Source organism: Streptomyces sp. NPDC020845, from assembly GCF_044334165.1.
Classification (GTDB): domain Bacteria; phylum Actinomycetota; class Actinomycetes; order Streptomycetales; family Streptomycetaceae; genus Streptomyces.
On the sequence record NZ_JBIRSJ010000013.1, the window covers coordinates 280,750 to 371,601 of the forward strand.

The 90,852-nt window shown below is 72.0% G+C and carries 76 protein-coding genes (1 of these 76 only partly in view); 53 read left to right on the top strand and 23 right to left on the bottom strand.

What is annotated here, in order from left to right:
* Positions 1–2,055 carry the 5' portion of a S8 family serine peptidase gene (locus ACH4U7_RS33755; RefSeq protein WP_398531567.1) on the bottom strand. The gene continues 1,620 nt to the left of window position 1, outside the view, so the window shows 2,055 of its 3,675 coding nt (coding positions 1–2,055); it begins with the start codon at positions 2,053–2,055; the stop codon falls past the left edge of the window.
* A 166-nt stretch (positions 2,056–2,221) separates the two neighbouring features.
* Positions 2,222–3,691 (bottom strand): aldehyde dehydrogenase family protein, encoded by a 1,470-nt coding sequence (locus ACH4U7_RS33760; RefSeq protein WP_398531568.1) that lies wholly within the window; start codon positions 3,689–3,691, stop codon positions 2,222–2,224.
* A gap of 208 nt (positions 3,692–3,899) precedes the next feature.
* On the opposite strand from ACH4U7_RS33760, the gene ACH4U7_RS33765 reads away from it, so the two are divergent.
* Positions 3,900–7,565: a hypothetical protein gene (locus ACH4U7_RS33765; protein WP_398531569.1), complete on the top strand. Its 3,666-nt coding sequence runs from the start codon at positions 3,900–3,902 to the stop codon at positions 7,563–7,565.
* Between the two features lie 19 nt (positions 7,566–7,584).
* On the opposite strand, the gene ACH4U7_RS33770 is transcribed toward ACH4U7_RS33765, so the two are convergent.
* Positions 7,585–10,113 (bottom strand): helix-turn-helix domain-containing protein, encoded by a 2,529-nt coding sequence (locus ACH4U7_RS33770; protein ID WP_398531570.1) that lies wholly within the window; start codon positions 10,111–10,113, stop codon positions 7,585–7,587.
* 280 nt (positions 10,114–10,393) lie between these two features.
* Between ACH4U7_RS33770 and ACH4U7_RS33775 the strand changes: the two genes are divergently transcribed.
* Together ACH4U7_RS33775 and ACH4U7_RS33780 are read left to right on the top strand one after the other, a co-directional pair.
* Positions 10,394–11,029 (top strand): hypothetical protein, encoded by a 636-nt coding sequence (locus tag ACH4U7_RS33775; protein WP_398531571.1) that lies wholly within the window; start codon positions 10,394–10,396, stop codon positions 11,027–11,029.
* A 271-nt stretch (positions 11,030–11,300) separates the two neighbouring features.
* Positions 11,301–11,981, top strand: a complete 681-nt coding sequence (locus tag ACH4U7_RS33780) for a GPP34 family phosphoprotein (RefSeq protein WP_398531572.1) — start codon at positions 11,301–11,303, stop codon at positions 11,979–11,981.
* A 169-nt stretch (positions 11,982–12,150) separates the two neighbouring features.
* Here the strand turns inward: ACH4U7_RS33780 and ACH4U7_RS33785 are convergent, their stop codons facing one another.
* On the bottom strand, positions 12,151–12,567 hold the full coding sequence (locus tag ACH4U7_RS33785) for an SsgA family sporulation/cell division regulator (protein ID WP_398531573.1): 417 nt from the start codon (positions 12,565–12,567) through the stop codon (positions 12,151–12,153).
* Between the two features lie 228 nt (positions 12,568–12,795).
* Here ACH4U7_RS33785 and ACH4U7_RS33790 point away from each other — a divergent pair, with 228 nt between their 5' ends.
* On the top strand, positions 12,796–14,259 hold the full coding sequence (locus ACH4U7_RS33790) for a zf-HC2 domain-containing protein (protein WP_398531574.1): 1,464 nt from the start codon (positions 12,796–12,798) through the stop codon (positions 14,257–14,259).
* On the opposite strand, the gene ACH4U7_RS33795 is transcribed toward ACH4U7_RS33790, so the two are convergent.
* Positions 14,256–14,669 (bottom strand): (4Fe-4S)-binding protein, encoded by a 414-nt coding sequence (locus ACH4U7_RS33795; RefSeq protein WP_398531575.1) that lies wholly within the window; start codon positions 14,667–14,669, stop codon positions 14,256–14,258. The genes ACH4U7_RS33790 and ACH4U7_RS33795 overlap by 4 nt on opposite strands.
* A 196-nt stretch (positions 14,670–14,865) precedes the next feature.
* Between ACH4U7_RS33795 and ACH4U7_RS33800 the strand changes: the two genes are divergently transcribed.
* Positions 14,866–16,005, top strand: a complete 1,140-nt coding sequence (locus ACH4U7_RS33800) for a WD40/YVTN/BNR-like repeat-containing protein (RefSeq protein ID WP_398531576.1) — start codon at positions 14,866–14,868, stop codon at positions 16,003–16,005.
* Between the two features lie 51 nt (positions 16,006–16,056).
* On the opposite strand, the gene ACH4U7_RS33805 is transcribed toward ACH4U7_RS33800, so the two are convergent.
* Entirely contained in the window at positions 16,057–16,356 is a 300-nt protein-coding gene (locus ACH4U7_RS33805; RefSeq protein WP_398531577.1) for a YciI family protein, read from the bottom strand.
* Between the two features lie 30 nt (positions 16,357–16,386).
* On the opposite strand from ACH4U7_RS33805, the gene ACH4U7_RS33810 reads away from it, so the two are divergent.
* On the top strand, positions 16,387–17,118 hold the full coding sequence (locus ACH4U7_RS33810; RefSeq protein ID WP_398531578.1) for an endonuclease V: 732 nt from the start codon (positions 16,387–16,389) through the stop codon (positions 17,116–17,118).
* 160 nt (positions 17,119–17,278) lie between these two features.
* Here the strand turns inward: ACH4U7_RS33810 and ACH4U7_RS33815 are convergent, their stop codons facing one another.
* Positions 17,279–17,773: a DUF1203 domain-containing protein gene (locus ACH4U7_RS33815; protein WP_398531579.1), complete on the bottom strand. Its 495-nt coding sequence runs from the start codon at positions 17,771–17,773 to the stop codon at positions 17,279–17,281.
* 186 nt (positions 17,774–17,959) lie between these two features.
* Here ACH4U7_RS33815 and ACH4U7_RS33820 point away from each other — a divergent pair, with 186 nt between their 5' ends.
* From ACH4U7_RS33820 to ACH4U7_RS33840, 5 genes are all read left to right on the top strand, one after another.
* Positions 17,960–18,898, top strand: coding sequence for a dihydrodipicolinate synthase family protein (locus ACH4U7_RS33820; RefSeq protein WP_398531580.1), 939 nt, complete (start codon positions 17,960–17,962; stop codon positions 18,896–18,898).
* Positions 18,899–18,948: 50 nt separating this feature from the next.
* The gene (locus ACH4U7_RS33825) at positions 18,949–20,346 is read left to right on the top strand and encodes a sialate:H+ symport family MFS transporter (RefSeq protein ID WP_398531642.1); all 1,398 of its coding nucleotides are present in this window, start codon (positions 18,949–18,951) and stop codon (positions 20,344–20,346) included.
* Positions 20,347–20,519: 173 nt separating this feature from the next.
* The gene (locus ACH4U7_RS33830; RefSeq protein WP_398531581.1) at positions 20,520–21,653 is read left to right on the top strand and encodes a CaiB/BaiF CoA transferase family protein; all 1,134 of its coding nucleotides are present in this window, start codon (positions 20,520–20,522) and stop codon (positions 21,651–21,653) included.
* A gap of 46 nt (positions 21,654–21,699) precedes the next feature.
* Positions 21,700–22,914 (top strand): acetyl-CoA C-acetyltransferase, encoded by a 1,215-nt coding sequence (locus ACH4U7_RS33835; RefSeq protein ID WP_398531582.1) that lies wholly within the window; start codon positions 21,700–21,702, stop codon positions 22,912–22,914.
* Positions 22,915–23,122: 208 nt separating this feature from the next.
* Positions 23,123–25,306, top strand: coding sequence for a 3-hydroxyacyl-CoA dehydrogenase NAD-binding domain-containing protein (locus ACH4U7_RS33840; RefSeq protein WP_398531583.1), 2,184 nt, complete (start codon positions 23,123–23,125; stop codon positions 25,304–25,306).
* On the opposite strand, the gene ACH4U7_RS33845 is transcribed toward ACH4U7_RS33840, so the two are convergent.
* The gene (locus ACH4U7_RS33845; protein WP_398531584.1) at positions 25,296–26,087 is read right to left on the bottom strand and encodes a MerR family transcriptional regulator; all 792 of its coding nucleotides are present in this window, start codon (positions 26,085–26,087) and stop codon (positions 25,296–25,298) included. The two genes, ACH4U7_RS33840 and ACH4U7_RS33845, sit on opposite strands and share 11 nt — an antisense overlap.
* A gap of 203 nt (positions 26,088–26,290) precedes the next feature.
* On the opposite strand from ACH4U7_RS33845, the gene ACH4U7_RS33850 reads away from it, so the two are divergent.
* Both ACH4U7_RS33850 and ACH4U7_RS33855 read left to right on the top strand, forming a co-directional pair.
* On the top strand, positions 26,291–30,139 hold the full coding sequence (locus ACH4U7_RS33850; RefSeq protein ID WP_398531585.1) for a glycoside hydrolase family 2 TIM barrel-domain containing protein: 3,849 nt from the start codon (positions 26,291–26,293) through the stop codon (positions 30,137–30,139).
* 21 nt (positions 30,140–30,160) lie between these two features.
* Positions 30,161–31,069 (top strand): oxygenase MpaB family protein, encoded by a 909-nt coding sequence (locus ACH4U7_RS33855; RefSeq protein ID WP_398531586.1) that lies wholly within the window; start codon positions 30,161–30,163, stop codon positions 31,067–31,069.
* 39 nt (positions 31,070–31,108) lie between these two features.
* Here the strand turns inward: ACH4U7_RS33855 and ACH4U7_RS33860 are convergent, their stop codons facing one another.
* Positions 31,109–32,620 carry a M1 family metallopeptidase gene (locus ACH4U7_RS33860; RefSeq protein WP_398531587.1) on the bottom strand — a complete coding sequence of 504 codons (1,512 nt, stop codon included), beginning with the start codon at positions 32,618–32,620 and terminating at the stop codon, positions 31,109–31,111.
* Positions 32,621–32,816: 196 nt separating this feature from the next.
* Between ACH4U7_RS33860 and ACH4U7_RS33865 the strand changes: the two genes are divergently transcribed.
* Together ACH4U7_RS33865 and ACH4U7_RS33870 are read left to right on the top strand one after the other, a co-directional pair.
* Complete coding sequence (locus ACH4U7_RS33865) at positions 32,817–34,799, top strand: Xaa-Pro dipeptidyl-peptidase (RefSeq protein ID WP_398531643.1); 1,983 nt, start codon at positions 32,817–32,819, stop codon at positions 34,797–34,799.
* Between the two features lie 36 nt (positions 34,800–34,835).
* Positions 34,836–36,158 (top strand): M14 family metallopeptidase, encoded by a 1,323-nt coding sequence (locus ACH4U7_RS33870; protein WP_398531588.1) that lies wholly within the window; start codon positions 34,836–34,838, stop codon positions 36,156–36,158.
* Here ACH4U7_RS33870 and ACH4U7_RS33875 read toward each other — a convergent pair.
* Positions 36,145–37,110 (bottom strand): FAD-dependent oxidoreductase, encoded by a 966-nt coding sequence (locus ACH4U7_RS33875; protein ID WP_398531589.1) that lies wholly within the window; start codon positions 37,108–37,110, stop codon positions 36,145–36,147. The two genes, ACH4U7_RS33870 and ACH4U7_RS33875, sit on opposite strands and share 14 nt — an antisense overlap.
* A gap of 82 nt (positions 37,111–37,192) precedes the next feature.
* Here ACH4U7_RS33875 and ACH4U7_RS33880 point away from each other — a divergent pair, with 82 nt between their 5' ends.
* Both ACH4U7_RS33880 and ACH4U7_RS33885 read left to right on the top strand, forming a co-directional pair.
* The gene (locus ACH4U7_RS33880; RefSeq protein WP_398531590.1) at positions 37,193–38,200 is read left to right on the top strand and encodes an oxidoreductase; all 1,008 of its coding nucleotides are present in this window, start codon (positions 37,193–37,195) and stop codon (positions 38,198–38,200) included.
* Positions 38,201–38,251: 51 nt separating this feature from the next.
* Positions 38,252–39,889: an ABC-F family ATP-binding cassette domain-containing protein gene (locus ACH4U7_RS33885; protein WP_398531591.1), complete on the top strand. Its 1,638-nt coding sequence runs from the start codon at positions 38,252–38,254 to the stop codon at positions 39,887–39,889.
* 74 nt (positions 39,890–39,963) lie between these two features.
* Here ACH4U7_RS33885 and ACH4U7_RS33890 read toward each other — a convergent pair whose 3' ends face one another.
* The 7 genes from ACH4U7_RS33890 to ACH4U7_RS33920 all read right to left on the bottom strand — a co-directional run bounded on the left by ACH4U7_RS33890 (position 39,964) and on the right by ACH4U7_RS33920 (position 46,781).
* Positions 39,964–42,348 carry a Tex family protein gene (locus tag ACH4U7_RS33890; RefSeq protein WP_398531592.1) on the bottom strand — a complete coding sequence of 795 codons (2,385 nt, stop codon included), beginning with the start codon at positions 42,346–42,348 and terminating at the stop codon, positions 39,964–39,966.
* Positions 42,349–42,617: 269 nt separating this feature from the next.
* Positions 42,618–43,481, bottom strand: coding sequence for a hypothetical protein (locus ACH4U7_RS33895; protein WP_398531593.1), 864 nt, complete (start codon positions 43,479–43,481; stop codon positions 42,618–42,620).
* Positions 43,482–43,578: 97 nt separating this feature from the next.
* On the bottom strand, positions 43,579–43,947 hold the full coding sequence (locus ACH4U7_RS33900) for a hypothetical protein (protein WP_398531594.1): 369 nt from the start codon (positions 43,945–43,947) through the stop codon (positions 43,579–43,581).
* A gap of 84 nt (positions 43,948–44,031) precedes the next feature.
* Positions 44,032–44,541 carry a roadblock/LC7 domain-containing protein gene (locus tag ACH4U7_RS33905; protein ID WP_398531595.1) on the bottom strand — a complete coding sequence of 170 codons (510 nt, stop codon included), beginning with the start codon at positions 44,539–44,541 and terminating at the stop codon, positions 44,032–44,034.
* 38 nt (positions 44,542–44,579) lie between these two features.
* Positions 44,580–45,317 carry a transcriptional regulator gene (locus tag ACH4U7_RS33910; RefSeq protein WP_398531644.1) on the bottom strand — a complete coding sequence of 246 codons (738 nt, stop codon included), beginning with the start codon at positions 45,315–45,317 and terminating at the stop codon, positions 44,580–44,582.
* An 80-nt stretch (positions 45,318–45,397) separates the two neighbouring features.
* On the bottom strand, positions 45,398–45,796 hold the full coding sequence (locus tag ACH4U7_RS33915) for a hypothetical protein (protein ID WP_398531596.1): 399 nt from the start codon (positions 45,794–45,796) through the stop codon (positions 45,398–45,400).
* Between the two features lie 172 nt (positions 45,797–45,968).
* Complete coding sequence (locus ACH4U7_RS33920; protein ID WP_398531597.1) at positions 45,969–46,781, bottom strand: enoyl-CoA hydratase/isomerase family protein; 813 nt, start codon at positions 46,779–46,781, stop codon at positions 45,969–45,971.
* Between the two features lie 210 nt (positions 46,782–46,991).
* Between ACH4U7_RS33920 and ACH4U7_RS33925 the strand changes: the two genes are divergently transcribed.
* Positions 46,992–47,507, top strand: a complete 516-nt coding sequence (locus ACH4U7_RS33925) for an ATP-binding protein (RefSeq protein WP_014175222.1) — start codon at positions 46,992–46,994, stop codon at positions 47,505–47,507.
* Here ACH4U7_RS33925 and idi read toward each other — a convergent pair.
* The 3 genes from idi to galE all read right to left on the bottom strand — a co-directional run bounded on the left by idi (position 47,482) and on the right by galE (position 50,326).
* Positions 47,482–48,102 carry an isopentenyl-diphosphate Delta-isomerase gene (idi, locus tag ACH4U7_RS33930; protein WP_398531598.1) on the bottom strand — a complete coding sequence of 207 codons (621 nt, stop codon included), beginning with the start codon at positions 48,100–48,102 and terminating at the stop codon, positions 47,482–47,484. The two genes, ACH4U7_RS33925 and idi, sit on opposite strands and share 26 nt — an antisense overlap.
* Positions 48,103–48,157: 55 nt before the next feature.
* Entirely contained in the window at positions 48,158–49,081 is a 924-nt protein-coding gene (locus ACH4U7_RS33935) for a cation diffusion facilitator family transporter (RefSeq protein ID WP_385618249.1), read from the bottom strand.
* Positions 49,082–49,339: 258 nt separating this feature from the next.
* The gene (gene galE / locus ACH4U7_RS33940) at positions 49,340–50,326 is read right to left on the bottom strand and encodes a UDP-glucose 4-epimerase GalE (protein ID WP_398531599.1); all 987 of its coding nucleotides are present in this window, start codon (positions 50,324–50,326) and stop codon (positions 49,340–49,342) included.
* Positions 50,327–50,599: 273 nt separating this feature from the next.
* Here galE and ACH4U7_RS33945 point away from each other — a divergent pair, with 273 nt between their 5' ends.
* From ACH4U7_RS33945 to ACH4U7_RS33975, 7 genes are all read left to right on the top strand, one after another.
* Positions 50,600–52,492, top strand: a complete 1,893-nt coding sequence (locus tag ACH4U7_RS33945; protein WP_398531645.1) for a DUF5941 domain-containing protein — start codon at positions 50,600–50,602, stop codon at positions 52,490–52,492.
* Entirely contained in the window at positions 52,489–53,226 is a 738-nt protein-coding gene (locus ACH4U7_RS33950) for a sugar phosphate nucleotidyltransferase (RefSeq protein ID WP_398531600.1), read from the top strand. The genes ACH4U7_RS33945 and ACH4U7_RS33950 overlap by 4 nt, the downstream gene beginning before the upstream one ends.
* Positions 53,214–54,287, top strand: a complete 1,074-nt coding sequence (locus ACH4U7_RS33955; protein ID WP_398531601.1) for an iron-containing alcohol dehydrogenase family protein — start codon at positions 53,214–53,216, stop codon at positions 54,285–54,287. Before ACH4U7_RS33950 ends, ACH4U7_RS33955 begins: the two co-directional genes overlap by 13 nt.
* Positions 54,253–55,044, top strand: coding sequence for a CDP-alcohol phosphatidyltransferase family protein (locus ACH4U7_RS33960; protein ID WP_398531602.1), 792 nt, complete (start codon positions 54,253–54,255; stop codon positions 55,042–55,044). Before ACH4U7_RS33955 ends, ACH4U7_RS33960 begins: the two co-directional genes overlap by 35 nt.
* Complete coding sequence (locus ACH4U7_RS33965) at positions 55,044–55,931, top strand: glycosyltransferase family 2 protein (protein ID WP_398531603.1); 888 nt, start codon at positions 55,044–55,046, stop codon at positions 55,929–55,931. Before ACH4U7_RS33960 ends, ACH4U7_RS33965 begins: the two co-directional genes overlap by 1 nt.
* An 83-nt stretch (positions 55,932–56,014) precedes the next feature.
* On the top strand, positions 56,015–56,947 hold the full coding sequence (locus ACH4U7_RS33970; protein ID WP_358639969.1) for an ABC transporter permease: 933 nt from the start codon (positions 56,015–56,017) through the stop codon (positions 56,945–56,947).
* Positions 56,940–57,764, top strand: a complete 825-nt coding sequence (locus ACH4U7_RS33975) for an ABC transporter ATP-binding protein (protein WP_358639971.1) — start codon at positions 56,940–56,942, stop codon at positions 57,762–57,764. Before ACH4U7_RS33970 ends, ACH4U7_RS33975 begins: the two co-directional genes overlap by 8 nt.
* Before the next feature lie 54 nt (positions 57,765–57,818).
* On the opposite strand, the gene ACH4U7_RS33980 is transcribed toward ACH4U7_RS33975, so the two are convergent.
* Entirely contained in the window at positions 57,819–58,499 is a 681-nt protein-coding gene (locus tag ACH4U7_RS33980) for a class I SAM-dependent methyltransferase (protein WP_398531604.1), read from the bottom strand.
* A 163-nt stretch (positions 58,500–58,662) separates the two neighbouring features.
* Between ACH4U7_RS33980 and ACH4U7_RS33985 the strand changes: the two genes are divergently transcribed.
* From ACH4U7_RS33985 to ACH4U7_RS34010, 6 genes are read left to right on the top strand one after another with little or no spacing between them, the layout of a single operon-like run.
* Positions 58,663–60,213, top strand: a complete 1,551-nt coding sequence (locus ACH4U7_RS33985; protein WP_398531605.1) for a phytoene desaturase family protein — start codon at positions 58,663–58,665, stop codon at positions 60,211–60,213.
* Positions 60,214–60,226: 13 nt separating this feature from the next.
* Positions 60,227–61,585, top strand: a complete 1,359-nt coding sequence (locus ACH4U7_RS33990) for a cytochrome P450 (protein WP_398531606.1) — start codon at positions 60,227–60,229, stop codon at positions 61,583–61,585.
* Positions 61,582–63,042, top strand: a complete 1,461-nt coding sequence (locus ACH4U7_RS33995; RefSeq protein WP_398531607.1) for a cytochrome P450 — start codon at positions 61,582–61,584, stop codon at positions 63,040–63,042. The genes ACH4U7_RS33990 and ACH4U7_RS33995 overlap by 4 nt, the downstream gene beginning before the upstream one ends.
* The gene (locus ACH4U7_RS34000) at positions 63,039–64,184 is read left to right on the top strand and encodes an ester cyclase (RefSeq protein ID WP_398531608.1); all 1,146 of its coding nucleotides are present in this window, start codon (positions 63,039–63,041) and stop codon (positions 64,182–64,184) included. Before ACH4U7_RS33995 ends, ACH4U7_RS34000 begins: the two co-directional genes overlap by 4 nt.
* On the top strand, positions 64,181–64,918 hold the full coding sequence (locus ACH4U7_RS34005; RefSeq protein WP_398531609.1) for a hypothetical protein: 738 nt from the start codon (positions 64,181–64,183) through the stop codon (positions 64,916–64,918). Before ACH4U7_RS34000 ends, ACH4U7_RS34005 begins: the two co-directional genes overlap by 4 nt.
* Before the next feature lie 11 nt (positions 64,919–64,929).
* On the top strand, positions 64,930–67,239 hold the full coding sequence (locus ACH4U7_RS34010) for an MMPL family transporter (protein ID WP_398531610.1): 2,310 nt from the start codon (positions 64,930–64,932) through the stop codon (positions 67,237–67,239).
* An 88-nt stretch (positions 67,240–67,327) separates the two neighbouring features.
* Here the strand turns inward: ACH4U7_RS34010 and ACH4U7_RS34015 are convergent, their stop codons facing one another.
* Positions 67,328–67,762 carry a DUF6463 family protein gene (locus ACH4U7_RS34015; RefSeq protein WP_398531611.1) on the bottom strand — a complete coding sequence of 145 codons (435 nt, stop codon included), beginning with the start codon at positions 67,760–67,762 and terminating at the stop codon, positions 67,328–67,330.
* Between the two features lie 80 nt (positions 67,763–67,842).
* On the opposite strand from ACH4U7_RS34015, the gene ACH4U7_RS34020 reads away from it, so the two are divergent.
* The 12 genes from ACH4U7_RS34020 to fabD all read left to right on the top strand — a co-directional run bounded on the left by ACH4U7_RS34020 (position 67,843) and on the right by fabD (position 79,135).
* Entirely contained in the window at positions 67,843–68,442 is a 600-nt protein-coding gene (locus tag ACH4U7_RS34020) for a TetR/AcrR family transcriptional regulator (protein WP_398531612.1), read from the top strand.
* Between the two features lie 186 nt (positions 68,443–68,628).
* On the top strand, positions 68,629–69,105 hold the full coding sequence (gene acpS / locus ACH4U7_RS34025) for a holo-ACP synthase (RefSeq protein WP_398531613.1): 477 nt from the start codon (positions 68,629–68,631) through the stop codon (positions 69,103–69,105).
* Positions 69,090–69,569 (top strand): hotdog domain-containing protein, encoded by a 480-nt coding sequence (locus ACH4U7_RS34030; RefSeq protein WP_398531614.1) that lies wholly within the window; start codon positions 69,090–69,092, stop codon positions 69,567–69,569. Before acpS ends, ACH4U7_RS34030 begins: the two co-directional genes overlap by 16 nt.
* Complete coding sequence (locus tag ACH4U7_RS34035; RefSeq protein WP_398531615.1) at positions 69,566–70,873, top strand: beta-ketoacyl-[acyl-carrier-protein] synthase family protein; 1,308 nt, start codon at positions 69,566–69,568, stop codon at positions 70,871–70,873. Before ACH4U7_RS34030 ends, ACH4U7_RS34035 begins: the two co-directional genes overlap by 4 nt.
* Complete coding sequence (locus tag ACH4U7_RS34040; protein ID WP_398531616.1) at positions 70,870–71,286, top strand: 3-hydroxyacyl-ACP dehydratase FabZ family protein; 417 nt, start codon at positions 70,870–70,872, stop codon at positions 71,284–71,286. The genes ACH4U7_RS34035 and ACH4U7_RS34040 overlap by 4 nt, the downstream gene beginning before the upstream one ends.
* The gene (locus ACH4U7_RS34045) at positions 71,283–72,569 is read left to right on the top strand and encodes a beta-ketoacyl-[acyl-carrier-protein] synthase family protein (RefSeq protein WP_398531617.1); all 1,287 of its coding nucleotides are present in this window, start codon (positions 71,283–71,285) and stop codon (positions 72,567–72,569) included. The genes ACH4U7_RS34040 and ACH4U7_RS34045 overlap by 4 nt, the downstream gene beginning before the upstream one ends.
* 71 nt (positions 72,570–72,640) lie before the next feature.
* On the top strand, positions 72,641–75,061 hold the full coding sequence (locus ACH4U7_RS34050; protein WP_398531618.1) for a beta-ketoacyl synthase N-terminal-like domain-containing protein: 2,421 nt from the start codon (positions 72,641–72,643) through the stop codon (positions 75,059–75,061).
* A complete protein-coding gene (locus ACH4U7_RS34055; protein ID WP_398531619.1) occupies positions 75,058–75,828 on the top strand; it encodes an SDR family NAD(P)-dependent oxidoreductase in 771 nt (256 codons plus the stop codon). The genes ACH4U7_RS34050 and ACH4U7_RS34055 overlap by 4 nt, the downstream gene beginning before the upstream one ends.
* A gap of 171 nt (positions 75,829–75,999) precedes the next feature.
* The gene (locus tag ACH4U7_RS34060) at positions 76,000–76,413 is read left to right on the top strand and encodes an acyl carrier protein (RefSeq protein WP_398531620.1); all 414 of its coding nucleotides are present in this window, start codon (positions 76,000–76,002) and stop codon (positions 76,411–76,413) included.
* 10 nt (positions 76,414–76,423) lie between these two features.
* Positions 76,424–77,503 carry a 3-oxoacyl-ACP synthase III family protein gene (locus ACH4U7_RS34065; protein WP_398531621.1) on the top strand — a complete coding sequence of 360 codons (1,080 nt, stop codon included), beginning with the start codon at positions 76,424–76,426 and terminating at the stop codon, positions 77,501–77,503.
* Positions 77,504–77,538: 35 nt separating this feature from the next.
* On the top strand, positions 77,539–78,072 hold the full coding sequence (locus ACH4U7_RS34070; RefSeq protein ID WP_398531622.1) for a flavin reductase family protein: 534 nt from the start codon (positions 77,539–77,541) through the stop codon (positions 78,070–78,072).
* Between the two features lie 88 nt (positions 78,073–78,160).
* Positions 78,161–79,135: an ACP S-malonyltransferase gene (fabD, locus tag ACH4U7_RS34075; RefSeq protein ID WP_398531623.1), complete on the top strand. Its 975-nt coding sequence runs from the start codon at positions 78,161–78,163 to the stop codon at positions 79,133–79,135.
* Positions 79,136–79,302: 167 nt separating this feature from the next.
* Here the strand turns inward: fabD and ACH4U7_RS34080 are convergent, their stop codons facing one another.
* Positions 79,303–80,028: an RNA polymerase sigma factor gene (locus ACH4U7_RS34080; protein ID WP_014175191.1), complete on the bottom strand. Its 726-nt coding sequence runs from the start codon at positions 80,026–80,028 to the stop codon at positions 79,303–79,305.
* Between the two features lie 381 nt (positions 80,029–80,409).
* On the opposite strand from ACH4U7_RS34080, the gene ACH4U7_RS34085 reads away from it, so the two are divergent.
* The 10 genes from ACH4U7_RS34085 to ACH4U7_RS34130 all read left to right on the top strand — a co-directional run.
* On the top strand, positions 80,410–80,763 hold the full coding sequence (locus ACH4U7_RS34085; RefSeq protein ID WP_398531624.1) for a Rieske (2Fe-2S) protein: 354 nt from the start codon (positions 80,410–80,412) through the stop codon (positions 80,761–80,763).
* A gap of 105 nt (positions 80,764–80,868) precedes the next feature.
* Entirely contained in the window at positions 80,869–81,621 is a 753-nt protein-coding gene (locus ACH4U7_RS34090) for a TetR/AcrR family transcriptional regulator (protein WP_089509144.1), read from the top strand.
* A 333-nt stretch (positions 81,622–81,954) separates the two neighbouring features.
* A complete protein-coding gene (gene hpnC, locus ACH4U7_RS34095; protein WP_398531646.1) occupies positions 81,955–82,989 on the top strand; it encodes a squalene synthase HpnC in 1,035 nt (344 codons plus the stop codon).
* Positions 82,986–83,948, top strand: a complete 963-nt coding sequence (gene hpnD, locus ACH4U7_RS34100) for a presqualene diphosphate synthase HpnD (RefSeq protein ID WP_398531625.1) — start codon at positions 82,986–82,988, stop codon at positions 83,946–83,948. The genes hpnC and hpnD overlap by 4 nt, the downstream gene beginning before the upstream one ends.
* A 221-nt stretch (positions 83,949–84,169) precedes the next feature.
* Complete coding sequence (gene hpnE, locus ACH4U7_RS34105) at positions 84,170–85,582, top strand: hydroxysqualene dehydroxylase HpnE (protein WP_398531626.1); 1,413 nt, start codon at positions 84,170–84,172, stop codon at positions 85,580–85,582.
* Positions 85,579–86,676, top strand: a complete 1,098-nt coding sequence (locus tag ACH4U7_RS34110; protein WP_398531627.1) for a polyprenyl synthetase family protein — start codon at positions 85,579–85,581, stop codon at positions 86,674–86,676. Before hpnE ends, ACH4U7_RS34110 begins: the two co-directional genes overlap by 4 nt.
* Positions 86,677–86,784: 108 nt before the next feature.
* Positions 86,785–88,728, top strand: a complete 1,944-nt coding sequence (gene shc, locus ACH4U7_RS34115; RefSeq protein WP_398531628.1) for a squalene--hopene cyclase — start codon at positions 86,785–86,787, stop codon at positions 88,726–88,728.
* Entirely contained in the window at positions 88,728–89,465 is a 738-nt protein-coding gene (locus ACH4U7_RS34120; protein WP_398531629.1) for a 1-hydroxy-2-methyl-2-butenyl 4-diphosphate reductase, read from the top strand. Before shc ends, ACH4U7_RS34120 begins: the two co-directional genes overlap by 1 nt.
* Positions 89,392–90,417 (top strand): adenosyl-hopene transferase HpnH, encoded by a 1,026-nt coding sequence (gene hpnH, locus ACH4U7_RS34125; protein WP_089509150.1) that lies wholly within the window; start codon positions 89,392–89,394, stop codon positions 90,415–90,417. The genes ACH4U7_RS34120 and hpnH overlap by 74 nt, the downstream gene beginning before the upstream one ends.
* A gap of 4 nt (positions 90,418–90,421) precedes the next feature.
* Positions 90,422–90,852 (top strand): flavodoxin-dependent (E)-4-hydroxy-3-methylbut-2-enyl-diphosphate synthase (locus tag ACH4U7_RS34130; protein ID WP_398531630.1); only part of this gene is annotated, 431 nt, incomplete at its 3' end.

Below are 90,852 nucleotides of genomic sequence, written 5' to 3' on the forward strand. Positions count from 1 at the left end.
TGGCTTGATCTCGACGGCCTTGCGCGCGTCGAGAGTGATCGAGGTGTCGCCGGTGACCTCGATCTGCGGGTCGCCGACGATGCTCGTCCCGACCTCGTGCCGACCGCTGTCGAGGATGGGGATCCAGGTGGCGAGGGAATAGGTGCCCTTCGCCACCCGGAAGGTCTCGGAGCCTCCCATGGCGCCGAACTGGTTGTACGTGTAGTCGGCGAGGTTCTGGAAGGTGAAGAGGGCCGACGGCGCCGGCTTGCCCTCGCGGTCCAGCAGTTCGACCTTCAGGTCGTACAGATCCGCCTCCCGCTCGTACCCGACGGCCGTGGTGGCCTTGACCGTGCCGTCCTCACTGGTCGCCGTGATGTATCCGGTGTGGCGGCCGACGTCGGCCTTCGCCGGGTCGACGGTCACCGGGACCTTCGCGGCGCCGTTCGCCGGCACCGTCACGCTGTCGGACTCCAGCGAGAGCGACCCGCCGTCCACCGAGGACGCCAGCTTCAAGGTCACCGGCTTCTCGGTGGCGTTGGTGTATGTGATCGTCTTGGTGTCCGGCGTGTCGTCCGCGTACCCGTACAGGCCGTAGCTGAGCGTCGGGGTCGCGAAGACGTTCTGAGTGACGGCGCGCGGCACGTCCACCCGGCCGTCGCCTTGCTGGAAGGGGCCATTGGCGGTGTTGGTCTTCGCGGTGCTGGCGAGGGACGCCTTGATCTGCTGGGCGGTCCAGTCGGGATGCGCCTGGGCGACGATCGCCGCCGCGCCCGCGACATGCGGCGTGGCCATGGAGGTGCCGCTGGCCGTGGTGTACAGGTCGTCGACCGGAGTGCCCATGTTCGTACCGGCCGCCCGGGCCGCCGTGATGGCGACCCCCGGCGCCGTGATCTCCGGCTTGACCGCGGAGTCCCCGATGCGCGGGCCGCGGCTGGAGAACGACGCCAGCTTGTCCTGCTTGTCGACGGCGCCGACGGTCAGGGCCGAGTCCGCGATGCCGGGCGTGCCCAAGGTCTGCTCGAACGGGCCGGCGTTGCCGGCCGCGATCACGAACAGCGCCCCGGACGACGCCGAGAGCTGGTCCACCGCCTCGCTCATCGGGTCCGAGGGGCCGCTCGCCGTGCCGCCGAGGGACATGGAGATCACCTTGGCGCCGGAGGCCGCGGCCCACTCCATGCCCTCGATGATCCACGACGAATAGCCCTCGCCCGCGTTGTTCAACACCTTGCCGACCAGCAGTTTCGCGCCGGGCGCCACACCCTTGCGCCGGCCGTCCGAGGCGGCGCCGCCGCCCGCGATCGTGGCGGCCACATGGGTGCCGTGCCCGAAGCCGTCCTGGACCGTCTCGTCCGGGACGAAGCTCTTGGAGTCGGCGACCGAGTCCTTGACGTCCGGGTGCGCCGCGTCCACGCCCGTGTCCAGCACGGCGACCTTGACGCCCTTGCCGTCGTACCCGGCCTTCCACATCTCGGGGGCGCCGATCTGCGGGACGCTGACGTCGAGGGAGGCCTTGACCTTTCGGTCCAGCCACAGCTTCGCCAGGCCCTTGGCATGGCTGATGTCGGCCCAGAACGCCGCGGCATCGGCCTTCTTCGCGCTGAACGCGGCCCCGCCGACGCTGGACAGGGTCAGCGTCTTCCGCGCGCCCTCGGGTGTCGGATGCGCGCCCTTGGCGCGATAGGTGGCGATGACCGGTAACGAGCCGGTCTTCTTGTCGTCGTAGCCGTCCTTGACGAGCTGGGTGATGTTGAACAGGTTCGCGTCGAGCCGGCCCGCGGACAGCAGCTTGAGCGCGTCGTCGGGGACGACGCTGATCTCCTTGCCCTGCTGACTGGCCACGAAGTCGACCGACTCGCGGCCCGGGGCGCGCTTCACGTCCACGGCGTACCGGCCGTCGTCGCCGGTGGTGACGGTGACCGTATCGCCGGTGATCAGGGTGACCGTGTGTTCCGTTCGAACCGATGGGCCCTTCGGGGCGGCCTGGGACGGCTGCCCGCTCGCCACAGGCGCGGCCAGGCCGCTGAGCAGCCCGGCCGCGCCGGTGACAGCCAAAAGGCGACGCAATCTTCGCATCGGCTGGCTTTCCTCCCTCATCGCATCATCCGACTCTCCTGTCGGAAGGTGCGATCAGAGTGGTGGCCGGGAGCGAACGTGCTCAAGGGAATCCTGTGGCCAGGCTGTGCCAACGCCCCTATCGGTCACGGGAGTCGTACCAGGGAGCTTGCGTACCAGGGGGCGGCTACTCGAACCAGCGCTGCGGGCTCGGCGCCGTGTTGCGCCAGATGTGCTTGGTCTCCTGGTATTCGGCCAGCCCCGCCCGGCCCAACTCCCGCCCCGTGCCGGACTGCTTCATTCCGCCCCACTCGGCCTGCGGCACGTAGGGGTGGAAGTCGTTGATCCACACCGTCCCGGCGCGCAGCCGCGAGGCCATCCGGTGTGCCCGGGCGGCGTCCTGTGTCCATACGGCCGCGGCCAGGCCGCAGACGGTGTCGTTGGCCAGGGCGAGCGCTTCGTCCTCGTCGCGGAACCGCTCGACCGTCAGCACCGGGCCGAACGACTCCTCCTGGACGACGGACATGTCCGGGGTGCAGTCGTCCAGCACGGTGGGCAGGTAGTAGTAGCCGTCCTCCAGCGTGGGGTCGGCCGGGGGCGTGCCGCCGCAGCGCAGCACCGCGCCCTCGTCCAGCCCGGCCGCCACATACATCGCGACCTTCTCGCGGTGGTCGGCGGAGATCAGCGGGCCTGCGCGGGCGCTCTCGTCGAAGGGGCCGCCGAGCCGGATTCTGCGGGCGCGGTGGACGACCTCGTCGACGAACGCGTCATGCAGCTTCTCCTGGACGAGGAGCCGGGCGCCGGCCGAGCAGACCTGTCCGGAGTGGAGAAAGATGGCGGTCAGGGCGTGGTCGACGGCGGCGTCGAACTCGGCGTCGGCGAACACCACATTGGGGTTCTTGCCGCCCAGCTCCAGGGCGAGCTTCTTGACCGTGGGCGCGGCGGCGGCCATGATCCATCGCCCGGTGGGCACGCTGCCGGTGAACGACACCATGTCCACCCGCTCGTCCGTGGTCAGCGGCGCGCCCACCGTCGACCCGGTGCCCAGGACGAGATTGGCGGTGCCCGCGGGCAGCCCGGCCTCCGCCAGCAGCCGCATCAGGCCGATCGCGGAGTGCGGGGTCAGTTCGCTGGGCTTGAGGACGAAGGTGTCGCCGGCGGCGAGCGCGGGGGCGACCTTCCAACTGGTCTGCAGCAGCGGGTAGTTCCACGGGGCGATCAGGACGCAGACGCCGACCGGCTCATGCACGACCCTGCTGTCGATCTCGGCGCGGCCCGCGTCGACGACCCGGTCCGCCCCGTCGGTCGAGGCCAGATCGCCGAACCAGCGGAAGCAGGCGGCGACATCGTCGAGGTCGTACTCGCTCTCGACCAGCCGCTTTCCGGTGTCCATCGACTCCGCGCGAGCCAGCTCGGCCTTGTCGCGGCGCAGCAGATCGGCGACGCGCAGCAGCAGCCTGCCCCGCTCCGCGGCGGGGAGGCGGGGCCACGGGCCGCGGTCGAACGCGTCCCGGGCGGCCTCGGCCGCGGCGGAGGCGTCCTTGGGTCCGGCGTCGTCGACCGTGCCGACCAGCGTGCCGTCCGCGGGGGAGTGGATCTCCCTCACTTGTCCGTCGAGAGCGGCGGTCCACTGGCCGCCGATGAACAGCTCCGGCATGGGGCGCCTCCGGGCTCGGAGGGACGGTGCGCATACCTGTGGCGGTGCGCATGAACCCGTATGTACCGAGCCTAAGCGGCGCCCCCCGGCCTCGCACGGCGTATGAGGGGCATCCGCCTGGGTCCGGCTGGTGTACGCGTACACCAAAGTGACGGGGGAGCCGGGGGTGACGTCCTCGGCCCGCCGCGCGGCATGCACAATCCCTGCCATGGTCCGTGATCCGCAAGCTCCGCAAGCCCCGCAAGCCCCGCGATCCCCGCAAGCCCCGCAGTCCCCGCACGCTCTCGCCGACGAACTGCTCGCCGCCCTCGATCCGCTGCCCTACCCGAGCCGGATGCGGGAGCTGGCCCTGCGAGCGCGGGCGGCGAGCGCGCACGGACAACTGGCGGGGCTGCTCGAAGAGCTGTCGGAGCGTGGCGGGTACGAGCGGGCGCTGGCCGTGACTGCCGCGGCGGTGGGTGGCCGGACCGGCTATCTGGAACGGCGGCTGGCCGATCCCGACCCCGTCGTACGCGGCCACGCCCTCAAGGCCGCGCGCCATGGACAGCTCACGGACGCCGCGCTGGAGGCCGCCTTCGAGGACGCCCCCGCCGCAATACGGCGCCAGCTGGCCCGTACCGTCGTCGCCGGGCGGCGCACCGCGCTCGCCGACCGCCTCGTCGAGCCCCTGCGGGAACGCTGGGGCGACGGCGAGGCGGCCCGGCTGCTGCCCGGCTGCGGGCCCGAGACCGTCGCCCGGCTGCTCCCGGACCTCTTCCACGCCGTCACCAGCTGGCGCGCCCTCGCCTCCCGCCACCCCGCCGCGGTCCTCGACGAGGCCGAGCGGCAGCTGGCCGCGCTCCCCGAGGCGCTGCGCCACCACTGGTGGTTCCGCCACGCACCCTGCGTCGCGCTCGCGGCGTCCGCCGAGCCGCAGCGGGTCCTCGGGCTGCTGGAGCAGCTCTGCCACAGCGTGCTGCCGCTTCCGGTGCGGCATCGGCTGGGCGCGCTGGCCGCCGCCGAGCCCGGCCGCACGATACGGCTCCTGCTGGCGCCCGAACACGCCGGAGTCCTGCGCGGCCGGGGCCTGGAGCGGGCCGTGCTGCGGCGACTGGTCCGCGCGGACCCGCCCGAACTGGTCGACCTGGCGCGGGCGCTGGGCCACGATGCCCAGGCCCTGTCCCGGCTGCTGGCCGCCCTGCCGCCCGCCCGCCGCCCCGACTTCTTCGACGCGGCCGTCGCCGAACGCGACCTGAGCCGCGCCGAAGTGGAGCCCGACCTGCTCGAGGTGCTGCCCCGGCCGCGCCGAGTGGCCGAGGCCCGCCGGATGGCGGCGCGGGCGCGTGAGCGGGGCGCGCACTGGGCCACCGTGCTGGAGTCGGTCGCGTATCTGCCGGTCGAGGAGGCACGCGATGAACTGCTGCGGGCCGCCCGCCGCTCCTCGGCCGACGACCGCGCGCTGGCCTTCCCGCTCCTCGTACGCAACACCGCCCGCTCCGGTGACCCGGACGCGGTCACCTCGCTGCTGGCCCTGCTGGAGCGGCTGCGCAACGAACAGGACCCGGTGCGGTCGGCCGCGCTGCGCGCACTGGCCGAGACGCACCCCTCCCTCTTCCTCGACGCGGCCGCCGAACACCTGGACCGGATCGCCACCGACGCCATCGAGGCACGCGACTCCTCGCCGGCGACCCGGCAGGCCCTGCGCCTCCTGGCCGTCGCCCTCCTGCGGGAGCACGCCGTCACCGGCCGACGCGAGCTGATCGGCTGGGCGCTGCGCACCGTCACCCGGCTCGCCGGGAACGTCGGCCGCACCGACCTGGGCCGGCTCGACCACACCCTGCGGCGCGGCCAGGAACAGGCGGTCTTCGAAGCGCTGCGGCCATGGCTGGAGGCGGGCGCCGACCGGGTCGACCACGAGCTGACCTTCGCCCTCACCCGCTCGCTCGGGCGCCGCGCACACGCCATGCCCGAGCTGCAGGAACTGCTGCGGCAGGCCATTCAGTTCGGCAGCAATACGACCGTCCGCACGGCCGTGGGGCTGTGGCTTGACGACCCCGCGCGGCGCGACGAGCGGGTCGCCGAACTGCTCGCCCTCGAGCCCTCGGCCGCCGTGCTGCCGCCCGTCCTCGCGGTGCTGACGCACCGCCGCACCGATCTGCTCGACGTCGTGCTGGACGACACCCCTCCCTACGGCCGCTTTCTGACGCCCGGCAGCCACTGGACGCCCCCGGTCGACCGCAGCACCGGCCGCTGGCTGCCCCGCCAGCGCGCCGCCGCGGCCCGGCTCCTCGCCCGCGCCGCCGCCGACGGCTCGCTGCGCACGGACCAGCGCACGGCGGCCATCGCCGCCGCCGCGCGCATCCCGGACTACGGCGCCGAGACCGCCCTGGCCTGGGCCGACTCCGACGACGTGGCCCTGGCGGAGGCCGCCCTCGCCGCCCTGGCCCGGACCGACCGCCCGGGGGACCACCTTCCCCTGCTGCTCACCTACGCGGGCGGTGACCGGGCCCGGGTGGCGGTCTACGCGGGCACGAGGGCGTCTCAGTACGTGGCGCCGGCGCGGCTGGAGGGGCTGCTGCGCGGGGTGCTCGCGCCGGGGGAGGCGGCGACGGGCGCCGCGGCCGCGGCCGTGGGCGTTGGGGTGGCTGTCGAGGTGGCACCCGGGGAGGCTGCTGGGGTGGCTGAGGTGGCTGCCGAGGTGGTGGAGCAGCCGGTCCCGCACCGTCCGGCGGATCCGCACGATCCGGCGGCGCAGGCTCGTCCAGCCGGTCCAGCCGGTCCAGCCGGTCCGGCTGCTCAGGCCGCTCCGGTGGCTCCAGCCGTGCCCGCGAAGGTCACCAGCCGGAAGGAGGCCGCGCGGCTGGCCGCCACCCGGCTGCCGACCGCCGATGCCGCCGCGCTGCTCGTCGACGTGTACGACGCGCCGGGCCAGCACCACGATGTGCGGGCCGCCTGTGTGGCCTTCGCGACCGGGCTGCTCGGCCACGAGTCCGCCTGGGAGCTGCTGTCGGCCGCCGCCCGTGGGCGGCGCGAACTGCGGTGGGTTGTGCTGCGCAACCGCCCGCTGGACCTGCCCGAACTCCACCGGGCCCGCTACGCCCGCCTCGTACAGGACGCATGCGACACCGACGACCCCGAGGTCGCCTGGGCGGGCCACGCCGCGCTCGCCACCTGGTCCCCCTGGGCGCCGGACGCGGCTGCGGTGCTGGTGGCCGCCGCCACTGACCTGGACGACCGGGCCTGCTGGCAGTCCGCCGCCGACGCGCTGATCGACCTGATGGCCGCCGTGCCCGGTGGCATGCCCGCGGACAACCCCCTGGCCTGGGTCCTCGCGGCCCTCGCCGCCGCCGACGCCCACCCGCACGTGCCCGACGCCGAACCGGACCGTGACCGCCCGGCCCGACGCCGCATCCGGCGCATCACCGACAGGCTGGCCCAGCACAGCCGGATGCGGCCGGGCACGATGCGGCCCGTGGCGACCGCGGCGGCCGAACTCCTCGCGGGCTACGAGACCTTCGTCACCGACGCCGCCCATGTGCTCGTCAACGCCGTCGACCTGGACGCCGAGCCCCGTGTCCTCACTGCCGCACTCGCCCGGCTGGCCCGTCTGCACGCCACCCGGCCCGCGCTCGCGGCCCATACCGCCGACGCCCTCAGCCAGAGGCTGCGCACCGCCTCGCGGCCCGGCCGGAGCGAGGCCCTGCTGCGGGCCGCGCGGGACCTCGGCGACGACGGCGCACTCGCCTCCGGGCTGTTCGCCGTCACCCTCACCGACGTGGGCGGCGCGCGTACGGAATGGGCGGAGCCCTGGCGGACCCGGCTGCGCGCGCTGCGCCGCCACCCGCACCCGGACGTCCGCGATGCCGCGCTGTTCCTGACGACCGCGCAGGAGTGAGCGCTCGTGAGCATGACGCCTAGTCATTCCGGCGCCAGACCTGTTCCTCGAACTGGTAGCCGTACTCCGGGCGCCCCTTGACACCGCTGGTGCGGAACGGCGCGCCGTGGTCGTCGATCCGTATCGTCCCCTCGCGGTCGCCACTGGTCCAGTCGAGCTCCAGATACCAGTTGCAGTCGCAGCCGGACGTACGGGCGTTGACCAACAGCACCTCTGGGTCCGTGTCGGACACGCGATACGGAAAGCGGACGGCGGGGATCGGCTCGCCGGCGTCATTGCCGTCCGTCGGGACGGCCAGGGGCCGGGCGGCGTCCAGGTTGACGGAGAAGGCGCGCGGGGTCAGGGAGCCGCCGCAGCCGTTGTCCATCGTGAAGGAGGACCAGGGCAGCGGGGCGCGCCTCCCCACCACCCGCACGTGCAGGGCCTGCAGCACGACGGCCGACTCCGAGCGGCCCTTCACCGTCATCTCGACGTTCGTCGTGCCGCCGTGCACCGCGCCATGCGCGGACGCCCAGGCCGCGGCGTCCTGCTCGACGGGCGGCGGGGCGACCTGGGACGGCGGACGGTTGATGAGATAGCGGTGACCGCAGCCGTTCTCCCAGACGTGGGAGCGAGTGCTGATGGTGAGCGGGGTGCCGCTGCCCGGCTTGTCGTCCCGGCCGCTGCCCGAGCCGCCGCCGCTGGATCCGCCCTGCCTGGGCGACGCGGAGGCGGACGCGCCGCCGCGCCGCTTGTCGCCCCGGGGTGAGGCCGACTCGTGCCCGTCCGCCGTGTCGTCCTTCTTGAGCTCGCCCCGCGCGGTGGGGCGGGTTGATGGTGCGGTGCCTGACGCGGGCGCGGAGGATGCGGGGGACGAGGGCGATGAGGGGGACGTGGCGGCCTCCTCCCGCTCGCCCCCGGTGGTCGGCCGAACCTCCACGGCCGTGAGAGCGAGAACGGCCGCCGCGGCCGCCCCGAGCACCAGCCCCCACGGTCGGCTCCGCCAGGCGCGAAGCCCGTCCGCCCGACTCCCCGCGCCGTCCACCGCCGGGACGGGTCGCAACGATCCGCGCCCCGCCGCGCCCCTCTTCCTTCTTCCTGCAGCCTCCGCCGCGCGCCCGCCCGGAACATCGGACGCCCGCCCGCCCCGCGCCACGTTGCTCCCTACCGCGCGCCGTTCGCCGCCGACCCGCGCCCGCTGCCGCTCGGCCGACGGACCATCACCCCCACGCGCCCCCAGTCCTGTGCCGGCCCCGCCCGCACGCGAGGCACCGCCCTGGCCGGCCACGCCAGCGCCGCCCGCGGACTCCCGCCCTGCCGTGCCTTCGGCGGTGGGGGCTGCCTTGGTGTGGCCTTGGGGCGTGTCGTCCCCGGGCGCGTCGGCCCCTGGGCCAGCGGGACGTGGAGTCTTTCCGCGCTTGTCGTGGCCGGATTCGGCCGAGCCCTCTACGGCGAAGGCCGCCGTGGCCCGGCTTGCGGAAGTGTCGCTCCCCGTGGTGGCGTCCTTCGCCGTGCCCCCCGCCTCGCTCGCGCGGGCCCGTGACGGATCGGCCGCCGTGGCGTGGGCTTCCGCTGTTCTTGCCGACGACGCGTCAACCGCGGTGTCACGCCCGACCCTCGGACCCGGCTCACCCGACACGGCGGCTTCGGCGGTCAACGGGCCCCCGATGCCGGTCGCGTCATCGGCACCGCAATCCGCCGTCCGCCCAGCACCCGACTCCGCGGGGCCCGGGCCTCCCTCGTCAGCGATCGACCGATCGCCGTTGCCGGGCGCGGCAGCGGGGGAGCCCACGGGGGTGAAGGGGGTGCGGGGTTGGCCGATGTCCGGATCGGAGGAGCCGGGCGCCTGCGCCGCCGACAGCGCGGGCGCGCGGTGGTCCGGCTGGGCCGGGGACGAAGTGTTTCGTGTTCCCGTGGGGCTCGGCGAGCTGTCCGCCGGGCCGTCAGCCGCGCGCGGTCGCTTCGCTCCGCGCGGCTCGCTGTGGGTGCCGGCCGTCGGCCGCTGCTCCTCATCGCCGCCTACGGCAGCCGCCTGACCCGCCGCGTCGTGGCGGTCGGCGGTGATCCCTGCCACGTCCTGCTCTCTGTCGCTCTGCCCCGCCGGGTCGGGGGTGCGGGCGGGCTGTGGCGGGTGACGGTGCGGTTCGGCGTCCCGCCCTGCCTTGTGGGCGTCGGCGGTTCGCCCTTCGGTCTCGGGGGCTCCAACGGCATCGGGCGCCCCGACGGCCTGCGTCGCCGAGCCGCGCCTGGTGGTGGCGCGCCCTGATACGCCGTCCGGCGCGGTCGCCGGCACGCTGCCGCCCCGGCCGGAGGCCGCTCGTCTTGCCGCGTCCGCCAGGATCCACCGGCGGTGTAAGGCGATCAGCTCCTCCGGTGCGGCTCCGCACAGCCGCGCGAAGCGCTCCACCGGCGCGTACTCCGCCGGCACCGCGTCACCGTTGCAGTAGCGGTGCAGCGTCGACGTGCTGACGTGCAGTCGCGCCGCCAGCGCGCCGTAGCTTTGGCCCGATCGGTCCTTCAGCCTGCGCAGACTCTCCGCGAACTCGGTGATCTCTTCCCCGTTGCTCACCTGAACCACCCCCCACGATTCCATACACCGCCACCCGCGCTCAGGTTCCACCGTCCCGCGACCGCGTTCCAGGCTGTTGTTATTCCCCCAAGTCAGAGTACGTGTAGGCATTCCAGCGTCCCGGATGCCACGCCACCCGTAGCGGCGGCGGCACGGCGACGCCCACGCTGGGAACCGGCCGCCGCGACCGCCGTGGCGTATCACAGACTCGGACCGCAATGCCCCGGTCCGCGCAGATCCGGTCCGTACAGACGCGGGCCGAAGAGACGGGAAACACCTCATGCACAGGCACAAGCACAAGCGCTCCCTCCGCGCCGGCCTCGGCGCCCTCGGCGCCCTCACCGCGGCCGCCGTGGCCGTTGTCGGGACCGGAACGGCCCAGGCGAGCGTTCAGGCGGTTCCGGCCCATCTGGTGCCCAAGGAACTGCCGCCGCACCCGAAGTCGGACTGGTACGCGAGCGACGTCACCGAGGGTCTGCCGGAGAACGGTCCGTTCTGCGTCGAGCACACGCTGCCCTCGGCGGGCGCCACCCACCGGACGTTCTGGACCGAGTACGACACGAGCGCGAGCCAGGTCGTCGTCAGGACCGGGACCGTTGACGCCGCCCGCAAGCTCGCCGCGGCCGCCGAGAAGAAGATCCAGAACTGCGCCTCCGACTGGGTGCGGGACCACCCGGAGGGCACCGCCTCCTGGCGGGACTACGGAGCGGTCCGGGCGGAGGACGGGGCCCACGTCTACGGCGTCCACACCTCGTACCCGGACTCCGAGCCGGGCATCCACCTCTTCGGGGTGGGCCGCGACGGACGGACCGTGACCATCGTCCAGTGGGGCGAGATGGGCGGCTACGACCAGGCCCCGGTGGCCGACTTCGAGCGGACCACGACGACCGCGGTCGTCAAGCTCTACCAGGAGTAGCGCTCAGAGGGAGCAGCCACCGGAAGCGTTGTTCGCCCGGAGGCACCGCGTATCAAGGGGACCGTGTCCGGCCGTGTCGGCTACGCGTGCGCAAGGGGGGTGCGCGTCGTCGTCACGCCGACGAGTGTGGTGACAGCAGTCACCACATCGGTTCTCGGGAGGCGGGCGCCTCCGGGCGAGCGGCGTGAGTGGGGCCGTCGTGAAGTGACGCCTCGGGGGTACTGAGGAGATCGTGGTCAATGAGGCAGATCGCAGATCCCTGGAGGTCCCCGTGCCCAACAGCTCCCTCTCACTCGCCGCCAAGCTCTATCTGCTGGCCTGGGATCCCCGGACCGGACGGCCCGCCGATCCCGATCATCTGCCGTATCTGGTGCGGGCCGGGGCCCTCACCGAGCTCGCGCAGCGCGGGATGGTGGCCGACGAGGACGGCGTCGCGCGGCCGGTCGCCGACGCCAGGACCGGGGATCCGGCACTCGACTCGCTGCTCGAACTTATCTTCGAATCCCGGCCGCACACCTGGCAGGCCTGGGTGAGGCACCACGCGCGGCTGACCGAGCGCGCGGTGCGCGACCAGCTCGTGGCGGCCGGCTATGTGCGGGCCAAGGGCAGGCGGGCGCTGGGGCTGCTGCCCGTCAAGGAGTACGAGCTGGAGCGGCCGGATGTGGTGGCGGGGATGCGGGAGGACGTCGTGCGGCTGCTGCGCGGCGGGCAGAGCGTGTCGGAGGTGTCCGTCGGGGATGCGGCGCTCGTCGCCCTCGCCGCGGCGGGCGAGCTGCGGACCGTCGTGACGGCAGCGGACGCCAGGGCGCACAAGGCCCGGATCGCCGAGCTGGCGCGGCGCAGCGGCCAGGTGGGGCCCGCATTGGAGAAGGCGCTCGGTCAGGTGCGGTCGGCGGTGGCGGTCGCGGTCACCGGAGTGACGCTCTCGGGCACGTTGGCGGCGGCTGGCTGAGGAGCGGTGGCGAGCGACGCCGGCGGAGCAGGGGGAGCGAAGGGGAGGCGGGGGAATGGGGGGCAGGCGAGACGGGGGGAGTGGGCGGCAGGGGAGCAGGGTGCCCGGGAGAGGGGGCGGCCCGGCATCGGCGCCGGGCGCGGCGGGCACTGCCGGTCGCCCTGCCCCCTCAGGCCTCCCGCAGCAGCACGGCCAGGTCGTGGTCGAGGTCCAGCCGGGCGCTCTCGCTGCCCTCGGGCACCAAGGCGTACGACCGGTCGAGGAAGAGCTGGAGATCGTCGGTGTCGAACTGGACCATGGCCATGCCCTCCGGGGCGTGGAACTCCAGAACGGTGCGGTGCGGGCCGCACGGCCACACCAGCACATCGCCGCTGCCCGCCGGGCCCCGCAGCCCGGCCGTCAGCAGCTCACGCCCGAAGGTCCACTCCACCGCCTCCCCGTCCAGGGACGCGGTGGGCGGGAAGGAGACGCATACGGCGAACGGGTCCTCGCGTTCGTAGCGCAGGCATGCGGGGATGGCGCGTGCCTCGGGCGTCGATGCGATGAGGCGAGCCTGGACGGCTTGATCGATGACGGTGGTGGTCACAACGCCTGCTCCTTGCGATCGGTGCGGGTCCTTGCCTCTCTACGTCTGTAAGACGTACGGGCTATGACCCCAGTGCACCCGCGGCGGACGTGACGTGTGTCACGACCATATTTTCGGGTGGAGATGCGACATTTAGGCTTGCGGAATCCACGCAAAGTCTCAGGTGCCGTGCTGAGCTGTTACAAAACCGCGGCTGCGGCGAGGCATCACTCCAGGGGTTGTTCCACCATGACCGAAGGTCCCGCACCGCTGGACGCGGATACCTACATCCGGCTCCACCAAGATCACCATCCACACCTCATCGCCTACGCCCGCACCCTCATCGGCACCCCATGGCCGGCCGAGGACGCGGTCGCCGAGGCGTACTTTCTCGTGTGGCGGCGGTTGCGGGCGGGCGAGGCCGTCGGTGATGTTCCGGCCGCCCTGAAGGCCACCGTGCGTGACCTTGCCATGCCCGCCGCAAGGCGCGACCGGGCGCAGCGCGTCTCTTACGTCGACCTGCTCGCGCGCGTCATCGAGGATCTGCCGCAGCGGTGGGTGAAGGCGCTGTGGCAGGCGGAAGCGGAGCGGCAGCCGCCGGTGGCGGAGGCGGGCCGCCGGGCGGCGGCGGGTACGAGCCCCGCCGCCGCGCTGGAGCGGGCCCGGGACGGGATGCGCCAGCACTTCCTGCGGGCCCAGCCGGGCGGCCCGGCCGACCCGGCCTGCGGGTGGTGCTGGGAGCGGCTGCCCGAGCACGTACGGGGCGCGGACTCGCCGACCCAGGCGGAGCAGGTCGCGATCCATGTGGCCGGCTGTGCGGACTGCCGGACGCGGGTGGAGCAGCTGATGGCGGCCGACGCGCGGCTGTCCGCGCTGGTGGGTCCTGCCCTGATGGTTCTCCTGTCCCGGGGGACGGCCGACTACCTGGTGCCGCTGGCCCGCGCGGGCGGCGCGGTGGCGGCCCTGTCTTCCCTGCCATCGGGTGGCGCCCACGCGGGCCCGGCGGCCGACACGGTGAAGCTCCCGGCCCGGACGTCCGAGGACCGCCCCCCGCGCCACCGGGCGCGGCGACGGGCGGGCCGAGCCGGCCGGCCGGTCGCGGTCATGGCCGGGGCGGGCGCGCTGGCCCTCGCGGGGGCGGCGGTGGCGGCCGGGCTGGTGCTCACGGGCGGCGACTCGTCCGCACCTGAGCAGCGCACGGCGGGCTCTCAGCCCTCGTCCGTATCGTCCCCGGAAGCGACCTCGTCGCCGTGGGGGCAGGAGTCGGCGCGGTCGGACACGGCGGGACACGGGGCCTCGGGCGACGGCTCCGCCGGGCGCTCCACCAAGGGCGCTCCCTCCGGCGACGCCGCCGACCAGTCGCCGGGGCGCTCGCCGTCGTCGTCCACGGCGCCCTCGTCGGCGTCGTCCGCCCCCGGCACGTCCGGCGCGTCGAAGAGCACATCGGCGTCCGGGACGCCGTCCACGGCGAAGACCCCCACCCGGGCCCCGGCCACCCGGCAGCCGACCCCGACGCGGACGCAGAGCGCCACGCCCAAGCCGACCCGGAGCCAGGACCAGACCGCGACCGCTACTCCCGAGCCGACCACGACAACGACCGAGCCGCCCGCCGCGGAGCCGAGCAAGTCGACGAAGCCGACCGAGCCGGCCAAGGCGACCGACGAGCCCCCGGCGCCCGGCCGTAGCGGGGGAGACGGCTGGGACAACGGCTAGGGCCGGCTGCCGCAGGGGCCGGATCCGTCGCAGTACGGGGCGTTCGCGCTCGTCCCGCAACCGCACAGCGTCGCGCGGGTCTCCTGGCGGGGCCCCGTCGCGGTCTCGACCCGCAGGTCGCCGCGGACGAGGATCTGGCCCGAGTCCGTACGGGCGACCGCCGTGGGGCGGACCGGGGTCTCGGTTTGGCCGTTGGCCATCCGGTAGCGGAGGGCGCCGGAGGTGCACCGCCGGACGATCTCGGCGACGACATCGGCGGGGGCGCCGTTCGGCTGGATCCACGGCTGCCGCTCGGGGTCGAAGACCTGAGGCAGCGCCCGGACGCATTCGCCCGCGTGGAGACATCGCTCCGCTTCGTAGTGGATGGTGACCATGGTTCCCACATACGGCTTCGAGCGTTCGACGTCCATGGCCGCCTCAGCCCCCGGCTCGGCTCTTGGGATTCGACAACCCGTCTGACGAACGGTGGAACACGGGGTTTGACATGCGGTACGCCTCCTCGCTCCCCCCGCCCCACCATAGGAAGGCCCAACCGGTCCCGCGATTCGGCATCCGGCGTCACTCGTCCGTGGACGGCGTCCCTCCAATGGGCTAGCTTCCGGCGCCATGACGGAGAAGAAGACCACCAAGGGCCGCACAGGACTCAAGACACTGACGGGGACGCTGAGACGCGCGGCAGCGGCCGGGCTGTGCGGCGCGGCGCTCGCATCGGCCGTCGCCGCCGCGCCGGCGCAGGCCCAACAAGGGCGCGCGGAGGGCCTGTCGGGCGCGACGTGGCGGCTGAAGGACAGCGGCAGCGACGCCCGGTTCCGCGGACTCGCCGCCATCAGCCGTACGACGGCGTGGGTGGCGGGCTCGAAGGGGACCGTGCTGCGTACGCACGACGGCGGGCGCAGTTGGCGCAACGTGTCGCCCCCGGGTGCGGAGGGGCTGGAGTTCCGGGACATCGAGGCGTTCGACGCGCGGCGCGCGGTGGTGCTGGCGATCGGTGAGGGCGAGGCGTCCCGGGTGTTCCGTACGGACGACGCCGGCGCGACCTGGACGGAGAGCTTCCGCAACACCGATCCGCGCGCCTTCTACGACTGCCTGACCTTCTTCGACGCGCGCAACGGCATCGCGCTCAGCGACCCGGTCGACGGCAAGTACCGCGTTCTGGCGACGGGCGACGGCGGCCGCAGCTGGCGCGTGCTGTCCTCGGACGGGATGCCCGCCGCGCAGCCGGGCGAGGCGGCGTTCGCGGCCGGCGGGCAGTGCCTGGTCAGCGCCGGGCGCCGGGACGCGTGGTTCGCAACCGGGGGCGCGGCCACCGCGCGCGTGTTCCACTCCGCCGACCGCGGCCGCACCTGGACGGTGGTCGACGCACCGCTCCCGGCGGGCGACCCGGCGCGCGGCGTCTTCGCGCTCGCCTTCCGCGACACCCGCACCGGCCTGGCCGTCGGCGGCGACTACCGCGCCGGGCAGCCGTCCCCGAAGGCGGCGGCCGTCACGGCGGACGGCGGGGCGGTCTGGACGGTGGCCGACGCGCCGCCGCCCGCGTACCGCTCGGGCGTCACCTGGCTGCCGCACAGCCGTCGCACCGCTCTCGCGGTCGGCCCGACGGGTACGGATGTGACGAACGACGGCGGCCGTACCTGGCGCACGGTGGACCAGGGTTCGTACGACACCGTCGACTGCGCCCCGGACCTGGGCTGCTGGGCGGCGGGCGAGCAGGGCCGCGTGGCCCGTCTGGAGCCGGCTGGGAGGTAAGTCCGGTCAGAAGATAAGTCTGGTCGGGAGGTAGGCCCGGGCGGGGGCGGATCAGGACGGCGGCTGTTGGCGGTGGGCCGCGAGCTCGGGAGAGGTCTTCGTGGCCAGGAATTCGGTGATCCGGTATTCGCACAGGCCCGCGACCGAGAACGGGTCGGTCGCCACCAGCCGTTCGATCCTGGCGCGGTCGTCGCCGACCGCCAGGATGATCCCGCCGTCCCGCGGGACCTTGCGGCCGGAGGCGATGAAGTCGCCGGACGCGTAGCGCCCCTGCAACCAGGCCACGTGGTCGGGGAGCGCGGCGTCGATGCGCTCGAGGGGCGCGGTGTAGGTCAGTTCCAATACGAACATGATCGCGAGGCTAGTAGCGTAGGGCGCATCATGACCAGCGCATTCGACCCCGGGCCCGCCCCCGGGCCCAGCTACGAACTCCCGCCCGGCTGGCCGACGACCGAGGCCGAGGCGGCCGCAGTCCAGGAGCGGCTGCGCGGCTCCGTCCTGGTGGGCGGAGACCTGCCCGCGCCGGGCAGCGGCGCGGGCGCCGTCGTGGGCGTGGACGTCGCCTACGACGACGAACGGGGCGTGGTCGCGGCGGCCGCCGTCGCGCTCGACCCGCGCGGCCTCGCGGTCGTGGGGGAGGCCACGGCGGTCGGCCCGGTCACCTTCCCTTATGTGCCGGGCCTGTTGGCGTTCCGCGAGATCCCCGCCGTCCTCGACGCGCTGGGCACCCTGGACCGCCTCGGGCACCGCCCCGACGTCGTGGTCTGCGACGGCTACGGCCTCGCCCACCCGCGCCGCTTCGGGCTGGCCAGCCATCTGGGAGTGCTGACCGGGCTGCCCACCATCGGCGTGGCCAAGAACCCCTTCACCTTCACCCACGACGCCCCCGGCCGGCGCCGCGGGCAGTGGTCACCGCTCCTGGACGGGGCGGAGGAGGTGGGGCGCGCGCTGCGCACCCAGGACGGCGTGAAGCCGGTCTTCGTCTCCGTCGGCCACCGGGTGACCCTCGCGGATGCCTGCGCGTACGCGCTGCACCTGGCCCGTGACTACCGGCTGCCGGAGACCACGCGGCGGGCCGATGCGCTGTGCCGCCGGGCGCTGGCGGGGGCGTGAGGCGTACTCACCAGGTGCGTAAGCGTAAGCCGCGCCCACTAGGTGCGTAAAACGCACCAGGCGCGTAAAACGCACCCAATAGGCGCCTACACCGCGCCCGCCAGGCGCCCCTGGGCGCACGCGCCGTCTGCGCGCCACCCCCGTACGCGCGCAGCGCCGCTCAGTCGGCCGTGCGCCGCGTCTCCGCGTGGAAGCAGCCGAACTCCACGGCGCGTACGTGCACCGCGGCCACCTCCGGATTCCGGTAGACCTCCGCCAGCCCCTCCTCGATCGTCAGATCGCCGCCGTTCAGCAGCAGCCCGCTGAGGATGGCGCCCTCGGCGGAGTACGCCCGCAGCACCCTGCGCTCGCCCCGCATGGCGTCCGGGTAGCCGCCGCCCGGCCAGCCGCCGCAGTCCTCGGTGTGGATGAAGACCGGGCCCACCTCGCTGTACGGGCCGGGCGTGGCGCCGGTCTCGAGCGCCCAGCGGCGCAGCGGGGCGTATGAGACGAGCGCGATCGTCTCGCCCGGCCGGCTGCGGCCCAGGCAGCAGCGCAGCGGGTTGCCGCCCTCCTCGTCGACCACCATGCGCGGCGGGTTGCCCGCGTCGTCGCTGATCCGCAGCTGCTTCAGTACCTCGGGCGCGATGGCCCGGATCTCGTAGTTCTCGCTCATGCCGTCCATGCTGGTCGTCGGGGCCGCACGGCGCTGGCGGGATTCGGACGGCGCGCTGGACGGACGACGACGCGTCCGGGGGCTTGACACCGTGTTGGCGCTCCGTCAGATTCAGCGCGAACATGGGACGTCCGACGTCCTGAATGACTGAAATATTCATACGATCGTCAGAAGGCCAGGTTCTCGATGAGTCTGCCGACCCCGCTCACCGGTGTCGTCCCACCCCTCTGCACCCCGCTCACCTCCTCCGGCGAGGTCGACACCCGCTCCCTCACCGCGCTCGCCGAGCGGCTGATCGGCGCCGGAGTCAGCGGTCTGTTCGTCCTCGGGTCCAGCGGCGAGGCCGCCTATCTGAGCGACCGCCGGCGGCGCGCCGTCCTGGAGACCGTGACCGAGGCCGCGGCCGGGCGGGTGCCGGTGCTCGCCGGGGTGATCGACATGACCACCGAGCGGGTGCTCGACCACGCCCGTACGGCGGTGGAGTCGGGCGTGGACGGGCTCGTCGCCACCGCCCCCTTCTACACCCGCACTCACCCCGTGGAGATCGCCGACCACTTCCGGCGCATCCGCGGCGGCGCCGGTCTGCCGCTCTTCGCGTACGACATCCCGGCCTCCGTCCACACCAAGCTCACGCCGGCCACCGTCCTCCCGCTCGCCGCCGAGGGCACGCTGGCCGGGCTCAAGGACAGCAGCGGCGACGACGGCGCGCTGCGCCGCCTCCTGGTCGAGGTGCGCCGGCGCGGGCTGCACACCTCCTTCTCGGTGCTCACCGGCTCCGAGCTGGCCGTGGACGGCGCGCTGCTGGCGGGGGTGCACGGGGTCGTCCCGGGTCTGGGGAACGTCGACCCGGAGGGCTATGTACGGCTGTACGAGCATGCGCGGGCGGGCCGCTGGGAGCGGGCGGCTGTCGAGCAGGACCGGCTGGCCGCGCTCTTCGCCATCACCGACGTCGGCGACCCGGCCGCCATGGGAGGCAGCTCCTCCGCGCTCGGCGCCTTCAAGGCCGCCCTGCATCTGCTGGGCGTGATCGACTGCCCGGCCACCGCCCCTCCCCAGGTGCCGCTGGGCGACGCCGCTGTGAAGTCAGTCCGTCAACTTCTGGAATATGGAGGGCTCTTGCCGTGACCGCACCCCTGCCCTGGTACCGGGAAGTCTCCCTCCGGCAGTGGAAGGCGATGTTCGCCGCCTGGATCGGCTATCTGCTCGACGGTTTCGACTTCGTCCTGATCACGCTGGTCCTGACGGAGATAGCCGACGAGTTCGACCTCAGCGACGCCTCGGCGGCCTCCCTGGTCTCCGGGGCGTTCATCACCCGCTGGCTCGGCGGTGCGCTGCTCGGTGCGCTGGGCGACCGCTACGGGCGCAAGCCCGCCATGGTCGTCAGCATTCTGCTCTACTCGCTTGGCACCTTCGCCTGCGGCTTCGCATGGGACTATTTCAGCCTGTTCACCGCCCGCCTGCTGATCGGCATGGGGATGGCGGGGGAGTACAGCGCGAGCGCGACGTACGCCCTGGAGAGCTGGCCGGCCCGGCTGCGCAACCGCGCCTCCGGCTTTCTGATCTCCGGGTTCGCGGGCGGCTCGATCATCGCCGCCGAGCTCTACAAGTGGGTCGTGCCCCACTGGGGCTGGCGCTGGATGTTCTGGATCGGGGTGCTGCCCGTGTTCGTGGCCCTGTGGGTGCGGCGCGCGCTCCCGGAGAGCGGGGACTGGAGCGAGGCGACCGGCGGCGGGCCGCGCCCGAACCCGTTCCGGCCGCTGTTCGCCGGTCGCCGCCGGGCCTCGCTGAACACGGGGCTGGCGGTGGCCGCGAGCGTCGCGCTGTTCTGCGTCTTCACCCCGGTGGGCGAGGGGATGGTGTGGCCGCTGGCGCTGGTGGCGGCGGGCTGTCTGTTCGCCTTCGCCGCGCAGCTCGGCGGGCGGCGGCGCTGGGTGCTGTACATGGCGCTGATGTGCACCGTGTTCTGTGCGTTCCTCTACAGCTGGCCCATCCAGGCGCTGCTGCCCACCTATCTGAAGAAGGAGCTGGGCTACGACCCGGGCGAGGTCGCGGACATGATGTTCTACGCCGGGTTCGGGACCATGGCCGGCTGCTGGCTCGCCGGGTTCATGGGCGACTGGCTGGGCACCCGCCGCGCGTACGCCTTGACCCTCCTGGCCTCGCTGGCGTTCGTCTTCCCGGTGTTCGCGGTGCAGAACAGCCTGGTCGGGCTCGGGGTGCTGCTCTTCTTCCTGCTCGCCCTCAGCCAGGGGATCTCCGGGATCCTGCCCAAGTACATCGCGAGCCACTTCCCGACCGAGACCCGGGCCGCGTCGCTCGGCTTCGTCTACAACACCGGAGCGCTCGGTGGCGCGGTCGCGCCGGTGCTGGGCGCCCACCTGGCGGAGGGCATGTCCCTCGGACGGGCGCTGGCGGTGCTCACCTTCGGGCTCACCCTGGTGGTGATCGTGCTGGTCGGCGGCAATGTTCCCCAGCGTCTCGCCCAGCTCACCGACCCGGGCGCACCCGATGACCACCTCGTGCCCGAGCGGCCGTTGCCGGCGTCTGCCGCTAGCGTGGAGAGGGCCGGCTGAGGGACCGGCGGTCCGCGCTTCGTCCGGCTCGGGCGGTCAAATGCCTGGTGAGCGAGGTGTTTTGAGCGCCCGCCCGGTTATCCACAGGCTCGCCGCGGGGGCTTGTGGAATGCCGGGCGCGTTCTTAGCATCAGCGGTGTTACAGCAGTGGTGTCATACGGTTTGGGGACGGCATGACGGCGACAGAGCACGGCCCGCTGGCAGGGGTGCGCGTGGTGGAGCTCGCGGGGATCGGGCCGGGGCCGTTCGCCGCCATGCTCCTCGCCGACCTCGGCGCCGATGTCGTCCGCGTCGACCGGCCCGGCGGCACGGGCGGGCTGAAGGTCGACCCGGCGTACGACCTGGCCAACCGCAACAAGCGCTCGGTGCTGCTCGACCTCAAGACCGAACCGGGCCGGGCGGCCGTGCTCGATCTCGTGGAGCGCGCCGACATCCTCATCGAGGGATACCGCCCGGGCGTCGCCGAGCGCCTGGGCGTGGGCCCCGACGCCTGCCTGGCACGCAACCCCCGGTTGGTCTATGGGCGGATGACCGGCTGGGGCCAGCAGGGCCCGCTCGCCGAGACCGCAGGCCATGACATCGGCTATATCGCGGTCACCGGCGCGCTCGGCATGATCGGCGCGCCGGACGGCCCGCCCGCCGTCCCCGCCAATCTCCTCGGGGACTACGCGGGCGGCTCGCTCTATCTGGTGATCGGCGTCCTCGCCGCCCTCCAGCACGCCCGCACCTCAGGCGAGGGCCAGGTCGTGGACGCCGCGATCGTGGACGGCACGGCCCATCTGACCGCCGTCATCCACGGCATGATGGCGGCGGGCGGCTGGCAGGACCGGCGCGGCGCCAACCTCCTCGACGGCGGCTCCCCCTTCTACGGCACCTATGAGACCGCGGACGGCGGCTATATGGCCGTCGGCGCCCTCGAACCCAAGTTCTACGCCGAGTTCATCGAGCTCCTCGGGATCGCGGACCAGGCGCCGGGCCGCCGCGACTTCGACCGCTGGGGTGAGCTGCGCGCCCTGATCGCCGACCGCTTCAAGCAGCGCACCCGCGAGGAGTGGACGGCCGTCTTCGCCTCCTCCGACGCCTGCGTCGCCCCCGTCCTCTCCCTCCGCGAGGCCCCCGGCCATCCACATCTGGCCGCCCGCGCCACCTTCGTCGACCACGGCGGCATCACCCAGCCCGCCCCCGCCCCGCGGTTCTCCGCCACCCCGGGCGCGGTGCGCCGCCCGCCCGCCCGGCCCGGGGCGGACGCCGCCGAGGTGGCCCGCGACTGGGGCGTGCCGCCCTTTCCGCAGGAGAGCCCCATATGAAGCGCGCTCTCACTGCCTGTCCGACACCCCCCGAAAGGCTGCTGACGTGAGCACCGAAGCGTACGTGTACGAGGCCATCCGCACCCCGCGGGGACGCGGCAAGGCCGACGGGGCCCTGCATGGCACCAAGCCGGTGGAGCTCGTCGTGGGCCTCATCCATGAGATTCAGCGGCGGCTGCCCGGTCTTGACCCGACGGCGATCGACGATGTCGTGCTCGGTGTGGTCAGCCCCCTCGGGGACCAGGGCTCCGACATCGCGAAGATCGCGGCCATCGCGGCCGGCCTGCCCGATACGGTCGCGGGCGTCCAGGAGAACCGCTTCTGTGCCTCGGGCCTCGAAGCCGTCAACCTGGCGGCGGCCAAGGTCCGCTCCGGCTGGGAGGACCTGGTGCTGGCGGGCGGCGTCGAGTCGATGTCGCGGGTCAAAATGGGTTCCGACGGCGGGGCCTGGTTCGCCGACCCGATGACCAACTACGAGACCGGCTTCGTCCCCCAGGGCGTCGGCGCCGACCTCATCGCCACCGTCGAGGGCTTCTCCCGCCATGACGTCGACTCGTTCGCCTCGCTCTCGCAGGAGCGCGCCGCGCTCGCATGGAAGGAGGGCCGCTTCGACCGCTCGGTCGTCCCGGTCCGCGACCGCTCGGGCCTGACCGTCCTCGACCGCGATGAGCACATCCGCCCGGGGACGACGCCCGAATCCCTGGCGGGGCTGAAGCCGTCCTTCGCCACGATCGGCGCGGCGGGCGGGTTCGACGCGGTGGCGCTGCAGAAGTACCACTGGATCGAGGCCATCGACCATGTCCACCACGCCGGAAACTCTTCCGGCATCGTGGACGGCGCGGCCCTCGTCGCCATCGGCAGCGCCGAGGTCGGCGAGCGCCACGGCCTCACGCCCCGCGCCCGTATCGTCTCCGCCGCCGTCTGCGGCGCTGACCCGACCATCATGCTGACCGGACCCGCGCCCGCCACCCGCAAGGCGCTCGCCAAGGCCGGGCTGACGATCGACGATATCGACCTGGTCGAGATCAACGAGGCCTTCGCGGCCGTCGTGCTGCGCTTCGCCAAGGACATGGGGCTCGGCCTGGACAAGATCAACGTCAATGGCGGAGCGATCGCCATGGGGCATCCGCTCGGCGCCACCGGGGCGATGATCCTGGGCACGCTCGTCGACGAGCTGGAGCGGCGCGGGCAGCGCTATGGGCTGGCCACGCTGTGCGTCGGCGGCGGCATGGGCATCGCGACGGTTGTCGAACGCGTCTAGGTCCTGTCCGGGCGATCTTTGAGGATCAGCCCGCGGCGTCAGATGCGGTGCACCGCAAGGCGGAGGATCGCCCTCGTACTGGGCGTACTCGGGCGATCCGACAACGCAGCGAGGTGCCGTAGCTGGCGTCGCGGGCCCGAGAAGATCGCCCGGACAGGGCCTGGCGACCGGCCCGCACCCCACGACTTTCCAGGGAGACCGAAGAACCATGAGCAGCCCCACCGCCGCGTCCACCATCCGCTGGGAGCGCAGTGACGACGGCATCGTGACCCTCGTCCTGGACGACCCCCACCAGTCGGCCAACACCATGAACGCCGCCTTCGTCTCCTCCCTCACCGCGGTCGCCGACCGTCTGGAGGCCGAGCGGGACTCGATCCGCGGCATCGTCGTCACCTCCGCCAAGAAGACCTTCTTCGCGGGCGGCGACCTCAAGGACATGATCAAGCTCGGGCCGGACGACGCCCAGCGGGCGTACGACACGAGCATGGAGGTCAAGCGCGGGCTGCGCCGCATCGAGACCCTTGGCAAGCCGGTCGTCGCCGCGATGAACGGTGCCGCGCTCGGCGGCGGCTTCGAGATCGCCCTCGCCTGCCACCACCGCATCGCCCTCGACGCCCCCGGCTCCAAGATCGGCTGCCCCGAGGTCACCTTGGGCCTCCTCCCGGCCGGTGGTGGCGTCGCCCGCACGGTCCGGCTGCTCGGCGTCGCCGACGCGCTGCTGACGGTCCTGCTCGAAGGCCGGCAGTACGCCCCGCGGCGGGCGCTCAAGGCGGGCCTGGTGCACGAGGTCGTGGACTCCCCGGAAGAGATGCTGGCCAAGGCCCGCGCCTTCATCGACGCAAACCCCGAATCGCAGCAGCCCTGGGACGTCAAGGGCTACAAGATCCCCGGCGGTACCCCCGCGCATCCGAAGTTCGCCGCCAACCTGCCCGCCTACCCCGCCAATCTGCGCAAGCAGCTCAACGGCGCCCCCTACCCGGCGCCCCGTAACATCCTGGCCGCCGCCGTCGAGGGGTCCCAGGTCGACTTCGAGACCGCGCAGATCATCGAGGCCCGGTACTTTGTGGAGCTGGTCACCGGCCAGACCGCCAAAAACATGATCCAGGCGTTCTTCTTCGATCTTCAGGCGGTCAACTCCGGCGCCAGCCGGCCCGACGGTGTCGCGCCGCGCCGGGTGAGCAGGGTGGGCGTGCTGGGCGCCGGAATGATGGGCGCGGGCATCGCGTACTCCTGCGCCAAGGCGGGCATCGACGTCGTCCTGAAGGATGTGTCGCAGGAGACCGCCGCCAAGGGCAAGGCCTATTCCGAGGGGCTGCTCGACAAGGCCCTCGCCAAGGGCCGTACGACCGAGGCCGAGCGGGACGCGCTGCTCGCCCGTATCACCCCGACCGCCGACCCCGGCGATCTGGCCGGCTGTGACGCGGTCATCGAGGCGGTCTTCGAGGACCCGGCGCTCAAGCACAAGGTCTTCCAGGAGATCGAGGGCATCGTCGCACCCGACGCGCTTTTGTGCTCCAACACCTCCACCCTCCCCATCACCCTGCTCGCGGAGGGCGTCCAGCGCCCCGGCGACTTCATCGGGCTGCACTTCTTCTCGCCCGTCGACAAGATGCCCTTGGTGGAGATCATCAAGGGCGAGCGGACCGGCGAGGAGGCCCTGGCCCGCGCCTTCGATCTGGTGCGGCAGATCCGCAAGACCCCGATCGTGGTCAACGACTCGCGCGGCTTCTTCACCTCGCGCGTCATCAGCCACTTCATGAACGAGGGCGTGGCGATGGTGGGGGAGGGCGTCGACCCGGCGTCCATCGAGCAGGCCGCCGCCCAGGCCGGCTACCCCGCCAAGGTGCTGTCGCTGCTGGACGAGCTGACCCTGACCCTGCCGCGCAAGATCCGCGAGGAGACGCGGCGGGCCGTGGAGGAAGCGGGCGGCACCTGGCAGCCACACCCCGCCGACGCGGTCATCGACCGGATGGTCGAGGAGTTCGGGCGTCCGGGCCGCGCCGGGGGCGCCGGGTTCTACGCGTACGACGAGGCAACGGGCCAGCGGACCGGTCTGTGGCCCGGTCTGCGCGAGCACTTCACCAGGCCGGATGCCGCGGTGCCATTCGAGGACATGAAGGAGCGGATGCTCTTCGCCGAGGCGCTCGACACGGTCCGGCTCCTGGAGGAAGGCGTGCTGACCTCGGTCGCCGACGCGAACATCGGCTCGATCCTCGGTATCGGCTTCCCCGGCTGGACCGGCGGTGTGCTGCAGTTCATCAACGGCTACGAGGGCGGGCTGCCCGGCTTTGTCGCGCGCGCCCGCGAGCTGCGGGACCGGTACGGCGACCGCTTCGAGCCCCCGCAGCTGCTGCTGGACAAGGCCGCGAAGGGAGAGACGTTCATGGACTGACGTCGGGGACCGACGGAGCCTGCGGCTCGTCCTGCCCGTACCAACCGCGCAGCTCGCTCTTCATCGACCGCTGGAAGGCGATCACCAGCGCCTGCACCACCAGCGGCTGCATATGGGCCGACAGCGACTTCTTGGCCTTCACCCGCTCGGCGCCGGACGGGCCGGACCCGCCCTCGTGGTCCGGCCCCCACACCTCGTCGCGGAAGAGCCTGCTCAGCTCACGAGCCGCGGACCGGGTGTGTTGGAGGACGACCGTATGGGCCGCCAGAATCGTCTCCAGCGCGATCGGCACCTCCAGCAGCCGCATGCCCAGGTGCAGTACACCAGGGTCGATCCGGAAGACGTCCGGGTCATCGGTGCGCTCCAGCACATTGAGCGCGGCCAGCCGGTCGATGTCCTCCTCCGACAGCGCGCGCCCGGCCCGCCGGGCCAGCTGCTCCCGGGACGCCTCCTCCGAAGCATCGGGAGCCCAGGAGGTCACCAGGGCGCGGTGGATGGCCAGATCGTCCGCGCTGAGGTCGGGCGGCAGCTGCCGCAGATAGCGCTCGATGGCGGACAGGGTCAGGCCGTGGTGCTGGAGTTCTTCGATCAGTGCGAGGCGGGAGAGGTGTTCGGGGCCGTAGTGGCCGACGCGGCGCGGGCCGAGTACGGGGGGTGGCAGCAGCCCGCGGGTGCCGTAGAAGCGCACTGTGCGGACCGTCACCCCGGCGCGGGCCGCCAACTCGTCGACGGTGAGCGTCAGTTCCTCGGTGTCGGTGGTGGCCGTGTCGGGGGTCGCCATGCGCCGCGCCTCACTCTCCGCCCTGCTGCACGATCGGGTATGTCGGTCGGGTTCACCAGTATTGCTGTCTCACCATCGGTGTGAAGCCCCTCCCTGTCCACCCCCTGTGCGACGTCCCTGTTGACGCCTCACACGTCACTTAATAGCGTGCGGTGCTGTTCAACTGTGTTGGTTTTCTTCCGAATCTGTGAGGTGGGGTCGGAGTGAGCACTGAGCACAGCAAACACAACAGACATACCAGGTACACCAGGTACACCAGACGGGGCCTCGGCAGGCTGCTCGGCGCGGTGCTGGCGATGGCCACGGCCGCCGGGCTGAGCCTGACCACGGCGGATACGGCCCTGGGCAGAGGACCGGACGAGGGCAAGTTCCCGGCCGATGTGCATACGTACCTCGAAGACCCGGAGATGACCGGCGAAGGGCAGGAACCCCCGCACACCCTGCTGCGGCCGGACGGGCCGGACCGGAAGAAGTGGCAGCGCAGCCTGGACGGCACCTGGCGGTTCGCCATCGCCGACCGGCCCGAGGACGTGCCCCAGGGCTTCTGGAAGCAGAGCTACCGCCCATCAGCCACGCCCGCCGACTCCGCCTGGAAGAGCGTGCAGGTCCCGCACACCTGGCAGACCGACGACCTCGACCACCCCCTCTTCCGGAACGTCCAGAGCGAGATGGTCCCCGACGCCCCGCCCAAGGTCCCGCGCGATATCAACCCCACCGGTGCGTACCTCCGCGACATCCAGGTGCCCACGAGCTGGGTCGGCCGGCGGCAAGTGATCCGCTTCGACGGGGTGACCTCGGGCTGGTTCCTGTGGATCAACGGCCGGTACGTCGGCTATGACCAGGGCGGCTATGTGCCCGCCGAGTTCGATGTGACCGACTATCTGCACCCGGGCACCAACCGCGTCGCCGTCCAGGTGCACCGCTGGAGCGCCGGTTCGTATCTCGAGGACTACGACCAGTGGCGCTACGCGGGCATCTTCCGCTCCGTGACGCTGTACTCCACGCCCAGGACCCGCATGGAGGACGCGTACATCACCACCGACCTCGACGACGACTACCGGGACGCGACCCTGCAAACCAAGATCAAAATCAACCGCGCGGACGACGACAAGAGCGGCCCGCGGCAGGTCACCGGAGTGCTCTATGACCCCAAGGGCCGCGAGGTGCGGCGGCTGACCGCCGAGGAGACCGACGGCAAGGCCGAGCTGACCGCCCGAATAACCGACCCCGCCAAGTGGTCGGACGAGGCGCCGAACCTCTACCGGCTGGAGCTGACCCTGCGCGACCCCGCCGGAAAGGCGGCGCAGACCGTCAGCCAGAACGTCGGATTCCGCGAGATCGAGGTCAAGGACAAGCAGCTCAAGCTGAACGGAAAGCGCATCCTGATCCGCGGCGTCAACCGGGCCGAAACCGACCCGGCCACCGGCCGGCACGCCACCCGCGCCCGTATGGAGCAGGACATCCGGCTGATGAAGCGGCTGAACGTCAACGCGATCCGCACCTCCCACTACCCGTCCGACCCCTACCTCTACGAGCTCGCCGACCGCGAGGGCATCCTCATCGACGACGAGATGGAGGTGGAGACCCACAGCCACGAGAACTGCCCCGACAACTGCCTCGCCGAGCGGCCCGAGTGGCAGAAGGCGTTCCTCGACCGCCACCAGGGCATGGTCGAGCGCGACAAGAACCACCCCAGCATCATCATGTGGGACACCGGCAACGAGGCCGGGCTCGGCAAGGCCCACTACGCCATGGCCGAGTGGACCCGGCGGCACGAGCCCACCCGGCCGCTGTACCACCAGTCCAACCGCCCCGACGGCGACGCGCCGTTCGCCGATATCGCCGGGCCCCGCTATCCGACCCCGGCCTCCCTGGAGACCAAGGCCAAGACGTTCACCAAGCCCATCGTGATGGGCGAGTACGCCCACGCCATGGGCAACAGCCTGGGCAACTTCCGGGAGTTCTGGGAGGTCATACGCGCCTACCCGAACGTCCAGGGCGGCTTCATCTGGGACTGGGCCGAGCAGAACATCCGTCGCCCGCTGATCACCACCCCCGACTCCTCCGGCAACCGCATCGCCGCCAGCCTGTCCGGCAAACCCCAGGTCGTCGCGGGCAAGAGCGGCAAGGCGCTGTACCTGTCCGGCCTCGACGACTTCGTCGAGGTCTACCGCGACCCCGAACTCGACCTCACCGGCGCATCCGTCACCCTCGACGCCCAGGTCAAACCGGCCGACACCTGGACCGGTGACTTCACCATCGTGAGCAAGGGGGACCAGTACGTCCTGCGGATGAAGGACCAGGACACCCTCGAGTTCACCCTCACCAGCGAGGGCAAACCACGTACCGTCACCGCGCCCGTCCCCGACGGCTGGACCGGCGCCTGGCACCGCGTCACCGGCACGTACGACGGCAGCCGGCTGACCCTGTACGTGGACGGCAAACCGCTCGCCGACACCCCCTGGACCGGCCGCATCGACTACACCGGCTTCGACCTCGGCGTCGGCCGCAACACCGACACCATGGAGGACGGCTACGCCGGACGCACCGCCCAGGGCACCGTCGACCAGGTCCGCGTCTACGGCACGGCGCTCACCCCCGGGCAGCTCGCCGCGGACGAGGACCCCCAGCGCGAGGCGCTGATCGCCCTGGACTTCGACGACTTCACCCGCAAGGGAAGCCATCTCTCCTACGGCCTGTACGAGTCCGGCGTGGACGGGCTGATCACCGCCGACCGCGCCCCCGAGCCGGAGACCGCCCAGCTCGCCTGGGTGCAGGCGCCCATCCGGATCACCGCCCCCACCGGCACCGATCCGCGCTCCGGCCAGGTGAAGGTCACCAACGAGCGCGCCTTCACCGGCACCTGTGACCTCAGGCTGCGCTGGAAGGTCACCCAGGGCGCGAAGACCGTCGCGAGCGGAGACCGCGCGCTGGACGTAGGCCCCGGCGGCAGCGCCGATGTCCAGCTGCCCGCCCTGCCCGCCAACCCCGGCGGATACGAGCGGTACCTCACCGTCCAGGCCGTCACCGCGCAGGACACCGACTGGGCGGAGGCCGGACACGTCGTATCGTTCGGCCAGTTCGCGGTGGGCGGCGACAAGGTGCCGGAACCGGCCGCGCCCGCCGACGCCGAAACCGGCGCCAACGCCGGCCGCCCTGCCTCGGCCGACGACCGCGCCGAGACCGTGGAGGTGACCGGCGAGGGCTTCCGCTACACCTTCGGGAAGAAGGACGGCACGCTCACCTCCATGCGCGTCGGCGGCCGCGAGCTGCTGCGCTCCGGCCCCGAGCTGGACGCCTGGCGCGCCCCGATCAGCAATGAACGCTCCGACTGGGGCACCGCCGAGGGCAAGCGGTGGCGCGCCCTCGGGCTCGACCGGCTGCGCACCACCGTGGACGGGGTGGACGTGACCCCCGCGGACGACGGCACGGTCACCGTCACCGTCCGCTCCACCGCCGCCGCGCCCGATGTGACCGGGGCGTCCTTCGAGCAGACCGTCGACTACCAGGTCGACGGCTCCGGCCGGATCGACGTGCGGCACCGGGTCGAGGCGCGCGGCGCGTTCCGCACGCTGTCGTATCTGCCGCGCATCGGCCTGAAACTGCGGGTACCCGAGCGGTACGACACCTTCCGGTGGTACGGCCGCGGCCCCGTCGAGAACTTCGACGACCGCAAGGACGGCACCCCCATGGGCGTATGGTCCAGCTCCGTCCAGGACCAGTACGTCGAATATCTCAAGCCCCAGGACCACGGCAACCACGACGACGTCCGCTGGGCCTCGCTCACCGACGCCGCCGGCCGCGGGCTGCTGGTCTCGGGGGATCTGGAGGCCGGCGCCACCGCGTACGACGAGCTCGACCGCGCCGCCTATCCGCACTTCCTCAAGCGCAACGCGGGCTGGCACACCCTGCACGCAGACCACGCGGTCACCGGCGTCGGCGACACCCCCAACCCGGTCCGCGAGCAGTACCGGGTCAAGGCCGACCAGCCCTACGACTACACCCTGACGCTGCGCCCGCTCACCGGGAAGGAGGACACGTCAAAGGGGTGAACCGCGGCACATACTGGAGGTGTGGTCACCGCCAGGGACACCCGTACGGCGGCGGGCGGCCCCGAGCCGCCCCCCGTCGGCGGCATCCTGTGGTCCCTCCAGGGTGAGATACGCAGCGTCCTCGCCCTGCCCGCCGCCATGGCCATGCAGGTGGCGCATCCGGCGGTGGGCGCGGGCGTGGACCAGTACTCCGTCTTCCGCACCGACCCGTGGGGGCGCGGCGAGCGCTCGCTGCGCTCGATGCAGCTGTGGGTGTACGGCGGGGAGCGGGCGGCGGCGGAGGGCCGCAGGCTGCGCGAGCTGCACCGGGTCGTCCTGGGCGTGGACGACTACGGCCGCCCTTACCGGGCGCTGGACCCCGCCTGCTATCTGTGGGTGCACGCGTCCGGCTACCCCGTCTATCTGCACGCCCAGCGCGTGCTCGGCCGCCGCCCGTTCACCCGGGCCGAGGAGCTGGGGCTGTACGAGGAGTGGCTGCGGGTCGGCCGCGTCCTGGGCTTCGACGACCGCGAGCTGCCGCGTACGGCCGAGGACTTCTGGCCGTACTACAGGAGCGTCCTGGACCACGACCTCGAGGCGACGCCGGTCGTCCGCGAGCTGACCGCGCCCGATGCCGCCCTGCCCCCGCCCGACTTCGGGCCGCGCCCGCTGCGGCGCGTGCTGCGCGCTGTCTGGCCCGTGTTGCTTCCGCCCTTCGCCCGCTTCCGCTCGTTCCTGACCGTCGGCCTCATCCCGCCGGACGCGCGGCGTGCGATCGGGCTGCCGTGGAGCGCGGCGCAGGAGCGCAGGCTGCGCCGGTTCGGCCGCGCCGTCAGCGTGGTGGTCCCGCTGCTCCCCGAGCGGCTGCGCTACCTCCCCCTCGCCCGCGAAGCCCGAAGCGAGGCCCGAAGCGAGGCCCGACACGAGGCGCGGCACAAGGCGCGACGCTGAGGGCGAGGCCCCGGCAGGAGGGGCCTCGCCCGAAAAGCGTCAGCGGCTCTCGTGGACGGTGTCCGTCGCGTGGATCGCCCGCCATGACTTCGGCCGCGCCGCCGCGCCCGCACCCGCGTCCGCCGCCGCGCCCGCACCGATCCCGTTCGCCCGCGCGGCCGGCGCGCTCGGCTTGGACGTCGTGAACAGCCAGGTGTCGAAGAGGCCCCCGAGCGAATGGCCCGAGACCTTCTCGGCGTACGTCTCGAAGTCGCGCACCGACCCGTTCCCGTAGCGCCGCTCCGTGGGCCACCCCTTGAGGATCGCGAAGAAGTCCTCGTCACCGACCTCGTTGCGGAGCGCCTGCAGCGCGATGGCCCCGCGGTCGTACACCGCCGCGTGGAACTGGTTGTCCGGCCCCGGGTCACCCGGCTTGACCGTCCAGAACGCGTCCTCGGCCGGATGCTGCGCGTACACATAGTCCGCGAGCTCCTGCGCCGTGCCCTCGCCCTCCTTCTCCGACCACAGCCACTGCGCGTAGCGCGCGAAGCCCTCGTTGACCCAGATGTCGCGCCAGTCCTTCACCGAGACGCTGTCGCCGTACCACTGGTGGGCCAGCTCATGGACCACCACCGAGACGTTCGAGCTGCCTGCGAACTGCCGGGGGCTGTAGAACGGGCGGGTCTGGGTCTCCAGCGCGTAGCTCGTCCCCACATTGGGCACATAGCCGCCCAGCGCGTTGAAGGGGTAGGGGCCGAAGATCTCGCTGAGCCAGTCCGCGACCTCGGCCGTCCGCTCGACGCTCGCGCGCGCCGCGCCCGCGTTGTCGCCCAGGTCCTTGCTGTACGCGTTGATGACCGGCAGGCCGTTCGCGGTGGTGTCGGTGGTGATGTCGAACTTGCCGACGGCGAGGGTGGCGAGATAGGTGGCCTGGGGCCGGTTGGAGCGCCAGCTGTAGCGGGTCCAGCCCAGCCGTGAAGTGGTCGACTGGAGCGTGCCGTTGCTGATCGCCTGGGTCCCGTCGGGCACCGCGACCGATACGTCGTAGGTGGCCTTGTCGAGCGGGTGGTCATTGCTCGGGAACCACCACCACGCCGCCTCCGGCTCGTTCGCCGCGACCCCGCCGTCCGGGGTGCGCAGCCAGGCCGTATACCCCTTGACCTGCACCTTGGAGGGTGTGCCGCGGTAGCGCACGACGACGGTGAAGGGGCGGCCTGAGTCGAGCGGGGCGGCCGGGGTGATCTCCAGTTCATGGTCGCCGCTCGTCGCGAACGCCGCCTTCTTGCCGCCCACCAGCACCTCGCGCACCTCGAGCGCGAAGTCGAGGTTGAAGCGGGACAGGTCCTGGGTGGCGGTGGCCACGACCGTCGCCGTGCCCTCCAGCCGGTCGGTGGTGGGCTGGTAGGTCAGCCGCAGGTCGTAGTGGGAGACGTCGTACCCGCCGTTGCCGTAGCCGGGGTAGTACGAGTCCCCGATACCGGGCGCGCCCGGGGCGGCTTCGGCAGCCGAGGCCGGAACCGCCAGCAGCAGGCACGCGGCGGCCGCGCTCGGGACGGTGAGTCTGTGACGCACGGGTCCTCCAACTCGTCGGGGAGAACGATCACTGCAGACCCTAGGTACTCGCCGAGGACCCCTCCTGTCCATCACCCCGCGCGCCACACGATCGACATCCGGTCGACATCAGCGGCCACCTCGGCCCCACAGAGATCGGAGTGCCCTCTTCTGTACGGGAGTTGACTCGCGCTACGGTCCGCCCGTGCTGCTCTGTATGCGGAAGCCCCGCCACGCAAGGACACGGATCGTGCTCCGACCACTGGCGGCCGCCGCCCTGGCGGCCCTCGCAGCGACATTCATACCTCCCCTCGGCACACCGGCGGCCCAGGCCGCCGAGCGGGAGAGCAGACCGATCTACTCATACGACAAGGCGATCCGCGAATCCGTATGGGTGGACACCGGACTTGACGGCGACTCGGACGGCAGGACCGACCGGGTCGCCGTCGATATCGTGCGCCCCGCCGAACCCGCCCAGCAGGGCCGCCGGATCCCGGTGATCATGGATGCGAGCCCGTACTACTCCTGCTGCGGACGCGGCAACGAGAGCCAGAAGAAGACCTATGACGCGGCCGGCAAGCCAGTCCTCTTCCCGCTCTTCTACGACAACTACTTCGTGCCGCGCGGCTACGCCACCGTCCTGGTCGACCTCGCCGGGACCAACCGCTCCGACGGCTGTGTGGACGTCGGCGGCCGCTCCGACATCCAGTCCGCCAAGGCCGTCGTCGACTGGCTGAACGGCCGCGCCACCGGCTACACCACCCGCACCGGCACCGCGACCGCCACGGCCGACTGGTCCAACGGCGCCACCGGCATGATCGGAAAGAGCTACGACGGGACCGTCGCCAACGGCGTCGCGGCCACCGGCGTCAAGGGCCTGAAGACCATCGTGCCGATCAGCGCCATCTCCTCCTGGTACGACTACTACTTCGCCAAGGGCGCCCCGCTCTTCGACAGCGGCCCCGACGGCCTCTCGGACGGTGTCGAGAGCGACGACGCACACGCCCGCTGCGCCGCCGTACAGCGGGAGCTCGTCGACGGCGCCCCGCGGAACGGCGACTGGACCGATCTGTGGACCGGGCGCGACTACGTCCCCGGCGCCGACAAGGTGCGCGCCAGCGTCTTCGCCGTCCACGGGATGCAGGACCTCAACGTCCGTACCAAACACCTCGGTCAGTGGTGGAACGCGCTCGCCGACGCCGGCGTGGAGCGGAAGATCTGGCTCTCGCAGACCGGGCACGTCGATCCCTTCGACTTCCGCCGCGCGGATTGGGTGAGCACCCTGCACCGCTGGTTCGACCACTATCTGCTCGGCATCGACAACGGCATCGAGCGCGAGCCCATGGCCGATGTCGAACGCGCCCCCGACCGCTGGGCCACCGACCGCTCCTGGCCGCCCGCCGGCACCCGCCCGACCACGCTGCGGCCGCGCTCCGGACAGACCCCAGGCGTCGGCGTCCTCGGCACCGAACCGGCCGAGCCCGGCGCGACCGAGACGTTCACCGACGACCCGAGGCTGAGCGAGGCCGACTGGGCCGCCCGGATCGACCAGCCGACGGCCGCCAAGGCCGGGTTCGCCACCGCGCCGCTGACGAAGGACCTGCGGCTCGCGGGCTCGGGCACGGTCACGGTCACCGCGACCCCCTCCACCTCCTCCGCGCATCTGTCCGCGGTCGTGGTGGACCTCGGCCCGGACACCATCCGCAACTACACCGGCGACGCCGAAGGCATCCGCACCCTCGCCGACCGGACCTGCTGGGGCAGCGGCACGACGGGCGACAGCGGCTGCTTCAAGCGGACCGAGGCGGACACGGCGAGCGTCGGCTACACCGTCCTCAGCCGCGGCTGGGCCGACCTCGGCCACTGGGCGGACGACGGGAAGGGCCGCCCGCTGACCCCCGGCAAGCCCTACACCATCACCCTCGACCTCGCCGCCACGGACCACATCGTCCCCGCGGGCCATCGGCTGGCCCTCATCGTCGCCGGTACGGACGCGGGCCTGATCGAACCGGCGGACACCAAGCCCACGGTCACGGTCGACCTGGCCCGGACCCAGGCCCGGCTGCCCCTGACCGGCGGCGCCCCGGCGCTCGCCCGGGCCACCGCGGGCACCCCGGCCGACACCGCCACCACCTCGCCCGACGCCGCCCCGTTGAAGGGCGTCCCCGAGCCGCGCCACAAGTCCCGGCTGCCCCAGTAACAGACTCCGGCCCCTCACCCAAGGAGACCCCACTCCGTGACATCCGCGATCTCCCGCTTCCCCCTGCTCCGCGCCGCGGCGGCCGGCGCCGTCGCGCTGCTGACCACGTCGTTCCTCGCCGCGCCCGCCCACGCCGGAACCTCGAAGCCCCGCACGGGCTTCGAGACCAGCGACGGCGCGCGCTGGACCACCGAGCCGGAGGAGGAGCGCTTCCTCGCCGCGGTCGACGCCGCGAGCGCGCGCGTCGCCGTCGACCGCATCGGCACCACCGCGCAGGGCCGCCCGCTGCGCCTGGTGCGGATCGGCGCGCCCGCCGCCCCGGCCCGTACCGCGAACGCCAATACGCTGCTGCTCATCTGCTCACAGCACGGCGACGAGCCGTCCGGCCGCGAGGCCTGCCTGTCCACCGTCCGCGACCTCGCCTACGCCAAGGACGCCCGGACCAGGCGCTTCCTGGAGCGCACCAACGTCCTCGTCATCCCGACCGCCAACCCCGACGGCCGCGCCGCCGACACCCGCGAGAACTCCGAGGGCGTCGACATCAACCGCGACCACATCGCCCTCAAGACCCCTGAGTCCCGCGCGACGGCCGCCGTCCTCCGCGACTGGCGGCCCGACACCGTCTACGACCTCCACGAGTACGGGGCCACCGTCCCGTACTACATGAAGGACCTGCTGGCGCTGTGGCCGCGCAACCTCAACACCGCGGACCCCGTGCACCAGGAGGCGCGTACGCTCTCCGACTCCTACGTCCGGCCGCACGCCGAGCAGGCGGGCTTCGGCACCGGCGTCTACGGCATCTGGACCGACCCGGAAACCGGCGATCCCATCAAACAGGTCGCGGGCGACGGCCAGGAGCGGATCCTGCGCAACACCGCCGGGGTCAAGCACTCCGTCGGCCTGCTCGTCGAGACGCGCGTCGACCCGCTCACCGACGCCGAGAAGGCCGACCCCGCGGTCAACAACCGCCGCCGGGTGGGCTCCCAACTCGCCGCGCTCGACGGCGCCTTCGCCTTCACCGGCGAGCGGCGCGGGCGCATCGAGGCCGCCACCACCCGCGCCCGGCTGACCGGCTACGCCGACCGCGGCCCGGTCTACCTCGGCGGCGGCGACAACGACCCGGCGGGCCCGGAGGAAACCCTCGCCGACCCGCCGTGCGGCTATCTGCTCGACGCCGGACAGTACGCGCAGGTGAAGGACGAACTCGCGCTGCACGGCGTCACGGTGCGCCCCCGGCACGGCGGCGCGGACGGCGCCTTCGTACCGCTGCGCCAGTCGCTGCGCGCGCTGGTTCCGCTGCTCCTCGACGGCCGCGCCACCTACCACCTGACCGAGGGGCAGCCGGTCAACAGCTGCTGACCAGTTCGGCCGCTTCCTCCGCACAGCCCCAGGCGACGGTGATGCCCGCCCCGCCGTGTCCGTAGTTGTGCAGGAGCCAGGGAAGTCCGACACCGCCCGCCGCGGTGTCCGCCTCAAGACGCACCCGCGACCGGGCCGGGCGCAGCCCCACCCGGTGCCCGATGACGCGTGCGTCCGCGAGCCGGGGATGGACGCGGGCGCAGCGGGCCACGATGGCCTCGGCCGTCGCCGGGTCGGGCGTCAGATCCCAGGCGTCCTCCCGGGCGGTGCCGCCAAGGATCACCCCGTACGGCTGGGGCAGCACGTACAGGGTGTCCGCCGAGCCGGGGTCGGCGGACACGAACCACTCGTCGACGCCCGGGTTCTCCGCCAGCACCAACTGGCCCTGCACCGGGCGCACCTCGGCGTCCGGCACCAGATCGCGGGCGCCGAGGCCGGTGCAGTTGACGACGAGCGGCGCCTCCCGCGCGGCCTCGGCCAGCGTGGCCACGGCACGCTGTTCGACGGTGCCGCCCGCCGCCTCAAGACGCCGCCGCAGATACCCGAGATAGGTCGGCATGTCGACCACCGGGACCCGCGCCCGCAGGCCGTGGCCCCAGCCCTCCGGCAGTTCCTCGCGGCGAGCCGGGCGCAGCCCCGGCACCTCGGCGGCCCAGGGGCCGAGGTCCCCGAGGCCGGTGCCCGCCAGCGTCCCGTCGACCATCCGGACGCCGGTCTCCCCGGGCCGGGCGGCCAGTTCGGCGAGTACGCCGAGGGTACGCAGGGACCAGGCGCCCACCTTCTCCTCCGGCTCGACGCGGTACGGCCACCACAGCCCGCCCGCCACCGCCGAGGTGGTGTCCCCGATCGGGTCCCGGCTCCACACCGCTACCCGCCGGCCGCTCTCGGCCAGCACGATGGCACTTGTCAGGCCGATGACCCCGGCGCCGACGACTATCGCATCGCTCGTCATGCCCGGAGGTTACGCCCTGGGGTGCGGTATCGCCGGAGCGTGCTGCGCGGTGACAGTGCCCCGATATGGGAATACTTGGGCCATGACCTCCGAGTACGCGACTTTCGGCCTCGCGCCGGCGATGCGCGCCGGCGGCGTGCTGTCCAAGGGCGCGTACCAGATACACCGCGATTTCCTGGACTTCATCGTCGACGGCAGACCGCTGCTGTCGCGCCTCGCCGACCTCGACGCGGTCTCGCCGCTCGCCGCCGACCTCGGCCCCACCATCTTCACCGCCCAGGTGCGCGGTCTGCTGCTGGAGACCGAGGCGCCGCTGCCCGCCGGCCGCCGCGTCCTCTACGGCTGCCCTGAGTGCGTCGGCCTGGAGTGCGGTGTGGTCACGGCGGTCATCGAGCGCGACGGACCGGACGTCGTCTGGCGCGACTTCGCCTGGCAGACCGACGACACCCCGGACATCTACCCCGACCTCGGCCCGTACCGCTTCCACGGCGGGCAGTACCGCGCCGAGCTGGAGCGGCTGCTCGCCCTGGAGGCCCCGGCGGGGCGCCGAGTGCTGCTCGTGGGGCAGCGCGCCGCCTTCCTCGCCAAACTCGCCGCGGCGCTGCGCACCATCGGCATCGGCGCCGAGATCTCCCGGGACGCGGCGGCCGCCCACGCCGACGAGCTGCGCGGATACGGCGTTGTGGCCTTCGGCCGGACGGTCGGCCCCGAGGAGCGCGCCGCCGTGCGCGACGCGTTCGCGGCGGCGGGCTCCGACGCGGTCTTCGTGGCCGAATCGGCCCCGATCGTCCCCCTCCTCGTCGCCCGGATCGAACAGGCCCTGGACCGCTCCCCCCAGGAGCAGCGGCGGCTGGCCGGGCTCAGGGCCGAGGGCGGCGAGGCGGTGCTGGAGGTCGTCGCCCGGTGCCGGGTGCGCCTCGTCGCCCACCGCCTCGACCGGTTCGGCCGCCCCCGCACCCACGATCTGTTCGACGGCCGGCTGGAGCCGGGCGTCCATCGCATCCCCCTGGACGCGCGGGTCGTACGGGGGGACGCCTTCGTGGTCGCCCGCACCTCCAGCACCGTCCTGGTGGCCCCGGTGGGCCGCTGAGGGAAACGGCGCGGCGGCGAGCGCACCGCTCCGGTTAGGATCGGCGCTCTGATGACTGCCACTCTTGTCGCCAAGGACCTCGCCGCGGGCCACGGCGACCGCACCCTCTTCTCCGGCCTCGACCTGGTCGTGGCGCCCGGCGAGGTGATCGGTCTCGTCGGCGCCAACGGCGCCGGGAAGTCGACCCTGCTGCGGCTGCTGGCCGGGCTGGCCGACCCCGAGCACGGGGCCGTGCGGCTCAGCCCGCCGCATGCCACCGTGGGCCATCTGCCGCAGGAGCCCGAGCGGCGCCCGGCCGAGACCGTACGGGACTTCCTGGCCCGGCGTACGGGCGTGGCCGCCGCCCAGGCCGCGCTGGACGACGCCACCCAGGCGCTGGTCGACGGCGCGCCCGGCGCCGACGACACCTACAACACCGCCCTGGAGCGCTGGCTCGGGCTCGGCGCCGCCGACCTGGACGAGCGCGCCGACGAGGTCGCGGCATCGCTGGGGCTCGACATCTCCCTGGACCGGCCGATGACCGCCCTGTCGGGCGGCCAGGCGGCGCGCGCCGGGCTCGCCTCGCTGCTGCTCAGCCGCTATGACGTGTTCCTGCTGGACGAGCCGACGAACGACCTGGACCTGGACGGGCTGCGCCGCCTGGAGAGCTTCGTCCAGGGGCTGCGCGCCGGCACGGTGCTGGTCAGCCACGACCGCGAGTTCCTTGCCCGTACGGTCGACAAGGTCCTCGAACTCGACCTCGCCCAGCAGCAGGTGAACCTCTACGGCGGTGGCTACGCCTCCTATCTGGAGGAGCGCGAGACCGCCCGCCGCCACGCCCGCGAGCGCTACGAGGAGTACGCGGACACCCGCGCCGGCTTGGAGGCCCGGGCCCGCACCCAGCGCGCCTGGATGGAGAAGGGCGTCAAGAACGCCCGTCGCAAGGCCACCGACGGCGACAAGCTCGGGCGGAACGCCCGGGTCGAGTCCACCGAGAAGCAGGCCGCCAAGGCGCGCCAGACCGACCGGATGATCGAGCGTCTCGAGGTGGTCGAGGAGCCGCGCAAGGAGTGGGAGCTGCGGATGGAGATCGCTGCCGCGCCGCGCTCGGGCGCGGTGGTGGCGACCCTGCGCGGCGCCCAGGTGCGGCGCGGCGAGTTCCACTTCGGCCCCGTCGACCTCCAGATCGACTGGGCGGACCGGGTCGCGGTCACCGGAGCGAACGGCTCGGGCAAGTCCACGCTGTTGGCCGCGCTCCTCGGCCGCCTTCCGCTGGACGCGGGCGCGGCGGCGCTCGGTCCTGGCGTGGTGGTCGGCGAGATCGACCAGGCGCGCGCCCTGTTCTTCGGCGGCGAATCGCTGCTGGACGCCTTCGGCGCGGCCGTACCGGAGCTGGCGGCGGCGGAGGTGCGCACGCTGCTGGCCAAGTTCGGCCTCAAGGCGGAGCATGTGCTGCGGTCCGCGGCCACCCTGTCCCCGGGTGAACGAACCCGCGCGGCGCTCGCCCTGCTCCAGGCCCGCGGCGTCAACCTGCTCGTCCTGGACGAGCCCACCAACCACCTGGACCTGCCCGCCATCGAGCAACTGGAGTCCGCGCTGGCCTCCTACACCGGCACGCTCCTGCTGGTCACCCACGACCGCCGGATGCTCGACGGGGTGCACACCACCCGCCGCCTCCAGGTCGAAGGCGGCCGCGTCACCGAACTCTGACGGACCGGCCCTGTGCCGCCGCGCCCAGGGCGCGACGGCACAGGGCCGTCATCGCGGACCTCCTCCGGGAGGCGCTACCGCTTCTTCTTGGGGTCCAGCAGCCCCGCACGCCGCAGCGCGTCCGCCATCGCCCCGTTGACCGGGGCCGCGTCGCGGCCGCCGGATCCTCCGCCACGCTGCCCCCGGCCGCCGCCCTGGCGCTGCTGAGGGGTGCCGCGGCGGCCGCGGGAGTCCTGCGCGGAGCGGTCCCGGTTGCGGTCCCGGCCGCCGCCCGACCCCGCGCCCGCCTCGTCGTCCAGCCGCAGCGTCAGCGAGATCCGCTTGCGCGGGATGTCCACGTCCAGGACCTTCACCCGCACGATGTCCCCGGGCTTGACCACATCGCGCGGATCCTTGACGAACGTCTTGGACATCGCGGAGACGTGCACCAGTCCGTCCTGGTGCACACCGATGTCCACGAACGCGCCGAACGCGGCCACATTGGTGACGACGCCCTCCAGGATCATCCCGGCGGCCAGGTCGCCGATTTTCTCGACGCCCTCCTTGAAGGTCGCGGTCTTGAAGGCGGGCCGCGGGTCGCGGCCGGGCTTCTCCAGCTCCTTGAGGATGTCGGTGACCGTGGGCAGACCGAAGGTGTCGTCCACGAACTGCTCCGGCCTGAGCCCGCGCAGCACGGCCGTGTTGCCGATCAGCGAGGCCACGTCGTCGCCCGCCGAGGAGGCCATGGACCGCACCACCGGATACGCCTCCGGGTGCACGCTGGAGGCGTCCAGCGGGTCGTCGCCGCCGCGGATGCGCAGGAAGCCCGCGCACTGCTCATACGCCTTGGGGCCGAGCCGGGCCACGTCCTTGAGCGCCTTGCGGCTGCGGAAGGGGCCATTCGCGTCGCGGTGGGCCACGATGTTCTCCGCGAGCCCGCCGCCGATGCCCGAGACCCGGCTGAGCAGCGGGGCGGAGGCGGTGTTGACATCGACCCCGACGCCGTTCACACAGTCCTCGACGACCGCGTCGAGCGAGCGGGAGAGCTTCACCTCGGACAGGTCGTGCTGGTACTGGCCGACACCGATCGACTTGGGGTCGATCTTGACCAGCTCGGCGAGCGGGTCCTGAAGCCGCCGCGCGATGGACACCGCGCCGCGCAGCGAGACGTCCATGTCCGGCAGCTCCTGGGAGGCGAAGGCCGAGGCGGAGTACACCGAGGCGCCCGCCTCGGAGACCATCACCTTGGTGAGCTTCAGCTCGGGGTGGGTGCCGCACAGCTCGCCCGCGAGCTTGTCGGTCTCGCGGGACGCCGTGCCGTTGCCGATCGCGATCAGCTCGACGTCATGCTCCCGCGCCAGCCGCGCCAGCTTGGCCAGCGACTCGTCCCACTTGTTCTGCGGGACGTGCGGATAGATCGTGTCGGTCGCCGCCACCTTGCCGGTCGCGTCGACCACGGCCACCTTCACCCCCGTACGGAAACCGGGGTCCAGGCCCATCGTGGCGCGGGTGCCGGCCGGGGCGGCCAGGAGGAGGTCGCGCAGATTGGCGGCGAAGACGCGCACCGCCTCGTCCTCGGCGGCCTGCCGCAGCCGCAGCCGCAGATCGATGCCGAGGTGCACCAGGACCCGGGTGCGCCAGGCCCAGCGCACCGTGTCGGCCAGCCACTTGTCGGCCGGGCGGCCCCGGTCCGCGACGCCGAAACGGTGCGCGATGCTGCGCTCGTACGAGGTGGGGCCCGCCTCCTCGGAGGGCTCCTCCGGCTCCAGGGCGAGCTCGAGGATCTCCTCCTTCTCGCCGCGGAACATCGCCAGCACCCGGTGGGAGGGCAGCTCCGTGAACGGCTCGGCGAAGTCGAAGTAGTCGGCGAACTTGGCGCCCGCCTCCTCCTTGCCCTCCCGCACCTTGGTGGCCACCCGCCCGCGCGTCCACATCCGCTCGCGCAGTTCGCCGATGAGGTCCGCGTCCTCGCTGAACCGCTCGGTGAGGATGGCCCGCGCGCCCTCCAGCGCGGCGGCGGGGTCCGCGACCCCCTTCTCCGCGTCGACAAAGGCGGCCGCGGCGGCCAGCGGCTCCACCGACGGGTCGTCGAGCAGCCCCTCGGCCAGCGGCTCGAGCCCGGCCTCCCGCGCGATCTGCGCCTTCGTACGGCGCTTGGGCTTGAAGGGGAGGTAGATGTCCTCCAGCCGGGCCTTGGAGTCCGCGGCGAGGATCTGGGCCTCCAGGGCCTCGTCCAGCTTGCCCTGGGACTTGACCGATTCCAGGATCGCGGCCCGCCGCTCCTCCAGCTCCCGCAGATAGCGCAGCCGCTCCTCGAGGGTGCGCAGCTGCGCATCGTCGAGCATTTCGGTCGCTTCCTTGCGGTAGCGCGCGATGAAGGGCACGGTCGAGCCGCCGTCGAGCAGCTCGACGGCGGCCCTCACCTGCCGCTCCCGTACGCCGAGCTCCTCGGCGATCCTGCCTTCGATGGACGTCGTCACGATCACGCTCCGCTTTCCTGTCTGCGCTGCGATCTGCATTGTGGCAGGTGGCACTGACAGAGGTGGGCGCGACCGACCGGAAGTCGTCGCCGGGCGCCGTACGCGACGCGGGGCACGGGCGGTCGCCGGCGTGCTCGGCGTGCGGTTCGGGCGCCGTCGGGAGGCGGCGGATCGTGCTCGTAGACGCGGGTATCCCACCGGCGCCACCGGCAAACCCCGCCGCCGCCGCTCAGCTCCTGCCAATGTCGCTCAGCGCTCGCCGCTGCCGCTCAGCGCCTGCCTATGAGGTCCGCGGGGAACCCGCCCGCCGCGATCACGGCGCCCGTGAAGGACTCCGCCAGCTCCGTCAGCCGCGCCACGCCCGCCGCCCCCAGGTGCTCGTACGGGGCCCGGTCCAGCCGGTCAGTCTCGTCCTCCAGGGCCTTGCGCAGCTCCGCGCCCGCCGACGTCAACTCCCCGTCGGCGGCCAGCAGTCCGCGCTCCCGAAGCCGCTCCTGCGCGGCCGCCCACTCCTCAGCCGACCAGCCCCGCGACCGCAGGATCCACTTCGGGGACATGCCCCTGCCGCTCGCCGTATGGCTGGCCAGCGCCTCCACGGGGTCGAGCCCGGCGCCCAGGATCGTCATCAGATGGCCGTCCCCGCGGTGCTCGCGCAGCAGCGTGGCGGCGTGCCAGTAGGCCAGATGCGGGGCGTCGGGGACGGGGAGGTCGGCGTGCGCGGCGTACAGGGGGCGGGCGGCGCGGGAACACGCCTCCGTCGCGCGCAACGCCAGCTCCGCGGCCTCGGCCATCTCCTTCGAGGACACCGCGTCGTCGCCGAGCAGCCGCCGCAGCACGCTGTCGGCGGCGCGCAGCCGGGCCGCCAGCGCGTCCTCGGGGGAGATCACGTCCCAGGCGGCGGGCAGATAGCGGGCGACCAGGTCGTGCTTGAAGTTGAAGAAGGTCGCGGTGACGGTTCCGGCGCCGACGCGGCCGAACGCCGCCGCCCGGCTGACGAAGTAGTCGACGCCCCGGTCCTCGACCCCCAGCTGCTCGAGCTCCCGCCCGTAGTCGGGCTGGAAGTAGACGGTCGAGTGGAAGGGGTTGACGACGGCGTGGCAGCGCCGCCCGGCACGCTCGGGAAGTGAGGTCATGCCCGCATGTTACTTTCGGGTATGCGGGGGTGTGCAGACCCGATCCCGCCCCGGGAAGGGGCGGGAAGGCGGGTATGCGTCGTGGTGCCGACCGGGGTCAGACCTCGAGTTCGGCCTCGATCTTCTTCAGCTGGTGGCGGGCCATGGCGAGGTTGGCGCGTCCGGAGTCCAGGACGAGGTACAGGAAGAGACCGTTCTGCTTCTTGAGCAGCCGGATCAAGTGGTACTGGGTGCCCAGGGTGATGAGGATGTCCTCGATTTCGTCCTTGAGACCGAGGTGTTCCATGGTGCGCAGCTTGGCGCGGATGACGTCGGTGTTGCCGGCGGCCGCCACGTTCAGGTCGAAGCTGTTGCTGCCCCCGATCGTGCCCAGTGCCATCCCGCTGGTGTAGTCGACGAGCGCGGCTCCCGTCGCGCCCTCGATCGACGCGAGCGCTTCCTTCAGTGAGGTTTCGGTGTTCGCCATGACGGGTCGTTCCTTTCGGACTTGCTGCCGGCCCCATCGCGATGTCGGACCGGTGTTGAACTGTTGTGTGGTGTGGCGTGCGGTCTACTCCGTCGCGGCCTCCCCGGTGGCCGGGCGCGGGGGCCGGACGGCGTTGCCGCCGGCCGGTGGGGAGGCGGGCCGTACGGGCAGGCCGGCCTCGGTGGTGGGGGATGGCTGTCTGCGGGTGCCGTCGGGCAGTTGGATGGCGGCCTGCACCAGCTCGCCGATGCGGCTGCTGGAGCGGCGTCCCTCCAGGTGCAGTCGGCCGACGTTCACCTGTCCTTCGGCCAGCAGGGTCAGCACGGCGGACGGGCCGGCGGCGTAGCTGGCCACATAGCCGTGGGCGCCGCGGACGAGGAGTTCGCGGAAGTCGCCCTGTCCGGTGGCGTCGGCGAGTCGTACGGCGATGCTCAGGGCGGCCGCGGTGAGGGCGGCCACCCCCTCCGGCTCCACGCCCCGGGTGTCCTGCGCCAGCACGAGGCCGTCGACGCTGGCCGCGAGGGCGCCGCTCAGCTGTGGCAGGCGGGCCCGGAGCCGGTGGAGTTCGTCGAGGACTTCGGCCTCGGCCGCCATGAGCTGTCTCCTCTCGGCACGCTGTCTGAGCGCGCGGATCACAGGGCCTCCAATGCGTTTCTGAGCCGGCGAAGCAGGGCGACGTCGGGGCCGGCCGATGTTCCCGGGAGCCGGGTGGGCACGGTGGCCGGCCGCGGAGTCCGCCGTCTCGCCGCCGCGACGATGCCGGCGGCGGCGAGACGGCGGATGTCGACAAGGGTGTGGAAGGCGGGACGGCCCAGGAGGCGGGAGATGTCGGCCGCCGTGCGCACGCCGTCGACATGCTCGAGAATCGCGCGCTGACGCCGCGGCAGGCCCGTCTCGAGCGGCAGCCGGGTCTTGACCAGCGGTTCGCTGTCCGTCTCCGCCCCCGGCCAGATCTCGTGCAGCAACTCCCGCCGGCGCAGCGTCTCGCGCTGCACCGCGTCGACCGGCACCGGGCGCACCGTGCCCATCCAGTGCGCGACCCCGTACCGGAAGCGGGCCGGGCCGCCGCCCGGGCCGAGCACGAAGAACGCCGCGTCGTACAGCGCCCCCAGATGGCACAGCTCCAGCGCACCCTTCGGGAGGCGGCCGCTGTCCACCAGGAACCGCCCCACCCGCTGTTCGGGCCCGGCCTCGTCAAGGGCCTCGCGCCACTTCTCGGGTGACAGTGCGCCGCCTGCGGTGAGCAGCGCCTCAAGATCGGGCGTGTCCGGGCTGTCCGCGTAGATCACCTGTCCGTCGGAGAGATGCAGCGTGCCTCTCTCCCGCATGAAGGAGCCGGTGGCCTTCTCGGCGGCGAGCCGGTCCAGCAGGGGCGAGCCGACCTGAGCGGTGCCGGTGGGGGGCGTGGGACTCCGCCGGGTCGGGTTGGAGAAAGGTTTCTGCAAGCCGGTCACCCCAGCACCAGTTGGCGCGCCATCTCGCTCAGCCGGATGCGGGCCAGTGCGAGGTTGCCCTCCGCACGGCCGAGCCACAGATGCAGAAAGACACTGCTGTCGAAGGTGGTGCGGACGAACTGGAGGACGTGGTAGCTGTCGCGGTTGCTGACGATCAGATCGTCTATGGGAATGTCGTCGTCGGACCAGTCGGAGCCGTCGGCGGGGGCGAACGACCGGTATTCCGCCGCCATCCGGGCGAGCTCCGCCGTCTCGGCCGCCGTGGTCTCGTGGTCGCCACCCGGCGACTCCCCGACCGTGCCCAGCGCCAGACCGCTGGTCCAGTCGACCACGGCGGCGCCCCGGGCGCCGGGAAGTTTCATGGCCTCCAGCAGGCACTCGTCAATGCCGGGCAAAGTGACTCCCTCCCCGTGTGCGTCGAATGAATCATGGAGAACCTAGACTCCGCATGTGGAGGAAGCGTGAAGGCGCAGGTTAATTTCTGTGCAATGTGTGAGTGATGGGTGCCCTTCGTTGAGATTCAGAGGTTGCGTCAGAAGTTTCGGCGGCGGTCTGCCTTCCGGGCTTTCAGCGGCTGTACTCGGCCGCGCCCTGGGGGTCCGCGACAGCGGGACGGTGGTCTGAGCGCTCCGGGGGCGTCCAGGCAAAGCGCGGTGCGCGCCGTTCGAGGAAGGCGGTGACGCCCTCGCCGAGCTCGCCGCTGACGCTCAGCTGGTCCCGCCAGTACTCCAGGCGCGCAGGATCGACCGGCCCGGCGGTGAACTCCTTGACCGCCGCCTGGCTCAGCGCGGACCGGGACAGCAGCACCCGGGTGAACTCCGCCACCCGCTCGTCCAGCCTGCCCGGCGGCAGCACCTCGTCCACCAGCCCCGTCCGCAGCGCCCGCTCGGTGCCGATCAGCTCGCCGGAGAGCAGCAGATACTTGGCGGTCGCCGGGCCGACCAGGTCCACCAGCCGCCGGGTGGACGAGGGCGCGTAGACCACCCCCAGCCGGGCCGCGGTGATCCCGAAGCGGGAGCCCTGCTCCGCGAACCGCAGATCGCAGGCGACGGCCAGCTGGCAGCCGCCGCCCACACAGGAGCCGCGCACCGCGGCGAGCGTCGGCTTGGGGAAGCCGGCCAGGGCCTCCTCGGCGGGCAGCGCCAGCGCCGTCGTCTCCTCGTACGTCGTGCCGAGCGAGCCGATGTCCGCGCCCGCGCTGAAGGCGTCGCCCGCTCCGGTGAGCACCAGCGCCCGTACCGCCGGGTCCGCGGCCAGCCGCTCCAGCAGCGGGGGCAGCGCGCGCCACATGCCAGGGGTAAGTGCGTTGCGCTTGGCGGGGTGGTGGATCACGACGGTCGCTATGCCGTCGGCGACGGTGTGCTGCAGGCAGGGCTCCATGTCGCGGATGCTATCCGGCACCCTCAAGCGACTGTCGGCATCGCCGTAAGCAAGCCGGGCAGGAACAGTCGAGCGAGTGACGCTGGCATACGCACGCGGTCAAAAGTCGTCGATAGAGGGCGACTTGCGCTCAGTTAGCCGGTCCGTACCAACACGTTCCCAACACTCGATGACGACTGGTCGGGCTGTGGCGATGGGTGGGGATCGGACATGGAGATCGTCGGGAGCGTCCCTCCTGAACCGGGGGCGGCCACGCCCCGCGGGCCGTTCGCCTATGAGGGCGTCTGGCGCTTCACCGCCCCCGCGCTCGACACCTCCGTCCCACAGGCCCGGCACGCGGTGCGCGATCTGCTGGCCCACCAGCGGGTGCCCGCCCCTGACGACCTCGTACAGAACTTGCTGCTGATCGTCTCCGAGCTGGTCACCAACGCCGTACGGCATGCGGCGCTGCTCTCTCCGGAGATCGCCGTCGAGGTGTCCATCGGCCCGGACTGGGTGCGGGTCGCGGTCGAGGACAACCACCCCTACCGGCCCAAGGCGCTGATGGCCGACCAGGGCCGGACCGGCGGGCGCGGGCTGTTACTGGTGCAGACGATCGCCGAGGAGGAGGGCGGGATCTACGACGTCCAGCACACGGCGAGCGGCGGCAAGGTGGTCTGGGCCGCACTGCCGCTCGCGGCCGCCCACGTCCGGCTGACCACTACCAGCCTGCCGCCGCTCCGGTGACCTCCCGGATCACCGGCCGGGCCGCGTCCAGCACGGTCATGAACCAGGCCGAGAAGGGGTTGTGCGCGAGCAGCCGGGTCAGCTCCTCGGGGGCGACGAAGGCGGTCTCGTCGATCTCCTGCGGATCCGGATGCGGCTCGGTTCGCACCAGCCCCGCGAACAGGTGGTTGTACTCCTGCTCCACCAGGCCCGACACCGGATCCGGGTGGTTGTAGCGCACCGTGCCCGCCTCGCGCAGCAGCGCGGGCGCCACCCCCAGCTCCTCGCCCGTACGCCGGGCCGCGGCCACGAAGGGCGGCTCGCCGGGGTAGGGGTGGCCGCAGCAGGTGTTCGACCAGACGCCGGGGGAGTGGTACTTGCCCAGGGCCCGGCGCTGGAGCAGCAGCCGCCCCTCGTCGTCGAAGAGAAAGACGGAAAAGGCCCGATGCAGCCGGCCGGGGGCGAGATGGGCGGAGAGCTTCTCCGCGGTGCCGATGGTCCTGCCGTCCTCGTCGACCAGCTCCAGCATGATCGGCTCCGTGGAACCCGTCGGCGCGCCGGGTGCGGAGGGCCTGGCGGAGTCGGTGGTGCGGCCGTTGGCAGGTGTAATTGGCATTGACCATCCTCATCGTCCGTCGGAACCCTCAAGTCTGCCGCACCAGTGCCATGAGTCAGTGGCAAAGTTTGGCTTCGTGCTCAGCATGTCCGCCTGGCTCCAGCTGGAACGTGCAGTGGGCCACGTCGAAGTGCTCCCCCAGACAGCCCTGCAGGTCGTGCAGCATCCGCTCATGGCCGACCGCGTCCAACGCCCGCCTGCTGACCACCACGTGTGCGGAGAGTACCGGCATGCCCGAGGTGATGGTCCATACATGCAGATCATGCAGTCCCTCGACGCCGGGGAGGGCGAGAATGTGGGCCCGTACCTGATCCATGTCCACATCCCGCGGCGCCGCCTCCAGCAGGACGTTCAGCGTGTCCCGCAGCAGCCGGAACGTCCGCGGCACGATCATAAGGCCGATCAGCAGGGAGGCGATCGGATCCGCCGTCTGCCAGCCGGTGGTCACGATGATCCCGGCCGATACGAGGACCGCGACCGAGCCCAGCGCGTCCGCCAGCACCTCCAGGAACGCCCCGCGGACGTTCAGGCTCTCCCGCTGCCCGCCCCTGAGCAGCGCCAGTGACACCGCGTTCGCGGCCAGGCCGATGGCGCCGAACAGGATCGTCAGCCCGCCGTGGCTGGTGGGCGGGGTGATGAACCGGGCCACCGCCTCGTACAGGATGTAGCCGCCGACGCCGAGCAGCAGCAGACAGTTCGCCAGCGCGGCCAGGATCTCGGCCCGTGCGTAGCCGTAGGTGCGGCGCGGGCTCGGCGGGCGGTTCGCGAAGTGGATCGCCAGCAGCGCCATGGCGAGCCCGAGGGCGTCCGTCATCATGTGGCCGGCGTCCGCGAGCAGCGCGAGCGAACCGGCGAGCACCCCGCCGACCACCTCCACGGCCGTCACCGTGAGCGTGATGCCGAGGGCGGCGCGCAGCCGCCACTGGTGTGCGGCGCCCGCCGTGCCGAGTCCGCCGCCGTGGTCGTGGCCCGCGCCCATGTACGGCCTCCTCCCGCGCGCCGCCACTGCCCGGACGCGCCAGCTGCCTTACGGCCCAGTGAACTACGGCGGTGCCCCGAGCCGCGGTCAGCCGCGCCGGGCCTGAGGCCGTCCTAGGGCCTGTCGTCAAAGGGGGCGCCCTGCTCCCGACGCCTGGCACGCCTCCCCCAGCTACCGCTGGGAGGTGCCCCCTGCGCCAGACGCCGCTCGCGGCCGGACGCCCCCTTTGACGACAGGCCCTAGCGGGCCCCGCGCTCCCTACCGCCGGACGGCCTCGGGGTGGTGCAGACACCAGCCCTCCCAGGCCGAGCGCACCATCGCCGCCACCCCGTGCCGGGCGCTCCAGCCCAGCTCCTTGGCGATCAGCTCGGTCGCCCCGACGACCCGGGCCGGATCGCCCGCGCGGCGCGCCTCGACCACCGGGGCAAGCTCCGGGTGGCCGGTGACCTCGCCGATCAGCTGTGCCATCTCGCGTACCGAGACGCCCTGACCGGTGCCGATGTTCACCGTCAGATCGCCCCCGCCCGGCCGCTCCGCCAGTCGGCGGGCCGCGGCGAGATGGGCGGAGGCCAGGTCCTCGACGTGAATGTAGTCACGGATACAGGAGCCGTCGGGCGTCGGATAGTCGTCGCCGAAGATCCGGGGAGCCTCACCCCGGGTGATCCGCTCGAACATCATCGGGATGATGTTGAACACTCCGGTGTCGGCCAGCTCGGGGCGTGCGGCGCCCGCCACATTGAAGTAGCGCAGACAGGCCGTGGAGATCGAATGAGCCGCGCCCGTGGCTCTGACCAGCCACTCTCCGGCCAGCTTGGTCTCTCCGTACGGGTTCATCGGCCGGCAGGGGGTGTCCTCGGTGACGAGTTCCACATCCGGCATCCCGTAGACGGCGGCGGAAGAGGAGAAGAGGAAGCTGCCGATCCCGGCCGCGACCACCGCCTCCAGCAGCACCGTCAGGCCGTGCACATTCTCGCGGTAGTAGCGCAGCGGCTGCTCGACGGACTCCCCGACCTGCTTCTTCGCCGCCAGATGCACCACCCCGGTCACGCCCAGGTCGGCGAAGGTGCGGTCCAGCAGCTCACGGTCGAGCGTGGAGCCCTGTACCAAAGGGACGCCCTGCGGCAGCCGCTCGGTGACACCGCTGGACAGATCGTCGAGCACGGCGACCCGCTCCCCGGCCTCCACCATGACCCGTACGACATGCGCCCCGATATATCCGGCACCACCTGTGATCAGCCACGTCATGACCGCACCCTATCCACAGCCGACGAGGGCGCGGTTTGGCCCGGAGCGCAGACATCCACCATGATGATCGCGGCAGCGGAAGCCGTCGTTCCCCCGAGCGGGTGATGAATGTGCGGTGAACGGACGCTTCCTTCTATCCGATAGCCTCTGCCGACGTGCCGCCCGCCCCATGCGGGGCCCGGGGTGTGCGACGCCCGCTGTCCGGACGGCGGCCCTGGGCCGGTATCCCTGTCCGGCGCGGCCACCGTGCCAGCTGCCAAGGAGTGAGTTCGTCTGTCGACCGCCATTCTCACCGGTCCCGCAGTCGCGGGCTCGTCCCTTGAGGACGACCTGCGGTCGCTCGGGTTCGACGTGCGCACGGCAGCCGACGCCGCCGGGGTCGCGAGGGAGCTCGCGGCCACCCCGGCGCGTGAGCGGGTGGCGCTGGTCGACCCGCGCTTCGTCGGCCACGTCCACGCACTGCGCCTGGCCCTGACCGATCCGCGCTTCCCGGCCGCCGCGGTCCACGGCGCCCTCACCGCCCAGCCGGACGCCCGCGCGGCGCTCACCCGCGCGCTGACGGCGTACGCGCCGGGGGCGGCGGCGCCCGAGCGCGGCGCCCTCGCCGTGGCCGGCGCCGCCGCGACTCCCGGGCCGGAGGTCCACCTGCCGGCCCCGGACGGCTCCGCCGTGCTGCCCGACGCCCTCGCCGACGCCCTGGGCGCCGAGGACATCGCCGTGCACCGGCCCGAGCTGGGGGTGCTCGTCGCCGACGTACCCGAGGACGCGGCGGGGCGTGCGGAGGCGCAGGCCCGTACCCGGGCGGTGGACGACGAGCAGGTGCGGCTGCGCAGCGCCGTCAAGGCGCGCGACGGCTTCTTCACCACCTTCTGCATCAGCCCCTACTCGCGCTACATCGCCCGCTGGTGCGCCCGCCGCGGACTCACCCCCAACCAGGTCACCACCGCCTCCCTGCTGACCGCCCTGATCGCGGCGGGCTGCGCGGCCACCGGCACCCGGCCCGGGTTCATCGCGGCGGGGCTGCTGCTGATCGGCTCCTTCGTTCTGGACTGCACCGACGGCCAGCTCGCCCGCTACTCCCTCCAGTACTCCACGCTGGGCGCCTGGCTGGACGCGACGTTCGACCGGGCCAAGGAGTACGCGTACTACGCGGGGCTCGCGCTGGGCGCCGCGCGCGGCGGGGGCGGCGGAGACGATGTGTGGGCGCTTGCGCTCGGCGCCATGGTGCTGCAGACCTGCCGCCACGTCGTCGACTTCTCCTTCAATGAGGCGAATCACGACGCCACCGGCAACAGCAGCCCCACCGCCGCCCTCTCCAACCGCCTCGACAGCGTCGGCTGGACGGTCTGGCTGCGCCGGATGATCGTGCTGCCGATCGGCGAGCGCTGGGCGCTGATCGCGGTGCTCACCGCGTGCACCACGCCCCGTATCACCTTCTATGTGCTGCTCATCGGCTGCGCGCTGGCCGCCTGCTACACCACCGCCGGCCGGGTGCTGCGGTCGCTGACCCGCAAGGCGCGGCGTACGGACCGCGCGGCGCTCGCCCTCGCGGACCTCGCCGACTCGGGCCCGCTCGCCCAGGGCTTCGCCGCGGCCTTCCGCGGTGTGGCGCGCCGGCTCCCGGCCTTCGCCGCCCCCGCCCTCGCCCTGTTCGGGGCGGCCGCGGTGGTCGCCGTGGCGGCGCTCACGTCCTTCGGCAGCCCCTGGGCGGTCGTCGCCGCCGCGGGCTACGCGCTCACCTCGGGACTGGCTGTGGCCCGTCCGCTCAAGGGTCCGCTCGACTGGCTTGTGCCGCCGGTCTTCCGCGCCGCGGAATACGGCACCATCCTGGTCCTGGCAGCTGACTCGGGGGTGAACGGAGCGTTGCCCGCCGCTTTCGGGCTGGTGTCGGCGGTCGCCTACCATCACTACGACACGGTGTACCGCATCAGGGGCGGTACCGGCGCGCCCCCGCACTGGCTGGTGCGGGCGATCGGCGGGCACGAGGGGCGGACCCTGGCGGTCACGGTCGCCGCCGCCCTGCTGTACGAGCAGAACCAAGGCTTCACCATCGCGCTGACCGTCCTCGCGGCGGCCCTCGCGCTGGCCGTGCTCAGCGAGAGCATCCGCTTCTGGGTGTCCTCCGGAGCACCCGCTGTACACGACGAAACAGGAGAACCCGCATGATCGGCCTCGTGCTGGCGGCTGGCGCCGGACGGCGTCTGCGCCCTTACACCGACACCCTTCCCAAGGCCCTGGTGCCTGTCGACGGCGATACCACCGTCCTCGACCTGACCCTCGGCAACTTCGCGGAGGTGGGCCTGACCGAGGTCGCGATCGTGGTCGGTTACCGCAAGGAGGCCGTGTACGAGCGCAAGGAGGCGCTGGAGGCGAAGTACGGCCTCAAGCTCACCCTCATCGACAACGACAAGGCCGAGGAGTGGAACAACGCCTACTCCCTGTGGTGCGCCCGTGACGCGATCCAGCACACCGTGATCCTCGCCAACGGCGACACCGTGCACCCGGTCTCCGTCGAGAAGACGCTGCTCGCCGCCCGGGGCGACGGCCAGAAGATCATCCTCGCCCTCGACACGGTCAAGAAGCTCGCCGACGAGGAGATGAAGGTCATCGTGGACCCCGAGAAGGGCGTCCAGAAGATCACCAAGCTCATGGACCCGGCCGAGGCGACCGGCGAGTACATCGGCGTCACCCTCATCGAGGGCGAGGCCGCCGCGGAGCTGGCGGACGCGCTCAAGACCACCTTCGAGCGCGACCCCGACCTCTACTACGAGGACGGCTACCAGGAGCTGGTCAACCGCGGCTTCAAGGTCGACGTGGCCCCGATCGGCGACATCAAGTGGGTCGAGATCGACAACCACGACGACCTCGCGAAGGGCCGTGAGATCGCATGCCAGTACTGACCCGCCTCATCCCGTCTCCCGTCTCCGTCGACATCAACGCCGGGGCCCTGGACGACTTGGCGGGCCTGCTGGCCGACCAGCGCATCTCGGCCTCCGGCAAGCTGGCGGTCGCGATCAGCGGCGGCTCCGGCGCCGCCCTGCGTGACCGGCTGTCCCCGGTGCTGCCGGGCGCCGACTGGTTCGAGCTGGCCGACGGCACCATCGACGGCGCCATCCAGCTTGCCGACGCCATGAAGTCCGGGCACTACGACGCGGTCGTCGGCCTGGGCGGCGGGAAGATCATCGACGCCGCCAAGTACGCCGCCGCGCGTATCGGCCTGCCGATGGTCGCCGTCGCGACCAACCTGTCGCACGACGGCATCTGCTCGCCGGTGTCGATCCTGGACAACGACGCCGGCCGTGGCTCATACGGTGTGCCGACCCCGATCGCGCTGGTCATCGACCTCGATGTGATCCGCGACGCCCCGGTGCGCTTCGTGCGCTCCGGCATCGGCGACGCCGTCTCCAACATCTCCGCGATCGCGGACTGGGAGCTGTCGCACCGCGAGACCGGCGAGCCGATCGACGGCCTCGCGGCGGCCATGGCCCGTACGGCGGGCGAGTCGGTGCTCCGCCACCCGGGCGGCTGCGGCGACGACGACTTCCTGACCGTGCTGTCCGAGGGCCTGGTGCTGTCCGGTATCGCCATGTCGATCGCCGGTCACACCCGGCCGTCCTCCGGCGCCTGCCATGAGATCAGCCACGCCTTCGACCTGCTCTACCCCAAGCGCTCCGCGCTCCACGGCGAGCAGGTCGGCCTCGGCGCCGCCTTCGCGATGCACCTGCGGGGCGCGCCCGAGGAATCCGCGCTGATGGTCGACGTACTGCGGCGGCACGGTCTGCCCGTCCTGCCGAACGAAATCGGATTCAGCGAGGACGAGTTCGTCAAGGCGGTGGAGTACGCGCCGCAGACCCGCCCCGGGCGCTACACGATCCTCGAGCACCTTGACCTCTCCTCCGACGCGATCAGGGACGCATACGCCGACTATGCCAAAGCAGTCAGTCAAACCATCGGTGGCTGAACTCCGCCCGGTCGTTCACCCCGCGGGGGTGAAGGACCGGCGGAGCGGTGAGCACTGGATGGGACGCCTCTACATGCGCGAGGTCTCCCTGCGGGTCGACCGCCATCTGGTCAACACCCGGGTCACGCCCAACCAGCTCACATACCTGATGACCGTCTGCGGCGTGCTCGCGGCGCCGGCCCTGCTGGTGCCGGGGATCCCGGGCGCCGTGCTCGGTGTGGTCGCGGTTCAGCTCTATCTGCTGCTGGACTGCGTCGACGGCGAGATCGCGCGTTGGAGGCAGCAGTTCTCCCTCGGCGGGGTCTACCTGGACCGGGTCGGCGCCTATCTGACCGACGCGGCGGTGCTCGTCGGCTTCGGCCTGCGCGCCGCCGATCTGTGGGGCAGCGGGCGGATCGACTGGCTCTGGGCCTTCCTCGGCACCCTGGCCGCCCTCGGCGCGATCCTGATCAAGGCCGAGACCGACCTCGTCGGCGTCGCCCGCCACCAGGGCGGGCTGCCGCCGGTCAAGGAGGCGGCGTCCGAGCCGCGCTCCTCCGGTATGGCGATGGCACGCAAGGCCGCCGCGGCGCTCAATTTCCACCGGCTGGTGCTCGGGATCGAGGCGTCCCTGCTGATCCTGTTCCTGGCGGTGCTGGACTCGATCCGGGGCGACCTGTTCTTCTCCCGGCTCGGCGTCGCCGTACTCGCGGGCATCGCCCTGCTGCAAACTCTGCTTCACCTGGTGTCCATCCTCGCGTCGAGCAGGTTGAAGTGATGACGGACACACCACTCACGGTCGGCGCGGTCGTCCTGACGATGGGCAACCGCCCCGACGAACTGCGTGCGCTGCTCGATTCGGTCGCCAAGCAGGACGGCGACCGGATCGAGGTGGTCGTCGTGGGCAACGGCTCACCGCTGCCCGAGCTCCCGGACGGGGTGCGCACCGTCGAGCTCCCGGAGAACGTGGGCATCCCGGCGGGCCGCAATGTCGGCATCGAGGCGTTCGGCCCCGGCGGTACCGAGGTCGACGTGCTGCTCTTCCTCGACGACGACGGTCTGCTGCCCCATACGGACACCGCCGAGCTGTGCCGTCAGGCCTTCGCCGCCGACCCCGAGCTCGGCATCATCTCCTTCCGTATCGCCGACCCGGAGACCGGCACCACACAGCGCCGCCATGTGCCCCGGCTGCGCGCCTCCGACCCCATGCGGTCCTCGCGGGTGACCACCTTCCTCGGCGGTGCCAACGCGGTCCGTACGAAGGTCTTCGCGCAGGTCGGCGGGTTGCCGGACGACTTCTTCTACGCCCATGAGGAGACCGACCTCGCCTGGCGCGCCCTGAACGCGGGCTGGATGATCGATTACCGGTCGGACATGGTGCTGCACCACCCGGCCACCGCGCCGAGCAGGCACGCCGTCTACCACCGCATGGTCGCCCGCAACCGGGTCTGGCTGGCGCGGCGCAATCTCCCCATCCCGCTCATCCCCGTCTATCTCGGCGTCTGGCTGCTGCTCACCTTGGCCCGGCGACCCTCGAAAGCCGCCCTCCGTGCCTGGTTGGGCGGGTTCCGGGAAGGCTGGAAGACTCCGTGTGGTGCACGCCGCCCCATGAAGTGGCGTACGGTATGGCGCCTGACCCGACTGGGCCGACCGCCTGTCATCTGACAAGCTCGTATCTGAGAGCATCGGGCGCGACCCGGGGCGCGGCCCCCGTCAGCGCACCCCTGATGAGGACGAAAGTGTCAACTGTGAGCGAGACTACGCACAATAGTGCGGTCGCCAGCGCCCCGCCGTCGCCGGATGACGGCCTGGCCCCGGCAGAGCTGGCGGCGAAATACGGGCTGTCGGTGAGCGGCGCCCGGGTGAGCCTGCCCGACTACGTCCGGCAGATGTGGGGCAGGCGCCACTTCATTCTGGCTTTTTCGCAGGCCAAGCTCACCGCCCAGTACAGCCAGGCCAAGCTGGGCCAGCTGTGGCAGGTGGCGACACCGCTGCTGAACGCGGCGGTGTACTTCTTCATCTTCGGCCTGCTCCTGAAGAGCAACAGGGGTATGTCACACGACATGTACATCCCGTTCCTGGTGACGGGTGTCTTCGTCTTCACGTTCACTCAGAACTCCGCGATGGCGGGTGTGCGCGCGATCTCCGGGAATCTGGGTCTGGTGCGGGCCCTGCACTTCCCCCGCGCCTCGCTCCCCATCTCCTTCTCGCTCCAGCAGCTCCAGCAACTGCTGTTCTCGATGATTGTGCTGGTCATCGTGTTGCTGGGCTTCGGGCACTACCCGGCCCTGGCCTGGCTGCTGATCCTCCCGGTGCTCGCACTGCAGTTCGTCTTCAACACCGGTCTCTCGCTGATCATGGCCCGGCTCGGTGCCAAGACCCCGGACCTGGCGCAGCTGCTGCCGTTCCTGCTGCGGACGTGGATGTACGCGTCCGGTGTGATGTACCCGCTGGCGCCCACGCTCGAGCGGGCGGGGGCGAGCGGCTGGATCGCCGACGTCATGCTGGGGAACCCGGCCGCCGTCTACATGGACCTGATGCGGTACGCGCTGATCGACGACTACGGTCAGAAGTACCTGCCTCCGCATGTGTGGGCACTGGGCCTGGGCTGGGCGGTGGTCTTCGGCATCGGCGGCTTTGTGTACTTCTGGAAGGCAGAGGAGCAGTACGGCCGTGGCTGAGCAGACCCTTGACGAGACCTCCCAGGCGCCGCAGGCCGCTCAGGCGGCCCCGGCCGCGGGGCGGATCCCGACCGTCATCGCCGACGATGTGCACATCGTCTACCGAGTCAACGGCGGCCCCCGTGGCCGCGGCAGCGCCACCGCGGCCCTCAGCCGCATCCTCCGCCGCAAGAACGCCCCGGGCATGCGTGAGGTGCACGCCGTGCGCGGGGTCACCTTCGTGGCGTACCGCGGCGAGTCGATCGGCCTGATCGGCTCCAACGGCTCCGGTAAGTCGACGCTGCTCAAAGCCGTCGCGGGGCTGCTGCCCACCGAGCGCGGCAAGGTCTACACCGACGGCCAGCCGTCGCTGCTCGGCGTCAACGCGGCGCTGATGAACGACCTGACGGGCGAGCGGAACGTCATCCTCGGCGGGCTGGCCATGGGGATGTCGCGGGAGCAGATCCGCGAGCGTTACGAGGGAATCGTCGACTTCTCGGGCATCAACGAGAAGGGCGACTTCATCACGCTGCCGATGCGCACCTACTCCTCCGGTATGGCGGCCCGCCTGCGGTTCTCGATCGCCGCCGCCAAGGACCACGATGTGCTGATGATCGACGAGGCGCTGGCCACCGGCGACCGGAAGTTCCAGAAGCGCTCGGAGGCCCGCATCCGCGAGCTGCGCAAGGACGCCGGCACCGTCTTCCTGGTCAGCCACAACAATAAGTCGATCCGGGACACATGTGACCGGGTGCTGTGGCTGGAGAAGGGCGAGCTGCTGATGGACGGCCCGACCGACGAGGTCATCAAGGCGTACGAGAAGGAGACCGGCAAGTAGCCGATTTCCGCGTATCCGCAGGCCCCGCCGGACACCCGTCCGGCGGGGCCTGTGTCATATGGTCGCGTCGAAGAGCGCGACCGTGCCGCGCACCCGGATGTGATGGCGCTCGAACCGGGACCCAAGTGCTTTGTCCAGCAGCTCCAGCGAGTCCTCGGAGTTGTTGAGCACCCCGCGTCTCACGCATTCGCGCAGGTGGAGCCGGGAGACCGCCGTATGGCGCACGCCGTGCGCCAGCACGGTGCTGCCGAACACCCGGGCCCCCGGCTCGAGATGGGGCAGCAGATGGTCGAAGACGGCGAACTTCGCCGCCGCCCCCGAAGGCAGGCAGTGCAGTACGAAGTTCAACGCGGCTGAGGTGAACCGCCGCCCCTCCAGCTCCATCGGGCGCAGTACATCGCGGCACAGCGCCGTGGGGCCGTAGCGCGCGATCCGGCGCTGTGCGGTCGCCAGCACCGTCGGGTTGAGGTCGACCAGGGTGATCTGCGGCAGGCGGGTGGGGAACCGGCACCGGTCGAGGAAGTAGCCGGTGCCCGGACCGATGTCGAGATGGCGGTCTGAGACATGCCGGTCGTAGAGGGCCAGCATCTCCTCGGGCGGGCAGCGCCACACCGCACGGCACACCGCGCCCAGGATGAGCGTGTCGTACAGGGCGAGCAGGGGCCGGGAGTAGACGGCCGCCGCGGCGGCGGCTTCGCTTCCCTTGTCCCGCTCGCGGTCGCGCGGGTTTCCCATGCGATCGGCTCCTTTTCTGTCCTGGGCACCTGTCCTGGGCGCAGCCTTCCTCTTCTTACAGATCCCGGCCGGCGGCCCCTGGATACACCCGCGAAGGATGTATCCGCGTGGCGCGGTGCCGGATCTGTTGGGCAGTGCGGATACCGAGCGGAGGAAGGGTGAGATGAGCCAGCCCGTCACCAGGGAAAGCGCGGAGTGGGACGCCATCGTCGTCGGAAGCGGGCTCGGAGGTGTCTCGGCCGCGGCCGTCCTGGCGCGTTCGGGGCTGAGGGTTCTCGTCTGTGAGCAGGGCGAAGGTCTGGGCGGGCTCGCGCACGCCTTCACCCGGGACGGGCGGACCTTCGACTCGGCGATCCGGGTGCTGGCCGAGGGCGAGATGGTGCTCGGGCTGCTGGAGTGGCTGGGCGTTCAGGACCGGTGCGAGCTGACGGTCATCGACCATCTCTACCAGGCGGAGTTCCCGGGGATGAGCGTCTTCGCGCCCACGGGCCTGGAGGAGTTCATGGAGGCCCATATCCGGCTCTTCCCGGATGAGGCGGAGGGCATCCGTGCCTTCTTCCAGCTGCGCCGCCAGATGTTCTGGGAGACGGCGCAGGCGCCCATGAGGGTGACCGACCCGTCGGCTCTCGGGCAGTTGGAGGAGCTGCTGCCGACGCTGATGAAATACCGGACGGCGACGCTCGCGCAGGTCATGGACGAATATCTGCGCGACCCGCGGCTGAAGGCCATGTGCTCTGCCCTGTGGCCGTATATGGGGGCGCCCCCCTCTCAGCTGTCGTTCTTCGCCTACGCCCAGTTCATCGGGGTGCTCATCGACGGCCCGTACTACTGCAAGGGCAGCTTCCAGAATCTGGTGGACGCCTTTGTCACCGCGGTCGAGCGAAACGGGGGCCAGGTCGTCACCGGCACCCCCGTCGAGCGGATCCTGCTGCAGGACGGCCGGGTCGTGGGGGTGCGCACTGCGGAGGGGGACGTGTGCACCGCCCCGGTGGTCGTTTCGAACGCGGACGCCCGCCAGACCTTCGAGGACCTGGTCGGCGCCGAGCATCTGCCGGGGCCCTACGCCCGGCGGCTGCGGCGGCTCCGGCCGTCGATGTCCGCCTGCGTCGTCTACGCGGCGACCACGCAGGATGTGCCCGCCCTCGGCGTCGCGCACGAGACCTTCAAGTACAACCACTGGGACCACGAGGGGACCTGGCGGGACCTGATGGGCGGCCGACCGGGCGGGATGTCGCTGTCCGTGATGACGATGCTCGATCCCGAGCTCGCTCCGCCGGGCGAGCATCTGCTGATCGGCACCGCGGTGGCGCCGTACCGGCTGCCCGGCGACAAGCCGTGGCAGCAGCACAAGGACCATTTCGCGGACTCCCTGCTCGCCGAGTTCGAGTCCGTGATCCCGGGCCTGCGCGACCATCTGACGTTCCTGCAGGCGGGTACGCCCGTGACCATCGAGCGCTATACGCGCAATCACCAGGGGGCCACTTACGGCTGGGCGCTGAGCCCCCACCAGATCGGAGGGAAGCGGCTCGCCCACCAGACGCCGGTGCCCGGTCTGTTCCTCTCCGGTCACTGGACCGAGGAGGGACCGGCGTCCTTCCGGGTGGTTCTCTCCGGCATGAACACGGCCCGTGAAGTGCTTGGCCACCTCGGCACCGGTCTGGACGTGCCCACCTTCAAACCCGACGACGTGCCGCAGTTGGCGCTGGACAGGTGAAAGGCAGCCCCCCATGACCACCGTATTCGTGCCGCCCGGCCCCCGGGGCCACCCCGTGCTCGGCAGCATCCGTGAGATCCAGCGGGACAACGTGTCGGCGTTCATGCACGCGTTCCGCCACCACGGCGACATCGTCAACTTCCGCGGCCCGCTGAGGATCAATCTGCTGGCCCACCCGGACCATGTCCAGCATGTGCTGCGCGACCAGCACAAGCACTATCCGCGGCCGCGCAAGGTGCAGGGCTGTCTGAGCACGATCGTCGGGGACGGGCTGGTGGCCGCCGAGGGCGGCTCCTGGCTCCGGTCCCGGCGGCTCACCCAGCCCGCCTTCCACCGCGACATCCTCCGCCGCTTCGGGGAGACCTTCACCCGCACCACCTCCGAGATGCTGGACGACTGGGAGCGGCGCCGCGGCCAGGGCCGGCCGCTGGACATCAAGTCGGAGATGATGCATCTGAGCCTGGCCAATCTGGCCAGAGCGCTGTTCAAGGCGGATCTCACCGACGCCATCGCCCGGATCGAGCCGGCCGTCCAGGGAGCGCTGAGCTTCACCCACCGCCGGATGACCTCTCCCGTGGACCCGCTGCGGATCCCTTCCAAGGCCCGGGGGCGCTTCCGGGACGCGCTCGGGACGATCAATTCGGTGCTCTACCCGATGATCGTCGCCCGTCGCCGGGAGGGCGGCGAGGACGACCTGGTCAGCATGCTCATCGGCGCCAAGGACCCCGGCTCCGGCGAGGCGTTCACCGACGAGCAGATCAGGGACGAGGTGAGCGGCTTCTTCGTGGCCGGCCATGAGACGGTCTCCACCGCGCTCACCTGGACCTGGTATCTGCTCTCGCTCAACCCCGAGAGCAGGCGCCGGGTCCAGGACGAGGTGGACCGGACACTGTCCGGGCGCGTCCCGACCGTGGACGACCTGCCGAAGCTCGCTTACACGACCATGGTGCTCCAGGAGGCCATGCGGCTGTATCCGCCGATCTTCGTCTATATGCGCTGTGCCGCGCGGGACGACGAAATCGGCGGCTATCACGTGCCCGCCGGGCGCTGGGTGGTGGTCTGCCCCTATGTGACGCACCGTCACCCCGAGTTCTGGGACAACCCGGAGGGCTTCGAACCCGAGCGGTTCACCCCCGAGAACAGCGAGGGCCGCCACCGAATGGCGTATCTCCCGTTCGGCGCGGGACCGCGCAAATGCATCGGCGACTCGTTCGCGATGCTGCAGATGCCCCTGGTGGTCGCCATGGTCGCGCAGCGGTTCCGGCTGGACCTGGTGGAGGGCCAGCGGGTCTTCCCGGAGCCGGCGATCTCACTGCGCCCCCGGGACCCCATGTGGATGTGGCTCCGCCCCGTTGAGGAGGGTTCCCGATGACCCGTCAAGCGCCAGGCCCCAAGGGCGAGCCGGTCCTCGGCAACGCACGGGCCTTTCAGGCTGACATCCTGCGGGCCCTGCAGCGGGGGCGCCGGGAGTACGGCGATGTCGTGCGGTTCGAGGGCATCGGCCCGCTCTTCCCGGTGTTCTTCGTCGGCCACCCCGACGGGATCAAGGAGATCCTGCAGGACAAGCACCGCAACTTCCCCAAGACGCCCTTTGTCAGCGACCGCTGGCGGGCCCTGGTGGGCGACGGCCTCATCTGCAGCGAGGGCGAGCTGTGGAGGCGCCAGCGCAGGCTCTGCCAGCCTGCCTTCCACCGCCGCCTGATCACCAGCTTCGCCACCGGGATGACCGAGGTCACCGCCGAGCTGCTGGACCGCTGGGAGGCCGCGGCGCGCGCGCACCGCGAGGTGGATGTCACCCTCGAGATGACCCGGCTGGCGCTGAGTGTTCTGGGCGGCGCCCTGTTCGGCGCGAACTGGCGGCAGGACTCCGAGGCCATGGCGCACGCCGTCGAAGTGGCCATCGGCGAGGCGTACAAGAAGTTCGGGAAGTTCGTCAGCCTGCCGGAGGGCGTGCCCACCCCCGCCAATCTGAGGTTCGCCAGGGCCAGGAAGCAGCTCGACCGGATCATCTACCGCGTCATCGAGGACCGGCGGGCCGACCGGGGGCCGCACCCCGACGATCTGCTCGAGGCGCTGATGACCGCCACCGAGGACGACGGCTCGGGCATGACCGTCGAGCAGGTCCGCAACGAGGTCATGACCTTCATGTTCGGCGGCCATGAGACCGTCGCCTCCGGGCTGACCTGGGCGCTGTATCTGCTCTCCCACCACCCCGAGGTCGCCGCGCGGCTGGAGGCCGAGGTGGACGAGGTGCTGGGCGGCCGCCTCCCCGGCGTCGAGGATCTGCCCCGACTGCCCTATGTGGACCGGGTGGTGCGTGAGTCGCTGCGGCTCTACCCGCCGGTGTCGCTCATCTCGCGCACCCCGCTGGAGGACGACACCGTGCAGGGCTATGACATCCCCAAGGGCTCGATGGTGCTGCTCTCCTCCTTTGTGACCCATCGGCACCCGGACTTCTGGCCCAACCCCGAGGGCTTCGACCCCGATCGCTGGATTCCGCTGGGCGAGCAGGGCCCGCACCGCTATGCCTGGTGGCCGTTCTCCGGCGGTCCCCGCAAGTGCATCGGGGATGTCTTCGGTCTCCAGGAGATGAAGCTGGTGCTGGCCATGATGGCGCAGCGGGTACGGGTCCGGCTCGCACCCGGCCACCCCGTGATCCCACGCCCCGGGATCACCCTCGGACAGGAACACGGCGTGATCGCCACCGTCGCGCTGCGCGAGAAGGCGCCGCCCGCCGCGCCCAGTGTTCTTGCGGTCGCGGACGCCGAGTCCGTCGCAGCCGCCGCTGCCGCCGCTGGCTGCCCGGTGCACGGAGGTGGAGCGCGATGACGCTCGCCACCGAACCCGCCCTGCGGGCGGGCCTGGAGACCGTATGGGCCTATCTCCATGAGTGCGGGGGCGCCAGGCAGCATGCGCTGGCCGACCGGCTGGTGATCCGGGGGGCCCGGCTGCACAATCCGCCCTGGCTCGGCCCGGACGGTCGCGGCGCGGCCGGCGTCCGGGACCAGCTCGTCCTGCTGCACCGCGCGTTCCCCGACCTGCGTACCGAGGTTGAGGACTTCTTCGGCGCCGGTGACCGGGTCGTGGCCCGGCTCACCCACCGGGGGACCCACCGAGGGCCCTGGCTGGGCGTCCCCGCCACCGGGCGTGAGGTGGAGTTCTCGCAGACGCTGATCTTCCGTATCGAGGACGGCCCAGGCGGCCGGATCGCCGAGATCTGGCAGCAGGCGGACGCGCTCGGCACCCTGATCACCCTGGGCGCCGCGCCGCCGCTGGGCACCACGAGCGCGCCGCGCGCGCTGGGCTGGGCCATCGCGGCGGCGCACCACCGGGCCCATCACCGTGTGCCGCAGGACCAGCCGTGGCCATGGCGGGGGACCGACCGGCAGTGCACCCCCGCCTTCCGCGGCGCCCTGTCGGGCACCACCCCGGCCTCCGCCGAGCTGCTGGAGGCCAATGCCCTGCCATTGCGCCGCTGGATCGCGGAGTGCGTCAACGAACAGGCCGTGCACATCTGCCAGGAGATCTTCCACGAGAGCTATCGGGGCCACTCCCCGCCGCACGCCGAGCCCGAGCCGCTGCGTGGCCCGAAGGGCTACGAGCGCTTCATCCGCGGGATCCTGACCGGCTTCCCCGACGCCAAGGCGACCATCGAGGACCTGATCCCGATCGGTGACCGGGTCGCCTGCCGGGTCCGGATGACCGGCACCCATCTGGGCCCCTACCGCGGACTGCCGCCCACCGGCCGGCCGTTCTCCCTCGGTCAGATCGTGATCTGCCGCATCGAGGACGGCAAGATCGTGGAGAGCTGGCAGGAGATCGACGCATTGGGGCTGATGCTGGGCTTCGGGGTGGTGCCCCGGCCCGGGTCCGGCTCCGCCGGCTATCTGCTGTGGTTCGCCCGGCTCGCCGCCACGCTGGCCACCGCCCCGCGCCGGATCGCCGCCGTACGCAAGGGGGCGAGGGCATGACCGGGGCCCGTGAGACAGCCGACGCGGCGGTCCTCGACCGCACCCTCGCGGCGTACGGCGGCGCGGGCCGCTGGGCGTCCGCCGAGCGGATCGAGGCGGAGCTCTCCTGCGGCGGCCTGCTCTTCCGCTGGAAGCGCGGCAGCGCCGGGACCTTCGAGCGGATGCACATCACCGCGGAGGTGGCGAGGCAGCGGATCCGGTTCCATGGCTTCGACGGCCCCCTGGACGGGGTGCTGGAGGGCCACGAGGTGCGGCTGGAGCGGGACGGCGCGGTCGTCGCGCGGCGCGTGGACGCCCGCGCCCCGTTCCCCGGCGGCCGCCGCCTGCTGCGCTGGGACTCGTTGGACATGATGTATTTCCTGGGCTACGCCCTGTGGAACTACCTCGCCTTTCCCGCGCTGCTGCGCCGCGAGGACATGAGCTGGCGCGCCGACGGCCCCGACGCCCTCCTGGCGCGTTTCCCCGCGCATCTGGCCACCCACTGCCCGCAGCAGCGTTTCCGGCTCGACCCGGCCACCGGGCTGGTCACCGAGCACGAGTACACCGCCGAGGTCTTCGGGCGCAGTTGGGCGCACGCCTGCCATCTCACCAGCGAGTACCGGGATGCCGACGGCGTCCCGTACGCCTCCCGCCGCCGGGTGATGCCGAGGCGCCCGCGGGCCGGGGGAGCGATGCCGCACCCGGTGCTCATCTGGGCCGACATCCATGACTACGCACTGACGAAGACTCGGTAAGGAGAAAGTCCATGCTCGATCGCTTGGCCCGGGCCATCGTCCGGCGCCCCAGGGCGTTCCTCATCGCGGTCCTCGGCTTCATGCTGATCGCCGGCCCGTTGGGCGGGCCCGTCGTCGGCAAGCTCGTCAACGGCGGGTTCGAGGACCCGAAGTCGGAGTCCAGCCTGGCGAAGCAGGCCCTGGACCAGCATTTCGGGGTGAAGGACTCCAATCTGGTGCTGCTGATTCGGGCGCCCGGCTCGGTCGACTCGGGCACGGCGGCCGAGGACGGCGCCGCCCTGACCCGGCGGCTGGCGGCCGAGCCCGGGATCTCTCAGGTCGGCTCGTACTGGAGCCAGGCCAGAGACCAGCGGCTGCGCAGCGAGGACTCCCGGTACGCCATGGCCATCGGACACATCGGCGGCGGGGAGAACGCCGCCGCGGACCGTGTCGAGGGGCTGCGCAAGGAGTTCGCCGGCCGGCAGGGGTCTTTGGAGGTGAAGCTCGGCGGCAGCACCGCCATGGGCTTCGACACCGACCACACCGTCCAAAAGGACCTCCAGAGGATGGAGGCCATAGCCTTTCCGGTGCTCTTCGTCATCCTGCTGCTGGTGTTCGGCAGTCTGGTCTCGGCGCTGCTGCCCCTGCTGATGGTTCTTCCGCTGCTGCTCGGCACGCTGCTGATGCTCCGGACCATCACGCTGTTCACCGATGTGTCGGTCTTCGCGCTGAATGTGACGACCATCATCGGCCTGGGCATCGCCATCGACTACAGCCTGTTCATCGTGACCCGGTACCGGGAGGAGATCAGGGACCGTGGCGGCGATCTGACGGACAAGCAGGCGCGGTCCGAGGCGATCGTGGCCGCGGTGCGCACGGCCGGGCGCACCGTGGTGTTCTCCGCCGTCACGGTGATGCTCTCCATGGCCGCCCTCGCGCTCTTCCCGCTGCTGTTCCTGCGCTCGATCGCCGTGGCGGGCATCGGTGTGATGCTGTTCGCCGCGCTGGCGGCCACCATCGTGATGCCGATGCTGCTCGCGCTGTTCGGCTCGAAAATCGACAGCCTGGATCTGCGGAAGGGTGTGCGGCGTCTGTTCGGCCGCCCGCCCCGGCCGCGGGCCGAGCTGGAGCGCGGCGTGTGGCATCGGCTGGCCACCTTTGTGATGCGCTTCGCCGCGCCGGTCGCCGTGGTGGCGACCGCGGCTCTGCTGCTCCTCGGGGCCCCGTTCCTGGGCGCCAAGTACAGCCTGCCGGACGACCGTCAGCTGCCGAAGACCGCACAGAGCCGCCAGGTCGGGGACATCATCCGGGAGGACTTCGTCTCCCGGGAGGCCGATGTGATCGCGATCGTGGCCACCGGGATCGGGGACCCGAAGCAGCAGTCCGCGGCGATCGGCGCGTACGCGGAGCGGATTTCGAAGCTCGACGGCGTGGAGTCGGTGGCCTCGTCCGCCGGTGTGTTCGCGCACGGCGCGCGGGTGGCGCCGGCCGGACCCGCCACCGCTTCGCTGGCCGCGAAGTCCGCCACCTATCTGCGAGTCTCGCCGGACGTCGAGCCGTTCTCCGCCGCCGGTGAGCGGCTGGTCCATGACATCCGCGACGCCGACTCCCCCTGGCCGGTGAGGGTGGCGGGCAGCGGCCCCGCACTGGTCGACACCTTGGACGCGCTCGGCGACCGGATGCCCATGGTGCTGGGTTTCATGATGCTGTCCACCTTTGTGCTGCTCTTCTTGTTCACCGGCAGTCTGTTGTTGCCGCTCAAGGCACTGGTTCTGAACGCGTTGAGTCTGAGCGCGACCTTCGGCGCCGTGGTGTGGATCTTCCAGGAGGGACACCTGGCGGGGGCGCTGGACGCCACGGTGACCGGGTCCTTGATCGCTCTCACCCCCATCCTGATGTTCTGTCTGATGTTCGGCCTCTCGATGGACTACGAGGTGTTCATGCTCTCCCGGATCAAGGAGGAGTACGAGCGCACCGGGGACAACACCGCCGCGGTGGCCCGCGGCCTGGAGCTGACCGGTCGGCTGGTGACGGCGGCGGCGCTGCTGTTGGGCATGGTGATGGTCGTAAGCCTGTTCACCGCTCAGATCACTTTCCAGAAGATGCTCGGCCTCGGTCTGACGGTCGCCCTTGTGGTGGACACCCTGGTCGTCCGCGGCCTGCTGCTGCCCGCCTTTATGCGGCTCGCGGGCTCGGCCAACTGGTGGGCCCCGGGCCCCCTGCGCCGGGTGCACCGGAGGTTCGGGCTCAGCGAGGCGCCGAAGAGGACGGGGCAGGGCCACCCGGTGAAGGCTCCCTCGGCGGCGAAGGAACCCGATGTGCCGGCGACCGCCGGCTCCTGACACACGGCCGGGCCGGGCATGACGTCGGTCATACCCGGCCCGGCCGGCCTGTATTGCGCCTCAGATTCGCCTCACGCCTGCCCGAGCCTCAGAGCCGTGCCGCCCGCTTGGGCGTCTCGTCCATCTCCGCATCGGCGGCCAGCGCGGCAGGGGTCCGGCGGGCCTCCCGGATCAGCAGCACGGCAGGGACCAGCCCCAGCAGCAGCGGGGTCGGCTCCAGGATGGCCGCGCCCACCACGCTCCACGCGGCCAGCCCCCAGCCGATGGACTGCGGCACCACGACACCGAGCCGGGCCAGATGGCAGACCAGGACGCCGAGCAGCAGCAGCGGTACGGCGAAGCTGGCGAGCACGATCCAGAACGCGCCGTTGGCCCCGCTGGGGTGGGCGAACTGCTCACGCGGCAGCCCCCACAAGTCCCCGCGGAACCAGTCGTCCATGTGCCCCGTGTTCTGCGCCCCCATTCCCACCAGGTGTCCGATGCCCAGAACGACCAAGCTTCGTCCCGCCCAGAGCGTCCTCATGGCGGCCCCTTTCGAAACTCTTAGTTTCGGAACTGCCGGTACCATAACATGACCCCATGGGAAGACCGAGGGATACCCGGGTGGACGAAGCGATCCTGGCCGCGACCCGCGAACTGCTGGCGCGCCATGGATACGCCGGTCTGACGGTGGACGCGGTCGCCGAGCACGCCGGCATCGGAAAGGCGGCCATCTACCGCCGCTACGCCACCAAACAGGAGATGGTGTTCGCCGCCGCCGTGCACCGTTCCGACCTGGCGCCGCCGCCCGACACGGGCAGCCTCCGAGGTGACCTCACCCGTCTGGTCGAGGACATCGTCGCCACGCTCGGCAACCCGGCCGCCTCCTCGGCCGTCCTCGGCCTGCTCGCCGACCTCGGGGCCCCCTCCGCTCTCGCCGACCGCTTCCACGCGAGCTTCGTCACCAGCCAGCGAGCGGTCGTCGCCGAACTGATGGACCGGGCGGTGGCCCGCGGTGAACTCGGTGCGCCCCCGGACGTCGACCTCGTCCACGCGCTGCTCGCCGGCCCGGTCTTCGCCACGCTCTATCTGCAGCGCCGCCGTCCGGACGGTCTGGCCGAGCGGTTGGGCCGTATGGTCGCCGAAACGCTTCGCCTCGAGGACCGGGCGGTCGGCCACGGCGGTCACACCACCGGGCAGGCCAGCGGGAGCGCCACCGCCTGAGCGGCCCCGCGCCCTCATCCGACGGTTTTTGCCTCTTCCCCCGCCGCGCCTCCGGCCCCGCGACGGCCGCCCCTCTTCCGTAGGTCTTCTTCCCCGTCGCGGTGTATCCGTCGCGCCCGCCCGCGGATCTGTGGAGGTGGAAGGCGGCACACGGCCGCCACGGCCTGCGGAGGGGGAGCGGGATTCGTGGAGGAACACAGGACGCCAGGGGCCGGGTGGCCGCGCATCGCCGTCGGAGTCGACCTGGTCGAGGTCGCCCGCGTCCAGTCGCTGCTGGAGGACAATCCCGCGGCCGAGACAGAGCTCTTCACCACCCGGGAGATCCGCTACTGCGCGGGCAAGCGCAATCGGTACGCCCGCCTCGCGGCCAGGTTCGCGGCCAAAGAGGCCGCGTTGAAGGCGCTGGGCACGGGCCTCGGCCCGGGTATGCGGTGGACCGACGTCGAGGTGGTCAACGAGCCCCTGGGCCGGCCCAGGCTGCGGCTGCACGGCACCGCCGCGCAGGCGGCCGGGGCTCCCGGCAGCTGGTCGGCCGAGCTCTCTCTGACCCACACCGATGACTACGCGATGGCGCAGGCGGTTCTCCTGCTCTCGCGGGTCGCCGACGAACCGGCCATGCGCCGGACGGCCACTGACGAAGGATCACCATGCGCTTCCATCTGATCGACCGCATCGACGCCCTCGATCCCCATCGCTCTGTCGCCGCCCGCAAGCTGACCTCCCGTCAGGAGGAGTTCTGGCGCGACGAGGGGCGTGGCCCGGAGATGCCGGCCCCGCTCGTCCTGGAGGCCCTGTGCCAGGCAGGCACCTGGCTGATCATGGGATCCACCGGGCTGTGCCGCCGGGCCGCGCTGCTGTCCGCCGACTCCGTCTCCTTCCAGGGGGCGGTGCGCCCCGGAGACGTTCTGGTCATGTCCGGCCGGGTGGAGTCGTTCGGGGACGACACCGCCGTGCTCAGCGGCACGGTCACGGTCGGCGGCCGCACCGTGCTGAGCGCCGACGCCATCATGTGCGCCCTCATCCCCACCGAAGACCTGGAGGATCCGCAGGACGTACGGCGGATGTACGACCGGCTGACGCGTGGCGCGAGGATCACCGGGGGCGCGCTCAAGGAGGCCGTCGCATGAGGCGCGTGGCGATCACTGGCATCGGCGCGGTCACCCCCGTCGGCCTGGACGCGAGCGCCACCTGGTCCGCCCTCGCCGCCGGGCGCAGCGGCGTGAGCCGCCTGGAGACCTTTGACGCGAGCACCTTCCCGGTCCGGATCGCCGGCCAGGTCAAGGGATTTGTGCCGGAGCGGGCGCTGCCCGACCCGCGCGAGCGCAGGCATCTGTCCCGGGCCGCCCTGTTCGCGCTCGCCGCGACCCGCGAGGCGCTGCGCGACGCGGGTGACGGCTGGCAGGACACCGACCCCTACCGGCGCGGCGCGGCCGTCGGCGGCACGGTGGGACGCCCCGAGCTCCAGGAGCTGGTGGACATGTCCCATCTGCTGGAGTCCACCGGGCAGCGGGAGTTCTCCCGCCAGGCGCCCGGCGACGTTCTGCTCCGCGACCAGAACGTGGGCGCGGTGGCCGTCGCCCGGGCCGGCGGCTGCCAGGGTCCGCTGATCAGCGTGAGCACCGCGTGTGCCGGGTCGGCCCACGCCGTCGGTGAGGCCTTCCGCCGGATCCAGGAAGGCGAGTGCCGGATGATGCTCGCCGGCGGCTTCGACGCGCTGACCACCTGGATGGACGTGGTGGGTTTCTCCCTCCTGGGCGCCGTGACCGACCGCTGGAACCATGACCCGCGGCGGGCCTCCCGCCCCTTCGACGCCCAGCGCTCCGGCTTCGTCCTGGGCGAGGGCGCGGTCATCGCCGTCCTGGAGGACTGGGAGAGCGCCCGGGCGCGCGGCGCCCGGATCCACGCCGAGCTCCTCGGCTATGGCTCCACGCTCAACGCCTACCGCATCACCGACTCACCGCCCGACGGCGGCGGGGCCATCGGCGCCATGCAGGACGCGCTCACCGAATCACGCCTCGACCCGTCCGCCGTCGACTATGTGGCCGCCCACGGCACGGGCACACCGGGGAACGACATCAGCGAGACCACCGCCATCAAGAAGGTGTTCGGCTCGCACGCCTGGGAGCTGTCGATCAGCTCGCCCAAGTCCATGACCGGACACCTCACTTCGGCCGCGGCCGGGGTGAACCTCATCGCCGCGCTCGGCGCGCTGCGCGAGGGCGTGGTGCCGCCCACGGTCAACCTCGACCACCCCGACCCCAAGCTCGACCTCGACTATGTGCCGAACGTGGCGCGCCGCCGCCCGGTGCGGGCCGCGCTGGTGAACGCCTTCGCCTTCGGCGGCACCAACGCCTCCTTCGTTCTCGGCCCCGGCGACGCGCGGCCCCACGACGGCACACGGTCCGAACAGGAAGGCAGGACAGCCGCATGACCGCGCTCGACGAGATCGTCGAGGTGTTCCCGGGGCTGCGGGCCACGGCTTTCACCAACGTCCCGCACACCCTCCCGGTCCTCGACACCCACTTCCCACGGTTTCCCGTGCTGCCCGGAGTGCTGATCCTCGACACGCTCGCCCAGGTCGCCGCCGTGGCGCTCGGGGCGGCCGGCGAAGGTCAGGAGCGATGGGGGCTCGCGGAGGCGCGGCGGATCCGCTTCCGCCACTACGTCACCCCCGGCGACCGGATGGAGACCACTGTCGACATCGCTGAGGTCACCGGGGACACCGCGCTGTGCACCGGCACCGTGCGGGTGGACGGCCGTTCGGTTACCACCGTGCGCGTCCTGCGCATGATGCGCCGCGCCCCGCAGGACGCCCCGGCCGCGAGCGAGGGGACACCGGCGTGAAGCATGTTGTGATCACCGGCGTCGGGCTGCTCACCGCGCTCGGCAAGGGGCACCGGGAGACCTGGCGGAGCCTGCTGGAGGGACGGACCGCGATCGGGCCCATCCGGGGCTTCGACCCGGCGTCCTTCCGCACCCGACTGGCCGCGGAGATCGAGGACTTCCAGCCCACCGAATACGCCCACCGGCGCGCCCTGCGCACCACGACCCGCAATGACCGGCTCGCCATCGCCGGCGCGGCCCTCGCCGTCCGGGACGCGGGCCTGGCCTTCGCCGAGTACGACCCCGAGCGGGCCGCGGCCTTCGTCGGCGGCAACAAGGAAATCTCCAACCCCGAGCATCTGCTGACCGGCAGCCTGGCAGCCCGCAGGCCCGACGGCCGCGCCGACCTCGCCCTGCTCGGCGAGCGGGCCTCGTCCGCCTTCTACCCGCTGTACTACGTGGAAGGGCTCCAATCCGCCGCGCTGTACCACCTCTCGGCCGCGTACGGCCTCAAGGGGCCGAACGCCTACTTCCACGGGACGGCGGACGCCGGCGCCACCGCCATCGGGCGCGCCTACCGCTCCATCCGGCGCGGGGAGTCACAGGTGGCGCTCGCCGGCGGCTGCGATGACGCGGCCTCATGGTGGGTGACGTCCAAGATGGACGGCCTGGGAGTCCTCAGCACCCGCAACGACCTGGGCGCCCAGGCCTTCCGGCCGTACGACGCGGACCGGTCCGGCTCCGTGCTCGGTGAGGGTGCGGCGTTCCTGGTGCTGGAGGAGCGCGAGGCGGCGCTCCGCCGCGGCGCCCACCTCTACGCCGAGATCCGCGGCTTCGGCTCCACGCTGGACAGCGCCCGGCTGCTCACCCCCGCCGAGGACGGTGCGCCGCTCGCCGCGGCGGTGAGCCACGCCCTGGAGGAGGCGCGGACACCGCCCGAGGACGTGGACTACATCGCCACGCACGGCTGCGCCACCCGGCTGGGCGACGCCAGCGAGGCGCGCGCCCTGCGGCGGACGTTCACCGCGACGGACCGTCGGCCGGTGGCCAGCAGCGTCAAGCCCGCGACCGGCCATCTGGTCGCCGCCGCCGGCGCGCTGAACGCCGCGGTGTGCGCACTGGCCATCGACGGGGGCGCGGTGCCCCCGACGCTCAATCTCGACCGGCCCGACCCGGCCTGCCAGGGGCTGGACTGGGTTCCCGGACAGGCCCGGGAACTGCCGGTGCGTCATGCGCTGGCGCTGGCGCGCGGCCTGGAAGGACAGCAGGTCGCCCTGGCACTCACCGCCCCGGGGGACCGATGACACGCCGGGCCGACGACCGGGTCGGCAGCACAGCAGACATCGGCAGCACAGCAGACAAAGGAGGGGTGCCGATGGCCAGGCGGAACAAACGGGGACGTGCGACGAGGACCGTCACCACGGTGGCCGTGGTGGGCACCGGGGCACTGACCTCCCAGGGGGCGGGAGCGGCGGCGTTGTGGGAAGGCGCTCGGGCCGGCCGGGTCGCCATCCGGCCCGTCCAGCACATCGATATGCGGGGGCTCGCCACCAAGCTCGGCGGTGAGGTCGAGGGGGCGCGGACCGCGCCGCGCGGCTATCGCAGGCCCAAGGGCCACCGCGAGCGGGCGCTCGACCTGGCCCTGGCCGCCGCCGAGGAGGCGCTCGCCGCCCTGGCGGAACTGCCCGAGGGGACGGTGGCCCCGACCCGCTTCGGGCTGGTGCTGGGCACCTGCAACGCCGGGCTGCTCTCCGCACGGGCCTGGCTGGACGCGGCGCACCGGGGCGCGGCCCCCGACCCCAGGCTGCCGCTGCTGGCCACGCCCCAGGCGCTCGCCGAGTCGGTGGCCGCCGCGTACGGACTGCGCGGCCCGGTCCTCGCGGTCAACACCGCCTGCGCCTCCGGGGCGAACGCCATCGGGCTCGGCGCGGACCTGGTGCGGCAGGGCCGGGCGGACGCGGTGCTGGCGGGGGGCACCGACGCCTTCTCGGATGTCGTCTTCGCCGGGTTCAACGCCCTGGAGTCGCTGTCGCCCGAGCCCGCAGCGCCGTACTCGGCCGACCGGCAGGGCCTTTCGCTGGGCGAGGGCAGCGGCATGGTGCTGCTGGTGTCCACCGAATTCGCGGCGGCGCACGGACTGCGTCAGCTGGCCGAAGTCGCCGGCTACGGCCTGTCCGCCGACGGCTATCACGTCACAGCACCACACCCTGAGGGCGCCGGAGCGGCCCGGGCGATCGACTCGGCGTTGCGCCGGTCCGGTGTCGCGCCCGAGGACATCGGCTATGTCAACGGCCATGGCACCGGCACGCCCAAGAACGACCCGGCGGAGTCCGCTGCCATCGCCCGGGCGCTCGGTGAGAGCGCCGCACGCACCCCGGTCAGCAGCACCAAGTCCGTCATCGGCCATCTGCTCGGCGCGGCGGGAGCGGTGGAGGCCATCGTCACCGCACACGCCCTGGACGAGCAACTGGCCCCGCCCACCGCCGGATACACCCGGGCGGCCCCCGAGTGTCCGCTCGACTATGTGCCCGGTGCGGCGCGACCGCTGCACACCGACGCCGCGCTCTCCAACAACTTCGCCTTCGCCGGGGCCAACGCCGCGCTGGTGCTCACTCGCCCCGGCACCCACACCCCACCCGTCCCCGACTGGGACCGTGTGGTGGTCACGGGAGTGTCGGTGCTCGGGCCGGCCGGCGACGGGATCCAGGCGGCGCGCCGCGCGCTGCGGGCCGGCCAGGAGGCCGGCTCCCTGGAAGGCGGGTTGCGGCTCGGCCGCGTGGCGCTGGGCGACGAGGAGATCGCCCCGTATCTGACCCGGCGCCAGCGCCGCCGGATGGACCGGCTCGCGGTGCTCTCCATCGTGGCCACCGCCAAGGCACTGGCCGACGCCGGGCTGTCCGCCGACGAGAGCGTCGGGGTGGTGTTCGGCACCGGCACGGGCCCCATGGAGGCCATGGAGAGATTCGTCCTTCCGCTGCTGGAGGAGGGCGCCGCGGCCGCCGACCCGAGTGTCTTCCCGAACACGGTCTACAACCAGGCGGCCGGACAGGTGGCCACCCACCTCGGGCTGCGTGGCCCCACCTCCACCCTGTCGGTGGGCCATGCCACCGGCGCGGCCGCCGTCGCGTACACCGCGGATCTGCTGGCCGCCGGACACGCGGACGCGCTGGTGTGCACGGTCACCGACACGCTGACCGAGCAGGTCGCCCGCGCCTATACGGCCACCGGCGCGGCCTCCACCCGCCCGCCCGGCGCACCGGCCGACGGCCGCTTCACTCTCGCCGAGGGCAGCGTGGCTCTGGTCATGGAGCGGCTTTCGGCGGCCCGGGCGCGCGGCGCCACGGTGCTCGGTGAGGTCCTGGGCCACGGCATGGCTTCCGACGCCAGCCGGGCCCGGCTGTGGGACCCGCACGGCCGTGGAGTGGAGCTGGCCATGCGCCGTGCGCTCGCCGACGCCGGTCTTACGCCGCGGGACGTGGGCGGGGTGTGGCTGTCGGCCGCCGGGCTGACCGCGGCCGACCGGGCCGAGAGCGCGGCCGTGGAGCGGGTGTTCGGCAGCGACGCCGCACCGCCGGGCCATGCGCCCAAGAGCGTGCTGGGCGAGCCGATGGGGGTCGGCGGCGCGCTGTGCCTCGCGCTGTCCCTGTGGTCGGGGGACACCCGGCCCGCCGCCCCCGCGGTGGTCAACAGCTCCTCGCTCGGCGGCAGTCATGTCTCCCTGGTGGTCGCCCCGGGCGACCCGCACGGGACCGGTGACCCCGGTGGCCCGGACAACGACAAAGGAGTAAGCCAGTGAAGCTCTCAGGACAGATCGCCCTGGTGACCGGAGGTTCCCGCGGCATCGGCGCGGCGATCTGCCGCCGCCTCGCGGCGGAAGGGGCCTCGGTCGCCGTCAACTACCGCTCCTCCGAGGGCGAGGCCAAGGAGGTGGTCCGCTCCATCGAGGAGGCCGGCGGCACCGCTCTGGTGGTCCGCGGCGATGTGTCCGACCACACCGAGGCCGCGGCGGTGGTGCGGCAGGTCACCGAGGAACTGGGCGATCTGCACATGCTGGTGAACAACGCCGGCGTCGCCAAGGACGCCCTCATCTACAACATGGCGCCGGACGACTGGCTGGACGTCATGCGGATCAACTTCGGCGGCGTCTTCAACTGCACCCAGGCGGTTCTGCCGCACTTCATGGCCAAGGGCGAGGGCGTCATCGTCAATGTGTCCTCGGTGATGGGGGAGCGTGGCTGGGTGGGGGAGTCCAACTACGCCGCGTCCAAGGGCGCGGTCAACGCCTTCACCCGCTGCTGCGCCATGGAATCGGCCCGCTTCGGCATCCGGGTGAACGCCGTGCTGCCCGGCTTCTCGCCCACCGAGCTGGTGGCGGGGCTCACGGAGGGGGCCACCGGCAAGGGGATCCGCCGCCAGATACCGCAGCGCAGGTTCGGAACGGTCGAGGAGATCGCCGACGTGGTGTGCTTTCTGGCGGGCCCCGAGTCGAGCTATATGACCGGCTCGCTGGTCACCGTGGACGGCGGGGCGATGACCGCGCTGGGCCTCGGACGCCCCAACTAGGCCGCTTCCTGGCCAGGTGTATCCGGACCGGACCGCGGCGGATCTGTAGGGGTGTGAGAGCGGGGGCGCCGCGTCGAGACGGCGCCCGACCGTCCCCGATCCCCCCGCGCCGGCTCACAGCACTCAACCATCACAGCACTTAATCGTCACTGCCACAGGAGAGACCCTCACATGGACCGTACCCAGATCAGCGAAGCCGTCCAGAAGGCCGTCGTCGAGGCGGTGGGCGCCGAGCCGGAGGAGGTCGTTCCAGAGGCCACCCTGCTCGACGAGCTCGGGGCCGAGTCAATCGACCTGCTCGACATCCTCTTCCGCCTGGAGCGCTCGATCGGCGTCAAGATCCAGGCCGCCCAGCTCGCCGAATATGTCCAGGGCGGCATCCCGGACGACGAGTTCGGCGACGAGAACGAGATCATCACCGAGCGCGGGCTGGCCCAGCTCAAGCGGGTGATGCCGCAGATCGATGTGGCCGAGCTGTCCGGCAGGCTCCAGGCCACCCAGGTCATGGGCCTGTTCACGGTGGACAACCTGGTCGATCTGGTGGTCACCCAGGTCGAGGCAGCCGCCGCCACCGCGGCCGCGTGAGGGGACCACGGTGACCGCGATCCATATCGTCGGTACCGGCGGCTACCAGCCGGGCGATCCCATACCCACCAGTGAGATCGCCCGGCTCGCCGGCCCACTGCCCGAGGATGTCCTCCAGGGCCTGTCCATCGAGCGCCGTTACTGGATGATCGACCCCGCGACCGGCGAACACCGGGAGAACAACTCGGACATGGCCTACAAGGCCGCCGTGCGGGCCCTGGACTCGGCCGGGGTCGAGCCCGGCGAGATCGACCTGATGATCCTGGCCACCGGCACCCCGGACTACCCGCTGCCGCCGCTGGTCAACTTCGTCCAGGACCGGCTGGGGCTGGAGCGGTGCGCGACCTTGGAGATCCGCTCCGGCGGCGCGGGCGTGGTGCAGGCCCTGGACATCGCGCGGATGTATCTGGCCGCCGGGGTGCACACCACCGCGCTGGTCATCGGCAGCGAGGCGATCTCTCCGGTGCTCGCTCCGATCTTCCTAGGCAAGGACCCGGAAGCCATCCGGATGCGCGACCGCATGCCGCTGTACATGTTCGGCGACGGGGCGGGGGCAATGGTGCTACGGGCGCAGGACGCGCCCGGCGGGCTGCGCGGCGCGGCCTCCGCCTGCATCGGCGGCGGACGCAAGCCCGGCATCCACTCCGTCGGAGGCGGCACCCACGCCCCGATCCATGAGCAGCTGAAGGCCAAGCGGCTGGTCGACCTGAAGGTCGATGTCGTGGGGGCGAGCGACTTCACCCCGGTCATGGTGACCGAGGCGATCAGCGCCACGCTGGCCCGCGCCGGCCTGGCCGTGGACACGGTCGATCTGTGCCTGGTGCCGGAGGGCAATGTCGGCTGGATGCTCGACTCGCTGCGCGAGACTGGCCTGGACACCACCGAATGGAAGGCCCTCGACGGCAAGATCATCGACAGCCTCTCCACCATGGGGGCGGTCGGCTGTGCCGCGGTCCCGCTCTTCCTGGACGACGCATGGCGCAAGGGCCGGGTCAAGCCCGGGGACCGGATCATGCTGGTCGGGGTGGAGAGCACCAAGTGGATCTACGCGGGCGCGGTCGTGGACTGGACAGCCGAGGCCCCGGCCTGAGACCACAAGCCGACGACACAGGGGGCGTGACACCCATGGAGACCGCATCGGCCACCACCTCGGCTTCACGATGGCGATCCATCACCCAGCAGCAATTCCGGCAGGTCATGGGCCAGTTCCTCACCGGTGTCACGATCGTGACGGCGCGGGCCGAGGACGGTCCGCACGGCACCACCGTCAACTCATTCGCCTCGCTGTCCCTCGACCCACCGCTGATCATGATCTGTCTGCGGGCCGGCTCCCGTACCGGCGCGGTGGTCGCGGCGGCCGGAGCGTTCACCGTGAACATCCTCAGCCGGGGTCAGGCGGAGCTCGGCGCCCGGTTCGCCGCCTCCGGCCGTCCGTCGGGCCATGAGGCGTTCGCCGGCATCCCGCACCATCTGGGCGCAAGCGGCGCTCCGGTCCTCGCCGGCACGCTCGCGCATCTCGAATGCCGGGTCAGGAAGACGGTCGCCGCGGGGGACCACACCCTCTTCATCGCCGAGGTGTTCGATCTCGACGCGGGCTCGGAATTCCTGGACGTTCCCCCGCTCGCCTTTCATCAGGGGCGCTTTCTCACCACTCCCTGACAGAGCACGGGGGCCGTGCGGGACACCGCGCACGGCCCCCGTGTCTTTGCCTCGGCATCACACCTCGCCCATCAATTGAGGAGTTCTCATGAGCGCGATCGCCTTTCTCTTTCCCGGCCAGGGCTCCCAGCGCGTCGGTATGGGACACGACCTTGTCGCACGCCACCCGGAGCTGCTGGACCGCTACTACCGGCCGGCCGACGAACTGCTGGGATTCCCGCTCTCCCGGCTGTGCTGGGAAGGCCCTCTGGAAGAGCTGCGGGACACCCGTATCACCCAGCCCGCCGTCTTTCTGACCAGCCTTGTCACCCTGGATGTGCTGCGCTCACGCGGCATCGAACCGGCGCTTGTCGCCGGGCACAGCCTGGGGGAGTACACGGCCCTGGTGTGCGCGGGGGTGCTCGACTGGCGCGATGCGCTGCCCCTGGTCCGGCGGCGCGGCGAGCTCATGGCCGCGGTCAACGAACGGACCCCGGGCGCCATGGCGGCGGTGATCGGGCTCGCTGCCCCGGCGGTGGAGAAGCTGTGCGCCTCGGTGGGGGCCGAGGAGGGCGGGGTGGTCGAGGTGGCCAACTACAACGAGCCCGGACAGCTGGTGATCTCGGGCACGGCCGCCGCCGTCCGGGCGACGGCGGCCGCGGCAAAGGAGGCCGGAGCGCAGAAGGTGGTGATCCTCGATGTGGGCGCACCCTTCCACTGCAGTCTGATGCGGGATGTGGAGGCAGCCTTCCGGGCCGACTTGGAGGCGGTCACCTTTCACGAGCCGCGCATTCCGGTCGTGGCCAATGTGACCGCCGGATATGTGCGCGGCGCGGACGGGGCGGTGGACGGGCTGCGCCGCCAGCTCGCCGGGTCGGTCCGTTGGACGGAGACCCTGGAGCGGCTGGCGGCGGACGGTACCACGGCCTTTGTCGAAGTCGGGCCGGGGAAAGTGCTCACCGGCTTCGCCCGTGCGACCCGGCCGGAGATTCCGCAGTACGCCACGCGTGACGTACGCCAACTCGACCGGGCCATAAAAGCCCTGACGAGCAATGGTGAACCCGAACCCCCTGTTGTAGATTGAACCTCTGAATCTATAGGTGCACGACGGGCGCGGCTTTAGGACGCGCCCGCCGAGCGGGGGAGAAGGAGCCGGAACCATGGATGATGAGCAAGCGGAATTGCTGGGACGCCTGTCCGATGCTCTCGGTCCGGTGCCCAACAGCGTGCTGGAAAACGCGCAATCAGTCTTCAGAGAAAACGCGTCTCGCCTTCCTGATGCCGACGGGGATTCGGAAGACGCGGCGGTGGACCGGAAGGACCAGGTCCACGAGAACCGGACGGCCCATGCTTCTCCTGCGTAGACCGCCGGCTCACGGCGAAGGCCCGCAGACCGGCCGCCCTGATGCGGGAGGCGAGCACGGTGTCGCTCTTGTGGACGCGACCCTGATCCTGTAACAGCTTCTTCAGATGGGCCAGGCAGCGTGCACGCACCGGGCCCAGCGAGCCCCGAGGCATGCCGAGCGTCTCGCTGATCTCGTCGTACGACATGGGCGGATCGGTCACCAGCAGCCCCAGAAGGGCCTGGCACTTGGGCGACAGCGCGCAGAACGCCGTCAGGACCTCGTCATCGCGCTCGCGGGCCAGCGCGACATCCTCCGGCAGCTCCCCGGCCACCTCCGGCCGGTCGAACGCCTCGGTGCCGCCGACCGGCACGCTGCGCCCCGACTTCTCCAGGTGCTTCAGGCTCTCCCGACGGGCCGAGGTGGAAATCCACTGGGCCAGCCGCTCCGGCGACCGGAGCTTGTCCAGGTGCTGAACGACGCGCAGCCAGGTCGCCTGGCTGACATCGCCGCAGTCGGCCGGGCTCAGCCGGTGTGAGCGGGCGATCGCCCAGATCAGCGGCGCATACCGCTCCACGATCTGATTCCAGCAGTCCTGATCCCCGGCAAGACAGCCGTCCACCAGATCGTTCAATGACCGTGCGTACACGTATCCCCCCGTGAACTTTCTTTTTTGGCTCCCGGCTGAATAGGTTCGATCGACACCTATTGCGCCGGTCCGCCGCAAGGTGACCGAAACTCAAATTCACCTCAGCTACGAGTGTTTACTATAGAGCGGCGCCGACTGTGCCTGTCAACCGTCTCCAGGGGGCTGTGGAAATGTTGACTGGCGGGTAGCCAGTCTACGATGGATGCGCCGGGGTGCGCGCCCCGGCGCGGCGTCCGATAGTCGATCCGGTCGCGGTGCGGATTTCCTTTCGAATATGCGTCCGGTGTATCTGAAGCTGACATTCCGCTATCTGTGAAGCGGGGTCACCGTGCCCGCCACACAGACACCACAGAGAGGAGCCACACGATGAGCGAGACCGTGAATGAGCGAGGCGGGAACCAAGGCGGGATCCAGGACGGGATCCGCGTTGCGCGCCTGGAGGATGTGCAGCCTGGCGAGATGACGACGGTCGAAGTGGAGGGCGACAGGGTGCTCCTGGCGAACGTCGGAGGTACCGTCCGTGCCCTGCGCGACAGTTGCTCGCACGAAGAAGCCCCCTTGTCAGAGGGCGAGTTGGCCGGGGAGACCGTGGTCTGCCCCTGGCACTTCAGCAGCTTCTGCCTCCGCACGGGCGAGGCGCTGGAGATGCCCGCGGTGGACCCCGTAGAGGCCTACGCGGTCCACGTAGTGGACGGAGAAGTGTTCCTTTCTCGCCAGTGAACGTGGGGAACTGACGCGGGCGGCGTTCACTAAACGGAGGCGCTGTATCGTGTGCCTGAACGCCGGGTTTCTTGTCGAGCGGCGGAGTATCAGGGAGGGGGACGCGTGTCGCCAGGGGAAGCGCACGTCGCACCGTACTCACGGCGCGAGAGGCTGCGCATCGCGACCATCCGCGAGATCAAGGATGTCGCCCGGACGCTCCTGGTTCAGGAGGGCCCGGAGAACGTGACGATCCGGGCCATCGCCCGTGAGATGGGCATGACCGCGCCCGCCGTCTACCGCTACTTCAGCAGCCGTGACGCCCTGATCCTCCAGCTGCGCGTGGACATCTTCGCCGAGATGGCCCGTTATATGCGCGGTGTGATCGGGCGGCTTCCCGAGTCGGAGCCCGCCCGCGGGCTGATCGGCGGGGCGAGAGCGCTGCGCGTCTGGGCCATCAAGCATCCCCATGAGTTCGGGCTCATACTCGGCCCCTGGGCCCCGGGCCTGGGCCGGGAGGAGACCAAGCCCGACCGGAACATGGGCTGGGTCTTCGGTTCGGTGTTCTCCGACCTGATCTCGGACCTGTGGCGGGTGCGCGGCTTCCCCGCCCCCAAGGAGGAGGAGCTCGACCCCGGGCTCGTACGGGCGCTTGTCGAGCTCAGCGAGGACCAGGGCGTCGAGATGCCCCCGGGCGCGCTCGCCGTGATGCTCCGCTGCTGGGTGCGGCTGTACGGGGTGATCTCCATGGAGGCCCTTGGCCATATGTCCTTCGCTCTGCAGGAGGGGAAGTCCTTCTTCGAGTTCGAGCTGCGCAACCTCTGTCTGATGCTGGACATCGAGGAGTTCTACGAGGAGGACACGGCCCAGGGGGCCTAGGGATCCATGGACGATCACCTAGGGGATCACCTAGGGCGGCCTCGGGGTACATCGCGGCACGTTTGTACACCGAGAGGCGTAAGCTGTACCGGTGCCCATCCGGGCACGCCGAACCTGTGTCGCTGTCCCCTGTGAGTGGGGTGCGGCGTCGAGCGCGCTTGACGTGGGGGGCGCGGCGTGTCCGCATCGTGTCGACCCTGGCAACCGGTGTAGAACGGGGGATGTGACGGCATTGGCTACCCGGCCCATCTCCAGCTCTCCCACAGGGCCCGGTCACCCGGGCCCGGGCGGAGACCTGGTCCTTGCCCGTACGCCTGGCTGTCCACGGTGACCGTGGAGGACGAGCGCAGCGGGTCCCATAGCACGTCCAGCGGTCCCCTCGACGGGCAGGAGGCCGCCCGGGCCGTACTCGACAAGGCCGCGCACGAGAACTTCCCCGTCGCCCCCTTCTTCCTTCCCCGCGCCTGGCGGGTCGACCTCATGGCGATCTACGGCTACGCCCGTCTGGTCGACGACATCGGCGACGGCGACCTTCCCCCCGGCGGCTCCGACGCGGAGCTGCTGGGCCTCGACCGCGACCGGGCCGACGACCCGCTCGCGATGCTCGACGCGTTCGAGAAGGACCTGCGGCGCGTCTTCGGCGAGCCGGGGGGTACGGGCGAGCCGCGCGGTACGGGCCGTACGGGCGAGCCGGGGGGTACGGGCGGCACCGGCGCCGCGGCCGGCACCGGTATCGGCGGCGTGTCCCCGGACCCCCGCCATCCGCTGCTGCGCGCGCTGCGCCCCACGGTCCGCCGCCACCGGCTGCCCCCCGAGCCGTTCCTCGGCCTGATCGAGGCGAACCGGCAGGACCAGCGGGTGCGCCGGTACGAAACCTATGAGGACCTGCTCGGCTACTGCGAGCTGTCCGCCAACCCCGTGGGCCGGCTGGTGCTCGGTGTGACCGGCACCACCAGCCCCGAGCGGGTCCGCCGCTCCGACGCGATCTGCACCGCGCTCCAGATCGTGGAACATCTGCAGGACGTCGCCGAGGACCTTCGCCGCGACCGCGTCTATCTGCCCGCCGAGGACATGAAGAGTTTCGGGGTGACGGAGACCGATCTCGCCGCGCCCACGGCCGGTGCCCCGGTGCGTGCCCTGATCGCCCATGAGGCGGCCCGCGCCGAAACCCTGCTGAATGAAGGGACCCCCCTCGTGGGTAGCGTCCACGGCAGGCTCAAGTGGTTGCTCGCCGGGTTCGTGGCAGGGGGACGGGCCGCTCTGAGGGCGGTCGCGGCCGCGGGATACGACGTACTGCCTGGACCGCCCAGACCCACCAAGCTCAGCCTGCTGCGCGAGGTGGGGGCGACACTGCGAAGAGAGGGGTGAGCCGGACCGTGACCGGAGCTCCGCACGCGTCCGCACCAGTGCTCGCGGCGTACCAGTACTGCGAGGCCGTGACCGGACAGCAGGCGCGTAACTTCGCGTACGGCATCAGGCTGCTGCCCACCGAGAAGCGCCGGGCGATGTCCGCGCTCTACGCCTTCTCGCGCCGCGTCGACGACATCGGGGACGGCCGCCTGGACGCCGACGCCAAGCGGGCGCGGCTGGCCGAGACCCGCGCCGTGCTCGACCGCATCAGGAACCGCGGGATCGAGGAGGACGACACCGACCCGGTCGCCGTCGCGCTCGCGCATGCCGCGCGCCGCTTCCCGATCCCGCTGGGCGGGCTCGACGAGCTGATCGACGGCGTGCTGATGGATGTGGCCGGCCAGACCTATGAGACCTGGGACGACCTCAGGGCCTACTGCCGCTGTGTCGCGGGCGCCATCGGGCGGCTCTCCCTCGGCGTCTTCGGGACCGTGCGCGCCCCCGGGATGAGCGCGCGCGAGATCGAGTGCGCCCCGGAGTACGCCGATACGCTCGGCCTGGCCCTGCAGCTCACCAACATCCTCCGGGACATCCGCGAGGACGCCGCCGGCGGCCGCACCTATCTGCCCGCCGACGACCTCGCCAAGTTCGGCTGCTCGACGGGCATCCACGCCTCGATCGCCCCGCCGGACGCCGACTTCACCGGACTGGTGCAGTTCGAGGTCCGGCGGGCCAGAGCCCTGTTCGCCGAGGGCTACAAGCTGCTGCCGATGCTGGACCGCCGCAGTGGCGCCTGCGTGGCCGCCATGGCCGGTATCTACCGCAGGCTCCTGGAGCGCATCGCCCGCGACCCGGAGGCCGTGCTGCGCGGCCGGGTCTCGCTCCGCGGCCGCGAGAAGGTGTACGTCGCCGTCCGCGGCCTGGCCGGGCTCGACGCCCGGGCCGCCGCCCGCCGCGCCGCCGGGGGACGGTCATGACCCTCCCGGCGGACCCGCAGCCACGCCGCACAAGCTCAACCCCAAGCCCAAACTCAAGCTCAAGTCCAAACCCAGCCCCACACGTTGACCCGACCCCTCGCCTCCAGGCCGACCCCGGCCCGCGCGGCGCAGAGACGGCAGGCCGCCCCCTCGGGGCGGTCGCGCCGTCGCGGAAGCAGACAGGCGGTCCGGGCGCGGGCGGCGGCCGGTCGCGGGGGTCCGTGGTCGTCGTGGGCGGCGGGCTGGCGGGCACCACGGCGGCGCTCGCGCTCGCCGACGCCGGGCTGCGGGTGACGGTGCTGGAGGGGCGCCCCCGGCTGGGCGGGCTCGCCTTCTCCTTCCGCCGCCCGTCCCCCGTAGGCGAGCTGACCGTCGACAACGGCCAGCATGTGTATCTGCGCTGCTGCTCCGCCTACCGGTGGTTCCTGGACCGGGTCGGCGGCTCGCGGCTCGCCCCGCTCCAGGGCAGGCTCGACGTGCCCGTCCTGGACGCCGACGGGCGGCCGGGACGGCGGCTCGGCCGGCTGCGCCGCGCCGCCCTGCCCGTACCGCTGCACCTGGCCGCGAGCCTCGCCACCTATCCGCACCTCTCGCTGGCCGAGCGCGCCCAGGTGGGGCGCGCCGCGCTCGCCCTGGGGCGGCTCGACCCGACCGACCCGGCCCTGGACGGGGTGGACTTCGGCGACTGGCTGCGCCGCCACGGACAGTCGCCGCGCGCCGTGGAGGCGCTGTGGGACCTGGTCGGGGTCGCCACGCTCAACGCCACAGCCCGTGACGCCTCGCTCGGCCTGGCCGCCATGGTCTTCAAGACCGGGCTGCTCTCCCACCCCGGCGCGGCCGACATCGGCTGGGCCCGCACCCCCCTCGGCGAGCTGCACGACACCCTCGCCCGCGCGGCCCTGGACAAGGGCGGCGTGACCTGCGAGCTGCGCACGAAAGTGACCGCCGTCACCCGCACCGCCCAGGGCCGCTGGAGCGTGCACACGGCGGGCGGCGCGCCGCTGGAGGCGGACGCGGTGGTGCTGGCCGTACCGCAGCGCGAGGCATACGCACTGCTCCCCGAGGGCGCCCTGGATGCCCCGGACCGGCTGCTGCGCATCGGCACGGCGCCGATCCTGAACATCCATGTGGTTTACGATCGCAAAGTCATGAGTCGCCCCTTCTTCGCCGCGATCGGCACCCCCGTCCAGTGGGTCTTCGACCGCACCGACGCCTCCGGCCTGGCGAAGCTCCCCGGGGCGGGGGACAGCCAGTATCTGGCGCTGTCCCAGTCCGCGGCGCACCAGGAGATCGAGCTCCCGGCCGCCGAGCTGCGCGCCCGCTATCTGCCGGAGCTGGAGCGGCTGCTGCCCGCCGCCCGTGGCGCCGCGGTGCGCGACTTCTTCGTCACCCGCGAGCGCACCGCGACCTTCGCCCCCACCCCCGGCGTCGGGCGGCTGCGCCCCGACGCCCCCACGAACGCGCCCGGCCTGTACCTGGCCGGGGCGTGGACCGCCACCGGCTGGCCCGCGACCATGGAGGGCGCCGTGCGCAGTGGGCTGTCCGCCGCCCGTACGGCTCTCCGCGACCTCGGCCGCCCGCATCGCGACCCGCCCCCTGCCTCCGGCCGGGGGATCCCCAAGGAGGCGGTATGAGCACCACCACACAGAACCAAGGAGAGACCGTGACCCCGGCGACCCCAGCAGTCGACACCGCAAGCGTGATCGCGCTGCTCGAGCGCGGACGCACGCTCGCCACGCCGGTGCTGCGCGCCGCCGTGGACCGACTGGCCTCGCCCATGGACACCGTGGCCGCCTACCACTTCGGCTGGATCGACGCCCAGGGCCGCCCGGCCGCGGGCGACGGCGGCAAGGCCGTCCGTCCGGCCCTCGCGCTGCTGTCCGCCGAGGTGGCGGGCCAGGCCGCCGAGGTGGGGGTGCCCGGTGCGGTCGCGGTGGAGCTGGTGCACAACTTCTCGCTGCTGCACGACGACCTGATGGACGGTGATGAGCAGCGCCGCCACCGCGACACCGTCTGGAAGGTGCACGGACCGGCGCAGGCCATCCTCGTCGGGGACGCGCTGTTCGCCCTGGCCGGCGAGATACTGCTCGAACTGGGCACGGTGGAGGCCGGGCGCGCCACCCGCCGGCTCACCTCGGCGACCCGCAAGCTCATCGACGGCCAGGCCCAGGACATCAGCTACGAGCACCGCGAGCGGGTCACCGTCGCGGAGTGCCTGGAGATGGAGGGCAACAAGACCGGCGCGCTGCTCGCCTGTGCCGCCTCCATCGGTGCGGTCCTCGGCGGCGCCGACGACCGCACCGCCGACACCCTGGAGCGGTACGGCTACCACCTCGGGCTCGCCTTCCAGGCCGTGGACGACCTGCTCGGCATCTGGGGCGACCCCGACGCGACGGGCAAGCAGACCTGGAGCGATCTGCGCCAGCGCAAGAAGTCGCTGCCGGTGGTGGCCGCCCTCGACGCGGGCGGCGAGGCATCCGAGCGCCTGGCCCGGCTGCTCGCGGCCGACGCGAAGAAGACCGAGGCCGAGTTCGCGGACTTCGACGAGGAGGAGTTCGCCGCCCGCGCGGCCTTGATCGAGCAGGCCGGCGGCCGCGACTGGACCTCGCAGGAGGCCCGCCGGCAGCACGCCACCGCTGTCGCGGCGCTCGACCAGGTGGAGATGGAAGACCGGGTCCGGGCGCAGCTCATGGCGCTCGCCGATTTCGTCGTCGTGCGAGAGAGATGATCGCTATCGACCGCATATAGCTCGCAGTCGCCGGCCGGCACCCACCCGGGGTGCCGGCCGACGGAAGCCCCACCACGGCAGAGATCTCACACTGCAAAAGGGGAAGCCATGACAGCGACAACCGTCCATCCGCCCGAGCCCATCGAACCCGCGACGTTAGCGCTTGCCCGGGAGGCGACGGCGCGGGCCACCCGCCATCTGCTGGACCGCCAGGACGAGCAGGGCTGGTGGAAGGGCGACCTGGAGACCAACGTCACCATGGACGCCGAGGACCTGATGCTCCGCCAGTTCCTCGGTATCCAGGACCCGGCCACACTCGAAGCCGCCGCCCGCTACCTCCGCTCCGAGCAGCGCGAGGACGGCACCTGGGCCACCTTCCACGGAGGCCCCCCGGAGCTCTCCACCACCATCGAGGCGTACGTCGGCCTGCGGCTGGCCGGAGACCGGCCCGACGCGCCCCATATGGCCGCCGCCTCCGCGTGGGTGCGCGACCACGGCGGCATCGCGAAGAGCCGGGTGTTCACCCGCATCTGGCTGGCGCTGTTCGGCTGGTGGAAGTGGGAGGACCTGCCCGAGCTGCCGCCGGAGATCATCTATTTTCCGAAGTGGCTGCCGCTCAACATCTACGACTTCGGCTGCTGGGCGCGGCAGACCATCGTGCCGCTCACCGTCGTCTCGGCCAAGCGCCCCGTACGGCCCGCGCCGTTCCCCCTCGACGAGCTCCACATCGACCCCCGGCGGCCCAACCCGCCGTCCGCGCCCGCCCCCCTCGCCTCCTGGGACGGCGCCTTCCAGCGCCTGGACCGGGCGTTGCACGCGTACCACAAGGTCGCGGTCCGGCCACTGCGCCGGGCCGCGCTGAGATCCTGTGCGCGCTGGATCGTGGAGCGGCAGGAGAACGACGGCTGCTGGGGCGGCATCCAGCCGCCCGCGGTGTACTCCCTGATCGCCCTGCACCTCCTCGGCTACGACCTGGACCACCCCGTGATGCGCGCCGGTCTTGACTCCCTGGACCGCTTCGCGGTGTGGCGGGAGGACGGCAGCCGGATGATCGAGGCCTGCCAGTCGCCGGTCTGGGACACGTGTCTGGCCACCATCGCGCTCGTCGACGCCGGGCTGGCCCCGGACCACCCCGCGCTGATCAAGGCGGCGGACTGGATGCTCGACGAGCAGGTCACCCGGCCCGGCGACTGGTCGGTGCGGCGCCCCGGGCTGCCCCCCGGGGGCTGGGCGTTCGAATTCGACAACGACAACTACCCCGACACCGACGACACCGCCGAGGTCATCCTGGCGCTGCGCCGGGTGAGCCACCCCGACCCCGAGCGGGTCGAGGCGGCGGTGCGGCTCGGGACGCGCTGGACGCTCGGCATGCAGTCCAGCGACGGCGCATGGGGCGCCTTCGACGTCGACAACACCAGCCGGCTGCCCAACCGGCTGCCGTTCTGCGACTTCGGGGAGGTCATCGACCCGCCGTCGGCCGATGTCACCGCGCATGTCGTCGAAATGCTCGCCCATGAGGGCAGGGCCCAGGACCCCGCCGCCCGGCGCGGTGTCGCCTGGCTGCTGGCCGAGCAGGAGGCCGACGGATCCTGGTTCGGCCGCTGGGGGACGAACTACGTCTACGGCACCGGCTCCGTCGTCCCGGCGCTGGTGGCCGCCGGGGTCCCCGGCTCCCATCCGGCGATCCGCCGCGCCGTCCACTGGCTGGAGCAGGTCCAGAACGAGGACGGCGGCTGGGGCGAGGACCAGCGCTCCTACCCCGACCGGCAGTGGGCCGGACGGGGCGCCTCCACCGCCTCGCAGACCGCGTGGGCGCTGCTGGCCCTGCTGGCGGCGGGGGAGCGGGAGAGCAAGGCGGTCGAGCGCGGGGTCACCTGGCTCGCCGAGACGCAAGAAGACGACGGGTCCTGGGACGAGCCGTACTTCACCGGCACCGGCTTCCCCTGGGACTTCTCCATCAACTACCACCTGTACCGGCAGGTCTTCCCGGTCACCGCGCTGGGACGGTACGTCAACGGCGAGCCCGCTGTGGCGCGGCCGCGGAGGTCCTGATGACCCCCGGCCCGGGCCCGGCGCCGCTGCTGATCGCCTGCGCGCTCGGCATCGAGCGGTTCGCCCTGCGCCGCGGCGACTTCGGCGAGGCCGCCGGGCCGGTGACCGTGGAGCGCACCGGCATGGGGCCGCAGGCCGCCGAGCGCGCGGTGACCCGTGCGCTCGGTGAGACCGGCGGGGGAGCGGCCCGCGCCGCCGTCATCGCCACCGGCTTCTGCGCCGGGCTGGCCCCCGGGATGCATCCGGGCGACCTGGTGGTGGCCGAGGAGACCCGGGACGCTACGGGCCGCACGCCGTGCACCGGCACCGCGGTCCTCGCCGACGCGCTCACCCGACTGGCGCGGGCGGGACCCGGGCGCAGCACCGTCCACACCGGCCCGCTCGTCGGCTCCGACCATGTCGTACGGGGGGCCGAGCGGGCCCGGCTGCACGCCACCGGCGCGATCGCGGTGGACATGGAGTCCGCCGCGACGCTCCGCAGCGCCGTGGCGGCCGGGGTACGCCCGGTTGCGGCCGTACGAGTGATCGTGGACGCTCCTGAACATGAACTCGTCCGTATCGGAACACTGCGCGGGGGAATATCTGCTTTCCGCGTACTACGCACCATCCTTCCTGCTTTCTTTACCTGGCACCGTTCTTCGCTGCTCCCAGGAGGTGAGCTAGATGGCCATGCCGCTCCGACAGACCATCCGGGTCGCGACGTATCTCTTCGACCAGAAAGTGATCAAGCGTCGTGACAAGTTTCCGCTGATTGTCGAGCTCGAGCCGTTGTACGCGTGCAATCTGAAGTGCGAGGGATGCGGAAAGATCCAGCATCCCGCCGGCGTGCTCAAGCAGCGGATGCCGGTCGCCCAGGCGGTGGGCGCGGTGCTGGAGTCCGGTGCGCCGATGGTGTCCATCGCGGGTGGTGAGCCCCTGATGCACCCGCAGATCGACGAAATCGTACGGCAGCTGGTGGAGCGCCGGAAATACGTCTTCCTGTGCACCAATGCCATGCTGCTGCGCAAGAAGATTCACAAGTTCAAGCCTTCTCCCTATTTCGCGTTCGCGGTGCACATCGACGGGCTGCGCGAGCGGCACGACGAGTCGGTCGCCAAGGAGGGGGTGTTCGACGAGGCGGTGGAGGCCATCAAGGAGGCGCAGCGGCGCGGCTTCCGGGTGACCACCAATTCCACCTTCTTCAACACCGACACCCCGCAGACCGTTGTCGAGGTGCTCAACTTCCTCAACGACGAGCTCAAGGTGGACGAGATGATGATTTCTCCCGCCTACGCCTACGAAAAGGCGCCCGACCAGGAACACTTCCTCGGGGTCGAGCAGACCCGCGAGCTGTTCAAGAAGGCCTTCGCCGGCGGCAACCGGCGGCGCTGGCGCTTCAACCACAGCCCGCTCTTCCTGGACTTCCTGGAAGGCAAGGCCGACTTCCCCTGCACCGCGTGGGGCATTCCCAACTATTCGCTCTTCGGCTGGCAGCGCCCCTGCTATCTGATGGCCGACGGATACGTTCCCACCTACCGTCAGCTCATCGAGGAGACCGACTGGGAGAAGTACGGCCGCGGCAAGGATCCGCGCTGCGACAACTGCATGGCCCACTGCGGCTATGAGCCGACCGCCGTCCTGGCCACGATGGGCTCCCTCAAGGAGTCGCTGCGCGCGGCCCGCGAGACGGCCTCAGGAAGTCGCGGGTGACGTGATGACGTCAGCGGGGATTGATCTGGGACTTCCCGCGATGCCGCCCCGACCGCCCGCGGCGCGCCGCCTGTCGCGGCGGCTGCGGGTCGGGTCGGTGGCGGTGGGCGGGGACGCGCCGGTGTCGGTGCAGTCGATGACGACGACGGTGACGGCGGATATCGGGGCGACGCTGCAGCAGATCGCGGAGCTGACGGCGTCGGGGTGCCAGATCGTGCGGGTGGCGTGTCCGTCGCAGGACGACGCGGATGCGTTGCCGGTGATCGCGAGGAAGTCGCAGATCCCGGTGATCGCGGATATTCATTTCCAGCCGAAGTATGTGTTCGCGGCGATTGATGCGGGGTGTGCGGCGGTGCGGGTGAATCCGGGGAACATCCGGCAGTTCGACGACAAGGTGAAGGAGATCGCGAAGGCGGCGTCGGATGCGGGCACCCC

Coding starts and splice junctions, on each gene's coding strand:
- idi (WP_398531598.1), bottom strand. CDS start 48,102: ATGCCAATTACACCTGCCAACGGCCGCACCACCGACTCCGCCAGGCCC.
- ACH4U7_RS34030 (WP_398531614.1), top strand. CDS start 69,090: ATGCGCTTCCATCTGATCGACCGCATCGACGCCCTCGATCCCCATCGC.
- ACH4U7_RS33765 (WP_398531569.1), top strand. CDS start 3,900: ATGGTCCGTGATCCGCAAGCTCCGCAAGCCCCGCAAGCCCCGCGATCC.
- ACH4U7_RS33995 (WP_398531607.1), top strand. CDS start 61,582: ATGACCCGTCAAGCGCCAGGCCCCAAGGGCGAGCCGGTCCTCGGCAAC.
- ACH4U7_RS33925 (WP_014175222.1), top strand. CDS start 46,992: ATGGAGATCGTCGGGAGCGTCCCTCCTGAACCGGGGGCGGCCACGCCC.
- ACH4U7_RS33815 (WP_398531579.1), bottom strand. CDS start 17,773: ATGAGCGAGAACTACGAGATCCGGGCCATCGCGCCCGAGGTACTGAAG.
- hpnH (WP_089509150.1), top strand. CDS start 89,392: ATGGCCATGCCGCTCCGACAGACCATCCGGGTCGCGACGTATCTCTTC.
- ACH4U7_RS33880 (WP_398531590.1), top strand. CDS start 37,193: ATGACCTCCGAGTACGCGACTTTCGGCCTCGCGCCGGCGATGCGCGCC.
- ACH4U7_RS33935 (WP_385618249.1), bottom strand. CDS start 49,081: ATGGGCGCGGGCCACGACCACGGCGGCGGACTCGGCACGGCGGGCGCC.
- ACH4U7_RS33830 (WP_398531581.1), top strand. CDS start 20,520: ATGACGGCGACAGAGCACGGCCCGCTGGCAGGGGTGCGCGTGGTGGAG.
- ACH4U7_RS33895 (WP_398531593.1), bottom strand. CDS start 43,481: ATGACCTCACTTCCCGAGCGTGCCGGGCGGCGCTGCCACGCCGTCGTC.
- ACH4U7_RS34110 (WP_398531627.1), top strand. CDS start 85,579: ATGAGCACCACCACACAGAACCAAGGAGAGACCGTGACCCCGGCGACC.
- ACH4U7_RS34060 (WP_398531620.1), top strand. CDS start 76,000: ATGGACCGTACCCAGATCAGCGAAGCCGTCCAGAAGGCCGTCGTCGAG.
- ACH4U7_RS33760 (WP_398531568.1), bottom strand. CDS start 3,691: ATGCCGGAGCTGTTCATCGGCGGCCAGTGGACCGCCGCTCTCGACGGA.
- shc (WP_398531628.1), top strand. CDS start 86,785: ATGACAGCGACAACCGTCCATCCGCCCGAGCCCATCGAACCCGCGACG.
- ACH4U7_RS33825 (WP_398531642.1), top strand. CDS start 18,949: ATGTTCGCCGCCTGGATCGGCTATCTGCTCGACGGTTTCGACTTCGTC.
- ACH4U7_RS33820 (WP_398531580.1), top strand. CDS start 17,960: ATGAGTCTGCCGACCCCGCTCACCGGTGTCGTCCCACCCCTCTGCACC.
- ACH4U7_RS33805 (WP_398531577.1), bottom strand. CDS start 16,356: ATGTTCGTATTGGAACTGACCTACACCGCGCCCCTCGAGCGCATCGAC.
- ACH4U7_RS34010 (WP_398531610.1), top strand. CDS start 64,930: ATGCTCGATCGCTTGGCCCGGGCCATCGTCCGGCGCCCCAGGGCGTTC.
- ACH4U7_RS33840 (WP_398531583.1), top strand. CDS start 23,123: ATGAGCAGCCCCACCGCCGCGTCCACCATCCGCTGGGAGCGCAGTGAC.
- ACH4U7_RS33810 (WP_398531578.1), top strand. CDS start 16,387: ATGACCAGCGCATTCGACCCCGGGCCCGCCCCCGGGCCCAGCTACGAA.
- ACH4U7_RS33885 (WP_398531591.1), top strand. CDS start 38,252: ATGACTGCCACTCTTGTCGCCAAGGACCTCGCCGCGGGCCACGGCGAC.
- ACH4U7_RS33990 (WP_398531606.1), top strand. CDS start 60,227: ATGACCACCGTATTCGTGCCGCCCGGCCCCCGGGGCCACCCCGTGCTC.
- ACH4U7_RS33920 (WP_398531597.1), bottom strand. CDS start 46,781: ATGGAGCCCTGCCTGCAGCACACCGTCGCCGACGGCATAGCGACCGTC.
- ACH4U7_RS33965 (WP_398531603.1), top strand. CDS start 55,044: ATGACGGACACACCACTCACGGTCGGCGCGGTCGTCCTGACGATGGGC.
- ACH4U7_RS33905 (WP_398531595.1), bottom strand. CDS start 44,541: ATGGCGGCCGAGGCCGAAGTCCTCGACGAACTCCACCGGCTCCGGGCC.
- ACH4U7_RS34005 (WP_398531609.1), top strand. CDS start 64,181: ATGACCGGGGCCCGTGAGACAGCCGACGCGGCGGTCCTCGACCGCACC.
- ACH4U7_RS33950 (WP_398531600.1), top strand. CDS start 52,489: ATGATCGGCCTCGTGCTGGCGGCTGGCGCCGGACGGCGTCTGCGCCCT.
- ACH4U7_RS33900 (WP_398531594.1), bottom strand. CDS start 43,947: ATGGCGAACACCGAAACCTCACTGAAGGAAGCGCTCGCGTCGATCGAG.
- ACH4U7_RS33795 (WP_398531575.1), bottom strand. CDS start 14,669: ATGGACGTCGAACGCTCGAAGCCGTATGTGGGAACCATGGTCACCATC.
- ACH4U7_RS34085 (WP_398531624.1), top strand. CDS start 80,410: ATGAGCGAGACCGTGAATGAGCGAGGCGGGAACCAAGGCGGGATCCAG.
- ACH4U7_RS34040 (WP_398531616.1), top strand. CDS start 70,870: ATGACCGCGCTCGACGAGATCGTCGAGGTGTTCCCGGGGCTGCGGGCC.
- galE (WP_398531599.1), bottom strand. CDS start 50,326: ATGACGTGGCTGATCACAGGTGGTGCCGGATATATCGGGGCGCATGTC.
- ACH4U7_RS33985 (WP_398531605.1), top strand. CDS start 58,663: ATGAGCCAGCCCGTCACCAGGGAAAGCGCGGAGTGGGACGCCATCGTC.
- ACH4U7_RS33775 (WP_398531571.1), top strand. CDS start 10,394: ATGCACAGGCACAAGCACAAGCGCTCCCTCCGCGCCGGCCTCGGCGCC.
- ACH4U7_RS34035 (WP_398531615.1), top strand. CDS start 69,566: ATGAGGCGCGTGGCGATCACTGGCATCGGCGCGGTCACCCCCGTCGGC.
- ACH4U7_RS33955 (WP_398531601.1), top strand. CDS start 53,214: ATGCCAGTACTGACCCGCCTCATCCCGTCTCCCGTCTCCGTCGACATC.
- ACH4U7_RS33800 (WP_398531576.1), top strand. CDS start 14,866: ATGACGGAGAAGAAGACCACCAAGGGCCGCACAGGACTCAAGACACTG.
- fabD (WP_398531623.1), top strand. CDS start 78,161: ATGAGCGCGATCGCCTTTCTCTTTCCCGGCCAGGGCTCCCAGCGCGTC.
- ACH4U7_RS34015 (WP_398531611.1), bottom strand. CDS start 67,762: ATGAGGACGCTCTGGGCGGGACGAAGCTTGGTCGTTCTGGGCATCGGA.
- ACH4U7_RS33845 (WP_398531584.1), bottom strand. CDS start 26,087: ATGGCGACCCCCGACACGGCCACCACCGACACCGAGGAACTGACGCTC.
- ACH4U7_RS34070 (WP_398531622.1), top strand. CDS start 77,539: ATGGAGACCGCATCGGCCACCACCTCGGCTTCACGATGGCGATCCATC.
- ACH4U7_RS34000 (WP_398531608.1), top strand. CDS start 63,039: ATGACGCTCGCCACCGAACCCGCCCTGCGGGCGGGCCTGGAGACCGTA.
- ACH4U7_RS34120 (WP_398531629.1), top strand. CDS start 88,728: ATGACCCCCGGCCCGGGCCCGGCGCCGCTGCTGATCGCCTGCGCGCTC.
- ACH4U7_RS33790 (WP_398531574.1), top strand. CDS start 12,796: ATGACCGAAGGTCCCGCACCGCTGGACGCGGATACCTACATCCGGCTC.
- ACH4U7_RS33980 (WP_398531604.1), bottom strand. CDS start 58,499: ATGGGAAACCCGCGCGACCGCGAGCGGGACAAGGGAAGCGAAGCCGCC.
- ACH4U7_RS34050 (WP_398531618.1), top strand. CDS start 72,641: ATGGCCAGGCGGAACAAACGGGGACGTGCGACGAGGACCGTCACCACG.
- ACH4U7_RS33865 (WP_398531643.1), top strand. CDS start 32,817: ATGCGGAAGCCCCGCCACGCAAGGACACGGATCGTGCTCCGACCACTG.
- ACH4U7_RS33960 (WP_398531602.1), top strand. CDS start 54,253: ATGCCAAAGCAGTCAGTCAAACCATCGGTGGCTGAACTCCGCCCGGTC.
- ACH4U7_RS33875 (WP_398531589.1), bottom strand. CDS start 37,110: ATGACGAGCGATGCGATAGTCGTCGGCGCCGGGGTCATCGGCCTGACA.